The 115,343-nt window shown below is 45.3% G+C and carries 101 protein-coding genes and 1 tRNA gene (2 of these 102 running past the window's edge); 75 read left to right on the forward strand and 27 right to left on the reverse strand.

Translation table 11 applies throughout. The features are described 5' to 3' along the window. A protein-coding gene (locus AC1DP6_RS15175; protein ID WP_477055575.1) for an NAD(P)/FAD-dependent oxidoreductase crosses the window boundary here: on the reverse strand, positions 1–1,264 show its 5' portion. 341 nt of this gene lie to the left of the window's left edge; only the first 1,264 of its 1,605 coding nucleotides appear in the window; it begins with the start codon at positions 1,262–1,264; the stop codon falls past the left edge of the window. A gap of 366 nt (positions 1,265–1,630) precedes the next feature. Then, complete coding sequence (locus AC1DP6_RS15180) at positions 1,631–2,479, reverse strand: hypothetical protein (RefSeq protein WP_477055576.1); 849 nt, start codon at positions 2,477–2,479, stop codon at positions 1,631–1,633. A gap of 407 nt (positions 2,480–2,886) precedes the next feature. On the opposite strand from AC1DP6_RS15180, the gene AC1DP6_RS15185 reads away from it, so the two are divergent. Further along, the gene (locus AC1DP6_RS15185) at positions 2,887–4,008 is read left to right on the forward strand and encodes a Fic family protein (RefSeq protein WP_477055577.1); all 1,122 of its coding nucleotides are present in this window, start codon (positions 2,887–2,889) and stop codon (positions 4,006–4,008) included. Between the two features lie 55 nt (positions 4,009–4,063). Here the strand turns inward: AC1DP6_RS15185 and AC1DP6_RS15190 are convergent, their stop codons facing one another. From AC1DP6_RS15190 to AC1DP6_RS15215, 6 genes are all read right to left on the reverse strand, one after another. Beyond that, entirely contained in the window at positions 4,064–4,468 is a 405-nt protein-coding gene (locus AC1DP6_RS15190; protein ID WP_477055578.1) for an SMI1/KNR4 family protein, read from the reverse strand. A gap of 9 nt (positions 4,469–4,477) precedes the next feature. After that, positions 4,478–6,211 (reverse strand): alpha-L-arabinofuranosidase, encoded by a 1,734-nt coding sequence (locus AC1DP6_RS15195; RefSeq protein WP_477055579.1) that lies wholly within the window; start codon positions 6,209–6,211, stop codon positions 4,478–4,480. Positions 6,212–6,286: 75 nt separating this feature from the next. Continuing rightward, positions 6,287–7,543: a glycan-binding surface protein gene (locus AC1DP6_RS15200; RefSeq protein ID WP_477055580.1), complete on the reverse strand. Its 1,257-nt coding sequence runs from the start codon at positions 7,541–7,543 to the stop codon at positions 6,287–6,289. A gap of 18 nt (positions 7,544–7,561) precedes the next feature. Then, positions 7,562–9,211, reverse strand: coding sequence for a RagB/SusD family nutrient uptake outer membrane protein (locus AC1DP6_RS15205; RefSeq protein ID WP_477055581.1), 1,650 nt, complete (start codon positions 9,209–9,211; stop codon positions 7,562–7,564). Positions 9,212–9,229: 18 nt separating this feature from the next. Then, a complete protein-coding gene (locus tag AC1DP6_RS15210; protein WP_477055677.1) occupies positions 9,230–12,370 on the reverse strand; it encodes a SusC/RagA family TonB-linked outer membrane protein in 3,141 nt (1,046 codons plus the stop codon). Then, the gene (locus AC1DP6_RS15215; protein WP_477055582.1) at positions 12,282–16,391 is read right to left on the reverse strand and encodes a hybrid sensor histidine kinase/response regulator transcription factor; all 4,110 of its coding nucleotides are present in this window, start codon (positions 16,389–16,391) and stop codon (positions 12,282–12,284) included. The genes AC1DP6_RS15210 and AC1DP6_RS15215 overlap by 89 nt, the downstream gene beginning before the upstream one ends. Positions 16,392–16,775: 384 nt before the next feature. Here AC1DP6_RS15215 and AC1DP6_RS15220 point away from each other — a divergent pair, with 384 nt between their 5' ends. Continuing rightward, on the forward strand, positions 16,776–16,970 hold the full coding sequence (locus tag AC1DP6_RS15220; RefSeq protein WP_477055583.1) for a hypothetical protein: 195 nt from the start codon (positions 16,776–16,778) through the stop codon (positions 16,968–16,970). A gap of 32 nt (positions 16,971–17,002) precedes the next feature. Beyond that, positions 17,003–17,623, forward strand: a complete 621-nt coding sequence (locus tag AC1DP6_RS15225; protein WP_477055584.1) for a hypothetical protein — start codon at positions 17,003–17,005, stop codon at positions 17,621–17,623. 144 nt (positions 17,624–17,767) lie between these two features. On the opposite strand, the gene AC1DP6_RS15230 is transcribed toward AC1DP6_RS15225, so the two are convergent. Together AC1DP6_RS15230 and AC1DP6_RS15235 are read right to left on the reverse strand one after the other, a co-directional pair. Further along, positions 17,768–17,986, reverse strand: a complete 219-nt coding sequence (locus tag AC1DP6_RS15230) for a hypothetical protein (RefSeq protein WP_477055585.1) — start codon at positions 17,984–17,986, stop codon at positions 17,768–17,770. A gap of 128 nt (positions 17,987–18,114) precedes the next feature. Then, positions 18,115–18,185 (reverse strand) — tRNA-Gln (locus AC1DP6_RS15235). A 234-nt stretch (positions 18,186–18,419) separates the two neighbouring features. Here AC1DP6_RS15235 and AC1DP6_RS15240 point away from each other — a divergent pair. From AC1DP6_RS15240 to AC1DP6_RS15270, 7 genes are all read left to right on the forward strand, one after another. Next, on the forward strand, positions 18,420–19,958 hold the full coding sequence (locus AC1DP6_RS15240) for a glycosyltransferase family protein (protein WP_477055586.1): 1,539 nt from the start codon (positions 18,420–18,422) through the stop codon (positions 19,956–19,958). Positions 19,959–20,055: 97 nt separating this feature from the next. Next, positions 20,056–20,607, forward strand: coding sequence for an RNA polymerase sigma factor (locus tag AC1DP6_RS15245; protein WP_477055587.1), 552 nt, complete (start codon positions 20,056–20,058; stop codon positions 20,605–20,607). Positions 20,608–20,696: 89 nt separating this feature from the next. Further along, complete coding sequence (locus AC1DP6_RS15250) at positions 20,697–21,737, forward strand: FecR family protein (RefSeq protein WP_477055588.1); 1,041 nt, start codon at positions 20,697–20,699, stop codon at positions 21,735–21,737. A 108-nt stretch (positions 21,738–21,845) separates the two neighbouring features. Continuing rightward, positions 21,846–25,205, forward strand: coding sequence for a TonB-dependent receptor (locus tag AC1DP6_RS15255; RefSeq protein ID WP_477055589.1), 3,360 nt, complete (start codon positions 21,846–21,848; stop codon positions 25,203–25,205). A gap of 12 nt (positions 25,206–25,217) precedes the next feature. Further along, positions 25,218–26,609, forward strand: coding sequence for a RagB/SusD family nutrient uptake outer membrane protein (locus AC1DP6_RS15260; RefSeq protein ID WP_477055590.1), 1,392 nt, complete (start codon positions 25,218–25,220; stop codon positions 26,607–26,609). Next, positions 26,609–27,649 (forward strand): cyanophycinase, encoded by a 1,041-nt coding sequence (locus AC1DP6_RS15265; protein WP_477055591.1) that lies wholly within the window; start codon positions 26,609–26,611, stop codon positions 27,647–27,649. Before AC1DP6_RS15260 ends, AC1DP6_RS15265 begins: the two co-directional genes overlap by 1 nt. Before the next feature lie 22 nt (positions 27,650–27,671). After that, positions 27,672–28,709 carry an isoaspartyl peptidase/L-asparaginase family protein gene (locus AC1DP6_RS15270; protein ID WP_477055592.1) on the forward strand — a complete coding sequence of 346 codons (1,038 nt, stop codon included), beginning with the start codon at positions 27,672–27,674 and terminating at the stop codon, positions 28,707–28,709. A gap of 64 nt (positions 28,710–28,773) precedes the next feature. On the opposite strand, the gene AC1DP6_RS15275 is transcribed toward AC1DP6_RS15270, so the two are convergent. Then, on the reverse strand, positions 28,774–29,046 hold the full coding sequence (locus tag AC1DP6_RS15275; RefSeq protein ID WP_477055593.1) for a hypothetical protein: 273 nt from the start codon (positions 29,044–29,046) through the stop codon (positions 28,774–28,776). A 178-nt stretch (positions 29,047–29,224) separates the two neighbouring features. Here AC1DP6_RS15275 and AC1DP6_RS15280 point away from each other — a divergent pair, with 178 nt between their 5' ends. Continuing rightward, on the forward strand, positions 29,225–29,671 hold the full coding sequence (locus tag AC1DP6_RS15280; protein WP_477055594.1) for a hypothetical protein: 447 nt from the start codon (positions 29,225–29,227) through the stop codon (positions 29,669–29,671). Between the two features lie 3 nt (positions 29,672–29,674). Here AC1DP6_RS15280 and AC1DP6_RS15285 read toward each other — a convergent pair whose 3' ends face one another. Both AC1DP6_RS15285 and AC1DP6_RS15290 read right to left on the reverse strand, forming a co-directional pair. Continuing rightward, positions 29,675–30,424, reverse strand: coding sequence for a LytR/AlgR family response regulator transcription factor (locus AC1DP6_RS15285; protein WP_477055595.1), 750 nt, complete (start codon positions 30,422–30,424; stop codon positions 29,675–29,677). Next, positions 30,421–33,123, reverse strand: coding sequence for a sensor histidine kinase (locus tag AC1DP6_RS15290; RefSeq protein ID WP_477055596.1), 2,703 nt, complete (start codon positions 33,121–33,123; stop codon positions 30,421–30,423). The genes AC1DP6_RS15285 and AC1DP6_RS15290 overlap by 4 nt, the downstream gene beginning before the upstream one ends. Before the next feature lie 180 nt (positions 33,124–33,303). Here AC1DP6_RS15290 and AC1DP6_RS15295 point away from each other — a divergent pair, with 180 nt between their 5' ends. Both AC1DP6_RS15295 and AC1DP6_RS15300 read left to right on the forward strand, forming a co-directional pair. Further along, positions 33,304–33,882 carry a Crp/Fnr family transcriptional regulator gene (locus AC1DP6_RS15295; RefSeq protein ID WP_477055597.1) on the forward strand — a complete coding sequence of 193 codons (579 nt, stop codon included), beginning with the start codon at positions 33,304–33,306 and terminating at the stop codon, positions 33,880–33,882. 63 nt (positions 33,883–33,945) lie between these two features. Then, positions 33,946–34,359, forward strand: a complete 414-nt coding sequence (locus tag AC1DP6_RS15300) for a DUF4267 domain-containing protein (protein WP_477055598.1) — start codon at positions 33,946–33,948, stop codon at positions 34,357–34,359. Between the two features lie 38 nt (positions 34,360–34,397). Here AC1DP6_RS15300 and AC1DP6_RS15305 read toward each other — a convergent pair whose 3' ends face one another. From AC1DP6_RS15305 to AC1DP6_RS15320, 4 genes are all read right to left on the reverse strand, one after another. Then, the gene (locus tag AC1DP6_RS15305) at positions 34,398–35,381 is read right to left on the reverse strand and encodes a hypothetical protein (RefSeq protein ID WP_477055599.1); all 984 of its coding nucleotides are present in this window, start codon (positions 35,379–35,381) and stop codon (positions 34,398–34,400) included. 175 nt (positions 35,382–35,556) lie between these two features. Next, positions 35,557–36,030 (reverse strand): PRC-barrel domain-containing protein, encoded by a 474-nt coding sequence (locus AC1DP6_RS15310; RefSeq protein WP_477055600.1) that lies wholly within the window; start codon positions 36,028–36,030, stop codon positions 35,557–35,559. A 32-nt stretch (positions 36,031–36,062) separates the two neighbouring features. Continuing rightward, the gene (locus AC1DP6_RS15315; protein ID WP_477055601.1) at positions 36,063–36,689 is read right to left on the reverse strand and encodes an OmpA family protein; all 627 of its coding nucleotides are present in this window, start codon (positions 36,687–36,689) and stop codon (positions 36,063–36,065) included. Between the two features lie 254 nt (positions 36,690–36,943). Continuing rightward, positions 36,944–37,699 carry an RNA polymerase sigma-70 factor gene (locus AC1DP6_RS15320; RefSeq protein WP_477055602.1) on the reverse strand — a complete coding sequence of 252 codons (756 nt, stop codon included), beginning with the start codon at positions 37,697–37,699 and terminating at the stop codon, positions 36,944–36,946. Positions 37,700–37,711: 12 nt separating this feature from the next. Between AC1DP6_RS15320 and AC1DP6_RS15325 the strand changes: the two genes are divergently transcribed. Genes AC1DP6_RS15325 through AC1DP6_RS15340 form a run of 4 tightly spaced genes read left to right on the forward strand, consistent with a single transcriptional unit; the run spans position 37,712 to position 45,141 of the window. Continuing rightward, a complete protein-coding gene (locus AC1DP6_RS15325) occupies positions 37,712–38,680 on the forward strand; it encodes a FecR family protein (protein ID WP_477055603.1) in 969 nt (322 codons plus the stop codon). Between the two features lie 17 nt (positions 38,681–38,697). Further along, on the forward strand, positions 38,698–42,027 hold the full coding sequence (locus tag AC1DP6_RS15330; protein WP_477055604.1) for a SusC/RagA family TonB-linked outer membrane protein: 3,330 nt from the start codon (positions 38,698–38,700) through the stop codon (positions 42,025–42,027). A gap of 18 nt (positions 42,028–42,045) precedes the next feature. Next, a complete protein-coding gene (locus AC1DP6_RS15335) occupies positions 42,046–43,785 on the forward strand; it encodes a RagB/SusD family nutrient uptake outer membrane protein (protein ID WP_477055605.1) in 1,740 nt (579 codons plus the stop codon). A gap of 18 nt (positions 43,786–43,803) precedes the next feature. Further along, on the forward strand, positions 43,804–45,141 hold the full coding sequence (locus AC1DP6_RS15340) for an alkaline phosphatase family protein (protein ID WP_477055606.1): 1,338 nt from the start codon (positions 43,804–43,806) through the stop codon (positions 45,139–45,141). A gap of 130 nt (positions 45,142–45,271) precedes the next feature. Here the strand turns inward: AC1DP6_RS15340 and AC1DP6_RS15345 are convergent, their stop codons facing one another. From AC1DP6_RS15345 to AC1DP6_RS15365, 5 genes are all read right to left on the reverse strand, one after another. Beyond that, the gene (locus AC1DP6_RS15345) at positions 45,272–46,204 is read right to left on the reverse strand and encodes a hypothetical protein (RefSeq protein ID WP_477055607.1); all 933 of its coding nucleotides are present in this window, start codon (positions 46,202–46,204) and stop codon (positions 45,272–45,274) included. 12 nt (positions 46,205–46,216) lie between these two features. Next, positions 46,217–47,218, reverse strand: a complete 1,002-nt coding sequence (locus AC1DP6_RS15350; protein ID WP_477055608.1) for a redoxin domain-containing protein — start codon at positions 47,216–47,218, stop codon at positions 46,217–46,219. Positions 47,219–47,467: 249 nt separating this feature from the next. Next, positions 47,468–48,220 (reverse strand): SOS response-associated peptidase, encoded by a 753-nt coding sequence (locus tag AC1DP6_RS15355; protein ID WP_477055609.1) that lies wholly within the window; start codon positions 48,218–48,220, stop codon positions 47,468–47,470. 6 nt (positions 48,221–48,226) lie between these two features. Beyond that, positions 48,227–48,721: a hypothetical protein gene (locus tag AC1DP6_RS15360; protein ID WP_477055610.1), complete on the reverse strand. Its 495-nt coding sequence runs from the start codon at positions 48,719–48,721 to the stop codon at positions 48,227–48,229. A gap of 15 nt (positions 48,722–48,736) precedes the next feature. Continuing rightward, entirely contained in the window at positions 48,737–49,156 is a 420-nt protein-coding gene (locus AC1DP6_RS15365) for a LexA family protein (RefSeq protein WP_441572435.1), read from the reverse strand. A gap of 507 nt (positions 49,157–49,663) precedes the next feature. On the opposite strand from AC1DP6_RS15365, the gene AC1DP6_RS15370 reads away from it, so the two are divergent. The 24 genes from AC1DP6_RS15370 (at position 49,664) to AC1DP6_RS15485 (ending at position 72,572) form a co-directional block, all read left to right on the forward strand. After that, the gene (locus tag AC1DP6_RS15370) at positions 49,664–50,167 is read left to right on the forward strand and encodes a DUF1016 N-terminal domain-containing protein (RefSeq protein WP_477055611.1); all 504 of its coding nucleotides are present in this window, start codon (positions 49,664–49,666) and stop codon (positions 50,165–50,167) included. After that, entirely contained in the window at positions 50,140–50,673 is a 534-nt protein-coding gene (locus AC1DP6_RS15375) for a PDDEXK nuclease domain-containing protein (protein WP_477055612.1), read from the forward strand. Before AC1DP6_RS15370 ends, AC1DP6_RS15375 begins: the two co-directional genes overlap by 28 nt. Positions 50,674–50,985: 312 nt before the next feature. Further along, positions 50,986–51,840: an ATP phosphoribosyltransferase gene (gene hisG / locus AC1DP6_RS15380; RefSeq protein ID WP_477021645.1), complete on the forward strand. Its 855-nt coding sequence runs from the start codon at positions 50,986–50,988 to the stop codon at positions 51,838–51,840. Between the two features lie 15 nt (positions 51,841–51,855). Beyond that, positions 51,856–53,136 (forward strand): histidinol dehydrogenase, encoded by a 1,281-nt coding sequence (gene hisD, locus AC1DP6_RS15385; RefSeq protein ID WP_477055613.1) that lies wholly within the window; start codon positions 51,856–51,858, stop codon positions 53,134–53,136. A gap of 23 nt (positions 53,137–53,159) precedes the next feature. Continuing rightward, on the forward strand, positions 53,160–54,233 hold the full coding sequence (hisC, locus tag AC1DP6_RS15390; RefSeq protein WP_477055614.1) for a histidinol-phosphate transaminase: 1,074 nt from the start codon (positions 53,160–53,162) through the stop codon (positions 54,231–54,233). After that, the gene (gene hisB, locus AC1DP6_RS15395; protein ID WP_477055615.1) at positions 54,230–55,366 is read left to right on the forward strand and encodes a bifunctional histidinol-phosphatase/imidazoleglycerol-phosphate dehydratase HisB; all 1,137 of its coding nucleotides are present in this window, start codon (positions 54,230–54,232) and stop codon (positions 55,364–55,366) included. The genes hisC and hisB overlap by 4 nt, the downstream gene beginning before the upstream one ends. Positions 55,367–55,610: 244 nt before the next feature. Continuing rightward, on the forward strand, positions 55,611–57,023 hold the full coding sequence (locus AC1DP6_RS15400) for an anthranilate synthase component I family protein (RefSeq protein WP_477055616.1): 1,413 nt from the start codon (positions 55,611–55,613) through the stop codon (positions 57,021–57,023). A 1-nt stretch (position 57,024) separates the two neighbouring features. After that, complete coding sequence (locus AC1DP6_RS15405) at positions 57,025–57,594, forward strand: anthranilate synthase component II (RefSeq protein WP_477021650.1); 570 nt, start codon at positions 57,025–57,027, stop codon at positions 57,592–57,594. An 82-nt stretch (positions 57,595–57,676) separates the two neighbouring features. Next, a complete protein-coding gene (gene trpD, locus AC1DP6_RS15410; RefSeq protein WP_441572427.1) occupies positions 57,677–58,672 on the forward strand; it encodes an anthranilate phosphoribosyltransferase in 996 nt (331 codons plus the stop codon). Positions 58,673–58,683: 11 nt separating this feature from the next. Next, complete coding sequence (trpC, locus tag AC1DP6_RS15415) at positions 58,684–59,484, forward strand: indole-3-glycerol phosphate synthase TrpC (protein ID WP_477055617.1); 801 nt, start codon at positions 58,684–58,686, stop codon at positions 59,482–59,484. Between the two features lie 7 nt (positions 59,485–59,491). Then, entirely contained in the window at positions 59,492–60,127 is a 636-nt protein-coding gene (locus AC1DP6_RS15420) for a phosphoribosylanthranilate isomerase (RefSeq protein WP_477055618.1), read from the forward strand. 6 nt (positions 60,128–60,133) lie between these two features. Then, complete coding sequence (gene trpB / locus AC1DP6_RS15425; protein ID WP_477055619.1) at positions 60,134–61,342, forward strand: tryptophan synthase subunit beta; 1,209 nt, start codon at positions 60,134–60,136, stop codon at positions 61,340–61,342. 8 nt (positions 61,343–61,350) lie between these two features. After that, complete coding sequence (gene trpA / locus AC1DP6_RS15430; RefSeq protein ID WP_477055620.1) at positions 61,351–62,124, forward strand: tryptophan synthase subunit alpha; 774 nt, start codon at positions 61,351–61,353, stop codon at positions 62,122–62,124. 116 nt (positions 62,125–62,240) lie between these two features. After that, positions 62,241–62,834 carry an imidazole glycerol phosphate synthase subunit HisH gene (gene hisH, locus AC1DP6_RS15435; protein ID WP_477055621.1) on the forward strand — a complete coding sequence of 198 codons (594 nt, stop codon included), beginning with the start codon at positions 62,241–62,243 and terminating at the stop codon, positions 62,832–62,834. A gap of 1 nt (position 62,835) precedes the next feature. After that, the gene (gene hisA / locus AC1DP6_RS15440) at positions 62,836–63,981 is read left to right on the forward strand and encodes a 1-(5-phosphoribosyl)-5-[(5-phosphoribosylamino)methylideneamino]imidazole-4-carboxamide isomerase (protein WP_477055622.1); all 1,146 of its coding nucleotides are present in this window, start codon (positions 62,836–62,838) and stop codon (positions 63,979–63,981) included. A gap of 11 nt (positions 63,982–63,992) precedes the next feature. Continuing rightward, on the forward strand, positions 63,993–64,748 hold the full coding sequence (gene hisF, locus AC1DP6_RS15445; RefSeq protein WP_477055623.1) for an imidazole glycerol phosphate synthase subunit HisF: 756 nt from the start codon (positions 63,993–63,995) through the stop codon (positions 64,746–64,748). A gap of 21 nt (positions 64,749–64,769) precedes the next feature. Then, a complete protein-coding gene (gene hisIE / locus AC1DP6_RS15450) occupies positions 64,770–65,366 on the forward strand; it encodes a bifunctional phosphoribosyl-AMP cyclohydrolase/phosphoribosyl-ATP diphosphatase HisIE (protein ID WP_477021658.1) in 597 nt (198 codons plus the stop codon). 235 nt (positions 65,367–65,601) lie between these two features. Then, complete coding sequence (locus AC1DP6_RS15455) at positions 65,602–66,687, forward strand: redoxin domain-containing protein (RefSeq protein WP_477055624.1); 1,086 nt, start codon at positions 65,602–65,604, stop codon at positions 66,685–66,687. A 70-nt stretch (positions 66,688–66,757) separates the two neighbouring features. Beyond that, entirely contained in the window at positions 66,758–67,897 is a 1,140-nt protein-coding gene (locus AC1DP6_RS15460; RefSeq protein WP_477055625.1) for a redoxin domain-containing protein, read from the forward strand. A gap of 144 nt (positions 67,898–68,041) precedes the next feature. Further along, positions 68,042–68,401 carry a BlaI/MecI/CopY family transcriptional regulator gene (locus AC1DP6_RS15465; protein ID WP_211971861.1) on the forward strand — a complete coding sequence of 120 codons (360 nt, stop codon included), beginning with the start codon at positions 68,042–68,044 and terminating at the stop codon, positions 68,399–68,401. 13 nt (positions 68,402–68,414) lie between these two features. Further along, the gene (locus AC1DP6_RS15470; RefSeq protein ID WP_477055626.1) at positions 68,415–70,025 is read left to right on the forward strand and encodes a M56 family metallopeptidase; all 1,611 of its coding nucleotides are present in this window, start codon (positions 68,415–68,417) and stop codon (positions 70,023–70,025) included. A 167-nt stretch (positions 70,026–70,192) separates the two neighbouring features. Next, positions 70,193–71,494, forward strand: coding sequence for a M56 family metallopeptidase (locus AC1DP6_RS15475; RefSeq protein WP_477055627.1), 1,302 nt, complete (start codon positions 70,193–70,195; stop codon positions 71,492–71,494). Positions 71,495–71,604: 110 nt separating this feature from the next. After that, complete coding sequence (locus AC1DP6_RS15480) at positions 71,605–72,057, forward strand: redoxin domain-containing protein (RefSeq protein WP_477055628.1); 453 nt, start codon at positions 71,605–71,607, stop codon at positions 72,055–72,057. Positions 72,058–72,062: 5 nt separating this feature from the next. Next, complete coding sequence (locus AC1DP6_RS15485; protein WP_477055629.1) at positions 72,063–72,572, forward strand: DsbA family protein; 510 nt, start codon at positions 72,063–72,065, stop codon at positions 72,570–72,572. Here AC1DP6_RS15485 and AC1DP6_RS15490 read toward each other — a convergent pair. Beyond that, positions 72,555–73,604, reverse strand: coding sequence for a formylglycine-generating enzyme family protein (locus tag AC1DP6_RS15490; RefSeq protein WP_477055630.1), 1,050 nt, complete (start codon positions 73,602–73,604; stop codon positions 72,555–72,557). The two genes, AC1DP6_RS15485 and AC1DP6_RS15490, sit on opposite strands and share 18 nt — an antisense overlap. Before the next feature lie 158 nt (positions 73,605–73,762). Here AC1DP6_RS15490 and AC1DP6_RS15495 point away from each other — a divergent pair, with 158 nt between their 5' ends. Continuing rightward, positions 73,763–75,127: a GH1 family beta-glucosidase gene (locus tag AC1DP6_RS15495; protein ID WP_477055631.1), complete on the forward strand. Its 1,365-nt coding sequence runs from the start codon at positions 73,763–73,765 to the stop codon at positions 75,125–75,127. Between the two features lie 94 nt (positions 75,128–75,221). Here the strand turns inward: AC1DP6_RS15495 and bamG are convergent, their stop codons facing one another. Together bamG and AC1DP6_RS15505 are read right to left on the reverse strand one after the other, a co-directional pair. Next, positions 75,222–76,451: a BamG family beta-barrel-assembly machinery protein gene (bamG, locus tag AC1DP6_RS15500; RefSeq protein WP_477055632.1), complete on the reverse strand. Its 1,230-nt coding sequence runs from the start codon at positions 76,449–76,451 to the stop codon at positions 75,222–75,224. A 9-nt stretch (positions 76,452–76,460) separates the two neighbouring features. Then, complete coding sequence (locus tag AC1DP6_RS15505; protein ID WP_477055633.1) at positions 76,461–77,795, reverse strand: hypothetical protein; 1,335 nt, start codon at positions 77,793–77,795, stop codon at positions 76,461–76,463. A 247-nt stretch (positions 77,796–78,042) separates the two neighbouring features. On the opposite strand from AC1DP6_RS15505, the gene AC1DP6_RS15510 reads away from it, so the two are divergent. From AC1DP6_RS15510 to AC1DP6_RS15525, 4 genes are all read left to right on the forward strand, one after another. Beyond that, positions 78,043–79,041, forward strand: coding sequence for a Kelch repeat-containing protein (locus tag AC1DP6_RS15510; RefSeq protein WP_477055634.1), 999 nt, complete (start codon positions 78,043–78,045; stop codon positions 79,039–79,041). Next, complete coding sequence (locus tag AC1DP6_RS15515) at positions 79,034–79,384, forward strand: DUF4907 domain-containing protein (RefSeq protein ID WP_477055635.1); 351 nt, start codon at positions 79,034–79,036, stop codon at positions 79,382–79,384. The genes AC1DP6_RS15510 and AC1DP6_RS15515 overlap by 8 nt, the downstream gene beginning before the upstream one ends. Positions 79,385–79,740: 356 nt before the next feature. Beyond that, complete coding sequence (locus AC1DP6_RS15520) at positions 79,741–80,859, forward strand: sensor histidine kinase (protein ID WP_477055636.1); 1,119 nt, start codon at positions 79,741–79,743, stop codon at positions 80,857–80,859. Next, positions 80,856–81,587: a LytR/AlgR family response regulator transcription factor gene (locus tag AC1DP6_RS15525; RefSeq protein ID WP_441572404.1), complete on the forward strand. Its 732-nt coding sequence runs from the start codon at positions 80,856–80,858 to the stop codon at positions 81,585–81,587. The genes AC1DP6_RS15520 and AC1DP6_RS15525 overlap by 4 nt, the downstream gene beginning before the upstream one ends. A gap of 537 nt (positions 81,588–82,124) precedes the next feature. On the opposite strand, the gene AC1DP6_RS15530 is transcribed toward AC1DP6_RS15525, so the two are convergent. Then, positions 82,125–82,868 carry a hypothetical protein gene (locus AC1DP6_RS15530; protein WP_477055637.1) on the reverse strand — a complete coding sequence of 248 codons (744 nt, stop codon included), beginning with the start codon at positions 82,866–82,868 and terminating at the stop codon, positions 82,125–82,127. Positions 82,869–83,190: 322 nt separating this feature from the next. Between AC1DP6_RS15530 and AC1DP6_RS15535 the strand changes: the two genes are divergently transcribed. Then, a complete protein-coding gene (locus AC1DP6_RS15535) occupies positions 83,191–84,318 on the forward strand; it encodes a cysteine desulfurase family protein (protein WP_477055638.1) in 1,128 nt (375 codons plus the stop codon). A gap of 151 nt (positions 84,319–84,469) precedes the next feature. Here AC1DP6_RS15535 and glmM read toward each other — a convergent pair whose 3' ends face one another. Next, on the reverse strand, positions 84,470–85,852 hold the full coding sequence (gene glmM / locus AC1DP6_RS15540; RefSeq protein WP_477055639.1) for a phosphoglucosamine mutase: 1,383 nt from the start codon (positions 85,850–85,852) through the stop codon (positions 84,470–84,472). A 241-nt stretch (positions 85,853–86,093) separates the two neighbouring features. Here glmM and AC1DP6_RS15545 point away from each other — a divergent pair, with 241 nt between their 5' ends. The 28 genes from AC1DP6_RS15545 to AC1DP6_RS15680 all read left to right on the forward strand — a co-directional run. Continuing rightward, positions 86,094–88,112 carry an LTA synthase family protein gene (locus tag AC1DP6_RS15545; RefSeq protein ID WP_477055640.1) on the forward strand — a complete coding sequence of 673 codons (2,019 nt, stop codon included), beginning with the start codon at positions 86,094–86,096 and terminating at the stop codon, positions 88,110–88,112. A gap of 111 nt (positions 88,113–88,223) precedes the next feature. Next, complete coding sequence (locus tag AC1DP6_RS15550; RefSeq protein WP_477055641.1) at positions 88,224–88,967, forward strand: class I SAM-dependent methyltransferase; 744 nt, start codon at positions 88,224–88,226, stop codon at positions 88,965–88,967. Between the two features lie 2 nt (positions 88,968–88,969). Then, positions 88,970–89,548, forward strand: a complete 579-nt coding sequence (locus tag AC1DP6_RS15555; RefSeq protein ID WP_441572398.1) for a phosphatase PAP2 family protein — start codon at positions 88,970–88,972, stop codon at positions 89,546–89,548. Then, positions 89,545–90,276 (forward strand): ZIP family metal transporter, encoded by a 732-nt coding sequence (locus tag AC1DP6_RS15560; protein WP_477055642.1) that lies wholly within the window; start codon positions 89,545–89,547, stop codon positions 90,274–90,276. The genes AC1DP6_RS15555 and AC1DP6_RS15560 overlap by 4 nt, the downstream gene beginning before the upstream one ends. A 23-nt stretch (positions 90,277–90,299) precedes the next feature. After that, complete coding sequence (locus AC1DP6_RS15565) at positions 90,300–91,589, forward strand: hemolysin family protein (RefSeq protein WP_477055643.1); 1,290 nt, start codon at positions 90,300–90,302, stop codon at positions 91,587–91,589. Between the two features lie 148 nt (positions 91,590–91,737). Then, a complete protein-coding gene (gene flxA / locus AC1DP6_RS15570; protein ID WP_441572395.1) occupies positions 91,738–93,273 on the forward strand; it encodes a flexirubin biosynthesis tyrosine ammonia-lyase FlxA in 1,536 nt (511 codons plus the stop codon). Positions 93,274–93,319: 46 nt separating this feature from the next. Beyond that, a complete protein-coding gene (flxB, locus tag AC1DP6_RS15575; RefSeq protein ID WP_441572394.1) occupies positions 93,320–94,048 on the forward strand; it encodes a flexirubin biosynthesis SDR family reductase FlxB in 729 nt (242 codons plus the stop codon). A gap of 139 nt (positions 94,049–94,187) precedes the next feature. After that, positions 94,188–95,414 carry a beta-ketoacyl-[acyl-carrier-protein] synthase family protein gene (locus AC1DP6_RS15580; RefSeq protein ID WP_477055644.1) on the forward strand — a complete coding sequence of 409 codons (1,227 nt, stop codon included), beginning with the start codon at positions 94,188–94,190 and terminating at the stop codon, positions 95,412–95,414. Positions 95,415–95,508: 94 nt separating this feature from the next. Next, the gene (locus AC1DP6_RS15585) at positions 95,509–95,766 is read left to right on the forward strand and encodes a phosphopantetheine-binding protein (protein ID WP_441572392.1); all 258 of its coding nucleotides are present in this window, start codon (positions 95,509–95,511) and stop codon (positions 95,764–95,766) included. After that, positions 95,766–96,641 carry an LpxL/LpxP family acyltransferase gene (locus tag AC1DP6_RS15590; protein WP_477055645.1) on the forward strand — a complete coding sequence of 292 codons (876 nt, stop codon included), beginning with the start codon at positions 95,766–95,768 and terminating at the stop codon, positions 96,639–96,641. The genes AC1DP6_RS15585 and AC1DP6_RS15590 overlap by 1 nt, the downstream gene beginning before the upstream one ends. 75 nt (positions 96,642–96,716) lie before the next feature. Beyond that, entirely contained in the window at positions 96,717–97,142 is a 426-nt protein-coding gene (locus tag AC1DP6_RS15595; RefSeq protein ID WP_477055646.1) for a hotdog family protein, read from the forward strand. 6 nt (positions 97,143–97,148) lie between these two features. Continuing rightward, positions 97,149–97,904 (forward strand): hypothetical protein, encoded by a 756-nt coding sequence (locus AC1DP6_RS15600; protein WP_477055647.1) that lies wholly within the window; start codon positions 97,149–97,151, stop codon positions 97,902–97,904. A 3-nt stretch (positions 97,905–97,907) separates the two neighbouring features. Continuing rightward, the gene (locus AC1DP6_RS15605) at positions 97,908–98,327 is read left to right on the forward strand and encodes an acyl-CoA thioesterase (protein ID WP_477055648.1); all 420 of its coding nucleotides are present in this window, start codon (positions 97,908–97,910) and stop codon (positions 98,325–98,327) included. A gap of 11 nt (positions 98,328–98,338) precedes the next feature. Continuing rightward, positions 98,339–99,484, forward strand: coding sequence for a beta-ketoacyl synthase N-terminal-like domain-containing protein (locus AC1DP6_RS15610; protein ID WP_477055649.1), 1,146 nt, complete (start codon positions 98,339–98,341; stop codon positions 99,482–99,484). 13 nt (positions 99,485–99,497) lie between these two features. Beyond that, positions 99,498–100,559 carry an SAM-dependent methyltransferase gene (locus AC1DP6_RS15615; protein ID WP_331956524.1) on the forward strand — a complete coding sequence of 354 codons (1,062 nt, stop codon included), beginning with the start codon at positions 99,498–99,500 and terminating at the stop codon, positions 100,557–100,559. A gap of 49 nt (positions 100,560–100,608) precedes the next feature. Further along, on the forward strand, positions 100,609–101,865 hold the full coding sequence (locus tag AC1DP6_RS15620; RefSeq protein ID WP_441572387.1) for an NAD(P)/FAD-dependent oxidoreductase: 1,257 nt from the start codon (positions 100,609–100,611) through the stop codon (positions 101,863–101,865). Beyond that, a complete protein-coding gene (locus tag AC1DP6_RS15625; RefSeq protein ID WP_477055650.1) occupies positions 101,858–102,487 on the forward strand; it encodes a hypothetical protein in 630 nt (209 codons plus the stop codon). Before AC1DP6_RS15620 ends, AC1DP6_RS15625 begins: the two co-directional genes overlap by 8 nt. Positions 102,488–102,506: 19 nt before the next feature. Further along, positions 102,507–102,773 (forward strand): phosphopantetheine-binding protein, encoded by a 267-nt coding sequence (locus AC1DP6_RS15630; protein WP_441572385.1) that lies wholly within the window; start codon positions 102,507–102,509, stop codon positions 102,771–102,773. After that, a complete protein-coding gene (locus AC1DP6_RS15635; RefSeq protein WP_477055651.1) occupies positions 102,770–103,963 on the forward strand; it encodes a beta-ketoacyl-[acyl-carrier-protein] synthase family protein in 1,194 nt (397 codons plus the stop codon). The genes AC1DP6_RS15630 and AC1DP6_RS15635 overlap by 4 nt, the downstream gene beginning before the upstream one ends. A gap of 141 nt (positions 103,964–104,104) precedes the next feature. Then, positions 104,105–105,169, forward strand: coding sequence for a beta-ketoacyl synthase N-terminal-like domain-containing protein (locus AC1DP6_RS15640; RefSeq protein ID WP_477055652.1), 1,065 nt, complete (start codon positions 104,105–104,107; stop codon positions 105,167–105,169). Beyond that, on the forward strand, positions 105,163–105,942 hold the full coding sequence (locus AC1DP6_RS15645) for a polysaccharide deacetylase family protein (RefSeq protein ID WP_477055653.1): 780 nt from the start codon (positions 105,163–105,165) through the stop codon (positions 105,940–105,942). Before AC1DP6_RS15640 ends, AC1DP6_RS15645 begins: the two co-directional genes overlap by 7 nt. Continuing rightward, positions 105,935–106,567 (forward strand): flexirubin biosynthesis/transport protein LolA2, encoded by a 633-nt coding sequence (gene lolA2, locus AC1DP6_RS15650; RefSeq protein WP_477055654.1) that lies wholly within the window; start codon positions 105,935–105,937, stop codon positions 106,565–106,567. The genes AC1DP6_RS15645 and lolA2 overlap by 8 nt, the downstream gene beginning before the upstream one ends. Next, positions 106,545–107,168, forward strand: a complete 624-nt coding sequence (gene lolB2 / locus AC1DP6_RS15655; protein ID WP_477055655.1) for a flexirubin biosynthesis protein LolB2 — start codon at positions 106,545–106,547, stop codon at positions 107,166–107,168. The genes lolA2 and lolB2 overlap by 23 nt, the downstream gene beginning before the upstream one ends. Positions 107,169–107,195: 27 nt before the next feature. Then, positions 107,196–107,555, forward strand: a complete 360-nt coding sequence (locus tag AC1DP6_RS15660) for an ApeI family dehydratase (RefSeq protein WP_477055656.1) — start codon at positions 107,196–107,198, stop codon at positions 107,553–107,555. Then, complete coding sequence (locus tag AC1DP6_RS15665) at positions 107,556–108,749, forward strand: DUF2062 domain-containing protein (RefSeq protein ID WP_477055657.1); 1,194 nt, start codon at positions 107,556–107,558, stop codon at positions 108,747–108,749. After that, positions 108,742–112,617, forward strand: a complete 3,876-nt coding sequence (locus tag AC1DP6_RS15670) for a 1-acyl-sn-glycerol-3-phosphate acyltransferase (RefSeq protein WP_477055658.1) — start codon at positions 108,742–108,744, stop codon at positions 112,615–112,617. Before AC1DP6_RS15665 ends, AC1DP6_RS15670 begins: the two co-directional genes overlap by 8 nt. Then, a complete protein-coding gene (locus AC1DP6_RS15675) occupies positions 112,604–114,121 on the forward strand; it encodes a phytoene desaturase family protein (RefSeq protein WP_477055659.1) in 1,518 nt (505 codons plus the stop codon). The genes AC1DP6_RS15670 and AC1DP6_RS15675 overlap by 14 nt, the downstream gene beginning before the upstream one ends. A gap of 2 nt (positions 114,122–114,123) precedes the next feature. Continuing rightward, a protein-coding gene (locus AC1DP6_RS15680; protein ID WP_477055660.1) for a C45 family autoproteolytic acyltransferase/hydolase crosses the window boundary here: on the forward strand, positions 114,124–115,343 show its 5' portion. Its footprint extends 472 nt past the window's final position; 1,220 of the gene's 1,692 nt are visible here — the first part of the coding sequence; the start codon lies at positions 114,124–114,126; its stop codon lies off the right edge, out of view.

Here is a 115,343-nt window from a genome sequence, read left to right on the forward strand (position 1 = left end):
CCCAGAAATCATCTCCTTTATTACAGAAGTATTCCATGCCTACCCAGGTGGTATCCGGGTCTTTCACCATATAGGGGCTCCAGTTATTAAAGAGCTGGAGGCGTCCTACTTTCACATCTTTTTCCTGTATATAGATCCAGGTATCTTTCAGTTCCAGTGGTTTATACTGGCCTGTTTTTTTATCTTCGAAGCTGAGATTTTTTAGTAAGATACCGATGGTGATGAAGTCACGATAATGCAGTCCTGCCGCAATTTCTCTGACATTGGCGGGTACATCGGTTTCCATGTCGGCTACCAGTTCTTTGATGGGCATGGTAGAAAAGAAATAATCACCTTCCAATGTGACCACTTCGCCGGTTGTGCGGTCTAATACATCAATGGCAGTGATCTGGTTGCCGGATGAGTGAATTTTTTTCACGTCGTGCTGCATGAGTACTGTGCCGCCTTTGTTGATGACCTGGTGAGCTACTTCTTCCCAAAGCTGACCCGGGCCATGTTTGGGATAGAGGAATTGTTCAATCAGGCTGGTTTCAACATTTTTTTGTTTGAGGTCTTTGGGTTTGCCGGCGGCTACGGCTGATTTTACGGCATGTGAAATCGCTTTGCCGATGGAAATACCTTTGATTCGTTGTGCGCCCCATTCTGCAGAAATGGAGCTACAGGAAATGCCCCATACTTTTTCGGTATAGTCTTTAAAGAAGAGGTGATACAGGGTTTTACCGAAACGGTTAATCATAAAATCTTCCAGGGATTTTTCATTTTTTCTTGGAAAAATCTGTGCCCACAGGTAAGAGAACATGATGCTGATAGTAGTGGTAAATCCCAGTTTACGCAGGGTGTCAATGGATAACTGGATGGGATAGGTAAAGAATCTTTTGAGGAAATAAATACGCGAGAGGCGTTGTCTCACCAGCATAATCAGGTCCGGGTTAGGGGCTATCAGGGTGTCGGTGTTGTTACTGTTGTTGCGGGGAGCTTTTACTTCTCTGGTTTTTGACTGGTAGCTGATAGAAAATATTTCCGCGGCTTCTTTATCCAGCGGCATCATGTTCATCCACCAGTCCATTACGCGATCGGATTTGGAGAAGAACCGATGTCCTCCAATATCGATGCGGTTACCTTTGTAGTTGACTGTTTTGGAAATGCCGCCGATGTCGGTACTTTTTTCCAGCACTACAGGTAGGATACTGGTGCGCTGTAGTAATTCATAGGCAGCAGTCAGCCCGGCAGGGCCAGCGCCAATGATGATAGCTTTCTTTTGCATGAGCGAATGAGGTTGTTGAATAAATGATTTCTGAGGAGAGCATGTTGTGGTTACCTAATTGTCTGAGATGAAGTGTTGGAGTGGCATCCCACGCGCATAAAGATGGTGGAACCTGTTAAACGTTGGCATAGCAAAATGGTTTTATGCAGGTATTTCCGATGAAGGACTTACCTGTTTTGAGGGTGTATATATTTTTTTGGGTTAGCAGCAGATCATGATGGCTGCTCGCACTATACAAGTATAGGAGTTGTTACTGAAATGCGATAGCAGCAATGGTGGTTTAGCTTTTAGCCATTAGCTTTTAGCTTTTAGTAAATGCAGCGAAGATCAATATATGTTGGTCTTCGCTGCATTTACTAAAAGCTATTAAAATTTCCATTTGTAAAAATAGATGGGTGCATTTTTACCTTCGCTGATGGTCACGTAGCCGTCATTAGCTGGTGTAATGGTGACGCCTTCCCCCTGCTTTTCTGCAACATAGGGCAGTTCTTTGGCAGGTTTTGCCATGGCTTCTTCCACACTTTCATTGCTGTTGCGATGCCAGTAATAAATGGTGCTTAAAGTTTTGATAACTATATGGTGGCCATCTTTCGAAATATCTCCGGAAGTAACCCAGGAATAAGGCAGTTTGATGAGTTTTTCCAGCACAACTTTATCGCCGTCTTTGAAGAAAAGTTGTGTTGTTTTATACAGACTCACTTCTTTTTCTCTTTTGCTGACGATATAAATTTGTTTACTAATAGGATCAATCATCAGCGACTCCGCATCACGCGCGCCATTAGGGAATTTGAGCGTCAGCACATCGGGCGTGATGGTTTCGTATGCTGCAGGTAATTTTTCCGGCTCAGGGAAACGGTAAATGCGGATATGTTTCCGGACGCCACTATTATCGCCAATATCGCCTACATATACATATGACTTGCCTTTGACCGGTCCAATGCCTTCCGCAATATCTTCCCAATCGCGGTTACTGACACCATCCAGTTTAATGGTAGAGATGAGTGCCCCTTTGTTGTTGAGCAGGTATACTTCCGGTTTATTGCCGCTGTCGTTATGGGTCCAGTAGCAGCCTTTTAAAGGTACGCTGGAAGCAATACCGGAGGCTTCCCTGATTTTATCAGTGGCGAGGTGGCCGAGTATCTCCGGAGAGGCTGTTTGAGCCAGGGAGGTAGCGGAAATAAACATGTAGAGAATGCAAAGGGTTAGTAAGCGCATACGTTAAATTACAGAAAACTGCCGGAATGAAGTTTTTTTCAGATATTTTTTGTTGTACATTTTTTGTGATAACTGAACATGGCATCTGGGCAAAGGGCAACTAGCTTGTTTTGATTTTTGAAAGAAATGATAGCGTTATATGATACCTACTATGAGGTGTTGCATTTGGGTTTGATTCTTTATTGTATTAGACTTTTAGGCATCCGGGAAAAAACAATGGGTTGGTGCAGTGAAACGGAAATGGTTCATTTTTTTAGAAATAGCTTTAATTATTTGATAATTAGTGTTATAGATAGTAGTATTATTAAAATGCGGTGAATAATTCAGCTATTCGCCGCATGTTTTGCGGTGAATAAGGCTCAAGTTGCGGTGAAAAAACGGTATATTCACCGCAAAAGATGCGGTGAATGAGTAGCTATATACATCAATTAGAGCGATGGCCTGACTTTAAATGGAACCAGGAAAAACTGATGGAGTTATTGGCAGATGTGCGCCATCGTCAGGGACGGTTACTTGGTTATATGGAGGGACTTGGATTCGACTTACAAACGGAGGCTTCGCTTGAAACACTTACACTCGATGTGCTAAAATCCAGTGAGATTGAGGGGGAGCTACTTAATACAGATCAGGTACGATCATCTATTGCTAAACATCTTGGAATAGACACTCCTGGATTAATTCCCGCTGATAGAGATGTGGAAGGAATTGTAGAAATGATGTTGGATGCTACGCAACACTATGAAAAGGCGCTTACAGAAAAAAGGCTTTTCAACTGGCATACATCACTTTTCCCTGCAGACCAAAGTGGAATACGTAAAATTGCTAGCGGAACATGGCGGAATAATCCTAAAAACGCCCCTATGCAAGTAGTATCGGGTCATATAGGTCGAGAAAAGGTACACTACCAGGCACCTGACGCCGATGTACTTTCAAAGGAAATGAAAGCATTTGTTAAGTGGTTTAATACATCAGATAATACGGATACAGTCATTAGAGCCGCGATCGCTCATTTATGGTTTGTTACGATACATCCTTTCGATGATGGCAATGGACGTATAGCAAGAGCGATTACTGATATGGAACTTGCCCGTTCTGATAAGAGTAGCCTACGTTTTTATAGTATGTCGGCACAGATACGGAAAGAGAGAAATGCCTATTATAATATTTTAGAAAAGACACAAAAAGGCAACCTGGACATTACGGGCTGGCTGGAATGGTTCCTTAATTGTTTGGGTAGAGCATTAGTGGCCAGCGATGAAACGTTGTCTATTGTAATGGGAAAGGCAAAATTCTGGGATCAATATAAAAGCCATTCATTTAATGAGCGGCAAAAAATGATGCTCAATAAATTATTAGATGGATTCACCGGAAAACTAACGAATGCTAAATGGGCAAAGATAGCTAAATGCTCATCAGATACAGCACTCAGGGACATAAATGATTTATTGCAAAACGAGGTGTTGGTTAAAGAACCGGCTGGAGGAAGAAGCACCAGTTATGTGTTAAGAGACACTGATTTGCCGGTGTGATATAGGTGTGCAGTTGTTCCTGTACTACTATCTCACACCAGTAAATCGTGCAATATCAGTACAACAATTGAGAATCTTTATTAATCAGCAGTATCCCCTCTTTAAACGACAACGCTATGGGATGTTGCTGATCTGTATCTTTGAATATGCCGGTTTTGTTTTTCAGGAAGCCGATAGTATAACCGTTTATCGCAGTGTCAGAGAAGCCGATGAAATTCTTGTTTCCATTTTTGCGGTAGGATGCCAATATCCTGTGAATAGGCCATATAGAGTACATGCTGCCAGGTACGGCCATATCCGCAAATCCATCCACTTGTAGATATAACTCCATAAAATCTCCGGGAAATCTAAAGCCTAATGCATTTTCTGTCTCCATGATCATTTCTATCAACGCACCTTTGTTCAGTTTAATGCTTTCTATTTTCCATTGTTGAATAATGCTCTCTGTCCAACTTTTCATAAACGACGGTTATTTTTTATCAATCACAACATATACTACCGACATAGGAGGCAAAGCTACTTTAATACCTCCCTGCGTGCCAGCCGCATTGGCTTTTACGGCATCATAATTTTGAGGACCACCAGCAGTACCGGCAGGCCCGTTGTCGTTTACCAATACCTTGCGGCCAAATCCGCTAACACCTTCACCGCCGGAGAGCGTGTACCAGTAGTATCTGCTGCCTGCATTGAAGTTTTTAAATTTCAGCTGTACATTCTTTTGGAGGTTGCCTTTATTCACCAGCACAGCAGATATTTCTCCGGAACTGAAGGTAGAAGCATAAGATATGACACTGGTATCTGTAGACGTAGCATTGATGGCTCTGTCGCCCAATGTCTTCTGAAGGAAATACAGGTAATAGAATGCAGGTCTTGGTTCCCAGCGTTGTTCGCCCGAAGCGGCGGCGCCATCACTAAAAAGACCGTGATCATTTCCATTATCCCAGGCATTAGCAAGATCCCAGCGACTGGCCATCCCGAATTTATTTTTCATCAGTTCCTCCAATACCAGCACTGCATGTATACCGGCTACCTGTGATACCATTTGTTTGGATCCGGTAGCGAAAATATTCCATTCTGTTAGTGCAATAGGTCTTTGTGTTACGCCGGCGGCCTGTACGGAAGTATTTACATGATTGTAAATTATTTTAGTGACTGTGCTGGCGGTGGCCAGAATTTCCGAAGGCGTGGAGTTGGTATTAAAGGGAGTATAATAGCTGTGTACAATATAGAAGTCGGCCGCATTGCCGGACTGCTGCAATACGCCACTGTTCCAGCTTTTGTCGGTAGCCGTAGCCCATGACGCTGGTTCCTGTTCCAGGAGTTGTACGCCAATGAAAATGGTTTTACCAATTTCAGTAGCTGCTTTGCGCAGGGAGTCGATAAATACTTTTGCGTGGCGACCATACAGATCGCCCGTGATCAGCAGTGGTTGTCCGTCTTTGTTTTGCGATAGATCAATACGATAGCCTGCCTGCCAGGTACCGTTGCTTTCGTTGCCTATTTCCCAATACCTGGTGCGGCCATTATCGTAACGTACCCAATCAGCAGCAAGATGTGCAGCAGCAGCTACAGGGTTGTTGCTGTTGCCATACCGGGCATATCCATAGTTCAGTGTAATGATGCCTTCGTTGTTGGTTTGTTGCAGCATCCGGTAGTAGTTGTCCAGCGACAGTGTCCAGCCATCGTTATTGCGGCCATACCAATAGCCAGCATTCGTCATCGTGCCATTCATGTCAGGAATGTTGACAGGAGCATCCGTTGGCGGATTACCCGGTGTACCATTCCAGAAATATACACTACTCAGATTGCCACCGGGAAAACGGATAATGCCGGGATGCAATTTGGTGATGTGTCCTATTAACGTAGGTTCCGTCACCATCTGCGTCATATATAAATTACTATTGTTGCCAAATAGTGCAGGCGAAATTTTCGTAATAATCGTAGAGGCGTCTACAGTCACAGTAGTATTCACATCCGCAGGAGCAGCCGTTTCGGTAAATGGGGGCGCAGTAAACTTTTTTGCGATCCATCCATCTTTAAAAAAGCCTTCTGTGGCGGCGGTGGCGGGGTCTGGTGGTGTGACTACCGTAACAGCGGTGTCGGGTTTATTGCCCTCGCCTGTTGGGGTGGAAGACTTTTTACCACATGCGCCCAGGGCGAAGAGCAACAGGCATATCCGTACCATATCATTTGCTTTTTTCATCTGATCAGATTGTTCGGTCGTTGAAATACCGGGCATCACATGATGGACGCCCGGCTGAATTGACCTACTTGAGAATTATTTTATTTTAACGATTCTGAAATTATCATAGGCTGTATTGTATACTTCTACGCCTGCAGCTTCAGTAATGATACGATAGCCGAATGTTACTTTCGCATCGGCTTTCAGGAGGTCGCCCATAACAGCAGCGTTGGCGCCGGTACCTTCAATGCCATCGGCAGTGAGCTTAAAGTCTGATAGTTTAACAGTAACGGTCTGCCATTTGTTATTGGTATCGAACGATTTGTTGGTAGCCGTTAACCAGGGCTGATAGCGGAAGCAATATTTATCATTGAAGCGAAGCACGTTGATGCCTGCGGTCCATGGTTCTTTGGTATTGATTTCAAATTTCAGCGCGTACTGCGATGCTTCTTTTGTCAGTACATCTGCGGAAAACATGGCTACATCATTGAAGTTACCGGAGCGATTACCATTCCACCATCCGCCGTCATTAGCGCCTACACCTCCGAAGATATTCTGAAGATATGCGCCCCTGGTGCCGGGAAAAAGAGTGGCATCGCTGGTTCTGTTGGCTCCCCACCAGGCCCAGTTGAATACAGGTGTTTCACCGGTTTCTCCATCGTTGGTTAAATTGCTGATCACATCACCGCTGGCATGATCATTCAGCGGTCCGTCAGACATCGCCTTGCCGTATTTGGCTTGTATCACCAGCCGGCCGGTATCGGAGCCAAGGTTGGGCATGATAAGTCCTACTCTTGTGCCGCTGGCATCGGCTACAAACGAAGTGATTTCTCTACCCCCCGGAAGTATGATCTTATCTATCAGGAACAGGCTGGAGCCATATATGATCAGTGAATCACCGGTCAACGCATTTTCATTGGAGATAGATGCAATAGCCGGTGGGGGTATATCTAACACAAAAGAGTAGGCGACTTCACCATGCGTAGTGGTAACTTTTATCTGGTTAGGTACTTTCGGATCGGTGGCCTCTGTGGGAGCATTGCCCGGAATACTGAGGATGATGTGTGTATTGGTATTATAGGTAGGATTTGCGTAGGCACTCATGCCGTTGAAAGTGATGCTGACTACGCCACCCAGGTTTTGACCGGTGATCAGGATGAGGGTGCCTGGTAATGCTTTGGTAAAAGCACTGTCCTGCAGGGCAGAATCCAGCAGTGTTACTTTGGTGATCACCGGGGGACCGGACAGTTCATTGTTTTTAGAACAGGAAATGAGCAGGCATAATATTACTGCCAGCATTCCTGTAATTAGTCCGCCGTGTTTTTTATATGAGTTAAGATGATAGTTCGTCATACGTGTACTTTTTGAAGATTAATAGGAATAAGGCACCGGTGGTTTCCTGAGATTGGGTGCCGCTGATAATTCAGCCGCGGGATAAGGTAACAGGAAGTTGCTTTCGGTAACAGGGTAGAAAGCGGGTGTGTCGGAGTTAATGGTCCAGCTGGTGGCATTGGTGGCCGTATTAGGCACAATCCGGTAGGTGCCTTTATCCTGGGCATTGAGCAAGGCAATGGCTTTTTGCGGATTGTAATAATGCAGGCGTAAGATATCGTACCATGCCTGACCTTCCATTGCCAGCTCCAGTCTTCTTTCTTTATAAATATCATCCCAGGTGATGCTTGTTTTATCACCCAGTCCGGCGCGTTTGCGGACCGCGTTGAAATATTTCAGTGCTTCTCCGTCTGAAGTGCTGGCAGCATTGCCTAGTATAGTTTCTGCATACATCAGGTATACATCTGCGAGTCGCAGCATATAGGTATTAATTTCCGTATGCTGTTGGGTTACTTTGCCATCATTATCTTCTGGTCTGCCTACTACATATTTTTTGACCCAGGCGCGTGTGTTGTACCTGTCAGTGCCGTTAAAATTCCAGGGCACCTGTAATTCCTGTATGATCTTTTTACCGGGATTATTAGGGTCATCCACTGACTGATGGATGTAGGAATAGTGGTCGCCGGGGAACATAAAGGTACCTTTACGTCTTTTGTCATTGGGAGAATATAACCTTAACTGGTCCAGTGAAGCGCCGAGATCCGCTCCCCAGCCATCGGCAAAGCCGGTGATTTCAGAGCCGTAGGCGAGAAATGCCTGCACACTGTTTTGTGTGCCCCAGTCGCCATCATATTTCCATTGCAGGGAAAACAGGCTTTCGGAATTATTATTATTTTTTGTGAGAAATAAGTCTTCATAATTGTTTAGCAACGAAGCACCACTGTTGACAATGACATCGTTGGCAAACCATTTGGCGCTATCCAGATCTGCCTGTTTGCGTGTCATAGAGCTGCTAAGGCCTGCGCGGGTGAGGTATATTTTTGCAAGCATACCTTCTGCGGACCATTTCGTGAGACGGCCTTTCTGTATAGGTGTAGCAGGCAAATTGGCGGCAGCAAAACGCATCTCCCGGATAATAAATCCCCATACCGTTTCCACTGTATTGCGAGTAACGGAGGTATCTGTTACCAGCTTATAGTTATCCTCGATTACCGGTACCGGCCCCCAGTTTTGTACCAGGTAGGAATAGGCCAGTCCGCGCATGAAACGTCCTTCAGCAATGGCGGCATTTTTTACATTGGCAGGTACTGATGCTGCCGTGTATTTGGTGATGTTGTTAATCGCCATATTGGACTGCGCTACCACGTTGAAGAAAGCCGTCCAGGAACTGTATACTTCGGGTGTAATGTCTGTGGTCTGCATCCGGATGTTATCCACCTGGTAGGAGCCCGACATGAGCACACCGGCTCTTCCATCACCGAGGCCATTGGCTGCTTTATCGTTATATGCAAACCATACGATGCCATACAACGGTGCGGTGCCAGCCATTACCTGGTCGGAGGTCTGGTAGAAATTAACATCCACAATGGCGTCTTCCGGGGGTCTGTTTAAGAAGCTCTTACTGCAGCTGCCCAGGACAACCAATAATGTGAAAGCGGTCAGGTATCTTTTATAAAAATGATTGTTCATTGTAATTTTTTTACTGCATTAAAAATCAACACCTACGCTGGCAGAATACATCCTGGTTAAAGGATAGCGGCCGGCATCCACGCCATAGAACTGGCTGTTTAGCTGCACTTCTTTACCAAGAGAAGCACCTACTTCCGGGTCATAGCCTTTGTATTTGGTAAAGGTGGCCAGGTTCTGTACGCCGATGGATAAGCGCACTGCTTTGATCACCGGTTGTTGTTTGATGAGAGACGCAGGCAGGGTGTATCCCAGCTGAATATTTTTGATCCTGATATAGGAACCATCTTCTACAAAGAGGTTGGTGAAGCGGTTGCCATTGCCATTTACATCCGTACCGGTAATTCTTGGTACGGTGGTACCAGGATTCTGGAGGGAAGCTTTTGTTCCATCGCCGGTTACACGTGCATAGTCAAATGCTTCCACCAGCAGGTTGCGTCCCAGGTTGATATTATTGGGATTCAGATTTTCATAGCGCAGGTAGTTGTAGATGTCGTTGCCTTGTGTGCCGGTGATCAGGATGTTAAGATCAAATCCTTTATAGGAAAAGGTGTTAGACATACCGAAAGTGAGCTTGGGCCATGGGTTGCCGATATTGGTCTGATCGCGGGAGTCGATGATGCCATCCCCGTTCAGGTCTTTATATTTAATATCACCTACCCATACGCCGCCATCTTTGACAACATCCAGCCTGCTGCCATCGGCTTTTGCAGGGACTGCACTTTTGTTAATTTCATCTACGGAGGTGAACAAGCCATCTGCTACGTAGCCGTAAAACAGCCAGGGCGCCTGACCTACAGTAGCACGTGCACTGAAGTTATTCATATACCATGCAGAACGGGTAACCACGGCTGCATCTGAATAGAATTCGGTGATTTTTGTTTTGAAAGAGGATACGTTGAAGTTGGTTCTCCATACAAAACCACTGCTGCTCTTTATGTTTACGGTATTCAATGTGATGCCGAAACCTTTGTTCTGCAAGGTGCCGATGTTCACCGTAGGAGGAGTAATAGCACCTTCTCCCTGGGTTCCCATATAAGCCGGCAGTGGATTTAGCAGCAGCAGATTGTTTGTTTTTTTGATATAGTAGTCAGCTTCCAGTTGTATCCTGTTATCCAGTATGCTGAGATTAAATCCAATATTTTTTGTGGTAGTAGATTCCCATTTGATATCAGCGTTACCGTATACGTTGGATTTATATCCGTTTCCCCAGGGAGTGGTCACTGCACCCAGACTGGAGTATTGGCCGCCGCTACCGGTGCTGCCGGTAGTACCATATTCCGCGCGTATTTTCAGGTCATTGATGAAGGGAACATTTTTCATGAACGGCTCACTGGTAATACGCCAGGCGGCAGATATAGAAGGGAAGTATGCCCACTGGTTGTTAGTGCCGAAGATGGAAGATGCATCGGCCCGACCCGCCAGTTGGAGAATGTATTTGTCGTTATACACGTAATTAACACGTCCGAGATATGATTCCAGCGCGCCGGAACCTTTACCACTACCGGTGGTTTGTCCCTGGGCATTACCGAGGTTAATGGAGGGGATTTCGTTGCTGGCAAAGCCGATGCGGGTAGCACTATAGCTCTGGTAGTTCCAGGCCTGTGCTTCATGGCTCGCCATCACACTGAAGCTGTGTTTCTTAATTGTTTTATTGTATTGTACCAGTTCATTCAGGTTCCAGTAGAAGTTTTTGTTGGTACTGATACTCATGCTGGCATTTTCATTGGAATTATATCCCAGCTGATAGGTGGGCGTAAATTTGGCGCCATCTGCATATTCGAAGTTGCCGTTAAAGCTGGTACGGAAAGTAAGGCCCGGGAGAATATTGATTTCTGCACTGAGGCCGCCCAAACCACCTGTTCTCTTGTAGTCGTTGCTAATAAGACTTGCGATCGCCAAAGGATTCAGCGGGGCAAACTTTGCATTGCTGCCATACTCATTTTCTGTAGCGCCGCCCCAGGAGCCATCGGCATTTTTTACCGGGATATTAGGTGCCAGGTTGATCGCATTGCGGATCACATCTTCACTGGTAGAAGCCAGTTTTTCTTTTGTCTGGTAGAAGTTGAGAGAGGTACTTAATTTAAGCCAGTCAAAAGCTTTGTTGTCCAGGTTCAGCCGGAAGGAATATCTGTTGAAGTCAGATCCGGTAGCCACACCCTGCTGACTGAAATATTCACCTGCCATATAATAATTGGTCGTTTTGGTACCATTGCTGACAGTGATCTGATGCTTTTGCAGCGGCGATACTTTGAAGAGGGCCTCCTGCCAGTTGGTGCCAGCGCCAAGCACCGAAGGGTTTTTGAATTCTGCGGTGGGCGTGCGGTTCAGGAGCGTAGCAATTTCGTTGTTCATGATGGCAAATTGCTGCAGGCTCATGGTTTTGATTGGATCTGGTTTTTCCTGGGCAGTATAGAGATAGTTGTATCCCACTTTCAATCCTTGCTGACCTCTTTTGGTGGTGACCAGGATTACACCGTTAGTTGCACGGGAACCGTAAACAGCTGTAGCGGAAGGTCCCTGTAATACTTCCATGGACTCAATGTCTGAAGGGTTAATACCCGCGAGTGGATTAACGGAGCTGGTAGCACCGTAGGAAACGTTGGCAGGCTGTATCTGCACTCCGTCAATGACATACAAGGGTTCGTTGGTGTTACCAATGGAGTTAACTCCGCGGATATTGACGGAGATGCCACCTCCGGGTTGCCCTGAGTTTTGTGTAACGTATACACCCGCTGCGCGGCCTTGTAAAGCCTGATCCAGGGTGGTGTTGATTGTTTTGTTGATGTCTGCGGAAGAAATGGATACCTGCGCGCTGCTCTGATCTGTTTTCTTCATGGTACCATAACCTACTACCACTACATCCTGCAGGGCACTACGGGTTTCATTCAGTACTACGTTCAACGTGATGGCGTCGCCTACTTTTATCTCTTTGGCGGTAAAGCCAATAGAGGTAAAGACTAATACCTGACCTGGGGCAGCAGCGATGCTAAACTTGCCATATTGGTCTGTGGCTACGCCGGTGTTGCTGCCTTTAAAGATGACGGATGCGCCGGGAACAGGTTGTCCTGATTCATGAGCGGTTACCGTGCCGGTAACTTTTTTTCCTGATGGAGGTGGATTTTGTGCTTTTGCTGTAATGGCAAAGGCACAGCAGGTGATCGTTAACCATACCCATAGGAACCACCTCTGTTATATTCATTTCCGTTTGGGTAAGCAAATAAGCGGCGCGTTGTAAGCGTACACCCCGGATAAATTCTATAGGTGGTTGTCCGGTGATGGCATAAATGCGGCGGTAAACGGATACCCTGTTCATAAATAGTTCTCTGCTGAGTTCTTCCACAGAGAAGCCTGTGTTAGAAAGATTCTTTTCCACAATTTCCAGCGCTTTCTGCATAAACTTTTCATCAGCAGATAATACGGCACCGGTAACGGCAGGAGGGGGTAGCATCATCATTTGTTTGGCGGGCGCCCTGCGTGTCAGCAGGTTGCGCACCCTCGACAGCATAATCTCAAACCTCACAGGCTTTACAATATAATCATCGGCGCCTTTTTCCAGACCGCGGAGTTGTTCTTCTTCGCCCGTCATAGCCGTTAATAATATGACAGGGATCTGCCGGGTACGGTTATCGCTTTTGATCTTTGTGCATAAGGCGATGCCATTCATCACCGGCATGTTTACATCACTCACCACCAGGTCCGGGTGGGCGGATAGTGTTTTTTGCCAGCCGGTCAATCCGTCTGGTGCTTCTATAATATGGTAATACGCCTTCATGTTTTCTTTCAGATAAAAACGGAAGTCGTCATTGTCTTCTACCAGCAGGATGGTTTGCTTTTCTTCTTTCTTGAATACGGAAGGAGCTTCCCGAAGTACCGATTCCTGCTGCGGCTGTTCATATATATCCAAGGGGCCCGTTTCTGTTATTTCGGCCATTTCTTCCATTGCAGGTTGAATTGCCACTGGTAGTATTTCAAATGGCAGGTGTAAGGTAAAGCAGGTGCCTTTATTCACTTCACTGTTTACCACGATGGTGCCCTTGCAGAGTTTTACAAATTCTTTGGTAATGGCCAGCCCAATACCACTGCCCTGGTTGACAAATCCTCCCGGAGAATCGCTATGGAAAAACTGTTCGAAAATTTTTTCATGCCTCTCCGGCGGGATGCCTATACCGGTATCTGCTACTTTAATTTCCAGCAGGGCCTGTTCACCTGTGGTGGTGAAGCTGGTGAATACTTTAACGGCGCCTCCTGCCAGCGTGAACTTGAAAGCATTGGAAAGCAGGTTATAAAGAATCCGTTCTATTTTATCATGGTCAAAACTGGTATACAATGTTTCATTGTCTGCATGAAAAAAGAACTCCACCTGTTTGCGTTCTGCCAGGTCTGTAAAAGAATATACTACCTCCCTGATGAAGCCAATGATGTCGCCGGCGGCTGGATTTAACTTCAGTTCCTGCATTTCCATCTTCCGGAAATCCATCAGCTGGTTGGCCAGGTAGAGCAGCCTTTTGGCATTACGGCGTATCAGGTATAATTTATGGCGGAAGTTATGATCTTCTTCGTGGGAGATCACTTCTTCCAGTGGCGCCAGTATCAGGGATACCGGCGTCCTGAATTCATGGCTGAGGTTCGTGAAAAGTTTGATCTTCAGCATGTCCAATTCATGCAGCTGCCGGGCTTCTCTCCGTTCCTGCTGTAATGCAAAGCGACGTTGTGCGCGTTGTAATACAATCTTTCTCAACAACAACAAGATGGCAGCAATGAGCAGTACATAGCCTACATAGGCCAGCGGAGTTGCCCAGAAAGGAGGTAATATGCGGATACGCAGTGATATGCCTTTCCAGGGTTGGGTGTTGTCATCGTTTACCGCTTTCAGTAACAGCGTATAGTCGCCGGGGTTGATATTGGTATAAGTGATACGCCGCGACTTTCCATCGGTAGTTTGCCATTCTTTATTAAAGCCTTCCAGTTTATAAGTATAGGTATACCTGTTTTTATCAGTGTTGGTAAAATCGAGTGCAGCAAAATCAATGGAGAAATCATTTTCATTGTGGCGCAACACAATTTCACGTATTTCAGGCATGGCAGCTGGTAATATCACATGGTTGTTCCGTTTTTCATTCACCGCAATGGTACGGTTAAAGAGCTGCAGACTGGTAAATACGATAGGAGGCTCGTGTCTGATCTGTTTTACTTTAGCCGGATCCAGGATGTTGAAGCCATCTGCTCCGCCAAATAATAATTCGCCGGATTTTAGCTTGAGCGCAGCGTTTATATTAAAGGCATTCCCCTGCAGGCCATCTTTTTCATCATAATTATGACAGCTGATGCTAATGGTACCTTTGGGATCGGATTGTACTATTATTTTACTTAACCCGTTGGAGGTACTTACCCAGAGATGATGATCATTATCTTCCAGCAGGGAAATAATATTATTATCGGGTAAGCCATCCTGCATGCGGAAATTGATGAACTGCTGTTTCTCCGGGTTATAGGCATTCAGCCCGTCGCGGGTGCCTACCCACATGATACCGCGGCTGTCGCAGAGCAGGGAGCTGGTGTTGTCGTTGCTCAGTTGATGAGTCTCGCGGAGGTAGTGTATATACACTCCTTTTGCTTTGTCCAGTACATCGATACCATAGGCGGTTGATATCCAGAGATTTCCTTTTGTATCTTCTGTCAGATCGGTGATAAAGTTGGAATGTACGGAGTTGGGTATGTTTACATTGTTATGGTAGAAGGTACCTGTAGACCGGTCAAATCTGTCGAGACCACCACCCAGCGTGCCTATCCAGAAGTTTTGTTGTTTGTCTTTGAAAATCTTCCAGACGGTTTTACTGCCTAGGCTCTTGCTGGTGGTATCGGTACGATAATGTGTGAAGGTACCATTACGGTAGTTGTCGAGCCCCCCGAAATAATATCCGATCCACAAGCTGTTATCATCGTCCACATAAAGACTTAAGATTACATAATTACTAATGCTATTGTTGTTGAGGGGTTGATGTGTCATTCGCGTAAAGGTGTTAGCGTGCCGGTCGAAATAAATTAATCCGGCGCCATTAGAACCTATCCATATGTTGCCGTTCCGGTCTTCCGCAAAACAGTTTACATCATTATAACTCAGGCTATGTGCATCTGCATATTTATGCACGTAGAGGTCAAATTTCATCATGTTTTCGGCATAGTAGCTAACCCCTCTTTTATAGGTGCCGCACCAGATAATGCCCCTATCATCCTTATATAAAGCGTAGATGGCGTTTTCCGCCACGCTTTTCACATCTTCTTCTCTTTTCTGCAGGTAATAAATCGTAAAGTTTTCTTTGTCCAGTACATTGATGCCGCCGTGGTCGGTTCCAATCCAGATCTGTCCTTTTTCATCCTGAACGATGCTGTTGACGATATCATTATTTAAAGCACTGTTTTTTGATGATAACCGCCGTACCGCGCCATTTTTGCTATTGATATATATGACGCCGAAATCACTGCCTGGCATGTATACCCACATGTCCTGCTGTGCATCTGTAAACAGCCGGAATGATATCGGTTTATTATCTACGAAACGGGTAATGGCATCGGAGTGTGTCAGCAGCTGGCTGGTGTTGATATCCAGCATATCTAATTCACCATTCAGGTAAAGGACTCCGAGACGGTTGGCGGCTGTTTTCGTAATATCGGCTACCGCTACGCCGGCATGATGGAGGATACGGCTGACAGTCCCCTTCTTTTTTTCATTGATACGATATATGTTACCATCCTGGTAGCCTATCCAGAAGGAGCTGTCGGCTTGCTGGGTGCAGGTAATACCTGTTACCGGAAGCCCTTTGCTTTTCAGCCAGGCGCCGGCATCTGAAAACTGTTCTTTTACCGGATCATACAGCACATCTCCATTGCGGGTGCGGATATACAGCATGTTTCCCGGAGCAGCTGTAATCGCGTATACATAATCATCAGAGATAGAAGTCGGATCAGCCGCATTATGCCGGAATATTCTGCAGGTGAAGCCATCGTACCGGTTAAGGCCACTCATGGTGCCAAACCACATAAATCCGCGGCTATCTTTGAAGATGCAGTTGACCTGGTTGTTGGAAAGGCCATTGTTTACATTCAGGGAGGAAAACTCCTGGGCATTGGCATACAACAGCAACGACATTAACAGTGAGATCAGTATAGTTCTTTTTAGCATAACGTGTCGAAGGCATTAGCATAAATATAAACATATTAGGCTGATAATATACAAGTGTATAGGAGACACTTAAACAAAAAGATGATCGTCATCATACAACCGGGAAAACCTAAGCATACTCAAATGTTTCTCCTGATTTGAATTTCCTACTTATCAGGAGTGATGAGGCGGAGGTGGAGAAGGTATTGGAGAGGATGGAGTAGATTTCCGGCTACTCTTTTTTTGCTAAATGATAGCTTACACTATATTTTCCTGCTATTATAATGGCAACATGTAAAAAAATCTGTTATTGAAAACCTGTGAATGATAATTACAATTTCAGTAACGATAAAATTAGATCAATAGTTGCCAACAAGTAATGCATAAAAGGCATAATTTTGCTGTATGAATTCAGTTTTCTTATATAAGCAAATTAAAGACGCTCTTGTTAAACAGAGAGCTGATATAGCTGCTTCTCCAGAATATGCGAGCAAGCTGATTGATGACCTTGGAATAAGAGACCTGTTTGTTCCTAAGGTTAAGAAAACTGCCACTAAAGCGGTTGCAAAGAAAGCGGCTTCACCAAAAGTTGCTAAATAATAAATAGTTAATCCCCAATCACTTTATTTACAATGAATCATTCTAGTTTTATTTATTCATCCGATCCCGGATTAATGATTGGTTTTCATGGATGTGAAGAAGAGGTAAGAGATAAAGTTGTATTAGGTAAAACATCACTTAGACCAAGCACGAACGACTGGGATTGGTTGGGAGACGGAATATATTTTTGGCAAAATAATTACGAACGTGCCTGGGATTATGCAACCAACCCGCCCCCAAACATCAAAATAAAAAAGCCGGCAGTATTAGGAGCAGTTTTCAGTTTAGGGAATTGTCTGGATCTATCTGATAAGAAATGGATAGATCTTGCAAAGTTTTCATTTGAAAATTTGAAAAAATCAGCTGATTCGGGTGGTATCGAACTTCCCGCCAATACTAACCCTGGACATGATACAAATTCGAAGGATAAAATAGTAAGAAGGTTAGATTGTGCCGTAATTAAGAATATTCACATACTAATTAACCTTTCTAGATTTAAGCCATTTGACGCTGTTAAAGGAGTTTTCTTTGAAGGCGATCCATTGTACGATGGTGCTGGTTTTAACGATAAAACACATATTCAGATTTGCATACGTAATCCTAATTGCATAAAAGGATATTTTCTTCCTCGCAGAACCGTAAAATGGTCCTAAGACCATCTAGGTAGGCGATTCGATTGATGACTTTTCAGAAATTTCCGAAAAATAAGAGATGATTCAAAGCGATCCACCTCAAAGTAATGCTCGGTTGTTGAAGGTCCGAATACGTGCTATTTTTTAGCCACATCCGACTTCGTCTTAATTCGTTCCATCACATCCGATAATTCCGAATCTTTTTTCTTTGGGAGACAATATGATAGTAATGGCTCCTACTGCGAAAGGTATGAACAGCAGGAAAGAGAGGGACATTATAGAGAGTATCTTCGTCCATTCATCAATGTTAAAAACGATGCGTAAGAAAATCGCATATCCAACAGGAATAGCAATGATTTTTAAAGTGAGGATTGTATTTTTCATGGTATAGAAAGGTTGGAATGGAGGCAATTTCTGCAAAGGAAATAAATAATCAGGATAGCGATACGGGCTAAAAATGAAAACGCTGCAAACTATTGGTAGCCAATATTTTTGCAGCGTTTTCATTTTTGTTGCCGAACCTGGATTCGAACCAAGACAAACAGAGTCAGAGTCTGTCGTACTACCGTTATACTATTCGGCAATAGTAAATCAGGACCGCAAAAGTAGAACTTTTCTGATAAATACCAAATTTTTACCCCATTTTCTTCCAAAAAATTGCAGTAAATCCTTGATAGCCATACTTTCATCTTCCACTGAATTGCTGTTTCAGTCGCTTCTCCTATACTTGTACACGCAGTACAACCCTGAATCAAACACCCTCATTAAGGCACAAACCATAGATCCTGCCGGTCGGATCAAATATAAAAGTTAAACTATGTTTTTATCACCCCCCCTGCCCGCTAATACGCCTGCCAACAGCTTCGGCGCCTTTATTTTCGCCGATCGCCGTAATCGCCTGCTATTGGCTATCGCCGTAACTACAGCTGTTATCAAGATGGTTATATTCAAACATTTTTTTCCCTACCTGGATTTTACTTCAGATACCGGCTCTTATATGCAAACGGCCCTGCAGAACCTGGATCATAACATATGGCCTATCGGCTACTCCAAGTTCCTGTGGCTATTCCACCAGGTGTCGCATTCTGAAACGGCGCTGGCAGTGCTGCAGTTAACCCTGCTGGAAACAAGTGCTTTCTTCTTTTATTTCAGTATTGTATATATTTTTCATCCGGATAGCTACTTCCGGTATGGGTTCTATGCCTTTCTGCTCATTAACCCGTTATTTCCTTTTCTGAGCAACTACTTCATCTCTGATGCGGTATTCCTGTCGCTGGGGCTTACGTGGATAACGCTGCTGCTATGGATGCTGCATAAGCCCACTACTTTAATACTGGTGTTGCATGGTGTGGTGCTGGGACTGGCTTTCACGATTCGTTATAATGCCATGTTTTATCCGTTTGTGGCGCTGATCCCTATATTATTGTCCCGGTATAAGGTGTGGCAGAAGGCAGCGGCTATTTTGCTGCCTATGGTGCTGATAGCATCTTTTGTGTTGTTTATCCGGCAGCGCTCTTATGAACATGCCGGGGTGCGGGAGTTTTCAGTTTTCAGCGGATGGCAGATGATGAATAATTCCATGTACATGTTACAGTACCGGAAGTTGGATTCAACGGATGTACCGCCGAAGTTCGCGGTCATGCATAAGCTGGTGTATACCTATTGTGATAGCCTGAGGAGAAGTGAAAGGAAGAAGCATGTGTTTGAAGGATCTGTATTTATGTGGGATAATATAGGACCGCAGAAGTCTATGCTACGGAACTACTGGACAATTAATAAAGATAAGGACGCTTATACCGCCTGGGCTGCACTGGCGCCACTGTTCAGGAGTTACGGAGCGTATATGATCAAAAAGTATCCGGCTGATTTCTTTCATTACTATTTGCGGGAAAATGCCATGCTGTATATACTCCCTGAGCCGGAGGTATTGAATGCTTATAATCGCCCTTATATGGGTTCAGACCTGAAAAATGTGAGTGCTTTTTTTAAGGATGGGAAAACGGAAAAACCAGAAAGCAAGTACAACGACCTGCAAAGCACGCTCATGGCATTATTTCCTTCATTAATCGTTATTTGTCATTTACTGTTCCTGGAAGAAACCATTCGCTACCTGATCAGGAAAGGTATCCGCAAGTCCAGCCGGAAGTTTAATATCGCCTTGCTGTTATGCTGGACATTTATCTTCATCAATTTTGCTTTCAGCGTGCTGGCAGCGCCTATTGTGTTGCGTTACCAGGTATTATTGATTGTGCTGTTACTGGGATATACGTTGCTGCTAACGGAAATAACAGATATGCCCTCTTCCTCCCACGAAGAGGCGGAGCTGGAGAAAGAGCGGGTTATGCTGGGGATCTGAACGAAATGCAGCATTAATGATTTTTCGCAGTATCTTAACCGGAGGATGCGCGGAGTCAACAGGTGATTCCGGTAAAGCATCCGGTATATGATATTGTATGTCTTATGAAGAAGACAATAGCACTTATTGGGAACGCCTGAGGAACGGCGATAAACAGGCGTTGTTTGCGTTGTATAACAACACTTATTCACATCTGCTGAGATTTGGATTGAAAATATGTGGCAGCGATGAACTGGTAAAAGACTGCATCACACAGTTGTTTTTACAGTTGTGGAGCCGGCACCAAAGCCTGCGCCCTGTTACCAACGTACCTGCTTATTTATTTACCGCCCTCAAAAGACAACTGTTGGACCAGCTGGCCTACCAGTCCAGGATCCATGCCGCCATTCACCGGGCAACGGATAAAGACGCGGAAAGTGAATTATCTTATGAAGAAATCATTATCCAGGTACAACAGGATGAAGAACTGAAACATCGCCTGCAACTGGCCATGAAAGCATTAACCCCCAGGCAGATTGAACTGGTGCGATTGAAATTCTTTGAAGGCCTGACCTATGAACAAATAGCCGCCCAAACTTCCCAAACCGTGAAAACGGCCTACAATACCATTTATGATGCTATCAAGGCACTCAGGAAAATGCTGAAATAAGCAGCTTTCCATCTCCCGGAAAAAAAGTTAAAAAATCCTTAGGAAAAACGACGCATTCTGCCGTCTGTATAATCAAAGGCATTACCTACATGAATTTCCAGGAATACGAAGTCATCGATTTTGCATGTGATGAATCTTTTCAGCGCTATTGCCTGGAAGAACATGATAAGGATGTGTTGTTCTGGAAAGACTGGCTGCGCCAGCATCCTGAAAAGCAGGAAGCAGTAGCGGAAGCCCGCAGTATTGTGGCGTTGTTGTCTGCCAGGCAGGGCAGCCGGTTAGAGCAACTGAAACATCTGGAAGATGGGATTGCACGGTATGATCTGCTGCAACAGGCACTGGGCAAGGAATCCGGGCAGGATATTGTCCACAGGCGCTTCCCGCGCATGTGGAAGTATGCCGCTGTGATAGGAGGAATGTTGCTGTTGGCGGGTGGTATGGCACTTTTTTATCAGCATAAGGTTCACCCGAAAGAAGCGGTGGTGATCAATGCCGGTAAAGAACCCCGGAAAACGGTGGTACTGTCGGATGGCTCCTCTATTGTTTTACGGGAGAATAGTACCGTACAGTTGTCTCCCGGATTTAACCGGGAAAACAGGCAGCTCACCCTCACCGGGGAGGCCTTCTTCGATGTAACACAAAATGCCCGGCATCCATTTATCGTACATACTGCTGCCGTAGATATCAAAGTATTGGGCACCGTTTTTAATGTAAGCGCCTATCATCATCGCCAAACGGAAACTGCTTTATTTAAAGGGAAAGTAGAAGTTACGCTGGTCAACCATCCCGAACAGAAAATTGTATTGCAACCAAATCAGAAATTAACAACAGATATAACCAAACCTTTTGCCATAGCGCCATTGAATGCAGATCCGGTGGACCACAAAGCCAAAGAAATAGCCTGGGTAAGAAATCGTCTGGAAATCGAAAATGAACCCCTGGAAGTGATCGCAGCGAAGCTGGAGAAGTGGTACGGTATCCCGGTGGTATTTGCAGATGAAGAAGTGAAAGAATACCGTTATTCCGGCACCTTCGAAAGCGAAACAATACTCAAAGCACTGGATGCTTTGCAGTTATCTTATCCCTTTAGCTTTAAAATGCAGAACGGAAAAATTATTATCAGCAAATAAAGAATCGTACATCAGCCAAAAATAAAGAAGGGGAAGTGCTGGAACACTTCCCCGGAAAAAGGTCAGAAAATGTCGGGATTGATCATTTACTAAACCAACATCAAAGGTATGTTAAAACTTGTATTCCTGGAATGGAAGGGGAAACCTGTTCCCGCCGGCAAACTGCTGCTCACTATGAAATTGACAATCTTTCTTTTTTTGACCTGCCTTCAGGTGCAGGCTATTTGTTTTGCGCAGGAAACGATTACCCTGCAGGTAAAAGAAACAAGTATAAAACAATTGCTGAAAACACTGGAGCATCAAACGGCTTACCGATTTGTGTTTCATGATAAAACACTGCCGGAAAATAAAAAAGTGACGGTGGCCGCAAAAGATGCTACGCTCGATGCCGTGCTCATACAGGCATTTTCCGGTACCAACCTCGCCTATACGCTGAAGGAAGATGGCCTGGTAGTGGTATACGCCCAAACCACCACTGCTACAACAGTGGCGGATAATATCACCATCACCGGTACCGTCAGGGGAATAGATAACCTGCCCCTGCCCGGTGTTACGGTAAGAGCTACCGGCACTACTGCGGGCACACTCACCAAAGTAGATGGTACCTATCAACTAACGGCACCCGACAAGGCAACATCGCTGCAGTTCTCCCTGATAGGATATGTGAGCCAGGAAGTAGCGATCAGCAGCAGCCGCGAAATCAATATCACACTCATTGAAGATATCAAGACACTGAACGCAGTAACGGTTACCGGTTATACGAATTATGCGAGGGATAAGTCTACCGCCGCCTCCGGCGTAGTAGGCTCGGATAAAATTACACAGGTACCCATGGGTAGCTTCGACCAGATCCTGCAGGGACGTGTACCCGGCATGGTAGTAGCCGCCGGCTCCGGACAGCCCGGCAGCAGCGCCAAAGTAACCATAAGAGGAGTAGGTACCATTAACGGTAACTCTTCCGCATTATATGTAATGGATGGTATCCCAATAGAAGCCGGGGTATTCCAGGGCATCAACCCGGAAGATATTGCCTCCGTAACTGTCCTGAAAGATGCTTCAGCTAAAGCATTGTACGGATCACGCGGTTCCAACGGCGTCATCGTCATCACCACTAAAAAAGGACAGTCCGGAAAAGTAGCCATCTCCTATAAATCGCAATACGGCTTTTCCAATATGACTACGCCGAAATACGAGATGATGAATTCGAAAGAAATCCTGCAATTCCAGGAGGAAGTGGGGCTGGAGACCGGTGAAAGTAATGGACCTGGTTGGGATTATTCTCCCAAAAATCCTGACTATGCTACTAAAACGCCCGCAGAGAAACAGGAAGCAGACCGTATTATCGATAGCCTGGGCAACATGAATACTAACTGGAGGAAAATTTTCCTGCAAACAGGAAAGTTCCAGGAACAACAGCTGAGCGCCAGCGGAGGTAATGATAATGTAAGATTTTATAGCTCGGTGAATTACTTTGATCAGCAGGGTATTGCCAGAACATCTGCATTAAAACGTTACGCCCTGAAAAATAATGTGGATTTCAATGTGGGAAAATTAACGGCGAATATTAATATTGGTCTCGCCTATACGGAGTCGTCTTTCATTCGGAATGAAGCCTCCAGCAGCGGCGAAAACACGCTGGCAGCGGTATACTACGCCATGCCATATGAATATCCTTATGCGAAAGATGGTACCCTGATGACCCGATACAACCGCGATGAATACCCTACATTGGATCCACGCGAAGGTAGTAAAGCGCTGGAAGCCATGCTGAATACTTCCAATAAGGAAAATCAGATAAAGAGCATTATCGGTACTTCCCTGAACTATGAACTGGCAAAAGGACTCATTGCAAAAACAAGACTGGGACTGGACTTCAGAGAGACAACGTCTGAGGCGTATGTAAACCCGGATTCCTACTCCGGCTATAAAGTAGATAATGGTGCTAAAGGTAGTTTCGGTGAAGGCACCACCCGGAACTTTACACTGGTCAGCACTTCCGGCTTAACCTATGCTAAAGTAATCGACAAACATGATTTCGAAGTATCCGGTTATTTTGAATTCACCAAAAATAACTACCGCGCTTTCGGCTATACCGGGTATGATCTGGATGGAAGATTTCCTGCTACACCGGCAGCTATCACACCGGGTTCTCCCTTTGCGCCAACCTTGAGTGGGGGCAGAACAAAAAGTGCATTGGCTTCCTACATTGCAGTAGGTCGTTATACCTTCAATGAAAAGTACACACTGAACGCCAGCTACCGCCGTGACGGTGCTTCTACGGTGCCGGTAAATAACAGGTGGCATGGATTTTATTCCGTAGGATTTGGCTGGGAAGTGAAACGTGAAAACTTCCTGAAGGATGTTGATTTTGTGAATAACCTGCGCTTCAGGGCCAGCTATGGTACTTCTGCCAATCCGTTTTCCGGTAATGGCCCCTTTTCCTACTTCCGTACTTTTAAAACAAATCAGTATGGTGGCAACCCGGCCATTTATCCTTATCAACCCGGTAACGCGGCCTACGATTGGGAATACGCTAAAGAATTTAACGTGGGCTTTGACCTCGGCATATGGAATAATCGTATCCGTGTAGTGAGTGATGTATATAATAAAGTAACCAATAACCTGTTTGTAGATCAGCCACAGTCTATTACTTCCGGGTTTTATACCATCTCTCTCAACTCCGGTTCTATGCGTAACAGGGGAATAGAAATGGATATCCAGGGAGATGTGATCCGCCAGAAAAATTTTAGCTGGACGGTAGGTGTCAACTTCGCCTATAATAAAAACGTAGTTACGGATCTGGGAGCAGCTAATGAGTTCACCCAGGGACTTTCCCAGATTGTAAGAGTGGGCTTGCCATATGGTTCTCACTATGCCCCTAAATGGGCGGGCGTGGATCCTGCCAATGGTAATCCGCTTTACTATGATCGTAATGGAAATAAAACAACCAATTATAATGAAACTGCTTTAAGCGTAGCCGAATTTGGTACTTATATACCACCGTTCACCGGTGGGTTTAATACCGGCCTCACCTGGAAAGGATTTTACGCGAATGTGCTGTTTACATTTGCCGATAAGAGTATGCGATATCTGAATGAAGATTACTATAATGAAAACCCTTCTTTCGCCAGTAGTAATCAATCCAAACGGATGTTGTATGACCGCTGGAAAAAACCGGGTGATAACGCCATCCTGCCAAGGATTACAGCCGGCAGGAATTACTCTTCAAAAGATATACAGGACGCTTCTTACCTGCGGTTAAGGAACGTAAGTATTGGCTACAATTTTCCAAAGGAAATCCTTGGGCACATAAAGTTTGTACAAGGTATCCAGGTATTTGCACAGGCGCAGAATCTGTACACCTGGACTAAATGGAAAAGTTTTGATCCGGAAAATAGTGACGGGGACGGTATGTTTGACTACCCCAGTGCGCGGACTTACACTTTTGGCCTGAATGTTAATTTCTAAAACAAGAAACTCATGATGATCCGTCATTTAAGATACCTGGTGTTGCTGTTGCCTTTTTTAATTCTTTCCTGCAACAAGCAACTGGATCTGCAACCTACCGATAGTATTATTGATCCGGAAAGAACCTTCCGCAATGTGGCCGACCTGAACAGTGGGCTGCTGGGAGCTTATTCGGAGTTAACGTATAACACCATCTATAGCGTATCGCTGCTTACAGATGAATGTACCCTTCCGAATGAAAATAACCTGGGCAGGGGCGTGGCTTCCTACCGCTGGCAGATAGATCCGGGTAGCACCACTATCACCGGTTCTTTTGGGGAATATTATATCACCATAGACCGGGTGAACCGCGTATTGGGAGCTATGAACAGGGTACCTGCCAAAGGGGCTGATATTGTTTTGAAAGACAGGTACCGCGGCGAAGCTTTAGCACTGCGCGCTTATTGCCATTTTCAATTATTACAGAGTTATGCGGAAGCATACGATCCGGCTGCCATGGGCGTACCGTTTATGGATACTTCCATCGTTAGCTTTCCAGCCCGCAACACTTTTGGTGCTGTGATGGCTGCTATAGAAAAAGACCTGCAACAGGCCAGCACTTTAATTCCTGCTGATGCGAATGACAACTCCCGCATTACATTGACCGGTGTATCTGCAATCCGCGCCCGGGTAGCGTTGTACGAAAAGAAATGGGATGATGCGATTACCTACTCCACTGCCGCGATTAATGCCCTGCCACTGGCCAGTGCCGCCGATTTTCCAGGCATCTGGACAGATACGAAACAATCAGAGGTGATCTGGAAACTGAAGCAGGTAGCCAGTGTGAACGATCCTATAGGTGCTGTCTATTATGATGGCGATGTTGTTTATTATGCCCCTTCTTTTGAATTAATTAACACATTTGACAAGGCCAATGATGTTCGCTACGGTGCCTATATCCTCTTCGATGATACCCGTGGAGATGGCACTTCGGAGTACATCGTTAATAAATATTTTGGTCCGGATGGCAACGTCGGACTCACAGATATCAAGCTTTTGAGAACCGGTGAAATGTACCTGATCAGAGCTGAAGCCCTGGCAGAGAAAAGTAAAGTAGCCGATGGCGCCACCGATCTGAACGACTTACGCGCCGCACGTATCAACGGCTATACGCCGCAAACCTTCAATGATAAAGATGCATTGATTGCCGCTGTTTACACCGAACGTTTTAAAGAACTGGCCTTCGAAGGGCAACGATTATTTGACCTGAGAAGACGTGGTTTGTCTGTTACCAGGGAGCCGGCAGATGCGATCAACGCGCAGGGAGCAGTACTCCTGAAACCCGGTCAGAAAGGATATGTATTTCCTATTCCTGATGCAGAAACGAAAGCGAATAAAAACATGAAACAAAATCCAGGCTACTAATGAAAATAAGCACTCTTCTTCCATTCATAACAGCAACGGCTATATGTTTTAGCGCCTGTAATCAGCACACAAAACAACTCCCCACCGTACCAGGTCGGCCGGGATCTATTGGCATCATTGGCGATACCGCCGATATAACCACACCGGTACAGGGTGGCGTAGCATTGATTGGCGGTGGTGGCAATGTGGATGGCGCTTTCCAGTGGATGATAGCACGCAGCGGCGGCGGCGATGTAGTGGTCCTCACCGCCTCGGGGAATGGTGGCTACAACCACGACATCGATTCGCTGGGGAAAGTGAATTCCGTAGAAACACTCAACATCACCAGCCGCGAGCTGGCCAATAATGATACCGTTGCCAGCATTATCCGCAACGCCGAAATGTTGTTTATTGCAGGTGGCGACCAGTCGCGCTACATGAACCAATGGCGAAATACCAAAGTAAATGCGGCCATTAATTACCTGCTGCAGGAGAAGAAAGTACCGGTAGGAGGTACCAGCGCTGGCTGTGCTATCCTGAGCGGTCTTTACTACAGCGGTGAAGGTGGTAGTGCTGTTTCGGATTCCGTGCTGGCCAATCCGTACGACTCACTGGTAACGCTATATAACAACGATTTTCTGCATGCACCTTATTTGAAGGATGTAATCAGCGATCAGCATTACCTGAAGCGTGGCCGCGAAGGCAGACACGTTACTTTTATGAGCCGTATCATCAGAGATCATGGTATCTTTCCGAGGGGAATTGCGCCGGATGAAAAAACAGCCGTTTGTATCGATGAGCAGGGCATGGCCAAAGTATTTGGCGTAAGTAAAGCCTGTTTCATTTTAACAGATAGTCTGAAAAAACCTGAACTTTGTGAAAAGGGACAGCCGCTGCAATGGAACCATAACGGTCAGGCATTGAAGGTATACGAAATCCCTGCCAGCGCTTCCGGCAACGGTAGTTTCTCTGTAGCGGATTTTGATCCGGCCAAAGCCAGCGGTGGCACCTGGTATTGGTGGTGGGTAGAAAACGGGCACCTGAACAAGAAAGCCATTTGATTACTTCTTAATAAACGTTGATATGAAAGGTAGGTTTTGTTATTTGTTTTTCCTGGTGCTGGGTATGCATCTTTTCTCAGCAGCGATGGCGCAGGAAAAATCTTCCTATGTATTGGTGATTCATGGTGGGGCTGGCACTATTCTCCAGAAGAATATGACACCGGAAAAAGAAGCTGCTTATAAAGCTTCCTTAAAACAGGCGCTGGAAACAGGATACAAGGTGCTGCAATCCGGTGGTAGCAGTCTGGATGCGGTAGAGGCTACTGTAAGAGTGCTGGAAGATGATTCTCTTTTCAATGCCGGTAAGGGTGCTGTTTTTACGCATGAAGGCCGCAACGAACTGGATGCTGCTATCATGAATGGTAAAACGAGGGCTGCGGGCGCGGTAGCAGGTGTTACTACGGTACGTAACCCGGTAAGCGCTGCCAGGGCAGTGATGGAGAAATCAGAACACGTGATGATGGTAGGCCCCGGCGCAGAAAAATTTGCCAAAGAAGCCGGACTGGAGATAGTGGATCCTTCTTATTTCAGGACAGAGACTCGCTGGAGAGATCTGCAAAAAGCACTGCACGAGGATTCTATTGCCGCAGCTAAAGCCAACGCCTATACGAATCCGGAGAAGCTGGGCATCAAAAACAAAGACTATAAATTTGGTACCGTAGGGGCCGTAGCGTTGGACAAACAGGGAAACCTCGCTGCAGCCACTTCTACAGGAGGTATGACAGATAAAAAATATGGCCGCATCGGCGATTCACCTATTATTGGTGCCGGTACTTACGCTAACAACCAGACCGCGGCAATTTCGTGTACAGGTTGGGGTGAGTACTATATCCGTAATGTGGTAGCGTATGATTTATCTGCACTCATGGAGTATAAAGGACTGAGTGTACAGCAGGCTGGTAATACTGTTATCAAAAAAGTAGGCGATATGGGCGGCGACGGCGGTTTGATTGCATTAGATAAGAAAGGTAACATGACCATGTCTTTTAATACTGAAGGCATGTACAGGGGAGCGGTTACCAAAGATGGTAAAATTGAAATTGCGATTTATAAAAAATAAATGATTTACGGATGCCGGTATAAGCCGCCTGAAAGGGCTACAAGTACCCGCATCCGTAAATATTTTACCCTTTCATGGGGCCTTTTTCCGAGTCGCCTTCTTCCGGATTTTCATCGTCTATATCCTCATCCGTAATATCCTCTTCTTCCAGTAACTCGTCTATTTCCAGATCATCGTCTTCTTCATCCAGTAATTCATCGGAAGCGTCTGCTCCTTGTCGGGATTGCTCATCCTGGTTGCCTTTTGGCGGCACGGGCTGTTGTCTACCCTGAATAATATCATCAGGTTGCAGATCATCATCGCGCAGCGGGCCGGGTGTTTTAGGTTGTGTTGTCATGATCAAAAGGTTTATATAAGGGGTCCAAACATCGCACCATTCAAAAAGTATTGGTTGTCAGCATTTAAAGAATGCCCCTGTTGCGTAAATAAATACACAGTTATAATCACATTAGGGAATATGGCGAAAAGTGATATTTTTGAGCCGTCAATTGTAAAAAACAAGACCCTACTATCCAATGAGAAGATTATTATCCGTACTAACCCCGGTATGTTTATTGTTAGCCGCCTGTAATGCCAGCCACCGTGATGAGCCTTATGCTGGCAACTGGACACAGATTACCCGTATTAACAACGAATACGTGATATACGTTCCCTGCGCCCTGGACCTTAGAAAAATGAAGGTTACCGATTCTGCTATTCATGAAGTGTTGCCCATGGAGGTAAATGACTGCCGTATCGTTAATATAACTACGGTGGGTGAAGGCTACCACCTGAAGGGGAAAGAGTCCATCTACACATTTAAGTGGGTGGATCAGAAGAAAGGGACCGCAGAATGGACTATTCAGTACTCAACTTCTTCGCCGGAAGAGAAGGTGTTTTTTGTAAACAGTATTCACGAAAAGGAATTCAAAAAAGTGCATCAGCCGGAAAGTGATTGTAATACCAGCAGCGATGCGAGGTAGTGGCTATTTCATCAGCAGTTTAAGTACTTCTTCTTTTCGCTGCCTGGAAACAGGTACCTGGCTGCCATCTTCCATAGAAATGGCGCCACCTTCTGTTTTTATCCAGGCCGTTATTTTGCGGCTGTTAACCAGGTGCGACTGATGTGTGCGTATAAAGTGCTGGCCGGCCAGGAGGTCGTTATACTCTTTGAGTGTTTTGCACACGATTATTTTTTTTTGCCCGGAGATATATACATGCGTGTAGTTACCTGCAGCTTCGAGGCGTATAATATCTTCCGGTGCAGCAAAAATAATTTTATCTGCCAGGGGGAAGGCGATGCGGTTTTCAGCTATAGGCTTGCCTATATTGGCGATTAATTCCCGGAGCCGGTTGTTTTCCTGCTGGGGAATAATTTGTGTAATGGCTTTTTCCACGGCGCCGGATAGTTCCAGCGCATCAATAGGTTTCAACACGTAGTCAATGGCACAGGCTTTTACGGCAGCAATGCCGTAATGGTCATAGGCCGTTACAAAAATCACTTCAAAGTTTCGGGGGGCCGGAAGGGATTGCAGCAGCTGGAAACCAGATCCGCCAGGCATTTCAATGTCCAGGAAAATGAGTTGCGGTTCCAGTTGCTTAATGAGTTTTAATGCAGTTGCGGCGGAATTGGCTTCTCCGGCTATCTCTACAGCCGGACAGTATTCTGCCAGCAGTACACGGAGGTTATCCCGGCTCTTATCTTCATCGTCAACAATGATGCTTGTTATTTTCATGCAGTTTCAATTGGAATAGTTAATAATGCCGTAGTGCCGTTCCCGTTACTAATATGCAGATGGGCGGATTGACCGGTTATGCTGAATAGCTGCAACCGTTCCCGCACCAGTTTTAATCCCATGCTTTTATGTGTACCCTTGTCAATGTCTGCCGGATAAAACCCGTTTCCATTGTCGTGTACAGAGATTAGTAAAGCAGCGTCCTTTTTTACGGTTTTGATATGCAGTGATCCGGCTTTCCCTTTAGCGGCAATACCGTGTATAATAGCGTTTTCCACCAATGGTTGTAATACCATAGCGGGTATTTCTACCAGGTCGGCGGCAATTTCTTCTGCCGTATCCATGTCAAAGGAAAAGTCAAAGCGTAGCTGTTCCAGCTCACAATATAAGCGAACAGTATTCAGTTCATCTATGAGCGGCAGGGTGTTTTTTTCTGCATTATGCAATACACTTCTCAATAGCAGCGAAAATTTTACGAGGTAGGTATTGGCTGCTTTGTATTGGGCAGTGTTAATCAGCGATTGAATAGAATTAAGGGCATTGAAAATAAAGTGGGGATTCATCTGGGAACGGATGGCCTTTACTTCCAGCTCGCGGATAGCGGTTTTCATGGCTTCCGCTGCTTTGATGTTACGTATGCGTACGCGGTAAATCCATATGCCGGCTAAAGCCGTCAATAGAATGGAGCCGAAGCTCCATCCTATGATGTTCATCATATTTGATTTTTGTGTGGTGGAGAAGCGGGGCATTTTTGCCGCGGCATCAATGGCATTCTGCAGTTCCTTCCATACATTATTTGAGGTGGGAATGTGGTCATTCACAATTCTTCCCCACTGGTCCAGTACGACCACGTTACTTTGGTTGCTATTGCTTAGTCCGTATACCGCATATTTATCAGCACCGTTATTTTCCAGTTCAATACAGGTAACATTGGGAAATGCACTGAGCTTACCTGCTCTTTCCAGGTTGGAGAAGGACTCTTTTATCCATGCAAATACAAATGATACTTCCGGATGCCCCTTTATAATGCTCGTCAGCACCGTATCCTGATAATAAGCGCCATCTTCAAATATCACGCAGGTAGTTTTACCCGCCTTCGTGTCTATCTCATAGGTTTTACCATTGGCCAGTGGCAGCCTGGAGAAAGGTAAGCGGTTGCCCGGCGCCCAGCGTTCCATCAGCTGCCAGTCTTTTATGATCGGAGCTGTTAAGCTGCTGTCGTCGCAGTTGTGGATAAAGTCTTCGAAGTAAGGCTTCAGCCGCCGGTTGGCGGTCCAGCTTTTGCCCATCAGTTCCTCGTGGAGCCCTTTGGCCAGTTTAAAATACAGTGGATAGCCTTTTAGCGTAGATAGCAGGGCAAAGTAATCGCTGTAAAAGGAAAATGTCTCCATACCGCCACCAGCAGATATGCCGATGCGTGCTTTTTGATACAGGAGGAACCAGTCGAAATAATACTTATAGAAGTAGTTGCCGGGATAGGGGTTCATAAGCACTGGCATATTATCGATGCCACTGGTGATTATTTCCGGTATCTGCTGAAATGGCCTGAGGGAGCTATCTACCTGGAAGTTATGTGTATAAAGGAAAATCAACCAGTCATCCGCAATACGATATTTCCAGGCGGTTTTATAGTAATCAAGGCTGACGGGTGTCGCCTTTCCTTCATACGATTTCAGTATGGTATTGAATTTAGCACTGGCTGTTTCCTGGTTTGTAAAGACTTCCGTTAATCTTTGGGACCAGCTCATATTACTGAGACCATTGTTATTAATGTCGAAGACACTGGAAATATCATCGGCCAGTTTGCAGCTCCAGGCGGCATTACCGGTTAAAGTAACAACGGAAGTATCAGTCGCTGTGTTGATCTCCAGTGTATCGCCGGGGTTTAGAAACAGCGTACTTTGATATTTTCCAGTAAAAAAAGTCCCCGCTTCCGGTCCTTTTAGCAGCAATGAGCGGGAGAATACTCCCTGACCGTTTATCTGCACTTTGTAGCTACTATCTCCTATCTGTATGGTCGCTTCCTGGTTGCGTGCCAGCTTCAGGATACCTTTTACCAATACATTGCCGTTCACCGGAAAAGAGGCAGCAATGAGCAGGTGTGAATATGGCCCGGTATTACCAGGAATACGTAGTGGTGCACTATTTTCCGGACTGCGGTGGTCCAGCACTTCCTGTACCATTGGCCGGAGCTCTTCCACTTGCATGGGCGAATAGGTGGAGGTAGCATATACGCCAACCCGCGTTTGTGGACTATAGTCGGCCAGCGTCACTGGTAAAGGAGGCTGTTTTTTATCTGCTTCCAGCGACACGATTTTTCCAGCCGCGTTGATTTCCAGGTGGAAGGTGCCTTTAGGAGGCTTTTTATCCAGCCCCTGTTGATAAGCAGGATAATAACTGTCAGACCCCATCCAGCCATTAGTAGCTCTCTGAGGTTTATTGAAAATAATCCTTTCCTGGGTGATGCTATATTGCTGGTTTCCGTTGGGTAATTGCCGCTGCAGACGGTACCGCAATACATACCGTTCGGTGAACAGCATGAATGGTTCCTGCCTGGCGTAAGGGCCATTTTCCGCGCCCAGCGTTGTCTGCATATTGAACCAGTCGCCCGGTTTCAATGTAAAATAGCCCGGCTTATCCTGCGCCGGCAACAGGTAGGGCAGGCATAACAGTAATAATAAATAAACTGTTTTTTTCATGATACAATAATTTTATTGTACCAAAGCTATCTGTATCAGAAGCCCGGTTTCTATTCACCTAGCAGATGGTAAGGCTGACTGAATATCCGGTGAATATATAACCGAAATAGGTATACACATAACTTTTATAAAAACGCTGCTGCTGATGATAGCTTCCGTAAATGTTTTATTTTTATAAATATGAGCCAACAATTAGTCAATTCAATAAAATACCTGATCCGGCTGACTGAGGAAGAAGAATTGCTTTTACCATCGCTTTTCAACCGGGTAACGCTGAAAAAAAATGAATATTTCCTGCAGGAAGGAAAAGTGTCCGGCCACGTGGCCTTTATAGAAAAAGGACTGGCAGGATATGTAATGACCCACAACGGGGAGGATGTGCATTTTTATTTTTCCCGCGAAAATGAATGGGTGGGTAACTACGAAAGCTTTCTTTCCCGGCAGCCCTCTACGAAAAGCATCATTGCGCTGGAGCCTTCTGTATTGTGGACGATTTCTAAGGAGAATCTGCAAAAAGTGTTTGATACAGTAAAAGAAGGTGACCGTATGGGCAGACTGATCATAGAGGATGTTTTTGTGAAGTCATCCAAACAACTGACTTCTTTATACACCGGTACGCCGGAAGAACGCTATCACGAGTTCTTTGAGCTGTTCCAGGATATCCAGCACCGCGTTCCGCAATACATGATCGCCTCTTTTATTGGTGTAAAGCCACAATCCCTGAGCAGAATCCGGAGCCGGATGGCAAATAAGCATTAGTTAACCCAGGTGAACGAAATTGTATTTTCAGAAGCGGAAATTTGTGTTATAAAATCATCGCATATGACACGTTTCAATTTCTTTAAGTATCTGACTATTGTATCCGGTTTAACACTGGTTTTTATTGGCTGCAGATTCCTGTTACAACCGGAAGGGGCAGAGGCTGGATTTGGACTGCATTTCAATGAAAACGGAGATTATTCTTTCCACTACATAAAAGGTATCCGCGACCTGTTTACAGGTACCGTGATCACTTTGCTGGCTGCGTTAAATATGCGGAAGGCGCTGATGATCGTATTGCTGTCCGGTATTTTTATTCCGATTGTAGATATGACCCTGGTGCTGCAGGCTACTCATGGCAACGTGATGACTGCTATGCCGCATATTACCGCCATTGTGTTAACAGCTTTGGCGGCGGTAGGTATCCATTTTTCCGGACGCCCGGCCAGCGCAAAACAGCTGCCTTTACCGGCATAAATCGATGACAGCCGGTGTTCATCAGTGGACACCAGTTGTTATTCGTTTACTGGCTGGCTTTTGCGGAATATATCTCCCCAGGTTTTAATATAGTCGGGAGATAAGGTCGCGGACTTCTTAGCTATGAATACGGCATGAAAAGACTTTGTTCCTTGTACAATATAGTATAGCTGGGATTCATGGGTGGTATCACCTGCATCATCAGGTGATTCTATTTTGAACAGGGCCCGGCGGCGACCAGGCAGATTCTCTTTACTCAGCAAGGTGATTTTTGCTTTGGCCGATTTTCGGATCGCTGCATCCGTGAAGCTTTTGATGGCCTGGTCGATGTTGTTGATCTTCACATTTTCCATGGTCATGGCATAAATCATCTGACTCCACTTTTCAGGTGTTTCATCATCCGGTAAGTATTGCCGCGTCACAAAATGATCTACTTCCGTATCGGATATCAGCTTCCATTTTGTAGTACCTGGAAATGCTATTTTAAGCCGTTCTTTTCGCATGGCCCTGCCTGTTTGTAATGAATTCCCAATCTGGTGGAACAAGGGTGCATAAACGGCTGAAAACGCCGATAGCGTAGTGGCACTCAGCAGGTAGGCTTTTTGGTCGCTATAGGCGATGAATAGGGTGGCAAAAAAGGTATCCGGTAAATTGGGCTCCATATGTATTTCATCCAGCCACACGGTACGCTTGCCATTGCTGACGATACTGCCAGAGTCCAGGAGTTTAAAGAAAGGGTTATGACTGGTATAGTTGAGCAGTTTTTTTACAATGTTATCTACGTTGGATGAAGGCTCTTCGAGGATGCTCACATTGAAGTTTTCCGGCGCTTTCTGGCTGCTGTCGCCGAAAGTCCGCTGCGCCACAAATTTAATGGCAGGTGCTTTGGTGTTTTTCCAAATGCTCCATCCGTTGGGTACTCCCACCGCAAAATTATGTAGGGTATCTCTGTAGTTAACTAATTCCTGTCCCTTGGAAAAGAAAGGAAGTAGTAGAAAACACCAGATTAGTATTGGTTTCATTCCAGGCTATTTATCCACAAATAAACATCTTTTTTCAGACCCGGGCTGCACTAAAAGTGACTGCCGCATCGTGTAATACCACCGGAAAACTACCTTAAAATAAAAACAGCCGCCTCAATTGGAGGCGGCTGCTCTATGTGGGTTAGCACATATGGATGTATATGAAGGCAAGTGTTTATACACGGTCATCTTTCGGATACCTGGGCGCATAAAACCGGTCCTGGTTAAATTGCTCATGGTCGTAAAAATCACTGTTGGTATTATTGATGCCCGGAACTACAAATACATTCCGGATATCCTGTTCTGTTTCGGGTGTAACGATTACCCCTTTTTCGTAAAATGGCAAAGCGGTAATATGAGTGGCAGATATTTCCGGCAGTAATACCGTATCATTTTTTTCATGAAGCACTGCTATCCCTATTGGAAACAATACTTTGCGATCTGTTAACCCTACGTTGTTTCCTTTGAGGTTAATCACGAGATAACGTACCCGCCTTGATTGCGGGTTAAACAGCAGATCTTCGACTCTTCCCAGTTTATGTCCCTGCAGGTCTTCCACATCCCAGCGTCTGATATCTGGTTGTCCTTGCACTATTTCAAAGTTGCTGCCGCTTAATTCTTCCAAACGATTATTTTCAGTAATAGACATGGCAATAAATTTTTGTGATGATGAAATCAATATTACTTACCAGGGAAGGCCACTATTTCCACACTCCGGTTCTGTTGTCTGCCTGCTGCATTATTATTGTTGGCCAATGGTTTTGTTTCGCCCAGTGAATGCACAGAAATTTTATTTTCTGCTACATCTCCATGCTGTATAAGCCAGATTTTTACGGCTGCTGCACGTTCTGCTGCCAGCTGTGAATTATGATCGGAAGTACCTTTAGCGTCTGCGTGTCCATATACACCTATCTGTGCATGCGGGAAACGCTTGTTAAGAGATGCCGCTATCTGTTTTAACTGGCTGTCTGCGTCGCCTTCCAGTGTACTCTTGTCTGTGGCGAAAAGAATATTTTCTCCCAGACTATATATGGTATACTGGTCATTACTTCTTACTATAATTCCTTTGCCGGTTACTTCTTCATATTGTGTGTCCGGAGCATTGAAGTTAACATTGTTCCAGTCAGGGTCAGCTACCACTATAGGTTTGCTGGTGCTTGCAATGGTGTCGGTACTAGCAATGACGGATTGATCTTTATTATTGCTGCGCATGAGGAAGAAAAGAATAACGGCAACGATTAATAATCCTATTATCAACCATATCCACATGGAACTTTTTTTCCTGGGTTGAACTTCTAAGTGTGCCATATAAATGTAATTAGGGTTTGTGTATATTTTGGACGAGTTCATCCAAAAAGTTTCGTTAGATATAAGACAATCATTATACCAATGCCGGAAACAAGCCGTCAGCAAGGTGTGCGGTTGGGTTTAATAAGCCTGATGTACAAGTGATTAGCGTGTTTGAACGCCATTGTACAGCAGCATGTGTATAGTGGTAAAGAGCCCGGTTGGGGAATCCCGGTAGCCCCTGTTTATGGTCTTTTTCCTACATATTGCGGAAATTATATACCTGCATAAACAGACATCGCAATGAGCAGCATGCCAACATGATGTTCTGCTCTCAGTTCTCTGCGTAATACCTGTAAAGCCTTACTCATATGCTTTTCCACTGTTTTTACAGAGATGCCCATTTCCTGTGCAATTGCTTTGTAGCCCATATTACCGTAGTAACTAAGCATAAAAACTTCTCTGCATTTCTGTGGCAATGTATTAATACTACGCGCGATCTGTTTCTTTAATTCATGTTGTTCCAGCTGTACAGGTTGTACGACTTCCTGTTGATATGCTTGTCTGATCAATGCCTGGTGATGATTTTCCTGCAGTAATTTATTACGTAATAAATTAGACACCTTATATTTTACAGCATTGTTCAGATAACCGTTGATATTCACATCTGCAGCTATTTCATCTCTCCTGAGATATAAGCTGATAAAAATATCCTGAATAATATCCTTTACCTGCTCGCGATCTTTCAATATGCGGAAAGCCTGGTTGCTTAGTGCCACCACGGTAGATTCATACAACTGCTCAAATGCTTTTGTATCGCCCTTCCTGGCCTGTTGCCATAAGCCGTCGCATGTATGGTGACTGTTGGAGTAGATAAGAATGTGGTTTTGCGGGCAAAGATATTTACTGTGAGAAGCTTTGTATGTTAATTTATGGTAAACAACTTTTCCAATGTTAACTAAATATGAATTCCTCTTTTTTTGTAAAAACGGAGTGGGGGTAAATAGTCGTTGAAGTGATAAGTATAGCAAACACGCCTACTAATGACGCCATCGCGCCTGCAATATTTACTGGAAAAATACCTCAACGGAACGGCCACTGATGCAGAGCTGGCGGAATATGATCATTGGTATGAACAACAACACGGCGATGATACACCCGCCTTTACTGCGGCAGAAAGAAAAGATATATACACCCTGATTGCGGCGGGTATTAAGCCTAAAAACAATGTTATTTATCTTCGCTGGGCAGCGGCCGCAGCAATATTGCTGGCGGCAGGTGCGCTGTGGATGTTTAAAACAACGTCGCTGCCTGTACGAAAAACAATGGCCCGTGTAGTGGATGTAAAAATGGATAGCACGGTTATTAATAATAATACCCAACAGCAAAAAACAATCAACCTGGTGGACGGCTCCCAGGTAGTTTTATACAAAGGCGCCACCATACGCTTTGCTGCACCATTTGGACAGCATAACAGGACCATCCTGCTTTCAGGAAAAGGATTTTTCAATGTCACAAAAAATGCACCGCTGCCATTTACGGTACTGAGTCATGGGGTAGCTACCACCGCACTGGGTACTTCTTTTACGATTGCTACTATTCGTCATGAAGTAAAAGTAGTACTGCATACCGGTAAGGTAATGGTGAAATCCAATGCACAAACGCGTTATCTGCTGCCTGGGCAAGAGTTGGTATATAATACCCTTACCAATGCCTCCAGCTTACAGGCGCCTGCAAATAAAACAGTAACAACACCAGCCATAGCGTTTGGCTCCCTGCGCGGCTTTACCGCCACATTTGACCAGGTATCGTTATCCGGTGTACTCGATACTATAGCCAGGGGATATCATGTAAGCATCACAAGAAATGCCGGCTCATTTGATGACATCGCTTTTTCCGGCGTCATCAGGGACACTGATTCATTGTCACAGGTGTTGCATCGCATGTCGATGTTGCACGATTTAAAAATAATATCAACACGTACAGGTTACCGTATAGAAAAAAATCACTAACTAAATATTTGCGCATTATGACACATCGCTACCTGCTAGTGAAGGGCGGAGCTTTGCCCCTTAACAACCGGCAGTCAACGTTTCAGTACGGCTGTAAATTTTTCGGCCTGCTGTTACTGATGGCTTTTATCAACCTGCTGCCTGCACAGGCACAAAAGAAAACATGGATCAAAGGTTTAATTGAAGATGAGAAAGGACAGCCCATTCCAGGCGCTTCCGTGCAGCTGAAGAGCGGGGCAGATAGTCTTAAAAGCTTTACCGTGACAGATGCAAAAGGTGTTTTTATTTTTGATAATTCCCATCAGCAAGGCCCCTTCGTTTTCACGATCGCCTATGTGGGATATATGACGCAAACGATCACTAAAAACAGCCTGGACCCGCAAAAAGAGCAATCGCTGTATGTAGTAATGAAGGAATCTTCTTCGGCACTCAGTGAAATAGTAGTAGTAGGCTACGGCACACAAAAGAAAGTAAATCTTACCGGTGCAGTAGACCAGGTAGGAAAAGAAGTATTTGAAAACAGGCCGATGACCAGCGCTACCAGGGGATTACAGGGAGTGCTGCCTAACCTGAACATTCGTATGACCGATGGAAAACCTATCCGTGGTGCCACCTATAATGTAAGGGGCACCACATCTATTGGCGCCGGCGGCAGTGCCCTGGTACTGATAGATGGTGTTCCAGGTGATCCTAATTTATTAAACCCCAACGATATTGAAAGCGTATCAGTGTTGAAAGATGCTGCTTCTGCTGCCATCTACGGCGCCCGCGGTAGCTTCGGTGTGGTGCTCATCACCACAAAGACTCCTGCGAAGAACAATACGCAGTTGACTTACTCCAGCAACTACTCACTGAATGACCACACCATCAAACCGAAATTCGTTACTAACGGGTACGAGTGGGCCAAAAACTTTGATGAAGCCTACTATGCCTGGAACGATTATAAATCACACCCGGCCAAAGCTAACAGCGTATTCCCCTTTTCGCTGGACTACCTGGATGAGCTGAAACGCCGCAACGATGATCCTTCCCTGCCTAAAACAGCGATCGATCCCACTACCGGCAATTACGTATACTACGGTAATACCGATTGGTTCCAGGAATTGTACGCTGATAAAAATCCGTCTACAGAACAAACGTTGTCTGCCTCCGGTGGCAATGCAAAATCAGAATATTATCTCTCCGGCAGGTACATGTCACAGAATGGTATTTTCCGTTATAACCCCGACAAATTTAAAATGTATAATATCCGCGCAAAAGGTGCGGTAAGGCCATTTGACTGGTTGAAGCTGGAAAACAATTTTGACTTCTCCCAACGCACTTACTTTTTTCCTATCCTGAATCACCCCAGCAATACGCCGGTGTGGAGAAGGATTTCTGATGAAGCATTCCCGGTAGCCATGCTGAAAAATCCAGATGGCTCGCTAACAGAAAATGCGGCGATTGTTTTTGGTAGCTTTTTAACAGGTAATAACTATTCTGATCAGACGCAGTTGCTGCTGAGAAATACTTCCCGCTTTACCACCTCGTTTCTGCATGATAAACTGCATGTAAACGGTGACTTTACGTATGCTTATACGTCCAGTGTGGAAACACGTTTGTATACACCGGTACCTTACAGCAAAATGCCCGGCCAAACATTGTTACGTGGCGAAAGTAAAATGAATGAAGAAAACGATCGGACTACTTATACCGGTATGAACTTTTACGCTGACTACGAACAGCGCGTATCTAAAAATACGTTTAAGCTCCTGGTGGGTTATAACTATGAAAACACTTTATATAAGTCCAGGTTTTATCAGCATGACGGTATGATCAATACCAGCTTACCTGATTTTTCCCTGATGAATGGCCTGAACTATACCCTTACCGGGGGCGGCTATGAGTGGCGCACCCTGGGTGGTTTCTTCCGCCTGAACTATAACTACGATGAACGTTACCTGCTGGAAATCAATGGTCGCTATGATGGTTCGTCCAAGTTCCCGGAGTCGCAGCAGTTTGGTTTCTTCCCTTCTGCTTCTGCCGGATGGAGGGTGTCTAAAGAGAAGTTCTGGAACGTATCACCCAATGCGGTCAGCGATTTAAAATTAAGAGGATCTTACGGTGCATTGGGGAATGGTAACGTTAATCCATACCAGTTCCTGCAAATGATGTCGGTGAGTAAATTGCAGATGTCGATCAATGGCGTGATACCGGACTATACTCAACAACCCAACGTGATTCCTGACGGACTTACCTGGGAAAAATCCACCACGCTGAACGGTGGTATCGATGTGTCATTTTTGAAAAGCCGTCTGAAAGTCAGCTTTGATAAGTATACCCGGAAAACAACCAATATGTTTACGACAGGATTGCCGGTTCCTGCTGTGTTTGGCGCCAGTGTACCGAAAGGCAACTATGCTGATCTGCAAACAAAAGGATGGGAATTATCGGTGAACTGGACGGATCAGTTTAAAGCTGGCAGCAAACCTTTCAGCTATTCCTTTGGCGTGGTATTATCTGATTACCAGTCTTACATTACCCGCTTCAATAATCCCAAGAAGCTGATCAATACTTATTACGAAGGTATGCGTGTGGGAGATATGTGGGGTTTTGTGAATGATGGATACTTCCAGAATCAGGATGAAATCAAAAACTCAAAAGTCGATCAGTCTTTCATCAAAGTATCTAATGCCAACGTATTAATGCCCGGAGATATCCGCTTTAAAGACCTGGACGGCAGTGGAAAAATAGACGAAGGACAAGGCACTTTGGATCATCCGGGAGATAAGGCGATCATTGGTAACACTGAACCACGCTATGCTTTTGGTATTACCGGTAGCGCCAACTGGAATAATTTCTTCCTGAGCTTTTTCTTCCAGGGTATTGGAAAACGCGACTGGTGGCCGGGAACAGATGCTTCGCTGTTCTGGGGACAATACAACCGCCCTTATAGCTGGATGCCGGAAGATATCATGGATAAGCGTTGGTCTGAAACCAACCGCGATGCTTATTTCCCCCGCTTCAGAGGATATACTGCACTCAACTCCAATGCAGAGCTCACCGTGCAGCAAGCCAAATATGTGCAGAATGTAGCGTATATCCGTTTGAAAAATCTGACGGTTGGTTATAATCTGCCGCAGGCATGGTTATCAAAAGTGAAAATGAAAAATGCGCGTATTTTCTTCACAGGACAAAATCTGTGGACATGGTCGCCGATGTATAAGATCATGAAAACGTTGGACCCTGAAGTGATTGAAGGCTCCGATCCGGAGCTGAATAACAATGCCGGTGGTATTGGCGCCGGCAACGGGATGTCATATCCGATGCTGAAAACATATACTGTTGGTTTGAGTGTAACTTTTTAATGATTAATGCTTATTAAGATGAAAAATAGTATTTACCTGTTATTGATCCTGGCGATGGTATCCTGTAAGAAGGATCTGAACCTGAAACCATTTGATAAACTGAGTCCTGATAACGCGTTTAATACAGAGGCCGATTTGCAGCTGTATGCTACTTCTTTCTATAAAATATTACCTGATGGGAATAGTATTATCAGGGGAGATGTGATGAGCGATGTGATGGCCGGAAAAGACGTGAATACGTATATTATTCCGGGTGCTTTTACGTCTACTCAGTCCAGCGGTTGGAGCTGGGGAGATCTGCGTAATATCAACTACTTCCTGGCGCATTACGGGCAGGCGAAAATTCCGGATGAAGCCAAAAATCATTATGCCGGTCTTGCCCGCTTTTTCCGGGCCATGTTTTACTTTGAAAAAGTGAAACGTTTTGGCGATGTGCCCTGGTACAACAAAACCCTGGAGATCAATGATCCGGAGTTGTATAAAGGCCGCGACCCGCGCGCAATGGTGATGGACAGCGTGCTGGCAGATCTTGATTTCGCCTGTGCCAACATTCGTGCTAAAAAAGATATCACCTGTTCGCAGATTACCAAATGGGTGGCATTGGCTTATAAATCCAGGGTATGTTTATTTGAAGGTACTTTCCGCAAATACCATAAGGATATGGGGCTGCCGAAAGATGAAAATAAATGGCTGCAGGCTTCATTGAACGCTGCAGATTCCGTGATAAACGGTGGGCAGTACTCCCTAAACACTGCCGGCGATCCTGCCATGAAGTACCGTAACCTGTTTATTAATGAAACACCTAACGTCAACGAAGTAATACTGGCCTATGTGTGTAATAAAAGTTTGCGCGTGTTTAATGATGCCAACTGGTATTTTACCAGCGCTACCTACGGTAACAGGATCAGCTTAGTAAAAACATTTGCAGACACCTACCTCAATATCGACGGTAGCCGCTTTACAGATACACCCGGTTTTGATAACCTGCCATTTAATGAAGAGGTAAAGAACAGGGATCTGCGCCTGCAGCAAACGATCCGCATGGGTAGTTATAAGCGTGACGGACAAATTGCACCGCCCGATTTTACGTATACCTATACTGGTTATCAACCGCTGAAATTTACGTTGGACTCCAAAGCTACGGATGGTGTGGGAGAAAATAATAACTCCATTCCGATTATTCGCTATGCAGAAGTACTGTTGAATAAAGCAGAAGCCAAAGCAGAGCTCAACAAGGGACTTTCTGCAGAAGACTGGAATGGCACTATCAAGCTGCTGAGACAACGCGCTGGTTTGAAAAATGCAGACATGCCATTAACTCCTGATCCTTATCTGGCCGCCAAATTTTATGGTAGTGTGGAGACGCCCATTCTCATGGAAATCCGCCGCGAACGTGCTATTGAGCTGATTATGGAAGGATTTCGCTTTTATGACCTGATGCGCTGGGGCCTGGGTCCATTACTGATAAGTCCTTATGTAGGTTTATATGTGCCTGCCATGGATGTGTTGATGGATTTAAATGAAGATGGCAAACCGGATGTTTCTTTCGTAAAAAAAATACCCGCGACAAAAGTTCCTGGCGTATATTATTTCCTCATTGATGGTGATCAGACAAAATTATCTGGCGGTACCAGCGGCAACCTGATCTGGCTGAGCAATATCAGCAGGAGATGGGATAACTTTAAATACGTATATCCTATCCCGTTTAATGACCTGTCATTGAACCCGGAACTGCACCAGAATCCTTTATGGGACTAACATTTAAATAATTATAGCATGAAAAAATTAGCAGGCATAGCGTTGCTGCTGATGATGGGACTTTCCTCCTTTTCACAGAAAGCAAGTCATGTAGTACTGATAACGATTGATGGTTTCCGCCCGGATTTTTATACAGATGCATCCTGGGGCATGGTAAACCTGCGGATGATGAAAGAGAAAGGAGTATATGCAGACGGTGTAAACAGTGTGTTTCCTACTGTTACCTATCCCAATCATACGTCCCTGATTACCGGTGTAACACCAGCAAAACATGGCATTTACTACAACACGCCTTTTGAGCCAACGGGTGCTACCGGTATCTGGTATTTTTATTACGACAGTATCAAAGTGCCTACGTTGTTTGACGCCGTACACAAGGCAGGGAAAACTTCCGCCAATGTTATCTGGCCGGTAACCGTAGGAGCGCCTATTGATTATAACATCCCGGATGTATGGCCTATTGGTAAAAAAGACCGCAGGGATATCATGGCGAAATTATCCACACCTGCCCGTCTCTGGCAGGAAGTACAGGACAATGCTACCGGCAAACTGGGCGTAAAAGATTTTGCGATGGAAGATGAAGAAATGATCCTGGATGAAAATGTTGCGCGCATGTCGGCTTACCTGATCACTACTTACAAGCCTGCATTTACTACACTGCACCTGGCCTGCACCGATCATTATGAGCATGAGCAGGGGCGGGACGGATTGCTGGTAAGAAAAGCAGTAGCAGGAGCAGACCGGGCGCTGGGTACTATTATAGAATCAATCAAACGGGCAGGGATATACGATAGTACTACTATCATCGTTACCGGTGACCATGGCTTTGTGAATATCAGCAAAACATTTTCTCCCAATATATTACTGGCAAAAAATGGCCTGTTGAATAATGCAGCTACGGGTGATTGGAAAGCACAGTTTCATAGCTCCGGTGGTGCCGCCTTCCTTCACCTGAAAGACGAAGCGGACGTGGCTACAAAAAATAAAGTACTGGCCATCTTAAAAGCCTTGCCTGCAGAACAGCAGCAGTTATTCAAAGTAACCAACCGGCAGCAACTGGATGCGGTAGGCGCCAATCCTCATGCGGCGCTGGCATTATCGGCCGCTCCCGGCGTAACCATTGGCGGCGCTGTTACCGGGGAACTGGTAAAAGCTGCCAAAGGAGGTACCCACGGTTATTTCCCTGACTTTAAGGAGATACAAACAGGCTTTGTGGCCTTTGGTGCCGGTATTAATAACGGCGGTCATGTGAAAGAAATGAATGTGACTGATGTGGCGCCGGTGGTGGCGCAGTTGTTGGGATTATCACTGGGAAATATGGATGGTAAAGTGCCAGTGGGTGTGTTGGTAAAGTAGTTATATGGAGGGGTAACTTTTTGGGAATTACGAATTACGAATTACGAATTACGGATTTGTGAGGAGATATAATGTGGACTGTCTCCCCACAAATCCGTAATTCGTAATTCGTAATTCGTAATGCAGAAGGCTATTCTTCGTGTTGAACAACCGGATAGTGCATATTCAGGCTAAGTTTAAGTAGCATCACCAGTCCTTCTTCCGGTACTTCTGGCATAGTAGCCATCTGGAAGTAGCCATTGCGTATCACCATTGTCCGCGTATTTCCTGATAGGGCATATAAGCGGCGGAAGGTAAGCAGTTCTTTGGCTGTTAGATGGTATTGCTTCAAGGAAGATGCGGGGGCTGATCCACCTTGCAGATTAAGTCCAATGAATGTATAGGTGTTGTCGCCAGCAAACTTTTGCGCGAGTGAACAGAAGCTGCGATATGCCTGCATGCTGGCAGTGTCATTGGGGGCATAGGTTTGTATAACCCACATCTGTTGGCCGGGGGCTGAAAGATCCAGCCGTCCGCCGTTATCATCCGACAAGGTCAATGCTGGTATCGGCTGCCCTTGTCGCAGGCTGTTCCAGATGTTTAACAGGGAATCGTATTTGATCCGTTGCTTTGCAGGCACCATCAACGCGAGATCTTCTTTTACATTCCTGATCGTTTCGTTATCAGTATTTTCGGCAATACTTCTGGCTACTACCTGCTGATAGTAAGCCCATCTTACCCGGTCATTCTGTACATTGTAGAGTATGTATTTCAGGCGCATAGTCACGCCGCTGTCGAAGGCAGTTGCAGTACCGGCAATACTACGTAACCGGAAAAATCCATCCAGGTAGGCGTTGATGCTGTTATCATTTCCGGGTGTGGCCAGTAGCGCATTGTCCGGGTTTAGTTGCGGTAATAACTTTGCGGCGGTTATGCTGGCAGCGCCGCTGTCCTGTGTCGCCTGCGCAACTATTTTTTGGATGGCAGCTAACTGATCGTGTATGCTTTTACGTGGTGGTGTTTGCTGTGCAGTAGCAGATAGGCTCCAACATCCGAACAACCATAGTATGATGCTATATTTCATGGATCTTTTTATTTATTTGGTTTGTGCCAGTGCTTCATCCAGCAATTGTTCCAGTGATTTTCCTGTGCGGTCCCAAACCGTCACTACTTTACCATCGGCACCTATGAGCACAGCAAAGGGAACGAAGCCGAATCCAAATATTTTGCGGAAACCATCTTCATCAAATCCTTTGGGATCACGTGCCTGTGGCCATGGCATTTGTTCCTGTCCTAATGCTTTTTTCCAGGCAGCATCTACGGCATCAACGGAGATGCTGAGAATTTCTACTCCTTTTTCGTGATAGGCCTGATATACTTTTTTGAGATGTGGTATTTCCATGCGGCAGGGATGACACCAGGAGGCCCAGAAGTCGATCATCAGCACTTTTCCGCGAAAGCGATTGTAATTCACGGTATCTGCATTCACACCCAGTGCTTTGAAATCCGGCACCACACGGCCCGGTTGCGATCTGGACATAATGTCTTCGCGTAGCACCACTTTTTTCCCGTACCAGGATTTCCGGGCATCAGGTCCCATGGCGTCCAGGAAGGATTTTACACGGGAATAGGGATACTTCCCCCAGTAATTAGCCAAAAAGGCGCCCACTGCTGAGTTGGGGTAGGTGGTCAAAAACGCTGCAGTGCGATCAGGATTCGATGGGTTGGTCATATCCTGCAGGTAATACTGATACTCTTTATTCAGCTTCCCACCTTTTAAGTGCTTGCCATTTAGCCCGAAGTAGTCTGTTTGCAGCTGATAGGTAGTATTTTCCAGGAATACATTGGTATTACTGCCATTGTTGATGCAGAGGGTTATTGGTTGTGCATAGTCCAGTTTCCCTCTGACTACAAACGCATGTGCCTTGATGTCGCCTTCTGCCAGTACGATCTGCTGATCTTCCATGGTCAGCAATTTTATCTTACCATATTTTACATCCTTTACGTACCCCCTGATCTCAAACCCTTGTGCCAGGCCCGGTAACCGCAGCAGGAGCAATAGCAACAGGCAGCAGGCGCTACTCATTATTTTATTCATATTTGTACGCGTTTTGTATAGATAAGACAACGGACATCCCGGAAAGGGTGAATGCGAGACGGAAATACTTTTAATATCCGGTGTTTTTGTTTGGAGCACAGGTCTAGATACCGCTGGTTATTTTCGGATGTTGTGGGGAAAATGCAAACATAGGGACCTCCATCCCGCAAAGCAGGGAGATCGTTTTAGTAGCAGGGTTAGTAGCTGTAAGGGGAGATACACTTTATTCCCGGGCCATGTGGCGGCATTTTATACCTGTATAGCTGGCAGGCCTTCATATGCAGCAGGGGCAATAACGGTGGCATCATCGGGCTTTACCTTGCGCACAGAATTTACGGGCCAGTAATCCAGTTGACCGGCAGGTAATTCATATTGCAGTATTTCACGTATATCCGTATCCGTGAGCCCTGGTTTTATCCATTCCTGTGCGAGTTGATTGGTGAGCATCAACGGCATCCTGCCGGCATTGTCGCCGCCATTATGAATTTGGGCCATCAATGGGTTAGCGTGGCGGGTGAGTAGTGTGAAAGTAGGGATACGCCCTGGTTTATCCACATCCCAGGAGTTGGAGAGTGCCCATAATCCTGCGATGAAAAAAACATCCTGTTCTTTTGATTTGATATAGTAGGCTACTTTATTTTTCCAGCCACTGATTTGCCGGTATTCAAAGAAACCGGTGGCTGGCACCAGGCAGCGCTGATGCCGGATGGCATTCCACATGGTGCCATTTTCCAGTACTTTTTCGCTGCGGGCATTCAGGAAAAGCTGTCGTTGTCTTTTTACCTTTTCTATGGTGTCCAGCATTTTAGGTACAGGACCCCAGGTATACTTCTCCAGCTTTAATCCATTGTTGTTGGTAATTACCGGCCATTGGGGGTATGACATCCCGATCTTATGCCAGGTAGGATCAAAGTGAATATCGAGGTCGCCGCTGGCTTGCAGCTGTGGCAGATATTTAAAGATGCTCTCTATGTTGGCAGTAAAAGCGATATCGTAACACATAATTATTTAGTCGTATTCTATCTCCGATAAAGGTACTTTTATTTCTTCAGCTCCATACTTCAGGGTAAAATAGAGCTCCCCATAATGCAGGAATAATTCTGCACTGACTTCTTCTTTACGTTCGGGTCTCCATTTTGTTTTGAGAGAAATATATCTTCTCACCGCCGGGTCCATATACAATGGCGGATTCCATACTTCCTGCTGTAACAGTGAAGCATATACTTTGTAGCCTGGTGGCTGTGATGCGGCCTTATACAATTTCTCGATTTCTTCCGGATGATGCGCCTGGTAAATATATTTCCGGTGATCGAAACGAATATGCTGAAAATGTATGTTGGCTTCTCCTATGTCTTTATAAGGAGTGATCAGGAATATTTCCCGAATGTGCATGTCGTTGTGGTCTCTTCCTGCCGCATAACTCTGGCGGACAAATAACGTAAAACCATTTTCGAGCAGCGCTTTTACCAGCGCAACAGATAATAATGCCAATGGATTATGCATAACTGTTCAATTTCACTATTTACGCATATCTACAATCACGGCGGTTACTACGCCCCATACCTGGAAGTCTGCATCTTCTGCTATGATGATGGGTTTATAAAAAGCATTTTCCGGGTGTAATACCCAGTTACGGCCGGCCTTTACCAGTCGTTTTACGGTATATTCCCCATCGAGGGCCGCGACAATAATATCGCCGGTAGAAGGGCGGATAGAACGGTCTACAACGGCCATACAGCCATCGGGGATATTGGCTTCTGTCATGCTATCGCCTTTCACTCTGATAATGAAGGAGGTAGCGGGGTTGGGCTGCAGGATACGGGAAAGATCAATTTCTTCTTCCTGGTAATCCAGAGCAGGAGTGGGGAACCCTGCGGGGATGCTGGTATTAAAGAATGGCAGGGTTATACTCAACTCTCTCAGTTTCAATGCTTCCATATAACTATCGTTTTAATAAATACTAATATTATTAGCAAAATAAAGCTAAAATTATTAGTTAAAGAAATCAATTAACAGATCGTTTGCAAGGGGCGAAAATGCGCATGGGGACTAAGTGACGGCATATCAGGGAGATGTATGTTTTCCCTGCTAAAACAGGTGCAGTGAGATTTTTTTATGGGGGGAAGGTAATGGAGTCGATGAAGTAGGAATTATGTATGCGTATCTTACGCAGAATGTCGCTTTTTGTGTGAAATATCAGACATTTTAAGTGACGAGAATACGTAGTACAATTTAAAAGATATTCCCACATGATTGTATCCGGTTAGTGTTATACTGGAAAGTAAATAATAGGGCGTATGAATTACACTATTTATGGGACTTTGCGATAATTTAATAACAGGTTAATTTATTTTTATTTCCTTTGAGATGCCTACTCCTGCTGAATTCTATTAGTTGAATTTTAATCGGATTATTTCATGTAAGTTTGAAGTATAACTATTAATCGTGCTAAAGAATTCTTTTGTAACAGATATAAAGAAAATGCTTTCGGCAGCAAGACAGAAAGTAAATAATTCTATTAATGCTGCAATGGTAGATGCCTATTGGAATATAGGGAAGCGTATTTTTGAAGAAGAGCAGCAGGGACAGGAAAGAGCTGATTATGGTGTTTTTCTGATAAAAGAACTTTCCAGGCAGTTAATTGAAGAGTTTGGAAAAGGGTTTGATGAAAGAGAATTACGCCGTATGAGGCAGTTTTATCAAACATTTTCAATTCGGGGCGCACTGCGCCCCGAATTGAGTTGGACACATTATCGTATTATATTACGGGTTGATAACCCTAGCGCCAGACAATACTATATTACAGAAACTGCAGACCAATCATGGAGTACCGCCAGCTTGAACGGAATATTAATACCCTTTATTATGAACGGCTGCTCTCTACGCAAAGTAAGAGGGAAGCCCTATTGGATCAAGAGAAAATGGAAAAGTCATCCTCTTTTGATGTGATAAAAAATCCTTATGTTTTAGAGTTTCTTGGATTAGAAAATCCAGTCGGGTATTCTGAAAGTGATGTTGAATCAGCAATTATCAGCAATCTACAAGCGTTTCTTTTGGAAATGGGTAAGGGCTTCTCATTTGTTGGAAGGCAATATCGGATTAAAACCGATACTAAAGTTTTTTACATAGATATGGTTTTCTATAATTATATTCTCAAGTGTTTTGTACTAGTCGATCTGAAAATAAATGAGTTGACACATCAGGATATTGGGCAGATGGATATGTATGTACGAATGTTTGAAGATCTTAAGAAAACGGAAGGGGATAATCCAACTATTGGAATTATCTTTTGTGCTGAAAAAGACCATACGCTGGTTAAGTACAGTATGTTAGAGGAAAATAAACAACTTTTCGCTTCAAAATATAGATTGGTGCTACCTACGGAAGAAGAATTGCGTGTAGAGTTGGAGCGCGAAAAGCAATTTATACGTGAACAAATTGAAAGGAAGGGATAACCTTGAAGGAACAGATATTACTGCAATGGAGAGCCTTTGGATTGATGTGTTATAACGGGTCAACGACGATTTATATCAGAACTTATATATAAGCACTTATATTTAAATTTCACGTTAATTCCAAAAAAAACCTTTGATGTTTCATTTTACTTACTATTTTTGCACTCGAATTATGAAGACAAACATACATATCCATCATCACCACCATTTCTTGCCAACGCGGTAGGCTGGGATGATAATGTGTATATCACTATATTAAATCATCAACAGGGGCTTACCGGAAAGGTAAGCCCCTTTTTATTTTTACCCAGGATGAAATTGAAAATTGCAATCCAGAAATCCGGCCGCCTGCACGATGATTCCATCAAATTATTGAAGGAATGCGGTATCGACATCAACAACGGTGTTAACAAGCTGAAAACAGAAGCGACCAACTTTCCGCTGGAAGTGTTTTTCCTGCGGGATGATGATATTCCGCAATACATTGAAGATGGTGTGGCTGATATTGGAATTGTAGGAGAAAATGTAGTGCTGGAAAAACAAAAACAGGTAAATATTGTTCAGAAGCTGGGCTTCGGAAAATGTCGCTTGTCGATGGCCGTGGAAAAATCAGTGGAGTACACTTCCGTGAAAGACCTGCACAACAAAAGAATTGCGACCAGCTATCCCGTGATAGTGGAAGAATTCCTGCAACGTAATGGCATCACTGCGGAAATTCACGAAATCAGCGGATCGGTGGAAATAGCACCTGGCATTGGTTTGGCCGATGCTATCTGTGACCTGGTGAGCAGCGGCTCTACTTTATTCATGAATGGCTTGAAAGAAGTAGAAACCGTACTGAAATCAGAAGCAGTGCTGGCGGCTTGTCATGACCTGAAACCGGAACAACAACTGCTGCTGGATAAATTATTGTTCCGCATACAGGCAGTGAAAAAAGCGAAGAATAATAAATACATCCTGCTCAATGCGCCCAATGATAAACTGAATGAAATCATTGGATTGCTGCCAGGTATGAAAAGTCCTACAGTACTGCCTTTGGCAGAAGCTGGCTGGAGCTCCGTTCACTCTGTACTGAATGAAAATGATTTCTGGGATATCATCGAAAGCCTGAAGGCAGCCGGTGCACAAGGTATCCTGGTAGTGCCCATTGAAAAAATGGTGATCTAAAAAAACTGTGTAACGATGCAAACAACCAGATTTCCTGATAAAAGTACGTGGAATACCCTGTTGCAACGGCCTGTGATGGATACATCGGCACTGGAAAAAAAGGTGAACGATATTCTGAAGGAAGTACGCAGCGGTGGCGACCAGGCCATCAAAAAATTTGCAGCCGAATTTGATAAGGTGACGCTGGAAAATATACAGGTACCACCCGCTGCTTTTGCGGCAGCAGAAGATACGCTGGAACCTGCACTGAAAGCAGCGATACAGCAGGCGGCAAAAAATATTACTACTTTTCACCGCGCACAGCAGGAAAAGGTACAGATGATAGAAACCATGCCCGGCGTACAATGCTGGCGCAAACCGGTAGCTATTCAAAAAGTAGGTTTATATATCCCCGGTGGTTCGGCTCCATTATTTTCTACTATCCTGATGTTGGGTATACCAGCCATGATAGCAGGTTGTAAAGAGATAGTACTTTGCACGCCCTCACTGCATCCCGCCATATTATACACGGCGCAGCTGATAGGCATTGAAAAAGTATTTACGATTGGCGGCGTGCAAGCCATAGGCGCTATGGCCTACGGTACCGAAACAGTACCACAGGTGTATAAAATATTTGGTCCCGGCAATCAGTACGTGACCTGTGCCAAACAGCTGGTCAATAAAAGCGGCGTAGCTATCGACATGCCGGCAGGCCCTTCTGAAGTGGCTGTGCTGGCGGATGATAGCTGTATCCCTGATTTTGTGGCCGCAGATCTGCTGTCACAGGCGGAACATGGTCCTGATAGCCAGGTAGTACTGGTGACCACCAGCGAAAAGGTGATCACCGATGTTACCAATGCCCTGAATGCACAACTGGAAAAGCTGCCACGCAAAGGCATTGCTACAGCAGCACTGGAAAACAGTAAAATGATCCTGGTAGCCGATATGGATACGGCGATGGAAATGCTGAATGCCTACGCACCGGAACATTTGATTTTAGCCTGTAATGGGGCCGAAAATATCGCCGACAAGGTAACGGATGCCGGATCTGTTTTTATGGGAAATTATACCCCTGAAAGTGCAGGCGATTACGCGTCCGGTACCAATCACACCCTGCCTACAAATGGCTATGCCAGGGCATATAGCGGCGTATCGCTGGACAGCTTCGTGAAAAAGATTACTTTCCAGCAGATTTCTCCCGAAGGGCTGCAGCATATTGGCGCTACTATAGAAGCCATGGCAGCGGCAGAGGGGCTGGAAGCACATAAAAATGCCGTCACCGTAAGATTGCAACAGCTGGAAAATTCCCGCTCATAAATAACTAATAATAATTCATTAATATGTTCAATCTCGATACCCTCGTAAGGGAAAACATAAAAAGACTGGTACCGTATTCCACGGCCAGAGACGAGTTTAAAGGAGAGGCGACCATTTTCCTGGATGCAAATGAAAATAACTTCGGATCACCATTGCCGGTAAATTATAACCGCTACCCCGATCCGTTGCAATGGAAGCTTAAATATAAAATGGCCGATGTGAAAGGCGTACCGCTACAAAACATTTTTATCGGCCATGGCAGCGATGAAGCCATCGATGTGCTTTACCGCTGTTTCGTCAACCCGGGTACGGATAATGTAGTCCTTTGCCCGCCTACCTATGGCATGTATGAAGTGAGTGCACACATCAACGATGCGGTGATCCGCAAAGTGAGTCTCACGGAAGACTTTCAGCTGGATATCCCCGCGCTGCAACAGGCGATCGACGGAAATACCAAACTCATTTTCATCTGTTCTCCCAACAACCCTACCGGTAACTCTATCAACCGCTCAGATATTGAATTACTGCTGAATAATTTTGATGGGATTGTAGTGATAGATGAAGCATATATCAACTTCTCCCGTCAGAAAACATTTATCCAGGAGCTCACAGAATACCCTAACCTGGTAGTGCTGCAAACCATGTCCAAAGCATGGGGACTGGCAGGACTCCGAATAGGAATGGCTTTCGCCAGTGAGGATATCATCAATACTTTCAATAAAGTAAAACCTCCCTATAATATCAGTCAGGCTACCAGCGAACTGGCTTTGCAGGCCCTGGACAACGTGAGCCAGGTAAATGAATGGATCCGCGAAATAGTGATAGAACGTGATCTGCTCTCTGCTGCACTGATACAACTGCCGGAAGTACTGGAGATCTACCCCAGCGATGCCAGCTTTATCCTGGTGAAAACCACGGATGCAAAAGGCATTTACAATCATCTCATTGAAAAAGGTATTGTGGTGCGTGACCGCTCCAAAGTAGAACTTTGCATGGGCTGTTTACGTATCACCATCGGCACACCCGCTGAAAACCTGCACCTGCTGGAGGTATTGAAATCTTTCAACCTGAAAAAAGAAACACCTGTATCTGCATGAAACGAGTTCTCTTTATAGACCGTGATGGTACCCTGATCAAAGAAGTACCGCCAACCTACCAGATCGATAGCCTGGAAAAAGTGGAGTTCTATCCCAAAGTATTTGTGAATATGGCGCGGATAGCCGCTGAGCTGGATTATGAACTGGTAATGGTCACCAACCAGGATGGCCTGGGAACGGCCTCCTTCCCGGAAGATACCTTCTGGCCTGCCCAGCAGATGATCATGAAGGCATTTGAAAATGAAGGGGTAAAGTTTGATGAAGTATTCATTGACCGCTCTTTTCCGGCAGATAATGCCCCTACCCGCAAGCCCCGCACGGGTATGCTCACCAAATACCTGGATGGCAGCTACGACCTGGCCAACTCCTTTGTTATCGGCGATCGTATCACCGATGTACAATTGGCCAAGAACCTTGGCGCTAAAGCCATCTGGATCAAGGAAGATGCCGGTTTGGGCGCCGCCGAAATCAGTGACGACGTGGCTGCCCTGCAACCCGTAATAGCGCTGGAGTCTACCGACTGGAACCGTATCTATGAATTCCTGAAACTGGGATTAAGAACGGTAAGGCATGTACGAAAAACAAACGAAACAGATATCAGCATTGAACTGAACCTGGATGGTACCGGCAAAGCCAATATCCACACCGGCCTGGGCTTTTTTGATCATATGCTTGACCAGATTGCCCGCCATGGCGCTATGGACCTGAATATTACCGCCAAGGGGGATCTGCACATAGACGAACATCATACTATTGAGGATACCGGCATTGCGCTGGGAGAAGCCATCGCCAAAGGTCTGGGAGATAAACGCGGTATCGAAAGATACGGTTTCTGCCTGCCCATGGATGATTGCCTGGCCCAGGTAGGTATTGACTTTGGTGGCCGTAACTGGCTGGTATGGGAAGCGGAATTTAAAAGGGAGAAAATAGGGGAGATGCCTACCGAAATGTTCTATCACTTCTTCAAATCCTTCTCAGATGGCGCAAAAGCCAACCTGAACATCAAGGCAGAAGGAGAAAATGAGCACCATAAGATAGAAGCCATTTTCAAAGCCTTCGCCAAGGCCATCAAAATGGCGGTGAAGCGCAACCCGTATAATATGCAGTTGCCCAGCACCAAAGGGGTACTTTAACTTTCTTTTCAAAAAAGGAAAATAATATTTGCATTTTCTGAAAAAAAGTTTCAAATTTGTCTCGCTATGCAAAATATCATTACAAACAAACATTGGTGGTGGCACGGAATCAATTCCTGATCTGTGTTACAGTGCCATGTTTCGTTTAGAAATATATTTGGAAGGCCCGCTGTTACACAGCGGGCCTTCCGCTTTTTCAGCCCTTCCCATTTTAATATAAAACAAACACTTCACCCAATACATCATGCGTACCATCCAAGTAAAAACGAGATCCAAACAGATGCTGGCAGACATTTTCACGCCAGTGGGAATATATCTGCGGTTGCGCGATAAATTCCCGGGTTCTATCCTCCTTGAAAGCACCGACTACAGGGCCAGTGACAACAGTTATTCGTTTATTTGTGTGAAGCCTATTGCAGGTATTGAAGTTACCTCTACCTCACACTTTGAATTCAAGTATCCCAACCTGCCCGTAGAAAAGAAAGAACTGAAGAATAAACAACAGGTACTGGATGAAATGGAGCAATTTCTCGGCAACTATTCTTTCAGCGGCAACCACCCCGTACCAATGGCGCAGAGCCTCTTCGGCTACACCACCTTCGACGCCGTTCAGTTTTTCGAAACCATTGAATTCAATAAAAAGAAACAACAGGCGGACAATACCATCCCATTGATGCGTTACCGCTACTATCAATATGTAATAGCGATCAATCACTTTAAAGATGAACTCTATCTTTGTGAAAACCAGGTAGAAGGCGTTGACAGCGAGTTTGAACTGCTTGAATCACTCATCCGGCACAAAGATTCCCCCGGGTATCCGTTTGCCACTACCGGAGAAGAAGAAAGCAATATGACGGACGCGGAATATATGCAGATGGTAGAACAAGGCAAACAACACTGCTTCCGCGGAGATGTTTTCCAGGTAGTACTTTCCAGAGCTTTCCAGCAATCCTTCAAAGGCGATGAATTCAACGTTTACCGCGCCCTCCGCTCCATCAACCCCTCTCCTTATCTTTTCTTCTTCGATTACGGCGATTATAAATTAATGGGTTCCTCACCGGAAGCACAGATCGTGATTACGGATGGTAAAGCTACCATTCACCCCATTGCCGGCACTTTCCGCCGTACCGGAGATGATGCACAGGATAAATTACTGGCAGAGAAACTGTTGCAGGATCCGAAAGAAAACGCGGAACACGTGATGCTGGTGGATCTGGCCCGGAATGATCTTAGCAGAAATGCAACGGAGGTAGAAGTAGCTTCTTACAGACAGGTACATTTCTATTCCCACGTCATTCACCTGGTCAGCGAAGTAACCGGAAAGGTAGATCCGAAGCTGAATCCGTTTACCCTTCTGGCATCTTCTTTCCCGGCAGGTACGCTGTCAGGAGCACCGAAATACCGCGCCATGGAAATCATTGATCAGTACGAACCCACTGCGCGTGGCTTCTACGGTGGTTGTATAGGAGCTGTTGGTTTCAACGGCAACTTTAACCACGCCATCATGATCCGCTCCATACTCAGCAAGATGAATACGCTGTACTATCAGGCCGGCGCCGGCGTGGTAGCTAAATCGGTGGCTTCTTCTGAACTGGAGGAAGTAAACAACAAACTCAATGCGTTAAAACAAGCCATTCTGCTGGCACAAAAAATTTAGTATGAACATCCTCGTCTTTGATAACTACGACTCTTTTACATACAACCTCGTTCACCTCGTGGAAAAAATCATCAACGGTAAAGTAACCGTGGTACGCAATGATGAAATTCCACTGGAAAAAGTAAACGACTACGATAAAATAATTTTATCGCCCGGCCCTGGTATTCCGGAAGAAGCAGGATTATTACTGCCACTCATCAAAGAATATGCACCCACCAAATCCATCTTCGGCGTTTGTTTGGGGCAACAGGCCATCGGACAGGCTTTTGGTGCTTCGCTCACTAACCTGAAAGAAGTATATCACGGTGTAGCCACCAACATAAATATCATTAAGGAAGATGGCCGCCTGTTTAAGGGTTTGCCCAGGCAAATACTGGCCGGTCGCTATCACTCCTGGGTAATTGATGAATCCACCCTGCCCGCTGAATTGACCATCACCGCCAAAGATGAAGATGGTTTTATCATGGCATTACAGCATAACAAATATGATGTAAGCGGTGTACAATTCCATCCGGAAAGTGTACTCACCCCGGAGGGCGAAAAGATTGTGAGAAACTGGTTAAGCCTGTAATGACAGCCATTCATCCTAACCAATTTCAGTGAAACATCCATCCATCTAACTAACAGCTAACTGCTAAAAGCTAACAGCTAACATGAAAAAGATTCTTAATTACCTCTTCGAACATAAAACCTTTAGCCGCGAAGCTGCTAAAGATATTCTTATCAGCATCTCCAAAGGCATGTATAATGAAAGCGAACTGGCTGCTTTCATGACGGTATACCTTATGCGCAGCATCACCATCGATGAGCTGCTGGGCTTCCGTGATGCACTGCTGGAACTCTGCGTACCCGTAAATCTGAACGGTTATGATGTACTCGACATCGTAGGTACAGGCGGGGATGCAAAAAATACCTTTAATATTTCTACCTTGTCGTGCTTTGTGGTGGCAGGAGCCGGCGCAAAAGTAGCCAAACACGGTAACTATGGCGTATCTTCTGTCAGTGGTGCTTCCAATGTAATGGAGCTGGTAGGCTACAAATTCAAAAGTGATGACGCCAAACTGAGAACAGAACTGGAAGATTCAGGCATTTGTTTTCTCCATGCACCGCTGTTTCATCCTGCGCTGAAGCATGTTGCCGGTATCCGCCGTCAGCTTGGTATCCGTACGTTCTTTAATATGCTGGGTCCATTGGTAAACCCGGCGCTGGCCAAACATCAGCTGATTGGCGTATATAGCCTGGAAATGGCAAGGGTATACAACTACCTGTTCCAGCAAACAGACAAACAGTTTGTGATTGTTCACAGCCTGGATGGCTACGATGAAATATCACTCACCGCAGATACCAAAGTGATCACCAACAAAGGTGAACAGGACTGGACCCCGGAACAGCTGGGTAAACGTAAAGTACACCAGGAAGATATCTACGGAGGTAATACCACAGAAGAAGCCGCAAAGATCTTTATGAAGATCCTGAAAGGAGAAGGTACCTGGGCACAGAATTCCGTTGTATTTGCCAACGCTGCAATGGGACTGTACAGCCTCGGAAAATATAATTCGTATGAAGATTGTTTCGCCGCCGCGGTAGAATCCCTGGAGTCGGGCAATGCACATACAGCATTTAAAAAACTGATTGCATTGCAGTCGTAGGAACGTTTATCATGAAGAATATTTTAGCAGAAATAGTTGCTCATAAACACATTGAAGTAGCTGCCCGCAAGTTACAGCGCAGCGCATCGGACCTGCAACAGTCTCCCGGATTTGCCCGCGAAGCATTATCACTCTGTCAGTTTCTGCAACAGCCGGAAAAGACAGGTATCATCGCGGAATTCAAACGCCGCTCTCCTTCAAAAGGAGTGATTAACGGGAACGTAACGGTACAACAGGTAACAACAGCGTATACCCGTTATGGCGCCTCCGGCTTATCTGTACTCACAGATGAGAAATATTTCGGTGGCTCCTCCGATGACCTGCAACAAGCCCGCAGCTTCAACCAGATCCCTATTCTGCGTAAAGATTTTGTGATAGATGAATACCAGATCCTGGAAGCAAAAGCCATTGGTGCAGACGTGATCCTGCTGATCGCAGAATGCCTGGATGCTGCACAGGTAGCATACCTGGCAGCATTTGCGCACAACCTGGGACTGGAAGTATTGCTGGAAGTACACAGCGAAGCACAACTGGAAAAAGTAACGGCACATACACACCTGGTAGGTGTGAATAACCGTGACCTGATCACTTTTGAGGTAGACTTTAACCGCTCCTGTCAACTGGCGCCAAAAATTCCAGCCGATAAAGTGAAAGTAGCAGAAAGCGGCATCAACGATCCCGCTGCGATCGTCACCCTGAAAGCGGCTGGATTCCAGGGCTTCCTGATTGGAGAACATTTCATGAAGCAGGAAGATCCTGCCCGTGCATTCGAAAATTTTGTACAAACACTCCATGACCTGGAACACAAATAATCATCCCATGCGTATAAAAGTTTGCGGCATTACAAGAATAAATGATTTGCAGGCGCTGGTAGCTAATAGCGTGGATTATGCAGGATTTATTTTTTATGAGAAATCACCCCGTTTTGCCGGCAACAAAATAGACGCAAGATCAGTAAGGGAAACAACCGGTATTCAAAAGGTAGGTGTATTCGTAAATGCTTCACAGGAACAGATACAACGCACCATCGCCGATTACGACCTGGACCTGGTGCAGTTGCACGGTGATGAAACACCGGAGTTTTGCGCCGCCATCCGGCAAACCATTCCGGTGATCAAAGCTTTTCGTATAGGTGATAACGTTAACTGGCAAGCGGAGCTGGCGCCGTTTATTCCCGTAACAGATTATTTCCTTTTTGATACCGCCTCCGTAAAAGGATATGGCGGCACCGGCGAACGCTTCAACTGGGAACTGCTGACTACTTACCCTTTTGACCATCCCTTCTTTTTAAGCGGTGGCATTGGCCCGGATCAGGCAGCAGACATCAGCGAAATACAATTGCCGGCCCTGTTTGCAGTAGATGTGAACAGCAGGTTTGAAGACAGCCCCGGTGTTAAAAACATCGCGTTGGCAGAACATTTTGTAAAACAAATTCATTCATCAATAATAAAATAAGCGGTCATGGATATTGCGATTAATACCGGCAACTCCAGGTATCAGGTGGATAAGAATGGCTATTATGGCAGATTTGGCGGGGCATACATTCCTGAAATGTTATATCCCAATGTAGAAGAATTACAAACCCAATATCTCGGCATACTCAGCGATCCCTCCTTTCAACAGGAGTTTGAAGCCCTGCTGACAGATTACGTAGGCAGACCTTCCCCTTTATATTTCGCTAAACGTTTGTCTGAAAAATATAAAGCAAAAATTTATCTCAAAAGGGAAGACCTGAATCATACAGGCGCACATAAAGTAAACAACACCATCGGCCAGATTCTGCTGGCAAAGCGTTTGGGTAAACACCGCATCATCGCCGAAACCGGCGCCGGACAACATGGCGTAGCTACAGCTACGGTATGTGCACTCATGGGCATGGAATGCGTGGTGTATATGGGCAGCATCGACATTCAAAGACAGGCCCCCAACGTAGCCCGCATGAAAATGCTCGGTGCTACTGTGGTACCTGCTACCAGTGGCAGCCAAACCCTGAAAGACGCTACCAACGAAGCTATACGCGACTGGATCAATAATCCGGTAGATACACATTATATTCTCGGTACCGCTGCCGGTCCGCATCCATACCCCGATATGGTAGCGCGTTTGCAGTCGGTGATCAGCGAAGAAATAAAAAAACAACTGTTGGCTAAAACCGGTAGCGAAGATCCTAACTATGTAGTGGCCTGTATAGGTGGCGGCAGCAATGCGGCCGGCGCTTATTTCCATTACCTGGACCGGGAAAATGTGAAACTGGTGGCCGTAGAAGCTGCCGGTAAGGGAGTACATAGCGGTCATTCTGCTGCTACCACCCAGCTCGGCACCATCGGTATCATCCATGCCAGCAAAACGCTGCTCATGCAAACCAACGACGGGCAAATCACTGAACCGTACTCTATCTCCGCAGGACTGGATTACCCGGGCATCGGACCTATGCACGCCCACCTGTATGAGTCAGGCCGGGCACAGTTCCTGTCTGCTACCGATGACGAAGCCCTCGCTGCTGCCTATGAACTGAGCCTGCTGGAAGGAATTATTCCTGCTATGGAATCAGCACATGCCCTTGCGAAGCTGAAAGACCTGACCCTGAAGGAAGATGATGTGGTGGTAGTATGCCTTTCCGGCCGCGGTGATAAAGACCTGGATACCTATATCCGTCACATGAATAAATAAAATGGATTATGCAAAATCGTATTGATCAACTGTTTGCCAAAAAGCAACACGGCGTTTTAAATATATATTGCACGGCTGGTTTTCCGCAGTTAAATGATACCCTGCCGGTAATGACATCCCTGCAACAGCATGGGGCGGATCTCATTGAACTGGGTATGCCTTTCTCCGATCCCCTGGCGGATGGCCCGGTGATCCAGGACAGCAGCACCAAAGCCCTGCAGAATGGAATGAGCCTGCACACCCTTTTCGATCAGCTGGCTGGTTTCAGGAAGAGTATACACGTACCCGTTATCCTTATGGGATACTTTAACCCGGTATTAACTTACGGCGTAGAAGCCTTCTGTGCCAAGTGCGCGGAAGTAGGTATCGATGGTATCATTGTACCGGACCTGCCCATGGCGGAGTTTGAAAATGAATACAGGCCCGTGTTTGAAAAATATAACCTGCATCTCATTTTCCTGGTAACACCTGAAACAAGCGAAGCCCGGATCCGGAAAATAGACAGCCTGAGCAAAGGGTTTCTCTATGCCGTATCTTCTTCTTCCACTACAGGGAAGGACAAGGACATGAATGATCAGCAGGCTTATTTTGAGCGACTGCAAAAATTGCAACTCACCAACCCTGTATTAATTGGTTTTGGTATAAAAGATAAAGCTACTTTTGATACGGCTTCGGCGCATGCCAATGGTGCTATTATCGGCACTGCCTTTATTAAAGCCATTGAACACAGCCAGAACATTGATAAGACGGTTCAGGAATTTATTGAAAGAATTACGAATTAGGAATTACGAATTACGGATTTGTAGGGAGATGAAAGCAAATATTCTTCCCATTGGTATCTCCCCATAAATCCATACTCCGTAGGTCGTAATTCGTAATTCGTAATTCGTAATTTTTTATGAAAACAGTTATTATAAAATACAACGCCGGTAATATTCGCTCAGTGCAGTTTGCACTCGAGCGTTTAGGCGTTAGCGGTACTGTTACAGATGATCACGAAGAGATCATGGCAGCCGACAAAGTGATTTTTCCCGGTGTGGGAGAAGCCAGCACGGCCATGCAGTACCTGAAAGAAAGAAAACTGGACAAGGTCATCGCCGGCCTGCAACAGCCGGTACTGGGCATTTGCCTCGGTATGCAGCTGTTGTGCAAACACTCGGAAGAAAACGATACGGACTGCATTGGTGTTTTTGATACGCCCGTGAAGCGCTTCCAGTCACCAGTGGAAAACCTGCTTAAAATACCGCAAATAGGCTGGAATAATATTACTGGTCTGCATAGCGTGGTGTTTGAACATGTGCCCGAAAATGCCTACATGTACTTCGTGCACAGCTATTATGCCGCACTCGGCGCAGATACCGTAGCCATCACCAATTATGTAATTAACTACAGTGCTGCCCTGCAGAAAGATAATTTCTACGCGGTACAGTTTCACCCGGAGAAATCTGCTGAAGCAGGTGCGCGTATTATTGAGAACTTTTTGAACCTTTAAGATGAATATCCGCCAGATCAGTGCAGATGATACCTTGCAGCTTCGCAGGGATGTGATGTATCCTAATGAACCATTATCTGCTGTTAAAGTAGACCATGATGCAGATGGGTTACACTTCGGTGTTTTTGATCATGGACAACTGGTAACAGTAGTATCCCTTTTCCTGGGCCGCGACAGTGCCCAGTTTCGTAAGTTGGCTACCACACCGGCTGCACAGGGAAAAGGCTATGGCAAAGCGATACTCACACACCTCGTTGATATCTGCAAAAAAGAACGAATAAAACTGCTTTGGTGTAATGCCCGTGAAACAGCCGTTAGCTTTTACGATAAGCTGGGCTACACCACAAAAGGCGATTATTTTATAAAAAGCGGTATCTCCTTCGTCAGGATGGAACTACCGCTGGACCTGAATAATATGACAGCTAAACGTTTCGAAATAATACCCGCCATCGATATCATTGATGGTAAATGTGTAAGGCTCACCCAGGGCGACTATAGCCAGCAGAAAATTTACAACGAACACCCGCTGGAAGTAGCCAAGGAATTTGAAGCCATAGGAGTGAAACGTCTGCACCTGGTAGACCTTGATGGCGCTAAAAAAGGACAGGTAGTTAACTGGAAAGTGCTGGAGAATATTGTGGGTAAAACCAGCCTGGTAACAGATTTTGGCGGCGGTATCAAAACCGGAAAAGATATTGACATCGTGTTCGAATGCGGTGCCGCATTAGCCACCATTGGTAGCGTAGCGGTAAAGCAGCCGGAGTTGTTTTTCAGTTGGGTAGCACAATACGGCGCCGATAAAATATTTTTGGGTGCCGATGTGAAAGAGGAAAAAATCGCGGTAGGTGGATGGCTGGAAACAACCGATCTCTCTGTATTTGATTTCCTGGAAAGCAATATCGCACAGGGGGTTACCAATATCTTTTGTACAGATATTGCTAAAGATGGTCTGTTACAGGGCCCGTCTACAGAGCTATACAAAAAAATTATTGAACGCTTTCCGTCAATTAACTTTGTGGCCAGCGGTGGCGTAAGTAATATTGAAGACGTGGCAGCCTTACAGGAAATTGGCTGTAGCGGCGCTATTATCGGTAAAGCTATCTACGAGGGTAACATCTCTATGGAAGCATTAAAAACATTCCTGTAAATTATTAGCACATGTTGACCAAACGCATCATACCATGCCTGGATATCAAAGACGGACGTACCGTTAAGGGTATCAACTTCGAAAATATCCGCGATGCCGGCGATCCGATTGAACTGGGTGCTTTATATGCCACACAGGGCGCTGATGAACTGGTATTCCTGGATATCACGGCTACGAATGAACGAAGAAAAACACTGGCCGAACTGGTTACCCGTATTGCACGCCATGTGAATATTCCTTTCACCGTAGGTGGCGGAATTTCTTCTGTGGAAGATGTAAATGTACTACTGCAATCCGGCGCGGATAAAATATCCGTAAATACCTCCGCATTCAAAGACCCGGCACTGGTAGACAGGCTGGCCCGCGAATTTGGTAGTCAGTGCATTGTGCTGGCCATTGATACCCGTTTCGAAGACGGCGACTGGTACGTGTACCTGAATGGTGGCCGCGTGAAAACAGACGTGAAAGCTTTTGACTGGGCCAAAGAAGCGGTAAACCGCGGCGCCGGTGAAATCCTCCTCACTTCTATGAACAACGACGGTACCAAAAAAGGTTTTGCACTCGATATTACCGCACAACTGTCTCAAAATCTCAACGTGCCTGTTATCGCCTCCGGTGGTGCAGGTAACATGGAACATTTTGTAGACGTATTTGAAAACGCACAGGCGGATGCTGCACTCGCTGCCAGCATCTTCCACTATAAAGAAATAGAAATACCTGCGCTCAAAACCTTTCTTTACAACAAAGGGGTGAACGTAAGATTTTAGTGATACCTGAAATAAGTTAACATGCAGATAGATTTTCAAAAGTCGTCCGATGGCCTGGTTCCGGCTATTATACAGGATGCCGTGACTTGCAAAGTACTGATGCTGGGCTATATGAACCGCGAAGCACTGGAAAAAACCATGGCGGAAAGTAAGGTGACTTTTTTCAGCCGCTCCAAGAACCGTTTGTGGACAAAAGGAGAGGAAAGCGGTAATTTCCTGATTGTAAAAGACCTGAAGGTAGACTGCGACCAGGATACTATTCTCGTTAAAGCCAGTCCTGTAGGTCCGGTATGTCATACCGGCGCTGATACCTGCTGGGATGAGCAAAATATAAGCAACGATTTCCTGGCTACACTGGAAGGAATTATCGCCGACAGAAAAAACAATCCTACAGATAAATCCTATACTGCCAGCCTTTTTGCGCGTGGCATTAATAAGATTGCACAAAAAGTAGGAGAGGAAGCGGTAGAAGTGGTCATCGAAGCCAAAGACAATAATGATGAATTATTTTTAAATGAATCTGCAGATCTCCTTTTCCATTACCTGATTCTTCTTCAGGCGAAAGGGTTCCAGTTGTCAGATGTTATATCGGTGTTAAAACAACGGCATAATAAATAGTTGGCTCCGCCAACTGTTAAAATTTTTGTGCATGAAATGGGTGATTGTCGGGATTTTATTTCTATTTGTTACAGCATGAATAGTAATTCATAAGCCTGTAAAATAGCATAGATAAATTCCCGGCAATCATCATCATCCTGGTCTGAAAATTTTAACAATGGGCGAAGCCTGCCACTCTCTCAGTATAAAATCTCTTCGTATATTACACCCCTCTAACTAATTAAAATAATTCGTAATGAAACAGATTTTCCTGTTAGCCGCTGTAGTGCTGTTTTCCGCAGGAGTGTACGCCCAACAGGTGTCGGGCATTGTGAAGGGAGGCAACGGCAAAACCATATACCTTTTTGATGACCAGGATAATAATCCGGACGATTCAGTAGTGATAAAAAATGAAGAGTTCAGCTTCCGCGTGAAAGGTGGCAAAGAACCATCCGTGTATGCTTTGATTATGAGAGAGGTGAACTACCCGATGCTGTTTGTAACAGGGGGCAGTGAACCGGTTCATTTTACTACTTCCCTGGCTACCTATCCGATTGCCGCCGCCTTGAAAGGCAATGCCAACACGCAGGCGATGCAGCAGTATCAGAAAGCGTTTGAGCCATTGATTAAAAGAGCAGAGGAACTCAATACCACCGCTAAAGAAATTAATCCTGAAGATGAGCCGGGCAAAAATGCTTTCCGCAAAAAGGCGGATGAATTCAGCAAGGATGTGGTAAAAACAGGTAAGGACTTTATCAAAGCACATCCCACCAGCATTGCCAGTATCTGGTTGCTGATGAATGAATTACGCTCAAGGCTGGAGCCGGAAGAATTCCAGGAACTGTTCAGTTCCCTTGATAAGTCTATACAAAACGGACAATACGGAGAAAGTGTAACCGCCTATATAAAAAGTCTGAAGGCTAACGGCGTAAATGTTACTGCAGATGACTTTTCCCAGGCAGACACGAAAGGCCAGCCGGTGAAGCTTTCCTCTTTCAGGGGTAAGTATGTGTTGGTAGACTTTTGGGCCAGCTGGTGTGGACCCTGCCGTCAGGAAAATCCCAACGTAGTAAAAGCGTTTAACAAATACAAGGATAAGAACTTTACCATCCTGGGTGTTTCCCTGGACGATAACCGCGACCGCTGGTTACGTGCCATCAACCAGGACGGACTCCATTGGACGCAGGTATCTGACCTCCGTGGATGGGGCAACGAAGTAGCCGTACAATACGGTATTCAGTCTATTCCTTCCAATTTCCTGGTAAGTCCGGACGGCAAGATCATTGCCCGCAACCTGCGTGGAGAAGAGCTGGAAGCGAAACTGCAGGAACTGCTGAAATAGCCGCTTATCAAAATCAGGTTGACATTGATCAGCCGATTTTACAAATTTGTTATTCGTAAAACAAAAACCAATGAAAAAAACGATTGTAGGTATTGCCCTTTTAGTGCCGGCAGTAATATTTGCCCAGGATAAGAAAGGTTCGTCTGCAGGCAAGCCTTATACTATACAGGGAACTGTTTCTCAGCAACAGAACCCGGCTACTGTTTACCTGAGAATGCGTAAGGGTGGCGAGAATTTCGTAGATAGCGCACAAATCAAAGACGGTAAATTCGCTTTTAACGGTTCCCTGGAAGAACCAGGTCTGGCCAGCCTGATGCTGGTACAGAAAGGAAGTGAAAAGCCGGTATCCATGGGCCGCGATATGCTGGCAGTATTCCTGGATATAGGTGCGATCACCATCAATACCACTGATTCCATCAGCAAAGCCACTGTAACGGGTTCTAAAGCCAATGATGATTACAAAAAGCTCAATGAACTGCTGAAAGATGTAAACGAGAAAGGTGCTGCACTGCAGAAACAATACCGTGAGCTGGCTAAGAACAAAGACGAAGAGGGTATCAAGAAGCTGGAAGCACAGTACGATGCACTGGACGCAGAAGAGAAGAAAATAGAAAATGATTTTCTCTCTAAAAATACCAATTCTCCTATCTCCATGTTCTTACTGAACCAGGTAGCAGGATATGATCTGAACCCCGCAGAAATTTCTCCGCTGTTCAAGAAATTAAGTAAAGAAGCGAAGAATTCTCCTTCCGGTAAAGAATTCTCCAAGCGCCTGGAATCTGCCCGTAAAACAGCAGTAGGCCAACCAGCGATCGAATTTGCACAGGCAGATGCAGCAGGCAAAGATATCAGCCTCTCTTCTTTCCGTGGTAAATATGTACTGGTTGATTTCTGGGCAAGCTGGTGCGGTCCCTGCCGCGCTGAAAACCCTAACGTGGTAAAAGCTTATGATCAATTCAAATCCAAAGGCTTCGAAATCCTTGGCGTTTCCCTGGATGATAAGAAAGATAAATGGCTGGCAGCAGTTGAAGCTGATAAGCTCACCTGGACACATGTTTCTGACCTGAAAGGCTGGAAAAATGCAGCAGCAGACCTCTATGGTGTACGCGCCATTCCACAGAACGTGCTGATTGATCCTAAAGGTAAAATAGTAGCTAAGAACCTGCGTGGTGACGAACTCGTTGCCAAACTGGGAGAAATACTGAAATAATTAATGACGTTCACAGAACGTGATGAAAGGGGATGTATCAATTACGATACATCCCTTTTTTTGTCTTCTTTAAAATAAATTTGCTCGATCTACGATAAGTTCGTAGATTTACGAAAGGATCGTAATTAACTATAAAATGATATCATGGAAAAACTGACCCAGCAAGAAGAAACAGCCATGCTGGCTATCTGGAAAGTAGGGAAAGGTTTTGTGAAAGACTTCCTGGAGGCACATCCGGCGCCGGTACCACCATATACTACGCTGGCTTCCACCATTAAAAACCTGGAGAAAAAAGGTTTCCTGGAAAGCCGTAAAATGGGTAACGTATATGAGTATACGCCTTCCATTGAAGAAGCCGCCTATAAGCAAAAGTTCATGAACGGATTTGTAAAAGATTATTTCGAAAACTCATATAAAGAACTGGTATCCTTCTTTGCTAAAGAAAAGAAGATCAGTCCGGATGAGTTAAAAGAAATTATCAACATGATAGAAAAAGGCAAATAATAAACTGTTGGCTATGGTACCTGCTATTTTGATATATCTGCTGAAGGCGAACGTCGCACTGACCATGTTTTTTCTCGCTTACCGTTTTGGTTTGCGCCGACTCACCTTTTATACGCTGAACAGGTTGTTCCTGTTGACCGGTATAGCATTCTCTTCGCTGTTTCCTTTTATATCCATAGATACATTTGTGAATAAGCACCAGGTGATTGCAGGTACCGTATTAACCTATGTGCCGGATCTTACTGCATGGCAAACGCCTGCACCGGTGTTTACCGTATGGACCGCACTGGTATATATCTTCTGGATAGGGGTATCGGTAATGGCTATACGTTTTTGTATGCAGCTTTTTTCTTTATGGCAAATTCACCGGAAATCGCAACGGGGAACCATCGATGATATTTCGGTGCAACTGTTACAGCAGCCGGTGAATCCTTTTTCTTTTTTCCGTCACATCTATATTAATCCCTCCCTGCATCAGCCGGAGGAACTGCCGGCTATCCTGCACCACGAAAAGGTGCACGTAAAGCAATGGCATACCGCCGATGCTTTGCTGGGAGAGGTCAACAATATTTTTTACTGGTTCAATCCCGGCGCATGGCTCATGAAAACGGCCATCCGCGAAAACCTGGAGTTCATAACAGACAGGTACCTGCTGCGGCGGGGCGTGGATAAAACCAGCTATCAGTACAATCTTATTAAAGTTAGTGGGATCCCATATGCGACGGCCATCGCAAACAATTTCAATTTCTCACATCTTAAAAAAAGGATCATCATGATGAACAGCAAAAAGTCATCACGCTATCAGATAGTAAGGTACCTGGTACTGGGCTTGCTGGTAGGAGGAACGGTACTGTCACTGAATTATACTAAAGTACCTGCTGCACTTCACCTACGTAGTATTACGGACACGATACCGCCGGTGTCTGGATATGCAAAAACGCCACCATCATCCGGAAAAAACGTGAAGCCAAAGACGCCGCAAAAGGCAGGTGTAGTGAAGTTCCCGCCACCGGTAATAGTATCGGGTTATAAAACACCCGGGCCGCAAAACGCACCTGTAGTGAAGTTTCCGCCACCGGTAATAGTAGCAGGCCATAAAACGCCTGGGCCGCAAACAGTCACCGTTGTAACGACTGGCGGTGTGAAGATGGAGCCTGTTTACGTGGTAAACGGTAAACAGATGAGTAAAGCGGAACTGGATGCCATAAAGCCCAGCGATATTGCCACCATCAATGTGGTGAAAGATCCCACACCTGAAATGAAGGAGAATCTGACAAAGGAGTATGGCCAAAAAGCCAGTAACGGAATCGTTTTTGTTCAATTGAAACAACCTTCCAACGCAACAGGCATTACCATCAGAAGTGGAAAGGCAAATTCTACAGTACCGGACGATGTACTGGTAGTAGTAGATGGCGTAGCCCGTCCTAAAGGTAAATCCATCAATGATATTCCACCTAATGATATTGAATCTATTACTGTGCTCAAAAACGAAGGCGCCACGGCACTTTATGGCGATGCCGGGAAGAATGGGGTGATCCTGGTAACCACTAAAGCTGGCCACGGCGCAAAAGACACGAATAAAGTTGAAATCCGTATCGATACTGATTCAACGAAAACGAAATAATATATTTATATCCAATTAAAGCCACGGTTCAACACCGTGGCTTTTTTGTGGTACCTCACCAGCGTCATCCGTCTTCTTTTATTCCCACTAAATTTTCAATATCTCCGCAAAATAAATTTGTTTATCTACGATTATTTCGTAGATTTACGAACAAATCGTAGTCTGCTATGGTCCCAGCTATTTTGATATACCTGCTAAAGGCGAATATTGCACTAACGATGTTTTTTCTCGCTTACTATTTTGGTTTGCGCAGGTTAACTTTCTATACGCTGAACAGGGCATTCCTGTTGCTGGGCATCCTATTCTCTTCCTTGTTTCCCTTTATCCCTATAGACTGGTTTGTGAATAAACATGAAGTCATTGCTGCCTATGTACCCAATTTTACGGCATGGCAGGTGCCTGCCGCACCGTTCACCATATGGTCTGCTTTGGTATATATTTTCTGGGTAGGCGTATCGGTCATGGTTATACGTTTTTGCATACAACTTTTTTCCCTGTGGAAAATTCACCGGAAATCGCAGCAGGGTAAGATCGATGATATTCCCGTACAACTGCTACAACAACCGGTGAATCCTTTTTCATTCTTCCATCACATCTATATAAATCCCTCCCTGCATCAACCGGAAGAGTTGCCGGCCATCCTGTACCACGAAAAGGTACACGTGCGGCAATGGCATACTGCTGATACTTTGCTGGGAGAGGTCAACAATATTTTTTACTGGTTTAATCCCGGCGCATGGCTCATGAAAACGGCCATCCGCGAAAATCTGGAGTTCATAACAGACAGGTACCTGCTACAGCAGGGCATGGATAAAACCAGCTATCAATACAACCTTATTAAAGTTAGTGGGATCCCTTATGCGACGGCCATCGCAAACAATTTCAATTTCTCACATCTTAAAAAAAGGATCACCATGATGAACAGCAAGAAATCATCCCGTTACCAGGTAGTACGTTACCTGGTGCTGGGCCTGCTGGTAGGTGGAACAGTATTGTCTCTGAATTATACCAGGGCAACAGCTGTTATCCCGTTCCCCATTGTTAAAGATACAGTACCGCCACCACCGCCACCTCCACCGCCACCTCCGCCACCGCCACCTGGTGTGCCGAAGCCACCACCGCCGCCACCGAAATCTGGCAACAAAAAAGTGATTCCACCACCACCGCTACCTGCTGGTACCACCCATGCCAGCAATCTTCCTGACCATATCACCATTAGCGGCAGATCTATTCCTGATGATGTGCTGGTATTGGTAGATGGTAAAAAATCCTCCAGGGCGGAAGTGAGTAACATGCCGCCGAAGGATATAGCAGCTATTAATGTTTTAAGGGGAGGAAATGCGGTGATCTTCAAAGGAGAGCCGGTGAATAAAAACGTGATTATGATCACCACCAAAGCTGGTAGTACAGCTACTGTTGAGGGTACCAGGGAATATACCATGGAATCAGATACCGTCATCATCAAATAATTCACGCCATCAAATAAACAAAAAGCCACGGTCCGCCACCGTGGCATTTTTGTTTATGCACAACTTTATCGGCCGCCTGCTGTTTATATAGGTGATCAATTTACCTGCATATGTTACAAAAAGGCGAAACTGCTCCTGACTTTACATTAAGCTCCACTCCCGAAAAAACGGTTACTTTAAAGGAACTGCGCGGGAGAAATGTGATCCTGGCTTTTTATCCGGCCGACTGGAGCCCGGTATGCAGCGACCAGATGGCGCTGTACAATGAAATGCTCAAGTACTTCGAAAAGTATAATGCTGTGATGCTCGGGATTTCCGTAGATGGCGCCTGGTGCCATCATGCTTTTGCCAAAGCCAGGCAACTGCACTTTGATCTGCTGGCCGATTTTGAACCTAAAGGGGCCGTATCACGTTTGTATGGTGTATATGAAAATGGGGTGAGTCAGCGTGCGCTCTTTGTAATAGATGCCAACGGCATTATCCAATGGAGCTATTTATCGCCTATTGGTCAGAATCCAGGTGCCGATGGTATCCTGCAAGCATTGGAAAACATTAAAAACTAACGGTAATGCCTACCCTGATTCCTCCGGTGAATGCACTGGACCATATCCTCGGTGTGCAAAATGCCACCATAGAACTGGTAGAATACGGCGATTTTCAGTGCCCTTACTGCCGGGAAGCTTTCTTTGTAGTAAAACAATTGCAGGAACGCTTTGCGAACCGGCTACGCTTTGTTTTTCGCAATTTCCCGCTCTCAGAAACTCATGAATATGCCATGGATGCTGCATTAGCGGCGGAAGCTGCTGCTAACCAAAACAGGTTCTGGGAAATGCACGATGCGATTTATGCCCGCCAGCCTGAACTAAATGAAGCGTTCTTATTAAGACTGGCGGCCGATTTTGAAATAGACCTGCGGAAATTTGCGGATGATATGGACTCGCCCAAATTATTAAGCAGGGTAGAAGCCGACTTCGAAAGTGGTGTTCGCAGCGGCGTAAATGGTACCCCTACTTTTTATCTGAACGGGAAACGTTATAACGGCGACTATAGGGTGCTGTCCTCATTTCTGGAGGACTGAACGTGCACAACGGAAGCCCAGATTGGATAACCCGGATTCAGGCGTGCTTTTCATGCGCGCTGATACCCGGTAACCCCGGCAATATTCATCACTACACATATAGGAACCACCCCTGATCACTCTCTTGGCCTGACCCGGATCATCCGGGTCAAAGCCTGCTGCCGGCCCCGAAGGGTTGTGCACGCCCTTTTCTCCCTGCACATAATAATTGGCATCGTACCAGTCCTCACACCATTCCCATACGTTGCCGGACATGTCGTACAACTGGTAACCATTAGGACTATACGATTTTACCGGTGCGGTACCGTAGTAGCCATCGGTTTTGGTATTCTTATAAGGAAAATTGCCATTCCACGTATTGGCTTTGGGTTTGCCGCTGGTCAGCGCTTCATCACCCCAGGGATACAACTTCCCGGAGAGGGCGCCACGGGAAGCATATTCCCACTCTGCTTCTGTAGGGAGCCTTTTTCCGGCCCATTTGGCATAAGCCTGTGCATCCAGCCAGGAAACCTGCGTAACGGGCTGATTGCCCCTGTTATCAATGTTGCTGCCAGGACCTTCCGGATGCTTCCAGCTGGTTCCTGGTACAAATGTCCACCATTGGGAAATATCATTGAATGGAACGGCATGATCCGGGGGGGTAAATACCAGTGCACCCGGTGCCATCATCCCTGCCAGTGCACTACTGTCCGGCTCCGGACTGCCTGGCGGCATGCTGGCCATTAACTCTTCTTTACTGATAGGTTTTTCGGCGGTGGTAATATAACCGGTAGCTGCTACAAAGTTGGCAAACTCCTGGTTGGTTACTTCATGTTCATCCATCCAGAAACTGGCCACGTCTACGGAGTGCTTGGGATATTCATCTGCCATGCCGGTAGCGTCATCAGCCCCCATGAGGAAGTTGCCGGCAGGTATGAGTACCATCTTATTCAGTGTGTCTTTTTTTTCGGTGTTGGCAGCTCCCTGCTTGCCAGGGCTTCCTGCACAACTGCTCAGCAGAGCAAGTCCAAGCACCAGGTTTATCTTCAACATGTTATTAACCGTATGTTTAGTCGTTTTTCAAAAATAATATTTAAAAAATGCTTTTCTGCGATTCGGCTTAACAATTATATAATTACTTTTCCCCGAAAACTGTCGTAAACTGCATGCTGTTACGGGGTCGCTAGCCCCCGGTTTTATTGGTATCGCGTATGCAAAAAACTGCTGTACCCTTTACACGCAAGGATTTCGGGGAAGACTTTCTTTGGGGTGTCACAATTTCCGCTTTTCAGAATGAAGGTGCCTTCGATACAGATGGCAAAGGCCCTTCTATTTGGGATACTTTCTCCGGCCGCAAAGGCAAAATCAAAGATAAAAGTCATGCACAGGTAGCCACCGATTTCTATAATCGCTATACCCAGGATATACTGCTGGCAAGGCTGCTGGGCTTCTCGGTGTTTCGTTTTTCCATTTCCTGGTCACGTATTATACCTAAAGGCACCGGCGCGGTTAATCCTGCCGGAATCGACTATTACCACCGGGTAATAGATGCCTGCCTGGAACTGGGCCTGGAACCCTATATCACCCTGTATCATTGGGATTTACCCCAGGCGCTGGAACATAAAGGGGGCTGGAGCCATCGGGGAGTAGTTTTTGCTTTTGAAGAATTTGTAAGAATATGTGCCCGTGAATATGGCAATAAGGTAAAGAACTGGATCGTGTTAAATGAACCATTTGGTTTCACTGCCCTGGGCTATATGCTGGGCGTACATGCTCCCGGTAAGTTCGGGTTGTCCTGGTTTTTGCCGGCAGTACACCATGCGGTGCTGGCACAGGCAGAAGCCGGACGCGTTATCCGCGATGAAGTAGCAGGTGCTAATATCGGCACCGCCTTGTCCTGCTCACAAATTATTCCCTATTCAAATAGTGAGGCTGATCTGCTGGCGGCACGCCGTGCAGATGCCCTGTTTAATCGCTTGTTCCTGGAACCCTCACTGGGCATGGGCTATCCGGTGGAAGATTTTCCATTGCTTAAAAAAATAGGGCGCCGTTACGCCCTGTGGCGCGACTGGGACCGGCTGGCATTTGATTTTGATTTTATTGGGGTACAGAATTATTTCCCACTCGTGGTGAAATACAATTCTTTTATGCCCGTCGTAAAAATTTCTGAGGTAAAAGCGAAGTCCAGGAATGTGCCTCTCACCGGGTTAGGCTGGGAGATTAACGGTAACGGACTATACGAAGTATTAAAACAATTTGCGGCTTACAAAGGCATTAAAAAGCTGATTGTAACAGAAGGAGGAGCAGCCTTTCCGGATACTCCCGCAGCAGATGGCCGCGTGGAAGATGTGGCCCGTATTCAGTATTTCCAGGAATACCTTGCAGCGGTACTGAAAGCCCGTCAGGAAGGCATCCCCGTGGATGGCTATTTTGCCTGGACCCTCACCGATAACTTTGAGTGGTCAGAAGGGTATCGCGCACGCTTTGGCCTCGTTCACGTAAATTTTGAAACCCAGCAACGTACTATCAAGGACTCCGGCTATTGGTTCCGCCAACTGCTGAATGCAGAAAGCTAAAAGCAGAAAGCAAAAAGCTATTACAGCGAATGAACGATGCGTTTAGATTTAATATTCGCTTTGATCATTCGCTGTAATAGCTTTTTGCTTTTTCCTATTGTGATAACCGCTTAAAGAACCAGATATCTCTCAGGCTGAAGTTAAATACCGCATTCACATACGTTTCTTTTACCAGTGCAGTGCCGGTAGTACCGCGCTGTCCTGCTTCCAGGCCTACATAATATCTTAACTGTCCGTTTTTACTGGGCAACGACACGCCCAGCGTACCGGATATATCTTTTATCTGTGTACTGCTCACCACCAACGGTGACCTGTTATAGCTGAAACCTGCCTGTAATACCGTTCCCTCAATGGTTTGGTTAAAATACTGGCGTTTCAGCGTATATTCTAAACCGGTAGAGAAACGTTCACCATCCTGGTAGCTGTAGGTAGGGCCTTTTTCATTGAGACTGTTCCACAACTGGTGGCGATAATCTGCTACCCAGGTGAAAGTACCATTGGTGAGGGAAATACCAGCGCCATATTCAGCGGGCAACGTAAAATAGGAAGGGTCCTGGTCTTTGTTGTAAAGAGAAGTTCCGTTCTGATCTACGATATTCAGTGTTTCCTGCAGCTTCATCTTGGTTTGGAAGCGATAGGTAGCGCCCAGTCCCAGTTGCCAGTCCTTACTTATTTTGCCAACGTATTGTGCACCTGCAGTAAAGTTGGGTTTGAAACCATATTTATCGCGCTGGGTTTGTAAGGAGTCAGAACCTGTATATTTTGAGGTGTTCAGCGGACCAAAAAGAAATGCGGTAGATACACCCACAGAGAAGTTTTTGCTGAGCTGGAAGCCATTGGAAATATAGGCCCTGTTAAAACCGCCGGTACCGGTGGTTGTTTCAGTGACAGGGGCGCCTGTGCCGGTCATAAACTGCTGGTTCAGCAATTTGTAATCTACCGTACTGAAAGGCGCAATTCCTGCGCTGATGCCCCAGAACTTAGCTGCTTTGAATCCAAGCGCCGCACGTTTAAAGTTAACATCACCGGCGCTTTGTGAAATACCACTGCCACTGTAATTCACCTGTTGCGCTTTCAGCGACACATCAAACATAAAGTTTTGAGTAGGCAGGGCGCTATAGGAAGCCGGATTGAGCTCATTGAGGTAGCCGGAGTGACGGCGGGCAATGCCGGTACTTCCCAGCCCGAAATTGCGGCTGTAATCCCTTGTCTCCAGGTCACCTATGCCATAGGCAGAGTAAATGGAATTAAGGCCATGTTGTGCTTTCGCTGCTGTACTGCACAACAGGAGTATAATAAAACCGCTATATATTTTGATTCGCATGAGTATCCTTTATTTGTACAACAGATAGTATAACTGTATTTTAGCCCGGTTCTGAATATTTTGCTGGTCACCAATCACCAGCCTGTCCAGCGTTGTTCTGCCATCTGTAGCGCTGGGAGTAAGCAACAGGCCTCGCGAATAAAAATCTGATACCGTTTGTTCTTTAATAACATAGTTGGTAATGTCGAAGGTATAGTTGGTGTTTACATTAAACTGATTATCGATAGTGAGCTGACCATAGGTAAGCGTATCTGTTACGTTGTTGTTCTGATCCAGTTCACAAAGCGCTACTCTTGGCGGCAGGCGGTCGTTTACGTAGGTACCCACCACGGGTTTCAGGGTCATGTATACTTTCATGATCTTGAAAAACTGACCCAGGTACACCAGGTTTTTGATGTATGGAATGTCAATGCGTGTAGCTATTCCCGTTATAGGCTGACAAAAGCCCTGGTTACCGGTGCTGGCAGTTGGTAATGTTTTCACCGTTCCATCGAATGGCGCCAGTAAGGTACCGGTACGAGCTGTTTTTACCTGGTTAAACTGCAGATTAGCCGCCTGCATTTTAAAATCAACATACCTGACGGTAGTGATCTGCTCATTGATATGATAGTACAGCCGCATCACGAGACTGGTATCATTCGCTGTAAACCCGTTTACCGTTTTACTGTTAGGGCCTCCTCTTACATTCAACCCTTTAAAGAAAGCCAGCCAGGTGGGACTGGTGGTGACATCACCACTTTTGTCGCGTATCATGGTAAACAGCTGGTTACCCAGTTGATCGGACATATGTGCGGTGATGATTTTATCAATGCCAGGCCGTATTACCCCTTTGAAATTCCCTATAGGTGTGCTTTCTGTAGAAAAATTACTGCTGTTGTACAGGTAGTAAAAGTTAGTAGCCGTTTGTATGGTAGAAGTTACCCGGTACACCTGTAACTCCTGTTCCTGGGTAGTGTCGCCGGAAACATAGCCGTTCTGATGCATGATCAGCACCATGGAATCATACTTCGAGCCGTTAAGCGGAATGTCTACGGCCGTGGGCTGTGCAATCTGGAAAAAGGACTGGACGGTAGAAGTGCCGAATAGCGGATCTACTCTTTTACCAGCCAGCATTACTTCTGAGCCGGAGGTGGGCATAGAATCCTGCCGTATTGTTTTCATCTGTATAGAAAGCGTATCAGAAAGTACATTGTCTGTATTCTGGTTATTATCTACAATATTATTATAGGTAAACCCTGATTTCTGGCAGGATGAAATGGCAGCCACCAATAAAAGTGCCGGAAGATATCTGCGTATACTTCCATTTACACGCCTGAAAAATAAATGATACATGGTATTGTTCATGGTGCGCAATTTTAGACAGGATCAATACTTTCAGTTGCTTTAATATGCCAATGGCCAAAATTTATCGATGAATAACGAAATATATCCTTTATGCTGCCGGTAGGGCAGGAACAAGCATTTCCCGCCAAAGATTCCAACTGGTAGATGAAATAACGGTATCCGTCATCTAAAACAGCGGGAACAGCTATTTCCTGTTTGCCGGAATGCTTCGGCGGATAATTTTGGCTGCAGTAAAAAGAACATGCTAATGCGATATTTAAAAGGTTATAGTTTATTATTGATGGCTTCCCTGGCAGCCTGTTCGAAGAGTTCAAACACCACCACACTGGTAGGAAACTGGATTAAACGTTCCGAATTTGAAGGTGTTGCCAGAAATGCAGCTGCTTCTTTCGTAATTGATAATAAAGCCTATGTAGGAACCGGGTACGATGGACTTAACAGGTTGACAGACTTCTGGATGTACAATGTAGATCAGAATCAGTGGACGCAAATAACTACCCCTTTCACTGGCCCTGGTCGTAGTAACGCGGTAGGCATGGCTATAAGTGGAAAAGGCTATGTGGGTACAGGTACTGACGGATTAACCAAAATGAATGACTTCTACGAATACGACCCTGTTCAAAACAAGTGGACTACCAAGAAACCTTTCCCCGGTACCGGCCGTTATGGTGCAGTGGCTTTTGGGTTGAAGGATAAAGGTTACATCGCTACGGGTTATGATGGCAACTGGTTAAAGGATAACTGGGAGTACAGTCCGGCTACAGATACCTGGACACAGGCACAGAGTCTTAACAGTGGAAAAAGACAGGATGCTTCTGTTTTTGTGATCGGCAACAAGGCTTATGTAAGTATGGGTACTGCCAATAACAGTGCGGTAACCGATTTCTATTCTTTTGATGGCGATACCAAAACCTGGACTACCCTGAACTCCATTGCCAATGTGAGCGATGATAGTTTTGATGATTCCTACAACTTCGCAGGTAGTGGCGCTGCCTCTTTCGCGATGAAAGGTAAAGGTTATGTTGTTTCCGGTGTGAAAGGCAGTTTATCTGCAGCTACCTGGGAATATACGCCGGAAACTGATCGCTGGGTACAGAAAACCGACTTTGAAGGAGCTGCCCGTCAATATTCTACCGGATTTGCGGTGAAAGATCGTGGTTTCGTGGTACTTGGTGTAAGCAGTACCCTGCAACTCGATGATATGCGTGAATTTGATCCAACTGCAGAGTATAACAAAAATGACTAAGCGTAATATTATTATCGCTGCCGGTATAGCCGTGATAGCGTTGGCTTTTTTTGCCTGGAAATCCGGTCAGAATAAGATAGCTCAAAAGAGTGATTCCGATATGCTGGCCGTGGTGGTGGAACCATTTGAAATAAATGGTGGATGGGGGTATAAAGTAAATGTAGATGGTCATACCTACATTTATCAGGACATGCTTCCAGGTGTAGCCGGACACCGTGTTTTTCGCACCAGGGAAAACGCTCTGCGGGTAGGAAATGTGGTTGCCGACAAGTTAACGCATCACAAAATTCCTGCTATGACACAACAGGAATTGATTAATATGAAGATTACCGAAGCGGAGTAAATTTATTCAGATATTCAACTGCTTTACTATCCGGATATTTAGTTCTGTTACGCATGTACCGGAATAAGTATTCAGATGGTAAAGCAGTCTTATGTCTGTGATTTTAAGTAGATTTTAATTTCTTTATTAAATTTAACAATCCCTTATACTGGATTAACAAATTTTAACACAAGCCTAACCCTATCTGGTGTAAGTTTATCGCATCAAATAAAGTGATGCTAAATTTTAAACGGATACTCAAAAGTCGTCCCTTCCTCATTTCACTGCACGTCCTCGGATGGGCATGCTTTTTATTTTTCCCGTTTTTCATTTATCGGATTCAGATTTTACATACTGGTTTCTTTATTAAAGAGCTGGTGGATAACCTGTTTCTTATTGGCATTTTTTATCTCAACATCTACGTGCTGATTCCCCGGTTTTTTAACGGGAAGAAGATTGCCGTATACCTTTGCAGCATCATTTTACTGATTGTTTTTATCACTGCACAACAGGCCACACTTAACTTTTACTTTTTTAAAACCTATGCGCATCGTCCGATGATGACTTTACGCATGGATAGAAAATTTAACAATTCAGAAGTAACATCGCCGGGCTTTCCACCGTTTCACCGTCGTCGTATGATGATGGAGGCGGAAGAAGGCGCCAGAGCAGAAGCGATTCCTGTTAAGGCAAATGATGAAACGCATGTAGATACATTTGTCCATGCCACGGCGGCGGCATATCCCGGCATCCCTTTAATGGAACCCGATGCACCGACTATCCTGGAGTACCTCTTTTTCCCTGAAGTACTTCGCAGATCTGGTTTTTTTGCGCTGCTGATGTTGTTCATGAGCGGATTTATAAAGATTGCACTCGAGTGGTTTAAAAGTGAAAAACAGCGGGAAGAGCTGAAAGTAGAGAAATTGAATGCGGAATTAAAATTTTTAAAGTCGCAGATTAATCCTCACTTCCTTTTTAACTGTCTAAATACTATTTACTCCCTGGCTCATAAACAGTCGGCACAAACAGAACATGCCATTTTGAAACTGTCAACCATCATGCGGTACATGATTTATGAGTCGAATGAAGCCAGGGTGTTGCTGTCACAGGAGTTAAAATACCTGCACGATTACATAGAAATACAACGATTACGGTTGCCAAAAGATATAGAGATCAACTACCAGCTGAATGGAGAGGCAGATACGTTGCAGATAGAGCCCATGTTGCTGGTCCCTTTTGTGGAAAACGCATTTAAGCACGGCATCAGTTATACAGAAGATTCTTTTATAGATATAGATATAGCTACAACTGAAGATATGATCAGATTAACAGTCAAGAACAGTCACTTTAAAGAACGTGTTGCCGAACGGGGAGGAATAGGCCTGGATAATGTATTGAAACGCCTGGAGCTGCTCTATGAAAACGAGCATGAGATTAATATCAGGGAAACGGAGAACCAATTTATTGTTGATCTTAAAATTGTGTTGAAAAAATGATAAAGTGTATAGCAGTGGATGACGAGCCGCTGGCGCTGGAAATCATGGAAGATTATATCCGCAAGGTTCCGTTCCTGACCCTGGCGGGCAAATTCGAAAACGCGGCCACCGCGTTACGATTTATTCAGGATGAGCCGGTAGACCTGGTATTCCTGGATATCAAAATGCCCGATATCACCGGCATTCAATTCCTTAAATCGCTTAAATACCCTCCCATGGTAGTTTTTACTACTGCTTACGGAGAGTATGCACTGGACGGCTTTAATCTCGATGTGGTAGATTACCTGTTGAAACCCGTACCATTTGAGCGTTTTCTCAAAGCAGCGGCTAAAGCCAGCGAAACATGGTCTGTCAGCCAACAGAAAAATGTAAGCGCCGGTAATACCGCCCTACCCATGGATGCCACCTGGGTAAATGACTACATCTTCATAAAAACAGAGTACAAGATCATCAAGATCAATCTGGAAGACATTCTTTTCATCGAAGCACTGAAAGACTATACGAAAATCTATACACATAATCTGCCCGTTCTTACACTACGCAGCCTTAAATCATTCGAAACACGTTTGCCAGCCGACAAATTCATACGGGTGCACCGTTCTTACCTGGTATCGCTCAATAAAATAAACTGCGTAGAGAAAAATACCGTGATGATCGCCAACCAGTCTATCCCCATCTCCGATGGTTACAGAGACAGGTTTTATGATGTGATTAATAGAAATTCTTAATATATTTTCCGCATCCCGGACAACATAAACCGGTGAGTAGTACGATAATATTTCATTATCGGACCACTCACCGGTTTTTTTGGGGGATAGTGTAAATTTTAAGCATAAAGTTTAGTCAATCTATAAAGGAAGAATGCCACAGATCTAAGGCTACGAGCTGCCCGAAAGCCTGCATCACGGATATTTTAGAAGGATTTTTATCTTCGTTGTCGCTAAATACGCTTTTAAGATATCGTGCATTAAGAACCCCCATCATTATAGTCAACATTACCTCTTCATGATGTAGGCTCCGTCGAGCGTATGCTTAGCACCTGCTTAGTACCTATAGAAGCAGTGCAGTAGAGGTGGACTTGATGCGGGGATGACGTTTGGATGTGTAACCGGGATGAAATTGATTCAGCAAATGGATAGAGGTGAGAAGTGGCCATAGCAGGGCTGCTTCAGTGCTATGCTGTAGCTGCGGAAAGAGATGTACTATTGAAAGAAAGCAGGTATAAAGGGGTTATTGATCAAAATATCTCCGGGGGCAAGATCGCTTTATTCGAGTTGAATGACAGCTGGATATGCGTGTGTATAGGTGAGTTTGGGAAGCAATTTCGTCCGCTTGGGGTAAGTACGTTTATGAGCGTATTTGAGTATCTGTGGCGCTGCCACTGCAATAATATCTGCGGCCATATATTGTCTGCTGCCCGATGGGCCATCCTTGTACATGGCTCTTACCTGGAAAACCACTACCAGTGAGCCCTGCCCGGGTATATCCAGCGAAACATTTGCTTCCTGGAAAGTGGTATCGGGGTCTATCATGAGCGTAACCGTTTCACTAGCCGCCACCTGGCGTGATCTAAAATCAATACGCGTAGCGATCACTTTTACTTCCAGCGCTGCAATACCTTCATACCCGGCGATGGTTTGTGCGGGAATATTTAATATTCCGTTACTCAAAAGCCGGGGAGCCACCGGAAAAAAACGATCTACTCCGGTATGCTGATTGAAGCGGAAGCCTGTGATGGCCTCGTGATGCTCTCTGGCAGCAATGAGTACCCTGTTGAGACGGTTGATGTGGCCGCCATCACAGTGGATATCCAGGTGGCCGTAGAAAGCATGACGGATAAAAGCGCCTTTCCTGCTGGCGATGCCAAAGCGGCGGGATGCGCGGCGGGTAGCAGCCGTTTGCTGCACGCTTTTCGGCATGGAGCGCAGGAAGTAGTTACCATTGCGCTTATACCCAATGAGAGGGCCGAGTTTTCCCGTAAAGGGAATGATGGACATTTGTTTTGCCATGAGAGATTATTTTGATTACTATAAATATAACACAATCCGGGGAACCAGTTTTCGGGGCAAATTGAAGATTATCTATAGGGAGTGTATGGCGTATTGTATAATATTCAAAGATAATTCGATGGGGATTTGATAATGACTAACGCGAGTGTATGGGCATTTAGAGCATATTGAAAAAAGATATTCCCCCCGGTTTCAACTAGATCCGTTATTTCCATTCATAAAATTCCAAAATCAAAAATCCCAAAATTTTCGGAACTTCGCTCTCTTTTTAAGACCACCATACCACCATTAATTATTATTCTTTTATCAAAAACCACCAACATTGGAAAGAATATATTTTGACAATGCAGCCACCACCTCGCTGGATCCAGCGGTTTTAGAAGCGATGCTGCCATTTATGACGGAAAAGTTCGGTAATCCTTCCTCTATTTATTCTTACGGTAGAGAAACAAGGCTGGGAATCGAAAATGCACGTAAATCAGTAGCCAAAACACTGAATGCACACCCGGGAGAGATCTTCTTTACCTCCGGCGGTACAGAAAGCAGCAATACAGCCATTAATGCTGCTGTAAAGGACCTGGGCTGCAAACACATCATTTCTTCGCCTATTGAGCACCATGCTACCCTGCACACAGTAGAATACCTGCACCACCACGATGGTGTGGCCCTTTCTTTTGTGAATGTATTACCTACCGGTCATATCGATATGGACCACCTGCGCGAACTGCTGCAGCAATCCACGGAAAGATGCCTGGTAAGCCTCATGCACGCCAATAACGAAATTGGTAACCTGCTGGATATACATGCGGTGGGTAACCTCTGCAAGGAATTTGACGCCATTTTCCACTCAGACACCGTACAAACAGTAGGTCACTATCCATTTGACCTGCGCAATACCCCCGTACACTTTATTACCGGTGCCGGACACAAGTTCCACGGTCCTAAGGGCGTAGGTATCCTTTATATTAATGAAAATGTAAAAATAACCCCGTTCATCCAGGGCGGTAGCCAGGAACGCAATATGCGCGCCGGTACTGAAAACCTTTATGGTATCATCGGGTTTGCCAAAGCACTGGAGATCGCTACGGTACAACATGAAGAGCACAGCGCCCACATCAACGGCCTGCGTATGTACATGGCAGAACAACTGCAAAAACATATCCCGGAAGTAAGCTTCAATGGCGATTTGTATGGCCGCAGTCTGTATACCGTATTGAACGTGGCTTTCCCTAAGTCAGAAAAGAGTGAAATGATCCTGTTTAACATGGACATCAACGGCATCTGCGCCTCCGGCGGCAGCGCGTGTACATCCGGCGCCAGTGCGGGGTCTCACGTCATTCGCGCCATCAATAGCAATCCTAATCTGATTGCGGTACGCTTCTCCTTCTGTAAAAATAACACCAAAGAAGAAGTAGATAAAGCAGTAGAAAAACTGAAAGAATTGATTTAGCTTTTAGCCTTTAGCTATTAGCTTTTAGAAAAAATGCAAACAGCTTTTAGCCTTTAGCTTTTAGCTTTTAGAAAAAATGCAGCGAAGATGAGCCGTATTATACTTTCATCTTCGCTGCATTTTTTCTAAAGGCTAAAAGCTAATCGCTATCTCAGTGCATAAATTCTTTGATGTCTTGCATGATTCGCTTGGCGATATTATCTGCCGTTGTTTCATTCTGGCTTTCTGCATAAATACGGATAATAGGCTCGGTATTGGACGTACGGAGGTGTACCCAGTCCTTGTCGAACTCTATTTTCAGTCCATCTTCTGTATTTAAAGGCTGGTTTTTATACTTCACCTTAATTTTTTCGAAGATAGTTTTTACATCTACCCCTTTATCCAGCTCTATTTTATTTTTAGAGATGAAATAATCAGGATAGCTGTTACGCAGCGCTTTGATGCTCTTTTTACTGTGTGCCAGGTGGCTCAGGAAAAGACCAATACCAATCAGCGCATCACGGCCATAATGCAGGTCAGGAACAATGATACCACCATTGCCTTCTCCGCCGATTACCGCATTTGTATCTTTCATCTTCTTTACCACATTCACTTCACCCACCGCAGAAGGGGTATATTGCCCGCCATGCTTCAGGGTAACATCTTTCAGCGCCTGTGTGGAAGACATATTGGAAACGGTATTTCCTTTTCTTTTACTTAATATGTAATCTGCTACCGCTACCAGGGTGTATTCTTCCCCGAACATGCTGCCATCTTCGCAAACAAAGCAAAGACGATCCACATCCGGATCTACCGCGATGCCCAGGTCAGCATTGGATTTATTCACCTCATTGGACAGTGCTGTCAGGTTTTCCGCCAGTGGCTCAGGATTGTGACTGAATTTACCATTCACTTCCCCGAACAGTACTTCTACTTCTTCCACACCCAATGCTTTTAACAATGGTGGAACAAATAAAGCACCAGTAGAATTTACCGCGTCTACCACTATTTTGAAGTTACGCGCTTTGATGGCAGGCACATCCACCAATGGATAGTTCACCACCAGGTCTACGTGCTTCTGCAGGTAAGAATCATCTACCGTGTAGGTGCCGAGCTTATTCACATCCGCGAAATTAAAATCCTCACGTTCTGCAATGTCCAGCAGCTGAGTACCGTCATCTCCGGAAATAAATTCGCCTTTACTGTTCAGTAATTTCAGCGCATTCCATTCTTTTGGATTATGGCTGGCAGTAAGAATAATACCGCCCGCAGCATTTTCCATGGTAACTGCCAGCTCAACGGTAGGTGTGGTAGAAAGACCAAGGTCTACTACATCAAAACCCAGCCCGTTCAGGGTAGATACCACGAGGTTTTTCACCATTTCGCCGGAAATACGACCATCACGGCCTATTACCACCTTACGGTTTTCTGTTTCACGGCTCAGCCAGGTGCCGTATGCCGCTGTGAATTTTACCACATCTAATGGAGAAAGTCCCTCGCCGGGCTTACCGCCTATGGTTCCGCGTATGCCGGATATCGATTTGATCAGTGCCACAAGATTCTGTTTTAAAGGAAGGCAAATATAAAAAAATCCATTCCAGAAATCCTAATTATGAATAGAAGATGGAAGAGCAGAAAGGATAAAGCAAAAAGCTATTGTAGCGAAGTTATAAGCGATTATTAGTTAATGTATCCCCTTAGCTCTCTGCTACAGTAGCTTTTTGCTTTATCCTTTCCGCTTTCCGCTTTTTCGATATATTTGCAGCTACGCTTTTAAAAAAACAGCTATACGTTACATGCAATACTCGTGGAAGAATATACCCCGGTATATTCGTTATGTGTTTGTTCAAACGCTTTACCTCTTCCTGCTGATGGTAATGTTCAGGGCTATATTTTACCTGTTCTTCTTCAAAACTACCATTACAGACCACGCAGCCATCGTGAAAGCCTGGAACCTGGGATTACGGTTCGATCTCAGACTCGCCCTCTATTTAATGATTCCCATACTGTTGATAGCACTTATTACACGTAATGCCTTTTTTACGTCTAAGCCTATACGCCGTATCAACTTTATATATTTCTTCCTGATATACCTGCTGCTCACCCTTCTTTATATTCTTGACCTGGGACATTATGATTACCTGGGCCAACGCCTGGACCCTTCTGTATTAAGGTTCCTGGCCAAAGGAGAACGCGCAGACAACGCCCGTATGGTGTGGCAGAGTTACCCGGTAGTAAGAGGAGCACTCGGCATTTTTATATTCATGTTCCTCGTATATCGCCTGCAAAAGGCCACCTGGAAAAGATTTGCCGCACAACCACTCATTTACCTGCGCAACTGGCCCTTTACCGGTTATGTAATTGGAATGGTATTGCTCTTTGCCGCCGGTTGCTATGGGAATATCGCCTATTTTCCACTGCGCTGGAGCCAGGCCATGTTTACCCGCGACAACGGGGTGACCAGCCTGGGACTCAACCCCATCCTGTATTTTGCTTCCAACTTCTCCGTAAAAGGAGATACTTTCAGTCCGGAAGCCACCAGGAAGTATTACCCGGCAATGGCCAGCTACCTGAAAGTAGATAACGCCAATGCAGATAGCCTCAACTACGTACGTACCGTTGCCGGCGATGCCTCCAGGCCTAAACTCAACGTAGTACTGGTGATGCTGGAATCTACCGGCGCCGCCGTAACCAGCATGTACGGCAATCCCATGCAGGCTACGCCCAACATGCAACGACTGGCAGATAGTGGTATTCTCTTTAAAAACTTCTATGTACCCGCCATCAGTACGGCGAAAACCGTGTTTGGCGTACATACCGGCTTACCGGATATCACTTCCGTGAAAACAGCCAGCCGCCACCCTAAAATGCTGGATCAGCGTATTGTGATGGACCAGTTCAAAGGCTACGATAAATTGTACCTGCTGGGAGGAAATACCAACTGGGCCAACATCCGTGCAGTATTTACCAATAATGTGGAAGGGGTACGCATTTACGAGGAAGGTATGTATAAGTCGCCCAAAGCAGATGTGTGGGGCGTTTCCGACTACGACCTGATCACAGAAGCCAGCGGCATCTTTAAAGAAGACAATGATAAAAAGCAACCCTTTGTAGCCTTCCTGCAACTGGCAGATAATCACCCGCCCTATACTACTACCAGCGGCGCGGGCGACTTTAAAAAGCTGGCGGAGAAAGACATCGACATGAATAAGTTCAAAAAGTCGGGCTTTGTATCTATCGATCAGTTTAATGCTTTAAGGTATGAGGACTATAACGTGGGACATCTCATTGATATGGCCCGCAAAGATGGTTACCTGGACAATACCATCTTCGTGTTTTTCGGCGATCATAACTGTGTACTCAATCCATACAGCTTTATGCCGTTACCGGAATATGAACTGTCTACCGGTGGCGTGCATGTAACAGCATTTATGTATAGTCCCAAGCACCTGGCGCCACAACAGATCACTACGCCAGGCAGCTTACTGGATATATATCCTACCATGGCTAAAATGGTAGGTATGCCATATAAAAATTATACATTGGGCGTAGACCTGTTCGACAGCACCCGGGTAGATAATAAATATGTTTTCATGACGTACCTGCGCAACCAGATGCCTTTTTATGCTGCACTGGGTGATCGTTACCTGTATGAAATAAACATGGTAAACGATTCCACCGCATTATACGATCTGAAAGGCGATCCGTTGAAGAATATCCGCTCGCAGCAGCCGGATACAGCAAAAAGCCTCGATAATTTAACACGTGGCTTTTACGAAAGCACCCGATATTTGATGTTTAACAATAAAAAATAGCTGTTAGCTATTAGCTTTTAGCTTTTAGGAAATGCAGCGAATGATTAACATAACACCATCTACGCTGCATTTACTAAAAGCTAAAAGCTAACGGCTAAAAGCTAACAAATTATGGAAGTAGATAAACTTTGGTTTAAGGATTGGTTTAATTCTCCCTATTATCATTTGCTGTATAACAACCGCGATGATCGGGAGGCAGCTGCCTTCATTGATAAATTGCTGGCGTACCTGCAACCGGTTCCTGGTGCAGAAATGCTGGATGTAGCCTGTGGAAGGGGACGACATGCCAAATACCTGGCTGATAAAGGCTATCATGTAACAGGAATTGATCTTTCTATTGAAAGTATTAATGCAGCTAAAAAACTGGAAAACGACCACCTGAGTTTTTTTCAACACGATATGCGCTTACCTTTTTGGGTAAACTACTTCGATGTGGTGTTTAATTTTTTTACCAGCTTCGGTTACTTCGAATCTCAGCGGGATAATGATAATGCGCTGCGTACACTGAAGAATGCACTGAAGCCCGGTGGCAAGCTGGTACTGGACTACCTGAACAGTAATTATGTAGCGGCCCACCTGGTGAATGACGAAGTGAAAGAGAAGGATAACGTAGTATTTGATATCCGCCGGGAACTGAAAGCACATAAATTTATGAAGCAGATCAGTATCCTGGACAAAGAAAAAATGCGCCGCGCTACTTACACCGAAAGCGTGAATGCCTTCACCAGGCAGGATTTTGAGGCCATGTTTGCAAAGCAGGGACTTGAAATATTAGAAATATTCGGCGACTATCACTTTAACAGCTATGATGAGCAGCGTTCGCCACGACTGGTTATCATCGCTACAAAATCATAGCCATGCTTGAATCGATACTCCGTGAAGATCTCAGATTATTTTTTCATATTAACGGGCAATGGCATAACGCTGCGCTGGATGTTATCCTGCCTTTTGTGCGGGAACCTTTTGTGTGGGCGCCTTTGTACCTTTTCCTGGGTTTATTTGTGACCATTAACTATGGCTGGAAAGGACTTTTCTGGATCCTTTTCTTTTTGCTGTGCTTTGGCCTGGCAGATCAAAGCAGCCTGTATCTGAAAGGGGCGATAGGAAGGGTGCGGCCTTGCCGGGACCCTGTGGTATCGCATTACGCCCGTGTGTTGGTGGTATACTGCCCTATGAGCGGAAGTTTTACTTCTAACCACGCCGCGAATCATTTTGCGTTGGCTACATTTTGTTTCATAACTTTAAAATCAGCTTTTCGCCGGTTTGCCTGGTTGTTTTTTGCGTGGGCCGCTATTATTGGCTACGCACAGATATACGTAGGAGTGCACTATCCGCTGGATGTAGCCGGTGGTGCTTTACTGGGCATTTTAATCGGACTGCTCAGCGGAAGTTTCTTTCAACGCCGCATAAGACTGGAGTCTGAACTCACATCATGAACTGGAATTATCTGATATTAATACTGGCTGCTACAATTGTTGGTGGGTTGATACCCATGACAATAAAACGTATTCACGCCAACTTTTCTATTTACCTGCTGGCCTTTACCGGCGCCTTTCTTTTTGGGGTTATCATTATGCACCTCCTGCCGGAAGTGTATCATGAACTGGGGCATCAGGCAGGACTGTATATTGTAGCAGGATTTTTTCTGCAGGTATTCCTGCAGCAGTTGTCACACGGTATGGAGCACGGGCATACGCATGTGCCGCAGGAAGACCATCATCATATTGCCGTAACACCGCTGTTGCTGGGACTTTCCATACATGCTTTCATGGAAGGGGTTCCCCTGGGATTTAAGTATGACGATCATTCTGCACTACCTTCACTGATGGTGGGGGTGGCCGCACATAAAATACCGGAAGCATTAACACTGATCACCGTGATGATGCATGCACATAAAAAAAGGGCGGATCTCTGGCGGATCCTGCTGGCATTTGCACTGGTAACACCGCTGGCCGCTATCCTGGCAGGATGGCTGGGCAGCCGATTCGAAATTGTACAGCATTACCTTTTATACCTGGTAGCGCTGGTAGTAGGTGCATTTCTGCACATTTCCACTACTATTTTTTATGAAAGTGGTACAAAACATCATGAACTCAGCAGGAAAAAGGTCATGGCAATAGCACTAGGACTGCTTTTGGCATTTCTTACCCTGATATTTGAATAATTTTTTATTTTTAGGCTTTATATATGGAAGTCGTCATTATCCTCATCCTTATTTTATTGAATGGCCTGTTCTCGATGTCCGAGATAGCATTGGTCTCGGCCCGGAAGATCCGTTTGGAAAACCAGGCCAATAAAGGGGATGAAAAAGCAAAGGCAGCTTTAAAGCTGGCCAATAATCCGGACACCTTTCTTTCTACCGTGCAAATCGGTATTACCCTGATTGGCATCTTAACGGGTATTTATTCAGGCGAAAACATCAAAACTGATGTGATGGCCTGGCTTAATACATTCCCCGTTATACAGCCCTACAGCAGTGCGGTAGCTACTACCATCATTGTAGTGACGATTACTTATTTTTCTATGGTGCTGGGTGAACTGGTACCTAAACGTATAGGGCTGGCGAAACCGGAGGCAATTGCCAAAAATATGGCAAAGCCAATGCAGGTCCTTTCCTGGCTTACCTTTCCTTTCATTTGGTTGTTGTCTGCCTCCACTACGGTGCTGGTGAAATTATTTAATCTCAAATCCGGCGATTCACACGTAACGGAAGAAGAGATCAAGGCAATTATCAACGAAGGCACCAACTCCGGCGCTATCGAAGAAACAGAACAGGAAATCATTGAACGCGTATTCCACCTGGGCGACCGTAACATCACCTCGCTCATGACTTACCGGAATGACATTACCTGGCTGGATATTAATGAGCCTGCCGGCGACTATCAGCGGAAAATTCATGACAGCCTGCATTCTGTATATCCTGTCTGCGATGGACAGATAGACAGTATTAAAGGACTGATCACCATAAAAGACCTGTATACCGTAGCCGGAAAATCGGTGCCACTGGCTGATATTATCCGCAAACCCTTGTTTGTACCGGAAAATAATACAGCTTACCAGGTGCTTGAAAAGTTTAAGGAAACGCATTTACACGCAGCCTTTATTGTGGATGAGTATGGTACATTCCTGGGAATGATCACCCTGAATGATATCCTCGAAGCCATTGTGGGAGATATGCCGGAAACTGCCGAAAGTGATGATTACGAGATGGTTCTGCGTGAAGACGGCACCTGGCTGGTAGATGCACAGATCCCGTTTTATGATTTCCTCGAAGAATTTGATAAAGAAGACTGGATGACGGAATTTGAGCAGGATTTTGATACGCTGGCCGGCTTCATCCTGCATCACCTGGAACATATTCCGCAAACTGGTGAAAAGTTCACCTGGCGAGACTTTACATTCGAAATAGTGGACATGGATGCACATCGTATAGACAAGGTATTGGTGACACCGCCAACACAGCATGTGGAAGAATAAGTATTGACCCCAAAGCAAAATAAGTAATAATCGCATGCGTAATTACCCGTAATTCGTTTGGGACCGTTGTTATTTATTTGGATAAATCTAGCTTTATGCTAATTTTGAGCACTTTTTTACATATACAAATAATTTAATTTAAGATAAAATGGTTGCAATAGGAAGTAAGGCGCTGTCCCTGGATGAAGTGTACAGGGTCCTTTTGGGTGGAGAAGAGCTGACATTAGAAGCAGCAGCTCTGCAGCAGGTGGAAGCTAGTTTTTTATTCCTTGAGAAATTTTCGGCAAAGAAACTGATCTACGGCATCAATACCGGTTTTGGTCCTATGGCTCAATACCGCATCAGCGATGAAGATACCTTCCAGTTACAATATAACCTGATCCGCAGCCATAGCTCCGGTGCAGGCAAATGTATGTCACCATTGCATACAAAATCCCTGATGATCGCACGTTTGAGCAGCTTTATGCAGGCACATTCAGGCATCCATCCGGAAGTAGTACATCTCTTAAAAGATCTGATCAACAAAAACGTATATCCCTGTGTGTTTGAACATGGTGGCGTAGGCGCCAGCGGCGACCTGGTACAGCTGGCCCACCTGGCCCTTGTACTGATTGGCGAAGGAGAAGTATGGTATGAAGATAAATTTCAGCCTACGGCAGAAGTATTTGCCCGATTGAACCTCAAGCCTATAGGCATTCACGTAAGAGAAGGACTGGCCATTATCAATGGCACCTCCGCCATGACAGGCGTAGGACTGGTGAATCTTATCGAAGCCAAAAAACTCCTTGGATGGTCTGTGGTATTATCTGCCATGATCAATGAAATCGTAGAAGCATTTGACGACCACCTGTCTGCGGAACTGAATGCGGTGAAAAAGCATGAAGGACAGCAACAGATTGCGGCTAAAATGAGAGAAATACTGACAGGCAGCAAAATGGTCCGCCATCGCCCTGATCATCTCTATAAAGAACTGGAAGAAGAAATTTTTAAAGATAAAGTACAGGAATATTATTCCCTGCGCTGCGTACCACAAATCCTGGGCCCCGTGTACGATACACTGGTACAGTCAGAAAAACTGGTGGTGCAGGAACTGAATTCAGTGAGCGATAATCCCGTAGTGGATCATCACCTGGAAAATGTTTTCCATGGCGGTAACTTCCATGGCGATTATGTCTCTCTGGAAATGGACAAAATAAAAATTGCCATTACCAAATTGTCTATGCTCGCAGAAAGACAATTAAACTATCTTCTGAACGATAAATTGAACCATAAATTCCCGCCGTTCATGAATCTCGGAAAACTTGGCTTCAATTTTGGAATGCAGGGCGTTCAGTTTACGGCTACATCTACCGTGGCGGAAAACCAGACGTTGTCATTCCCGATGTATGTACACAGCATTCCGAATAACAACGATAACCAGGATATTGTTAGCATGGGCTGTAATGCTGCCATCATGACGAGTAAAGTGATAGAAAATACTTTCCAGGTATTGGCCATACAGGTGATGACGATGTTGCAGGCGGTAGACTACCTGAATTGTCAGGATCGTTTGGCTGGTTTTTCTCATAAGGTATACCAGGAAGTAAGAGCAATATTTCCTAAATTTATTGAGGATAGCCCGCGTTACAAGGATCTTCAGAAAATTAAGGAATACCTGATAAAAAATGTGCCCGTAGAGTTTTAGTTCATATTAGATGAGCCATCATTTGTAATCCGAAATTTGTAATTCAATGAAGTGTGCATTAGTAACAGGAGGATCCAGAGGAATAGGAAGGGCAGTTTGTGTAAAAATGGCCGAAGCAGGTTATCATATACTCATCAACTACAAAGGGAATGAAGCAGCAGCACTGGAAACCCTGGAGGCGGTAAAAGCAAAAGGGAGTACAGGTGAACTGTTGCAATTTAATGTGGGAGATGCCGCAGAAGTGCAGCAGGTGTTGGGCGGATGGGTAGAAAATAATAAAGATCAGCAGATAGAAGTCCTGGTAAATAATGCCGGTATTCGTGAAGATTCCCTGATGTTCTGGATGAATGAGGCGCAGTGGGGAAACGTATTGAATATCAGTTTGAATGGTTTTTTTAATGTGACGAAGCAGGTATTGAATAACATGTTATTAAAACGTTACGGACGTATTATTAACATGGTGTCGTTGTCTGGTATCAAAGGGTTACCTGGCCAGACAAATTATTCCGCCGCGAAAGCAGGAGTTATCGGCGCTACCAAAGCCCTGGCCCAGGAAGTAGCCAAGAGGGGAGTCACCGTAAATGCCATCGCACCCGGATTTATTAAAACAGATATGACAGCAGAACTGAATGAAAAAGAGCTGGCTGCGCAGGTGCCTATGAACCGCTTTGGTACACCGGAAGAAGTAGCGGAAGCAGTAGCTTTCCTCGCTTCCAAAGCAGCGGGTTATATCACTGGTGAAGTATTAAACATCAATGGAGGGTTGCACACCTGAGGAGCATTTAGCCATTAGCTTTTAGCTGTTAGTAAATGCAGCGAAGCGTATGTTATGCTAATCTCCGCTGCATTTACTAACAGCTAACAGCTAATAGCTAAATGCCTGATCAAAGCTAACCGCTAAAAGCTACGAGCTTATGAAAAGAGTAGTGATCACTGGAATGGGAATCTACTCTTGCATTGGAAAGGATATGCAGGAAGTAAGAGATTCATTGTATCAGGGTAAATCCGGTATTGTGCTGGACCCCGAGAGGAAAACTTTTGGTTACCGGTCAGGATTAACCGGCTATATAGAAAGACCCGAGCTCAAAGGGGTACTGGATCGCCGATCAAGGATCATGATGCCGGAACAGGCGGAGTTTGCTTATATGGCGACCAGTGAAGCCCTGGCGCAGTCGGGGATCACACCTGAATATATTGACTCCACTCCCATAGGACTATTATACGGTAATGACAGCTCTGCAAAACCAGTGGTGGAAGCCAATGACGTAATGCGGGCAAAAAAAGATACCATGCTGGTAGGTTCCGGTTCTGTATTCCAGACCATGAACTCTACGGTGAACATGAACCTGGCCACTATTTTCAAACTCCGTGGGGTTAACTTTACCGTGAGCGCGGCCTGTGCCAGCGGTTCCCATGCTATCGGCATGGGATATATGTTTATCCGCAACGGGATGCAGGATGCTGTTATCTGCGGTGGTGCACAGGAAGTGAATCTGTATGCCATGGGCAATTTTGACGCTATTGGCGCCTTCTCCGTCAGGGAAAATGAACCTGCCCGCGCGTCCAGGCCTTTTGACCGTGATCGCGATGGACTGGTACCCAGCGGTGGCGCGGCTACCGTGATACTGGAAAGCCTGGAGTCAGCTCAAAACAGAGGGGCTACCATTTTAGGTGAAGTGATGGGATATGGCTTTTCCTCCAACGGATCACATATCTCGAATCCTACAGTAGACGGGCCCGTACGTTCCCTGGAAATTGCCCTTAAAGATGCAGGGCTCCAACCCGGTGATATCGAATACATTAATGCACATGCTACTTCCACACTGGCAGGAGATGCCAGCGAAGCCAAAGCCCTGCATGAAGTATTCGGCGCTTCCAGGCCTTATGTCAGCTCCACCAAATCCATGACCGGCCACGAATGCTGGATGGCCGGTGCCAGCGAAATTGTATATTCCATGATCATGATGAAACACGGGTTTATAGCACCCAATATTAACCTGGAAAATCCTGATGAGGATGCCGCCCGGTTAAATATTGTGAGCAGTACAATTAATAAAAATTTTAATATATTTTTGTCGAACTCTTTCGGTTTCGGAGGTACTAACTCCTCTCTTATTGTAAGGGGGTGGAACGGACAATAAATATTCTTAACTTTGGTCCTTGGATCAGGATCGTTAGACCAACTAAGTTGCAATAAATAAATTTAAAAACGACCTATATCTGATTTCACACTTTATGGACATTAGAGAAATAATTACTGTTACGAATAAGTTTCTGGTAGAGGAGTTTGAAGCAAACGCCGAATCAATTACACCTGAAGCAAATATGAAGTCCACACTGGATCTTGACAGTCTGGATTATATTGATATGGTGGTAGTGATAGAAGATAACTTCGGATTTAAAGTAAATCCTGAAGATTTCCAGGCTATCATCACCTTCCAGGATTTCTACGATTACGTAGCCACTCGTGTACAACAAAAAGAACTGGTATAATGCCTTCCTGGCAAGGAAAGTCAAAAGGGAGTAAGTTTGGATATAGTTGTTTTGTTTTCCTGCTTAATAATGGGGGAGTAATGCCAGCTTATCTGCTGCTAAGGTTCGTGGCTTTCTATTTTTTTGCATTTTCCTGGAGCTCCTCAAAACCTCTCTATCATTATTTCCGTACAAAAATAGGATACGGCAAGTGGCGCTCATTGCTTAGTCTGTATCGTAATTATCATGTGTTTGGTCAAACGCTGATCGACAAAGTAGTAGTGATGGCTGATATGTCCAATAAATTCACTTTTGAATTTGAGGGCGAACACCATTTGCGTGAAATGATTGCCGGTGGTAAGGGTGGTATCTTACTGAGTGCCCACCTGGGTAACTGGGAAGTAGCCGGACATTTGTTCAAACGCCTGCAAACCCGTATCAATATTGTCATGTTTGACGGAGAACACCAGCGTATCAAAGATTACCTGTCTGGCATTACCGGCGACCGTAACATGAATATTATTGTGATCAAAGACGACCTGTCACATATTTATGCCATTAATGAGGCCTTGAATAATAAGGAAATGGTATGTATGCACGCCGACCGTTTTCTGCCTGGTAATAAAACACAGACTACTTCCTTTCTGGGCCAGGATGCCCGATTTCCAATGGGCCCCTTTTTGCTGGCCGCTACTTTCCGGGTACCGGTTTCAGTCGTATTTGCCTTCAAAGAATCTTCCACGCACTATCATTTCTATGCGACTGAACCCAAACTGTATCACGGGCGCCGCAACGAGGGAGTGGAAACTTCACTGAATGATTTTGTGCAGCGCGTGGAAGAAAAAGTACACCGTTATCCGGTTCAATGGTTCAATTATTACGATTTTTGGGAATAATGCGTGTTTTTACTGTTCATAATTTCGTATAATTCTAGTTATTTCGTGTTTCATATTTAATAATAACTTGCGCAGATGTTTATTCATACAGATGATATAACCGCCTATATACCTCAGCGTACGCCAATCGTAATGATTAGCGGTATCCTGGAGGTGAATGGTCCTGTAACCCGAACCGGCTTTCACATTGCAGCAGACAATATTTTTGTGGAGAATGGGGTCCTCACCGCCCCTGGTCTGATGGAAAACATTGCACAAACAGCAGCTGCCCGCATCGGGTATATCGCCAAACAGGAAAACAGCCCCGTTCCATTAGGGTTTATTGGCGCCGTGAAAGACCTGGAAATACTGGAACTGCCTCCTGCAGGACAAATGATTGAAACCACTACGGAAATCGGCGGTGAAGTATTCAACGCCACCATGGTAACCGGTAAAGTGATGTTTGAAGGCCGCGTAATGGCACAATGCGAAATGAAAATCTTTATCAATCCCATAATTTAGAATAATATGAACTGTAGAAAATTTATCGCACTACCATTGATGGTTTTAAGCATGTTCGCAATGGATGCCCATGCTCAGAAATTAAAAAACTTCCTGGAAAGTAAAGACTCCTCTTTCCTCTGGCTCGGAGTGGACTTTACCCAGGCAAAACTGATTGGTGATGCAGCTGCAAAAACAGATGCCATCGTAGATCATGAATTTACTGCCCTTAACCAGGTAATTGTAAATGAACAGAAGAAATATGATGTGCCAGGCGCATTTCATCGTGAAAAGTACAATACCAGCATTACCCAGGTAAATAAGCATAACGAAGGCATTAATAAAGATGCCCTGTTGTCAGACGAATCCTCCGACTTTGAACGCCTGAAACCGGAAGACATCACCAAAGTGGTGAAATCTTACGATTTTTCCGGCAGACATGGTATAGGTGTAATGATCGTCATGGAAGGGATGAGCAAAACAAGCAAAAGTGCTTCTATGTGGATCACCGTGATAGATATGGACCGCAAAAATGTACTGATGACAGAACGTTACATCGGTAAAGGCCAGAAATGGAGCTTCGCATGGCGTAACTATTGGCTGGCTACCATCAAAAGCGCACTGGGTGACTTTGATGATGACTACAGTAAGCTGAAAACCAAATACGCAGATACCAAAGATGTCGAAGATGCAAAACCAGTAGTAGCACCTGCGGAAAAGAAAGAAGCTAAAACCGGTGTCGCTACAAAAGAAACAAAGAAACCAGCGAAGAAGAAAGGATAAATCATGACACTCACAGCCAGCACGAACATACTAATACGATTTAATGAAGCAGACCCGCTGGGAATAGTATGGCACGGGCATTATGTGCAGTATTTTGAAGACGGCAGAGAAGCTTTTGGCGAAAAATACGGACTTCGTTACCTGGATATTTTTGAAAAAGGATACTCCGTTCCGGTAGTGAACATACAATGCGATTACAAACGCTCTTTACGCTATGGCGACAGGGTAGTAGTAGAAACAAAATATGTGGATGATCTGGCCGCCAAAATAAAATTTGAATATATTCTTACCAATCCGGCAACAGGTGAAGTAGTGGCAAAAGGATCTTCAGTTCAGGTATTCCTGGATAAAGAAACATCCTCCCTGCAACTGTTAACACCCGCTTTTTTCAGTGAATGGAAAAAAACACACGGACTGGTATAACTAAGGGTGATATGCAACAGGTGTATGTAGTAGCAGATAATATTGTGGGGCCTTTGGGCGGTACTACCCGGGATAATTTTGACCAGGTTTTACTGGGCAACAGTGGCATAAGTTTGCAGGAAAATGCAGCTTATGCCGCTGCTCCGTTTTATGGCGCTATGATGGCGCCAGGTCAGCTGGATACATACACCGCTGCATACAACCTACACGGATACACGACATTTGAAAAACTGCTGGTGGCGTCTGTACAAAATGCCCTGCAACAAACAGGGATTACATTAACAGATAAACGTACCGGTTTCCTTATTTCCACTACCAAGGGAAATATAGAACTACTGGAGCAGCAGCCTGAAGGAGCCACTGTACCATTGGCAGATTTGCAGTTGTTTTCTTCTGCTAATAAAATAGCGGCACATTTTAAGGCAGTCAACCAGCCAATGGTTATCAGCAGTGCCTGCATATCAGGACTGGTAGCTATTTTAACCGGTAAACGACTCATCGAATCGGGTCGTTACGATCACGTAGTGGTTGCCGGAGCCGATGTGCTGACCCGCTTTGTGTTGTCTGGATTTCAATCTTTTCAGGCAGTAAGTGCCGTTCCCTGTAAACCCTTCGATGCCAACCGCACCGGGGTAACATTGGGAGAAGGTGCTGCCACCGTTATCCTCAGCAGGGACAACCACAACGCCGCTTTTTCATTGGGCGCCGGTGCTATCAGCAACGATGCCAATCATATATCAGGCCCGTCCCGTACTGGTGAAGAGCTGGCAGCAGCCATGCAACTGGCTATAAATGGCAGTGGACTCACCGCTGCCGACATCGGATTTGTATCCGCACATGGCACGGCTACATTGTATAATGATGAAATGGAAGCGAAAGCGTTACACCACGCCGGTTTAAGCCAGGTGCCGGTAAACAGTCTCAAAGGATACTACGGCCACACCCTTGGTGCAGCCGGACTCATAGAGGCGATCATTAGCATGCAGGCCATGAAGGCTGGTGTAATATTGCCAACAAAAGGATATGAAAACTCCGGTGTAAGTATGCCGGTCAACGTTAATAATACCCTGCTGCACAGGCCATCTGCCCATTTCCTGAAAACAGTATCAGGTTTTGGAGGATGTAATGCAGCCATGGTCTTTAATCTTAACAGCTAAACAAGTTATTGTCGTGTTTAATAAAGAAACAAAAACAGCACTGGAAGCGAAAGAAGCTGCATTGCGTCTGGCATTTGCCCCTGTTGCTTTTCAGGCTACCAGGGCATTGCGTGATATGGGCATTTTAACTGCAGTAAGCAACAGCCGTTCTGCAGGCATCACCATTGAAGAAATAATGGAGCAAACAAAAATGTCCCGCTATGCAGTAAGAGTATTGCTGGAGGCAGGTTTAGGTATGGAACTCGTGATCGTAAATGATAAACGCTATACCCTCACCAAAACAGGCTACTTTATTTTACATGATCAGCTTACCCGTATTAACATGGACTTTTCTCAGGATATCTGCTATAAAGGCATGAATCACCTGCAGGAAAGCCTCACAGAAGGAAAGCCCGCCGGCTTGCGTGAACTGGGCCCATGGGATACCATCTATCCCGGCCTGTCACTGCTGCCACCTGAAGTAGGTAAAAGCTGGTTCGACTTCGACCACTACTATTCCGATCTGGCTACTCCCGCCGCCCTGGATATTGTTTTTGAGAAACATCCAAAACGTCTCCTCGATATTGGTGGTAACACTGGTAAGTGGGCACTGGCTTGCACTGCCAAGGATCCGGATGTGGAAGTAACCATCTTTGATTTACCGGGGCAGGCCGGACTGGCACAACAGAAAATGAAAGATGCTGGTGTAGAAAACCGCGTACATTTTCATATTGCCAATATCCTGCACGAGGAACTCCCTTTCCCTAAAGGCTTTGATGCCATCTGGATGAGCCAGTTCCTGGATTGTTTTTCTGAAGCTGAAATTGTGTCTATCCTGAAACGTTGCCGCGAAGCGCTCAACGAAGATGGTATTGTATATATCCTGGAACCATTCTGGAATCGTCAGCAGTTTAAGTCTGCCGCTTTCTGTCTGCAACAGACTTCCCTGTATTTCACAGCGATGGCCAACGGCAACAGCCAGATGTACCACACAGATGATTTCTTTCAATGTATTGAAGATGCCGGTTTAACGATTATCGAAGAGAATGATCAGATGGGCATGAATTATACATTGCTGAAATGTAAGAAGAAATAGAAATTCCAATTGTCACACAATCATCTATAATTCCCAAAATCGATCTCTTATGAAAACTGAGCAAGTTGATGTACTGGTAATAGGAGCAGGTCCGGCAGGAACGGTAGCAGCATCTATTATTCACCAGGCAGGGTACAAAGTAAAAGTGGTGGAAAAGCAAAAGTTCCCCCGTTTTGTTATTGGCGAAAGCCTTTTGCCCCGCAGTATGGAAGCCCTGGAAGAAGCAGGGTTCATCGATGCCATCAAAGCAAAAGGTTTTCAGCAGAAATACGGTGCCAAGTTCGTGAAAGGCGATGCTACCTGTGATTTTACCTTCCAGGAGCAATACACCCCCGGTTGGACCTGGACCTGGCAGGTAACCCGTGCCGATTTTGATAAAACCCTTGCAGACACCGTAGAAAGTATGGGCGTTCCCGTATCATACGAAACAACGGTGACAGCTATACGTTTTAATGGGTCCGATTCTGTGACAACTGTGGAAGATAAAGATGGTAATCAATCTGAGATTGCTGCCCGGTTTATAGTAGATGGTAGTGGTTACGGCAGGGTAATTCCTAAACTGTTTAACCTGGAGAAGAACTCCAATCTGCAACCCCGTAAAGCGTTGTTTGCCCATACGGTGGATGTTCGCCGCTCTATGGCAGATGAACCTAACCGTATTACGGCTGTTGTGCATAAAAAAGGTGTCTGGATCTGGATCATTCCTTTTGCTACCGGGGTTACTTCCCTGGGATTTGTGGGAGATCCGGAGTTTTTTGAACAATATCCAGGCACAGATGAAGATAAATATCGCGCTTTACTGGAAGCAGAACCTTATACCAGAGAGCGTTTCCGCGATGTAGAACTGGTATTTGAACCAAGGATTTTACAGTCCTGGTCTGCTACTACTGATAAGTTTTACGGTGATGGATTTGTGTTAACCGGAAATGTAACAGAATTTCTGGACCCGATTTTCTCTTCTGGCGTAACTTTGGCCTGTGTATCTGCTCAAACAGCGGCAAAGCTGGTGATCAGAAAGCTGAAAGGTGAGGACGTAGACTGGGAAAAAGAGTACATGGAGCCAACCATGCAGGGGGTGAATACCTTCCGTTCTTATGTAATGGCCTGGTACGAAGGTACCCTGGATACCATTTTCTTCAAGAAAGATGCGGATCCGCTGATCAAAGGACAAATTTGTTCCGTACTGGCTGGTTATGTGTGGGATATGAATAATCCATTTGTCAAAAATCATGAGACCGCGCTTAAACGCCTGGCCAGAACAATAGAATTAACAGAAAAGTTAAAAAGTAGTTCAGAAATTGAATAGTGAGTCGGCATATATTACAGGGAGTTGTATCATTCGTCATAACAAGGTGTATCTGAATGGTACATTGTTATGGGAGGCAGCGCAGGAGCTGGAGGTATCTGATTTTCTGCGGGCAGGTTACGACCGTTTTTCCGGTCAGTATCCTAAATTTCATAAGATGGATGCCCTCAGCAAGCTTGGCTGGCTGGCGGCGGAAATATTGCTGAAAGATACAATGGTACATACCTTGCCGCCGGAACAGGTAGGCATGGTATTATCAAACCGGAGTAGCAGTCTGGATACAGATCTGCGTTACTATGCCACCGTGAAGGATTTTGCCAGTCCGGCCTTGTTCGTATACACGCTCCCCAACATTGTAATGGGGGAGATATCGATCCGGCATGGTTTTAAAGGGGAGAATACTTTTTTTGTGTCAGATACTCTTGACACGGCGCTGATGAGCACTTACCCGGCACAGCTGCTGGCAGAAACGCCTTTAAGGGCTTGTATCTGTGGTTGGGTAGAAGTAATGGAACAACAGTATGAGGTAGCATTATTCCTCGTGGAAAATAAACGAACAGACAAAGCGCAGCCTTTAACAGCAGCGGCTTTGTCAGCGTTTTATCAACAAACAAATAGTTAATAACTTTAATCAAATTACAGTGGAAAAGTTGATGTCGGATCTGAAAGCGCAGATCATTGAACAATTGAATTTACAGGAAGTAACCCCGGAGAGCATCGGCAGCGATCAGACGCTGTTTTCTAAAGATGGGCTGGGACTCGATTCTATCGATGCGCTGGAACTGATTGTATTGCTGCAACAGCATTATAATATCCGCATTGCCAATCCTGAAGAAGGACCAAAAATATTCCACTCTGTTCGTTCAATGGCAGAGTACATTACAGCAAATCAAACCGTAAAGGCATGAGTGAAAAGGTGTGGATAGCAGGTGGTGGGGTTATCAGCGGGATAGGCCTGAATGTAAAGGCCTGTTTGCAGTCGTTCCGGGATATGCAGCCGGGAATGGCTGCTATGCAGTACCTGCCTTCTGTTCATCGTAATACCTTTCCGGTAGCGGAAGTGAAGGCAGACAATGCCACACTTGCCGATATGGCACGCATGCCGGAACATATCAGCAGAACAGCCCTGCTCAGCATGATTGCTGCCCGTGAGGCGTGGCAATCCAGTGGGCTGGGCGATATATCACAGTATCGCGTGGGTTTTGTTTCCGGCAACACCGTTGGTGGAATGGATAAAACGGAGGACTTTTTCCCGGAGTTCCTCGCAAACCCACGTGGTGGCCGCTTACACCAGGTATTGCACCATGAATGTGGTAGCATTACCGAATTGGTAGCAGATATGCTTGGCATCCGTCATCATGTGTCTACCATCAGTACAGCCTGTTCTTCCGGGGCGAATGCCCTGATGTATGGCTCCCGCCTGATCCGCAATAATATGGTGGATGTGGTGATTGCCGGCGGTACAGATGCGCTGACACGTTTTACATTGAATGGTTTTAATACACTTATGATTCTGGATCAGCAGCCATGCCGGCCTTTTGACGACACCCGCACCGGGCTCAATCTGGGGGAAGGCGCAGGCTATGTTGTCCTGGTATCTGATAGTCTGGCTGCACAGCTGCAGCCATGGTGCCGTTTCAGCGGTTTTGCCAACGCCAATGATGCGTACCACCAAACAGCCTCTTCTCCCGATGGCACAGGCAACTACCTGGCCATGAAAGGCGCACTGGACAGGAGCGGACTACAACCGCAACAAATAGGATATATCAATTTGCATGGCACTGGTACGCAAAATAATGATGTATCTGAAGGAATTGCTATCAACAGGCTCTTTGCGCCGCATTTTCCGGCCATGAGCTCTACCAAATCGTTCACCGGCCATACATTAGGCGCCAGCGGTGGCATAGAAGCTGTTTTTTCTGCTTTGGCAGTAAAGGAAGGCATCCTCTATCCCAACGCACGCTTCGAACACCAGATGAAGGAAGTACCATTTGCACCTGTAACCGAATATTCAACCGGTCATGACCTGCAACATGTGATGTCTAATTCATTCGGTTTTGGTGGCAACTGTTCAAGTCTGATTTTTTCTAAGGGCTAGTCAAAGCGGTCAAGTAACTTGCGTCCGCCAACACCAGCATTTAGAGTTAAAAGTATAAAGTAAGTGCTTTCAGAACAATGTGAGCTATCCGCTAAACAAACAACGCAAGCTAACTGCTAACAGCTAAAAGCTAACAGCTATATGAATATCTACATAAATGGCACCGGTTGTATATCTCCGCAGGAAACTGCGCAGGGAGGCTCTTTGCTGGCTACTCCCAGAGAATACGAACAGGTACGCCTGTCTACCGTAGATCCGGATTACAAGCAATGGATTGATGTGAAACAGATCCGCCGCATGAGCCGTGTGGTAAAAATGGGGGTAGGCGCGGCTCATCTGAGCCTCGAAGCTGCAGGTATTACCGCACCGGATGCGATCATCACCGGTACTGCCTATGGCTGCCTTGATGATACCGGCTTATTTTTAACTAAAATGGTGAATCAGCAGGAAGAAATGCTGACGCCCACCGCTTTCATACAAAGTACCCACAACACCGTAGCCGGACAGATTGCCCTGTTGCTGGGTTGTAATGGTTATAATAACACTTTCGTACATCGCGGTTTTTCCTTCGAAAATGCCCTGCTGGATGCGATCATGATATTGAAAGAAGGCTCCGCTCAGCATATACTGGCCGGTGGCGTAGATGAAATTACCAACTACAGCCATCAGCTCCTGTCGCGTTTCGGCATCTATAAAAAGACGCCCGTAAAAACGATGGAGCTGCTGAACAGCCCTGATAGCGGCACTATTGCCGGCGAAGGCGCCGCCTTTTTTACACTGGGCCTCACCAAAGAACCCGGCACCGTAGCCGAGCTGTCTGGTGTTAGCACCCTGTACAAACCACTCTGGGAAGGAGAAGTGATAGGTCATATCATGAAATTCCTGGAAGATAATAACAGCACCCCTGCAGACATTGACCTGATCATCACCGGAAGAAATGGTGATATAGATCAGGATGAAATATATGAAGAAGTAGCTGCTGCCCTGTTCCCGGAACATGCAGAAGGCTGCTTTAAACACCTGTGTGGCGAATATCCCACGGCCGCCGGTTTCGGCGTATGGATGGCCAATGCCATCATCGCAGCGCAGGAAGTACCCGAAGCAGCCGTGTTTTTTGGACGCGCACCCAAACAGATCAAAAAGGTTTTATTATATAATCATCATCAGGGAACACATCATTCCCTGGTATTACTAACCGCATGCTAAACAACAGAGTTGTAAATATCGTGGCCATTATAAGTCTCGGGATACTGTTGTTCCTGGACAAATACCTGACGCTCGATATTCCTTTCTGGGCTTATGGTTTGCCGGTACTTATCTTTCTGCCACTCACTATTCATGGCGCTATAAATATAGAAGCCAGTTTTTTTATGAAGGTGGTTTGTAAGGCAGATACGACCGAAAAAGTAGTGGCGCTTTCTTTTGATGATGGCCCACATGGGGAGTATACGCCGGTAATACTGGATATACTGCAAAGAGAACAGGTGCCCACCGCATTTTTTTGTATCGGGAAGAATATCTCCGGCAACGAGCACTTACTGAAACGCATATACGCAGATGGACATGTAATAGGGAACCATACCTATTCACATGATTTCTGGTTCGATATGAAACTATCCGGCAACATGCTCACAGATATGCAGCAGATGGACGCAGTAACGGTAAACACTACAGGGCTTACGCCACGCCTGTTTCGCCCGCCATACGGTGTTACCAATCCTAACCTGGCAAGGGCGGTGAAAGCAGGTAATTATCTGCCGGTAGGCTGGAGTATACGCTCACTGGATACAGTAGCCAAAGATGAAACAGCATTGCTGAACAGGATACTGGAACAGCTGAAACCAGGCGCGGTTATTTTATTACATGATACCTGTAAGATAACCGCCGATATATTACCACAACTGATCCACGGCATCCGTCAACAAGGATATCAGTTGGAAAGGATCGATAAAATGTTAAAAGTGCGCGCATATGTGTAAATGGATTTTAATTTTGATGTGTGGGATTTTAAGTCTGCAAACGCAGGCGCAGACCGGCTTTAAACCAGTGGCAGACATGACGCCGCTGAAACAGCAGTTTGCAAAAGCTGCACAAAACACACAAAGCATTCAATGCGATTTTGTACAGGAAAAAAACCTGAGCATGCTGTCGGATAAGATTGTATCCAAAGGCAAATTCTGGTTTAAAAAAGATAATAAAGTAAGAATGGAATACCTGCAGCCTTCTTATTACCTGCTGGTCATCAACGGAAAAGATATCCGGATAAAAGATGCTCAGAAGGAAAATAAAGTGTCAGGAAAAAGCAATAAGCTGTTTGAGCAGATCAACAAAATTACGGTAGACTGTGTACGGGGCACTGTACTGGATAATGCCGACTTTACCACCAAAGCCACCGAAAACGCCCAGTATTACAAGCTGGAACTGGAGCCGGTGAACAAGGTGATGAAGGAATATTTTAAGTCAATTGTACTGCTGGTAGATAAACAGGATTATTCCGTATCAAAAATTACGATGGCGGAGTTATCCGGCGATGATACCACCATCAGCTTTTTACATAAACAACTGAATACAAACATCCCGGATGCGGTATTTTCTGCTAAGTAGTATATTAGGCATTGCCTTGCTGACGGGAGGTTGCAGATCTGTGTATAAAGGGTTACAACCGGCAACTGGTGACGTGAATTGTATCCGTCAGTTCAGTCCACAGTTTAATGCTACCCTCTATAGTACGCAGGTAGATATTTTAAAGCATCACCTCAGCGGGCTCCTGTTCTTTAAGCAAATGCCAGACAGCAGTATCCGTGTAGTGTTTGCAAATGAAATGGGATTTAAGTTCTTTGATTTTGAATTTGATAAACAGGGCAACTTTACCAAACACTATCTGCTGGCCAAAATGGATAAAAAAGCAGTAGTAAAAACCCTGCGCCAGGATTTTGCGCTGGTATTGCTGCACCCGGATTTACACGCAGCACATATTGCTACGGATAGCCATTACCGTTATGTGGTAGTGCCTACTGAAAAAGGTAACAACTATTACATTATAGATACCGCCTGTACGCAGCTGGTACGCATAGAAAAATCGTCCCGGCGCAAACCAGCGGTAACAGTATGGATGCAGCACTATAACAATGGCGTGCCGGATACTATTAATATCCGTCATGAACATTTCAAGTTCAATATCTCTTTACAGAAGGTCGAGAAATAACAAAACAAACCATAATAATCACAGTACATGTTAGCAGGTAATTTTTATACAGTAACAGCACATGCAGAAGAACCGGGACAAGTAACCGTCACGATTGAACTGAATGCGGCACATCCTATCTTTCAGGGCCACTTTCCGGAGCAGCCGGTAGTGCCGGGTGTATGCATGATGCAAACTATTACAGAAGTACTGGAAGGTGCTGTGAAACAGAAAGTGTCGATGAAGAAAGCCAGCCAGATGAAATTTCTGCAAATGATTGATCCGGTGAAACAACCATTGGTAGACGTTACTGTAAACTACAAAGTGGACGAAGCAGGATGGAAAGTGAATGCTACATTGAAACGGGAAGACAAAATATTTATGAAGTTCCAGGGTATATTTAATTAAGTGACAAACCAGCCTACACATAACGCAACATTTGAACGTCACCGCGCAGCGGTGTTGATCCCTACGTATAATAACGCCGGCACACTCGGCGCCGTATTGTCCGATGCACTGGAATATACCAATCATGTCATTGTAGTAAACGATGGCGCTACCGATGAAACGCTGGCAGTACTGGAACAGTTTCCTTCCCTGCAGCTGGTATCGTATAGCCCTAACCGTGGTAAAGGTATTGCCCTGCGCCGCGGATTTGCATATGCCATGCAACAAGGGTATGATTACGTGATCACCATGGATGCAGACGGGCAGCATTTTGCCACCGACCTGCCTGCTATGCTGCAACAGATAGAGGAACACCCCGGTGCACTGATCATTGGCGCACGTAACCTGCACCAGGAAAATATGCCTGGAAAAAGTACTTCCGCCAATAAAGTATCTAATTTCTGGTTCAGCGTCACCACGGGTTTAAAAGGACCGGATACACAATCCGGCTATCGCCTGTATCCCCTGCACCGCATGGGGAACATGCACTATTTCTGTACTAAATACGAATTCGAAATTGAAGTACTGGTGCGCAGTGCCTGGAAAGGTATTACTGTAGACTGGACACCCGTAAAAGTATATTATCCGCCACCGGAAGAGCGGGTATCGCATTTCCGCCCTGTTCCCGATGTAACGCGGATCACCATATTGAATATCATACTGGTACTGACGACTTTCCTCTATATAAAGCCACGCGATTTCATCCGTTTCCTGCTGAAGAAGGAAAACTGGAAAAAGATGTGGAGAGAAGAAGTACTGAAAGCGGATGAATCTAATATGCGAAAAGCAATAGCGATTGGGTTTGGTGTATTTATGGGCATCGTACCTATCTGGGGCTTTCAGCTGCTGGTGGCTATTTTGGTATCTATTAAACTGAAACTGAATAAAGCACTGGTGCTACTCTCCGCACATATCAGTACACCTCCATTAACGCCGTTTGTACTTTTCGCGAGCTTCCTGGTCGGCAAGTTCTGGGTGGGACAAAGAGCCAGCGACCTGATATTTAAAGATGGTTTTAACTTCGATACAATTAAAGATAACATGCTACAGTACGTGTATGGCAGCATTACGCTGGCAGTACTGGGAGGACTATTAGTGTGGGCAGTAAGTTTGGGGATGTTGACAATATTTAGAAAAGAGAAAAAAAATGGGTAGCTTTTTTGTAGCGATATATAACTTTTTTGAAAAGCACAAAGGCTGGCTGTGGACTTGTACCATTGCCAGCTTTCTGTTGGTGGGATACTTTGCTGCACAAATAAAACTGGAAGAGGATATCACAAAAATTTTACCACAGGATAAGAAACTGGACAAGCTGCAACAGGTGTTCCAGGACTCGCGTTTTGCGGATAAACTGATTGTTACCATCTCTCAAAAAGACACTACGAAAGAAGCACAACCAGATAGTTTAACGGCATACGCAGCAGAACTGGCTTCCAACGCGGGTGCGCAATTATCTCCTTACATCCGGCAAATACAATCACAGGCAGAAGATTCCATGGTCATGGGATTGATGCAGGTCATCCAGCAACACCTGCCCATCTTCCTGGAAGAAAAGGACTACACGAAAGTAGATAGCCTGCTGGAAACGGCACAGCTGCAAAAATCACTGCAATACGATTATAATACGCTGATATCACCGGCAGGACTGGTATTGAAGAAAATGATCCAGGCTGACCCGGTGGGTATTTCCTGGATAGGGGTGAAGAAATTACAGCACCTGCAATATGATGATCAGTTTGAATTATACGATAACTATGTGATCACCAAAGATCACAAACATGTGCTGATCTTTATTACTCCGGCTAATCCGCCGGGCGCCACCAAAATCAATGCACAATTCCTGAAAGGGCTCGATAGAATAAAAGATAGCATTGATCAGCGTTACCCGGGAGTAGCAGCATCGTATTTTGGGGGTACTGCGGTGTCTGTAGGTAATGCTACACAATTAAGACAGGACACTTTTCTCACACAAGGCATTACCGTTGTTTTGCTGGTAGTGCTGATAGGGCTGTTTTTCCGGAAAAAACGTTCCCCCGTGCTCGTGATGCTGCCGGTAATTTTTGGCGGCCTGTTTTCACTGGCATGGATATACGTTTTGAAAGGCCACATCTCTGTAATGGCCATGGGCGCCGGTGCAGTGGTATTAGGTATTGCGGTGAATTATTCCCTGCATGTATTTAACCACTTCCGCCATTCACAGGATATCCGTGAAGTGATCAACGATCTGGCTACCCCAATGACCTTGGGCAGCTTTACAACGGTGGGTGGTTTCTTATGTCTTCAGTTTGTACATTCTCCCATGCTTCGCGATGTGGGCTTGTTTGCCGCTCTCAGCCTGGTGGGGGCCGCTTTATTTTCCCTGATATTTCTGCCACACTGGATCGTTATCGGACATAAGCCGCAAACGACACATACGCATAAAGAGAACTGGCTGGATAAATTATCTGCCTATAAACCTGAAAAGAATAAATACCTGGTAGGTGCTATTTTTCTGCTCACCATTGTATTTTTTTATACAGCCCGCAACGTATCTTTTGAAAGTGATATGATGCGCATGAACTACATGACGCCACAACTGAAAGCAGCAGAAACACAGCTGAATGCAGTGAACTCCTATATCGCACAATCAGTGTATGTAGTATCTGATGGGCATGACCTGGAAAGTGCGCTTGAAAACGGGGAGCAGCTGATGCCGGTGGTAGAACAGTTACAGGCAAAAGGTATTGTAAAAAAGTATGCCGGCGTACAGGCGTTACTGTTATCTAACAAAGAGCAGCAAACGCGTATTGATCGCTGGAACAAATATTGGACAGCAGACAAAAAGCAGCAGGTGTTGACCTACCTGCGAAGCAACGGTAGTACGCTAGGTTTCAGTGAAGCCGCTTTTAATCCCTTTGAGGGCATGCTGAATAAGGAGTTTCAGTCTTTATCACCTGATGCGCTGAAAGTATTGCGGAGCGGTAATCTTGGTGATTTCATTATTCAAAAAAATAACACTACTTCACTGGTCACCCTGCTGAAAGTAGATCCTGCCCATAAACAGGCGGTATATGATGCTTTGGAAAACTTACCCGGCACTACGGTGCTGGATAAACAATATGCCGCTAATCGCCTGGTGGAAGTCATCAAAGATGAATTTAACAGTATTGCCTGGATGACTTCCCTGCTCGTATTTTTTGCGCTGTTGCTGTCTTATGGTCGTATTGAGCTGGCACTGATCACCTTTATTCCAATGGCAGTAAGCTGGATATGGATATTGGGTATCATGGGCCTGTTTGGCATCAAGTTTAATATTGTAAACATCATCCTTTCCACTTTTATTTTTGGTTTGGGAGATGACTACAGCATCTTTATGATGGACGGGCTGTTACAGGAATACAGAACGGGCAAGAAGACGCTGTCTTCTTTCAAGTCATCGATATTCCTGTCTGCTATTACAACCGTACTGGGTTTAGGCGTGCTGATCTTCGCGCAGCATCCTTCTCTGAAATCTATTGCACTTATTTCCATTATCGGTATCGGCACGGTGGTGCTGATTTCGCAGGTGATGATACCCTTCCTCTTTAACTGGCTGATCACTAACCGGGTGCGTAAAGGCTATGCGCCATGGACATTGAAGGGATGGACGCTCTCCGTATTTTCTTTTATCTACTTTACTACAGGCTGCCTGCTATTGACGGTGATCGGTACGGTATTGATCCGTCTGAATCCCTTTAATAAAGAGAAAGGCAAAGTATTATATCATCATATTCTTTCTGCCTATACTCATAGTGTGTTGTATATTATGGGCAATTTGAAGAAGCGTATTATTAATCCCGGTAATGAGCAACTGGAAAAACCGGCAGTGATTATCAGTAATCACCAGTCTTTCCTGGACATACTCGTTTCTACCATGTTGCATCCAAAAGTAATTCTGCTGACCAATCAATGGGTATGGCGTTCACCGGTTTTTGGCGCCGTGGTGCGGTTGGCGGATTATTACCCGGTGGCAGATGGAGCAGAAGGAGCCATCGAAAAATTACGTGAACGGGTAAATCAGGGATATTCTATTGTGGTATATCCGGAAGGCACCCGCTCACCCGACCCGACTATCAAGCGTTTCCACAAGGGCGCCTTTTATATTGCAGAGCAACTGGGACTGGATATATTACCCATGGTTATTCACGGTACCGCCTATACGATGAGTAAGGGCGACTTCCTGCTGAAAGATGGTACGGTAACAGTAAAATATCTGCCACGCATCACTCCGCAGGATACTTCCTGGGGTGAGGGCTACAGCGCACGTACTAAATCTATCAGCCGCTATTTCAAACAACAGTATGAATTGCTGCGGGCAGAAACAGAGGTACCTAAATATTTCCGGGAGCAGCTGAAGTACAACTTCATTTATAAGGGACCAGTGCTGGAGTGGTATATGCGGATAAAAACAAAGATGGAAAACAACTACGAGTTATTCCATGAGTTATTGCCGAAGCAGGGGCGTATACTGGATATTGGCTGTGGATATGGATTTATGGACTATATGCTCACCTGGGTAGCACCTGGGAGGAACATCACCGGCATTGATTATGATGAAGATAAAATAGCTACGGCAGCATATTGTTATACCAAGCCCGCGCAACTACAATTCATTCATGGTGATATTGCCGCTACGCCTTTTGAATTTTATGATGCTTTTATTTTAAGTGATATACTGCATTACCTGTCTTCAGATGAACAGGAAACGTTGCTGCAGCAATGTATTGAAAGACTGACACCAGACGGGGTGATCATTATACGTGATGGCGATTGTGATATGGCGAAAAGGCACGAGGGTACGAGGTTTACAGAGTTTATGTCTACAAAGGTAATTGGGTTTAATAAAACGAAGAGCAAGCGGCTGTCGTTTTTTTCGGCGGCACATGTGCGTAGTCTGGTCAACAAATATGGTGCGATAGCGGAGGAAATAGATAACACCCGGTACACCTCTAATGTAATATTTGTGATTAAAAAACTTCCCCAGGAAAAATATGCACAGCTATGATGTCATCATTATAGGCAGTGGCCTTGGAGGCCTTGTATGTGGCGCTATCCTCAGCCGGAACGGGTATCGTGTATGCATCTACGAAAAAAACCGGCAAACAGGTGGTTGTTTGCAAACATATTCCCGTGAGAAAGTTATCTTCGATTCCGGTGTACATTATATCGGCGGACTGGCACCCGGAGAAAATCTCTATAAAGTATTCAAATACCTTGGCATCTACGATAAGCTCCGGCTGAAACGCATGGATATGGATGGTTTCGACCATATCAGTTTTGCCGGCGATGATAAAGTATACCGGTTAGCTCAGGGAGAGGAAAATTTTATCCGCACCCTGCTGGCAGATTTTCCGGAAGAAGAAACTGCCTTGCGTGCTTACTGTGATAAGATCAGCGAAGTATGCAGCAAATTTCCGCTGTATAATTTACGTACCGGCGACTATGAAGAAAAACGCAGTGTACTTAATTTGAACACCGCCGATTATCTACGCAGCATTACCAATAATGAAAAGCTGCAGCAGGTGCTGGCAGGAAACAACCTGTTATATGCAGGTGTGGCAGAGAAAACACCTTTCTACGTACATGCGTTGGTGTTAAACAGCTATATGAAAAGTTCCTGGAAATGTGTGGACGGCGGCTCCCAGATAGGGAAATTACTCTGTCAGCAGATCCGGGAAAATGGAGGCGATATCATCCGCAATATGGCCGTTACGGCGATACAGGGAGAAGGCGATCATGTAGATCATATTCTGCTGCAGGATGGTTCCAGGGCACAGGCCACGCATTACATCTCTAACCTGCATCCTGCTCAGACAATGGCCATTACCCACAGTGATACATTACGGAGCGCTTATCGCAACCGCATACAAAACCTGGAGAACTCCGTGGGCGCTTTTGTACTCAATGTGGTGTTAAAGCCCGGTACTTTTAAATACCTGAACTATAATCATTATTACCATGCTACCGGCAACGCCTGGGCGGGTATCGATTACGAGCCGGAAGCCTGGCCACAAACCTATGCGATGTACGTATCCGCCAGTTCCCGGCATGAAACGTATGCCGATTGTTTATCAGTAATGACCTATATGCGCTATGACGAAATGCAACCCTGGGAGCACACGTTTAATACGGTATTGCAGGCAGGTAGCAGGGGCGCCGATTACGAGGCCTTTAAGGAACAGAAAGCCAACCAGCTAATAGATTGTGTAGCACAGCAGTTTCCGGGATTCCGCGACTGTGTGCAGTCTTATTATGTGGCCACGCCTTTATCTTATCGGGATTATATCGGTACCAGCGATGGCAGCATGTACGGGATAGCAAAAGATAGTGCAGATCCGTTACGGACCATGGTTTCGGCCCGTACCAAACTATCCAATTTGTATCTTACCGGTCAAAATCTGAACTTGCACGGAATTTTAGGGGTAACTATCAGCGGTGTCATCACCTCAGCAGAATTGCTGGGAATGGATTTCCTGGTGGAAGAAATTAATCAGTCAATACATTCATAACAGTGGAAAAAAAGAAACGAAGCGGCTGGAGAAGACTTGGACGCATACTCTTATACATCATCGGTGTTTTTTTATTACTCTTCATCGGACTGGCTGTTTACCTGGTAGTGGTGAGCAGAGTGAAGCCGCCTGTTATTGCCGATCAGCGCGCATTACAATTACAACGTACACAGATCGACAGCACCTGCTATACTTTAGGTAACAACTGGTTCCGCAAAAGCAACAGCGGCCTGTATGAAATGTATGTGGAAGGCACTCCTTTTGAAAGAGGCGTGATCAACGGTAAACTCTCCGGGGAGCTGATCCGTCGCCAGGAAGATGTATTTGTGGCGCAGTTCAGTAAAATGGTGCCGTCTACTTTCTATCTGCATTTCCTCAAATATTTTATCGGCTGGTTTAACCGCAACCTGCCGGATCATGTACCGGAAGAATTTAAAGAAGAAATTTATGGAGAATCTTTCTCTGCTTCCCCTAACTACGATTATATAGGAACTAACTATGCCCGGTTAATGAACTATCATGCCGCGCATGATATAGGACATGCCTTGCAAGGCATGATGCTGGTGGGTTGTACCTCCTTCGGTACCTGGAATGATCAATCCGCCGACAGCAACCTGATCATTGGCAGGAACTTCGATTTTTATATGGGAGATGATTTTGCAGCGGATAAGATGGTGGTATTCTATCGCCCTGAAAAAGGCCATAACTTTATGTTTGTGTCCTGGGGTGGTTTTACAGGAGTGGTATCCGGTATGAATGATAAAGGTTTGACCGTTACCATTAATGCTGCCAAAACTTCCGTACCTACTGCTGCTGCCACGCCTGTATCGTTGGTTGCCAGGGAAATTCTGCAGTATGCAAAAAATATCCAGGAGGCATGGGACATTGCAAAGAAACGGAAGATGTTTGTATCAGAATCTTTCCTGATAGGTTCTGCAGAAGATAATAAAGCGGTGATCATCGAAAAAACACCGGAAGGCATGGATATGTATACATCCGGTAAAAACTTTATTACCTGCACCAATCACTTCCAGGGCGATTCATTGGGTAGTCTTACTTCCAATAAATTACAGATCAGAGAAAGCGCATCTGAATACCGCTACGAGCGTCTCAGAGAACTGATGAAAGAGAAAGGACCTAACACTGTACAAAAAACAGTGAGTATCCTGCGTGATCGTGGCGGCTTACACAATGCAGATATTGGGCTGGGTAATGAAAAGGC

Source organism: Chitinophaga sp. 01L420 (assembly GCF_056399985.1).

What these genes read in the sequence shown, in the direction of transcription:
- lolB2 (WP_477055655.1), top strand. Translation starts at nt 106,545, where the DNA reads ATGCGGTATTTTCTGCTAAGTAGTATATTAGGCATTGCCTTGCTGACG.
- trpC (WP_477055617.1), top strand. Translation starts at nt 58,684, where the DNA reads ATGAAGAATATTTTAGCAGAAATAGTTGCTCATAAACACATTGAAGTA.
- AC1DP6_RS15325 (WP_477055603.1), top strand. Translation starts at nt 37,712, where the DNA reads ATGACGCCATCGCGCCTGCAATATTTACTGGAAAAATACCTCAACGGA.
- hisF (WP_477055623.1), top strand. Translation starts at nt 63,993, where the DNA reads ATGTTGACCAAACGCATCATACCATGCCTGGATATCAAAGACGGACGT.
- AC1DP6_RS15560 (WP_477055642.1), top strand. Translation starts at nt 89,545, where the DNA reads ATGAACTGGAATTATCTGATATTAATACTGGCTGCTACAATTGTTGGT.
- lolA2 (WP_477055654.1), top strand. Translation starts at nt 105,935, where the DNA reads ATGTGTAAATGGATTTTAATTTTGATGTGTGGGATTTTAAGTCTGCAA.
- AC1DP6_RS15190 (WP_477055578.1), bottom strand. Translation starts at nt 4,468, where the DNA reads ATGAAAAGTTGGACAGAGAGCATTATTCAACAATGGAAAATAGAAAGC.
- AC1DP6_RS15215 (WP_477055582.1), bottom strand. Translation starts at nt 16,391, where the DNA reads ATGCTAAAAAGAACTATACTGATCTCACTGTTAATGTCGTTGCTGTTG.
- AC1DP6_RS15525 (WP_441572404.1), top strand. Translation starts at nt 80,856, where the DNA reads ATGATAAAGTGTATAGCAGTGGATGACGAGCCGCTGGCGCTGGAAATC.
- AC1DP6_RS15565 (WP_477055643.1), top strand. Translation starts at nt 90,300, where the DNA reads ATGGAAGTCGTCATTATCCTCATCCTTATTTTATTGAATGGCCTGTTC.
- AC1DP6_RS15315 (WP_477055601.1), bottom strand. Translation starts at nt 36,689, where the DNA reads ATGGCACACTTAGAAGTTCAACCCAGGAAAAAAAGTTCCATGTGGATA.
- AC1DP6_RS15220 (WP_477055583.1), top strand. Translation starts at nt 16,776, where the DNA reads ATGAATTCAGTTTTCTTATATAAGCAAATTAAAGACGCTCTTGTTAAA.
- AC1DP6_RS15330 (WP_477055604.1), top strand. Translation starts at nt 38,698, where the DNA reads ATGACACATCGCTACCTGCTAGTGAAGGGCGGAGCTTTGCCCCTTAAC.
- AC1DP6_RS15225 (WP_477055584.1), top strand. Translation starts at nt 17,003, where the DNA reads ATGAATCATTCTAGTTTTATTTATTCATCCGATCCCGGATTAATGATT.
- flxB (WP_441572394.1), top strand. Translation starts at nt 93,320, where the DNA reads ATGAAGTGTGCATTAGTAACAGGAGGATCCAGAGGAATAGGAAGGGCA.
- AC1DP6_RS15595 (WP_477055646.1), top strand. Translation starts at nt 96,717, where the DNA reads ATGTTTATTCATACAGATGATATAACCGCCTATATACCTCAGCGTACG.
- trpB (WP_477055619.1), top strand. Translation starts at nt 60,134, where the DNA reads ATGGATATTGCGATTAATACCGGCAACTCCAGGTATCAGGTGGATAAG.
- AC1DP6_RS15480 (WP_477055628.1), top strand. Translation starts at nt 71,605, where the DNA reads ATGTTACAAAAAGGCGAAACTGCTCCTGACTTTACATTAAGCTCCACT.
- AC1DP6_RS15250 (WP_477055588.1), top strand. Translation starts at nt 20,697, where the DNA reads ATGAATTTCCAGGAATACGAAGTCATCGATTTTGCATGTGATGAATCT.
- AC1DP6_RS15465 (WP_211971861.1), top strand. Translation starts at nt 68,042, where the DNA reads ATGGAAAAACTGACCCAGCAAGAAGAAACAGCCATGCTGGCTATCTGG.
- AC1DP6_RS15255 (WP_477055589.1), top strand. Translation starts at nt 21,846, where the DNA reads ATGTTAAAACTTGTATTCCTGGAATGGAAGGGGAAACCTGTTCCCGCC.
- hisIE (WP_477021658.1), top strand. Translation starts at nt 64,770, where the DNA reads ATGCAGATAGATTTTCAAAAGTCGTCCGATGGCCTGGTTCCGGCTATT.
- AC1DP6_RS15350 (WP_477055608.1), bottom strand. Translation starts at nt 47,218, where the DNA reads ATGAATAAAATAATGAGTAGCGCCTGCTGCCTGTTGCTATTGCTCCTG.
- AC1DP6_RS15230 (WP_477055585.1), bottom strand. Translation starts at nt 17,986, where the DNA reads ATGAAAAATACAATCCTCACTTTAAAAATCATTGCTATTCCTGTTGGA.
- AC1DP6_RS15475 (WP_477055627.1), top strand. Translation starts at nt 70,193, where the DNA reads ATGGTCCCAGCTATTTTGATATACCTGCTAAAGGCGAATATTGCACTA.
- AC1DP6_RS15240 (WP_477055586.1), top strand. Translation starts at nt 18,420, where the DNA reads ATGTTTTTATCACCCCCCCTGCCCGCTAATACGCCTGCCAACAGCTTC.
- AC1DP6_RS15360 (WP_477055610.1), bottom strand. Translation starts at nt 48,721, where the DNA reads ATGCATAATCCATTGGCATTATTATCTGTTGCGCTGGTAAAAGCGCTG.
- AC1DP6_RS15200 (WP_477055580.1), bottom strand. Translation starts at nt 7,543, where the DNA reads ATGACGAACTATCATCTTAACTCATATAAAAAACACGGCGGACTAATT.
- trpA (WP_477055620.1), top strand. Translation starts at nt 61,351, where the DNA reads ATGCAAAATCGTATTGATCAACTGTTTGCCAAAAAGCAACACGGCGTT.
- AC1DP6_RS15515 (WP_477055635.1), top strand. Translation starts at nt 79,034, where the DNA reads ATGACTAAGCGTAATATTATTATCGCTGCCGGTATAGCCGTGATAGCG.
- AC1DP6_RS15485 (WP_477055629.1), top strand. Translation starts at nt 72,063, where the DNA reads ATGCCTACCCTGATTCCTCCGGTGAATGCACTGGACCATATCCTCGGT.
- flxA (WP_441572395.1), top strand. Translation starts at nt 91,738, where the DNA reads ATGGTTGCAATAGGAAGTAAGGCGCTGTCCCTGGATGAAGTGTACAGG.
- AC1DP6_RS15245 (WP_477055587.1), top strand. Translation starts at nt 20,056, where the DNA reads ATGTCTTATGAAGAAGACAATAGCACTTATTGGGAACGCCTGAGGAAC.
- hisG (WP_477021645.1), top strand. Translation starts at nt 50,986, where the DNA reads ATGAAATTGAAAATTGCAATCCAGAAATCCGGCCGCCTGCACGATGAT.
- AC1DP6_RS15510 (WP_477055634.1), top strand. Translation starts at nt 78,043, where the DNA reads ATGCGATATTTAAAAGGTTATAGTTTATTATTGATGGCTTCCCTGGCA.
- AC1DP6_RS15205 (WP_477055581.1), bottom strand. Translation starts at nt 9,211, where the DNA reads ATGAACAATCATTTTTATAAAAGATACCTGACCGCTTTCACATTATTG.
- AC1DP6_RS15645 (WP_477055653.1), top strand. Translation starts at nt 105,163, where the DNA reads ATGCTAAACAACAGAGTTGTAAATATCGTGGCCATTATAAGTCTCGGG.
- AC1DP6_RS15375 (WP_477055612.1), top strand. Translation starts at nt 50,140, where the DNA reads ATGGAAAAGTCATCCTCTTTTGATGTGATAAAAAATCCTTATGTTTTA.
- AC1DP6_RS15580 (WP_477055644.1), top strand. Translation starts at nt 94,188, where the DNA reads ATGAAAAGAGTAGTGATCACTGGAATGGGAATCTACTCTTGCATTGGA.
- AC1DP6_RS15455 (WP_477055624.1), top strand. Translation starts at nt 65,602, where the DNA reads ATGAAACAGATTTTCCTGTTAGCCGCTGTAGTGCTGTTTTCCGCAGGA.
- AC1DP6_RS15550 (WP_477055641.1), top strand. Translation starts at nt 88,224, where the DNA reads ATGGAAGTAGATAAACTTTGGTTTAAGGATTGGTTTAATTCTCCCTAT.
- AC1DP6_RS15590 (WP_477055645.1), top strand. Translation starts at nt 95,766, where the DNA reads ATGCCTTCCTGGCAAGGAAAGTCAAAAGGGAGTAAGTTTGGATATAGT.
- AC1DP6_RS15530 (WP_477055637.1), bottom strand. Translation starts at nt 82,868, where the DNA reads ATGGCAAAACAAATGTCCATCATTCCCTTTACGGGAAAACTCGGCCCT.
- AC1DP6_RS15305 (WP_477055599.1), bottom strand. Translation starts at nt 35,381, where the DNA reads ATGAAACCAATACTAATCTGGTGTTTTCTACTACTTCCTTTCTTTTCC.
- AC1DP6_RS15335 (WP_477055605.1), top strand. Translation starts at nt 42,046, where the DNA reads ATGAAAAATAGTATTTACCTGTTATTGATCCTGGCGATGGTATCCTGT.
- AC1DP6_RS15285 (WP_477055595.1), bottom strand. Translation starts at nt 30,424, where the DNA reads ATGAAAATAACAAGCATCATTGTTGACGATGAAGATAAGAGCCGGGAT.
- AC1DP6_RS15310 (WP_477055600.1), bottom strand. Translation starts at nt 36,030, where the DNA reads ATGTCTATTACTGAAAATAATCGTTTGGAAGAATTAAGCGGCAGCAAC.
- AC1DP6_RS15340 (WP_477055606.1), top strand. Translation starts at nt 43,804, where the DNA reads ATGAAAAAATTAGCAGGCATAGCGTTGCTGCTGATGATGGGACTTTCC.
- AC1DP6_RS15505 (WP_477055633.1), bottom strand. Translation starts at nt 77,795, where the DNA reads ATGAACAATACCATGTATCATTTATTTTTCAGGCGTGTAAATGGAAGT.
- AC1DP6_RS15585 (WP_441572392.1), top strand. Translation starts at nt 95,509, where the DNA reads ATGGACATTAGAGAAATAATTACTGTTACGAATAAGTTTCTGGTAGAG.
- AC1DP6_RS15660 (WP_477055656.1), top strand. Translation starts at nt 107,196, where the DNA reads ATGTTAGCAGGTAATTTTTATACAGTAACAGCACATGCAGAAGAACCG.
- AC1DP6_RS15265 (WP_477055591.1), top strand. Translation starts at nt 26,609, where the DNA reads ATGAAAATAAGCACTCTTCTTCCATTCATAACAGCAACGGCTATATGT.
- AC1DP6_RS15365 (WP_441572435.1), bottom strand. Translation starts at nt 49,156, where the DNA reads ATGGAAGCATTGAAACTGAGAGAGTTGAGTATAACCCTGCCATTCTTT.
- hisB (WP_477055615.1), top strand. Translation starts at nt 54,230, where the DNA reads ATGAAACGAGTTCTCTTTATAGACCGTGATGGTACCCTGATCAAAGAA.
- AC1DP6_RS15270 (WP_477055592.1), top strand. Translation starts at nt 27,672, where the DNA reads ATGAAAGGTAGGTTTTGTTATTTGTTTTTCCTGGTGCTGGGTATGCAT.
- AC1DP6_RS15460 (WP_477055625.1), top strand. Translation starts at nt 66,758, where the DNA reads ATGAAAAAAACGATTGTAGGTATTGCCCTTTTAGTGCCGGCAGTAATA.
- AC1DP6_RS15355 (WP_477055609.1), bottom strand. Translation starts at nt 48,220, where the DNA reads ATGTGTTACGATATCGCTTTTACTGCCAACATAGAGAGCATCTTTAAA.
- AC1DP6_RS15600 (WP_477055647.1), top strand. Translation starts at nt 97,149, where the DNA reads ATGAACTGTAGAAAATTTATCGCACTACCATTGATGGTTTTAAGCATG.
- trpD (WP_441572427.1), top strand. Translation starts at nt 57,677, where the DNA reads ATGAAAAAGATTCTTAATTACCTCTTCGAACATAAAACCTTTAGCCGC.
- hisD (WP_477055613.1), top strand. Translation starts at nt 51,856, where the DNA reads ATGCAAACAACCAGATTTCCTGATAAAAGTACGTGGAATACCCTGTTG.
- AC1DP6_RS15470 (WP_477055626.1), top strand. Translation starts at nt 68,415, where the DNA reads ATGGTACCTGCTATTTTGATATATCTGCTGAAGGCGAACGTCGCACTG.
- bamG (WP_477055632.1), bottom strand. Translation starts at nt 76,451, where the DNA reads ATGCGAATCAAAATATATAGCGGTTTTATTATACTCCTGTTGTGCAGT.
- AC1DP6_RS15640 (WP_477055652.1), top strand. Translation starts at nt 104,105, where the DNA reads ATGAATATCTACATAAATGGCACCGGTTGTATATCTCCGCAGGAAACT.
- AC1DP6_RS15280 (WP_477055594.1), top strand. Translation starts at nt 29,225, where the DNA reads ATGAGAAGATTATTATCCGTACTAACCCCGGTATGTTTATTGTTAGCC.
- AC1DP6_RS15405 (WP_477021650.1), top strand. Translation starts at nt 57,025, where the DNA reads ATGAACATCCTCGTCTTTGATAACTACGACTCTTTTACATACAACCTC.
- AC1DP6_RS15545 (WP_477055640.1), top strand. Translation starts at nt 86,094, where the DNA reads ATGCAATACTCGTGGAAGAATATACCCCGGTATATTCGTTATGTGTTT.
- hisC (WP_477055614.1), top strand. Translation starts at nt 53,160, where the DNA reads ATGTTCAATCTCGATACCCTCGTAAGGGAAAACATAAAAAGACTGGTA.
- hisH (WP_477055621.1), top strand. Translation starts at nt 62,241, where the DNA reads ATGAAAACAGTTATTATAAAATACAACGCCGGTAATATTCGCTCAGTG.
- AC1DP6_RS15555 (WP_441572398.1), top strand. Translation starts at nt 88,970, where the DNA reads ATGCTTGAATCGATACTCCGTGAAGATCTCAGATTATTTTTTCATATT.
- AC1DP6_RS15260 (WP_477055590.1), top strand. Translation starts at nt 25,218, where the DNA reads ATGATGATCCGTCATTTAAGATACCTGGTGTTGCTGTTGCCTTTTTTA.
- AC1DP6_RS15675 (WP_477055659.1), top strand. Translation starts at nt 112,604, where the DNA reads ATGCACAGCTATGATGTCATCATTATAGGCAGTGGCCTTGGAGGCCTT.
- AC1DP6_RS15490 (WP_477055630.1), bottom strand. Translation starts at nt 73,604, where the DNA reads ATGTTGAAGATAAACCTGGTGCTTGGACTTGCTCTGCTGAGCAGTTGT.
- AC1DP6_RS15275 (WP_477055593.1), bottom strand. Translation starts at nt 29,046, where the DNA reads ATGACAACACAACCTAAAACACCCGGCCCGCTGCGCGATGATGATCTG.
- AC1DP6_RS15635 (WP_477055651.1), top strand. Translation starts at nt 102,770, where the DNA reads ATGAGTGAAAAGGTGTGGATAGCAGGTGGTGGGGTTATCAGCGGGATA.
- AC1DP6_RS15605 (WP_477055648.1), top strand. Translation starts at nt 97,908, where the DNA reads ATGACACTCACAGCCAGCACGAACATACTAATACGATTTAATGAAGCA.
- AC1DP6_RS15185 (WP_477055577.1), top strand. Translation starts at nt 2,887, where the DNA reads ATGAGTAGCTATATACATCAATTAGAGCGATGGCCTGACTTTAAATGG.
- AC1DP6_RS15300 (WP_477055598.1), top strand. Translation starts at nt 33,946, where the DNA reads ATGACACGTTTCAATTTCTTTAAGTATCTGACTATTGTATCCGGTTTA.
- AC1DP6_RS15295 (WP_477055597.1), top strand. Translation starts at nt 33,304, where the DNA reads ATGAGCCAACAATTAGTCAATTCAATAAAATACCTGATCCGGCTGACT.
- AC1DP6_RS15400 (WP_477055616.1), top strand. Translation starts at nt 55,611, where the DNA reads ATGCGTACCATCCAAGTAAAAACGAGATCCAAACAGATGCTGGCAGAC.
- AC1DP6_RS15195 (WP_477055579.1), bottom strand. Translation starts at nt 6,211, where the DNA reads ATGAAAAAAGCAAATGATATGGTACGGATATGCCTGTTGCTCTTCGCC.
- AC1DP6_RS15610 (WP_477055649.1), top strand. Translation starts at nt 98,339, where the DNA reads ATGCAACAGGTGTATGTAGTAGCAGATAATATTGTGGGGCCTTTGGGC.
- AC1DP6_RS15495 (WP_477055631.1), top strand. Translation starts at nt 73,763, where the DNA reads ATGCAAAAAACTGCTGTACCCTTTACACGCAAGGATTTCGGGGAAGAC.
- AC1DP6_RS15345 (WP_477055607.1), bottom strand. Translation starts at nt 46,204, where the DNA reads ATGAAATATAGCATCATACTATGGTTGTTCGGATGTTGGAGCCTATCT.
- AC1DP6_RS15290 (WP_477055596.1), bottom strand. Translation starts at nt 33,123, where the DNA reads ATGAAAAAAACAGTTTATTTATTATTACTGTTATGCCTGCCCTACCTG.
- hisA (WP_477055622.1), top strand. Translation starts at nt 62,836, where the DNA reads ATGAATATCCGCCAGATCAGTGCAGATGATACCTTGCAGCTTCGCAGG.
- AC1DP6_RS15420 (WP_477055618.1), top strand. Translation starts at nt 59,492, where the DNA reads ATGCGTATAAAAGTTTGCGGCATTACAAGAATAAATGATTTGCAGGCG.
- AC1DP6_RS15670 (WP_477055658.1), top strand. Translation starts at nt 108,742, where the DNA reads ATGGGTAGCTTTTTTGTAGCGATATATAACTTTTTTGAAAAGCACAAA.
- AC1DP6_RS15180 (WP_477055576.1), bottom strand. Translation starts at nt 2,479, where the DNA reads ATGCGCTTACTAACCCTTTGCATTCTCTACATGTTTATTTCCGCTACC.
- AC1DP6_RS15620 (WP_441572387.1), top strand. Translation starts at nt 100,609, where the DNA reads ATGAAAACTGAGCAAGTTGATGTACTGGTAATAGGAGCAGGTCCGGCA.